The organism is Winogradskyella flava, from assembly GCF_014243395.1.
Lineage (GTDB): Bacteria > Bacteroidota > Bacteroidia > Flavobacteriales > Flavobacteriaceae > Winogradskyella > Winogradskyella flava.
In genome coordinates this window covers 692,057-807,399 of sequence record NZ_JACLCP010000001.1, presented here as the reverse complement: position 1 = coordinate 807,399, position 115,343 = coordinate 692,057, and the positions used below count along the sequence as shown (strand labels likewise).

The 115,343-nt window shown below is 34.8% G+C and carries 99 protein-coding genes and 1 tRNA gene (1 of these 100 cut by a window edge); 42 read left to right on the top strand and 58 right to left on the bottom strand.

What is annotated here, in order from left to right; genetic code table 11:
• From H7F21_RS03535 to H7F21_RS03465, 15 genes are all read right to left on the bottom strand, one after another.
• A protein-coding gene (locus H7F21_RS03535) for a tetratricopeptide repeat protein (RefSeq protein WP_185787840.1) crosses the window boundary here: on the bottom strand, nt 1-1,136 show its 5' portion. Its footprint begins 256 nt before the window's first position; the window shows 1,136 of its 1,392 coding nt (coding positions 1-1,136); the start codon lies at nt 1,134-1,136; its stop codon lies off the left edge, out of view.
• Nucleotides 1,137-1,344: 208 nt separating this feature from the next.
• The gene (locus H7F21_RS03530) at nt 1,345-2,187 is read right to left on the bottom strand and encodes a DMT family transporter (protein WP_343067535.1); all 843 of its coding nucleotides are present in this window, start codon (nt 2,185-2,187) and stop codon (nt 1,345-1,347) included.
• 189 nt (nt 2,188-2,376) lie between these two features.
• A complete protein-coding gene (locus H7F21_RS03525; protein ID WP_185787838.1) occupies nt 2,377-3,528 on the bottom strand; it encodes a T9SS type A sorting domain-containing protein in 1,152 nt (383 codons plus the stop codon).
• A 124-nt stretch (nt 3,529-3,652) separates the two neighbouring features.
• Nucleotides 3,653-4,846 carry an alginate lyase family protein gene (locus tag H7F21_RS03520; protein WP_185787837.1) on the bottom strand — a complete coding sequence of 398 codons (1,194 nt, stop codon included), beginning with the start codon at nt 4,844-4,846 and terminating at the stop codon, nt 3,653-3,655.
• 16 nt (nt 4,847-4,862) lie between these two features.
• A complete protein-coding gene (locus H7F21_RS03515; protein ID WP_185787836.1) occupies nt 4,863-7,289 on the bottom strand; it encodes a glycoside hydrolase family 2 protein in 2,427 nt (808 codons plus the stop codon).
• Nucleotide 7,290: 1 nt separating this feature from the next.
• Nucleotides 7,291-8,475 (bottom strand): glycoside hydrolase family 88 protein, encoded by a 1,185-nt coding sequence (locus H7F21_RS03510; protein WP_185787835.1) that lies wholly within the window; start codon nt 8,473-8,475, stop codon nt 7,291-7,293.
• A 389-nt stretch (nt 8,476-8,864) separates the two neighbouring features.
• Nucleotides 8,865-10,391 (bottom strand): RagB/SusD family nutrient uptake outer membrane protein, encoded by a 1,527-nt coding sequence (locus tag H7F21_RS03505; protein ID WP_185787834.1) that lies wholly within the window; start codon nt 10,389-10,391, stop codon nt 8,865-8,867.
• Between the two features lie 26 nt (nt 10,392-10,417).
• Entirely contained in the window at nt 10,418-13,447 is a 3,030-nt protein-coding gene (locus H7F21_RS03500; RefSeq protein ID WP_185787833.1) for a SusC/RagA family TonB-linked outer membrane protein, read from the bottom strand.
• Between the two features lie 355 nt (nt 13,448-13,802).
• Entirely contained in the window at nt 13,803-17,879 is a 4,077-nt protein-coding gene (locus tag H7F21_RS03495) for a hybrid sensor histidine kinase/response regulator transcription factor (RefSeq protein WP_185787832.1), read from the bottom strand.
• A 46-nt stretch (nt 17,880-17,925) separates the two neighbouring features.
• Nucleotides 17,926-19,587 carry a hypothetical protein gene (locus H7F21_RS03490; protein ID WP_246431410.1) on the bottom strand — a complete coding sequence of 554 codons (1,662 nt, stop codon included), beginning with the start codon at nt 19,585-19,587 and terminating at the stop codon, nt 17,926-17,928.
• Between the two features lie 211 nt (nt 19,588-19,798).
• The gene (locus H7F21_RS03485) at nt 19,799-20,770 is read right to left on the bottom strand and encodes a Gfo/Idh/MocA family protein (RefSeq protein WP_185787831.1); all 972 of its coding nucleotides are present in this window, start codon (nt 20,768-20,770) and stop codon (nt 19,799-19,801) included.
• 8 nt (nt 20,771-20,778) lie between these two features.
• Nucleotides 20,779-22,182: a glucuronate isomerase gene (gene uxaC / locus H7F21_RS03480; protein WP_185787830.1), complete on the bottom strand. Its 1,404-nt coding sequence runs from the start codon at nt 22,180-22,182 to the stop codon at nt 20,779-20,781.
• A 255-nt stretch (nt 22,183-22,437) separates the two neighbouring features.
• Nucleotides 22,438-22,950: a LacI family DNA-binding transcriptional regulator gene (locus tag H7F21_RS03475; RefSeq protein WP_185787829.1), complete on the bottom strand. Its 513-nt coding sequence runs from the start codon at nt 22,948-22,950 to the stop codon at nt 22,438-22,440.
• 5 nt (nt 22,951-22,955) lie between these two features.
• Complete coding sequence (locus tag H7F21_RS03470; protein ID WP_185787828.1) at nt 22,956-23,621, bottom strand: bifunctional 4-hydroxy-2-oxoglutarate aldolase/2-dehydro-3-deoxy-phosphogluconate aldolase; 666 nt, start codon at nt 23,619-23,621, stop codon at nt 22,956-22,958.
• Nucleotides 23,622-23,625: 4 nt separating this feature from the next.
• Nucleotides 23,626-24,672 carry a sugar kinase gene (locus tag H7F21_RS03465; RefSeq protein ID WP_185787827.1) on the bottom strand — a complete coding sequence of 349 codons (1,047 nt, stop codon included), beginning with the start codon at nt 24,670-24,672 and terminating at the stop codon, nt 23,626-23,628.
• 146 nt (nt 24,673-24,818) lie between these two features.
• Between H7F21_RS03465 and H7F21_RS03460 the strand changes: the two genes are divergently transcribed.
• Nucleotides 24,819-25,844 carry a LacI family DNA-binding transcriptional regulator gene (locus H7F21_RS03460; protein WP_185787826.1) on the top strand — a complete coding sequence of 342 codons (1,026 nt, stop codon included), beginning with the start codon at nt 24,819-24,821 and terminating at the stop codon, nt 25,842-25,844.
• Nucleotides 25,845-25,919: 75 nt separating this feature from the next.
• Here H7F21_RS03460 and H7F21_RS03455 read toward each other — a convergent pair whose 3' ends face one another.
• From H7F21_RS03455 to H7F21_RS03390, 14 genes are all read right to left on the bottom strand, one after another.
• A complete protein-coding gene (locus tag H7F21_RS03455; RefSeq protein ID WP_185787825.1) occupies nt 25,920-26,672 on the bottom strand; it encodes an SDR family NAD(P)-dependent oxidoreductase in 753 nt (250 codons plus the stop codon).
• Nucleotides 26,673-26,704: 32 nt separating this feature from the next.
• Nucleotides 26,705-27,988 (bottom strand): MFS transporter, encoded by a 1,284-nt coding sequence (locus H7F21_RS03450; RefSeq protein WP_185787824.1) that lies wholly within the window; start codon nt 27,986-27,988, stop codon nt 26,705-26,707.
• Between the two features lie 24 nt (nt 27,989-28,012).
• A complete protein-coding gene (locus H7F21_RS03445; protein ID WP_185787823.1) occupies nt 28,013-28,714 on the bottom strand; it encodes a FadR/GntR family transcriptional regulator in 702 nt (233 codons plus the stop codon).
• 128 nt (nt 28,715-28,842) lie between these two features.
• Nucleotides 28,843-29,709 carry a polysaccharide lyase family 7 protein gene (locus H7F21_RS03440; protein WP_185787822.1) on the bottom strand — a complete coding sequence of 289 codons (867 nt, stop codon included), beginning with the start codon at nt 29,707-29,709 and terminating at the stop codon, nt 28,843-28,845.
• A 90-nt stretch (nt 29,710-29,799) separates the two neighbouring features.
• On the bottom strand, nt 29,800-31,335 hold the full coding sequence (locus H7F21_RS03435; RefSeq protein ID WP_185787821.1) for a PKD domain-containing protein: 1,536 nt from the start codon (nt 31,333-31,335) through the stop codon (nt 29,800-29,802).
• An 11-nt stretch (nt 31,336-31,346) separates the two neighbouring features.
• Entirely contained in the window at nt 31,347-32,561 is a 1,215-nt protein-coding gene (locus H7F21_RS03430) for a PKD domain-containing protein (RefSeq protein WP_246431409.1), read from the bottom strand.
• Nucleotides 32,562-32,574: 13 nt separating this feature from the next.
• Nucleotides 32,575-34,179 (bottom strand): RagB/SusD family nutrient uptake outer membrane protein, encoded by a 1,605-nt coding sequence (locus H7F21_RS03425; RefSeq protein WP_185787819.1) that lies wholly within the window; start codon nt 34,177-34,179, stop codon nt 32,575-32,577.
• A 6-nt stretch (nt 34,180-34,185) separates the two neighbouring features.
• Nucleotides 34,186-37,401, bottom strand: a complete 3,216-nt coding sequence (locus tag H7F21_RS03420) for a SusC/RagA family TonB-linked outer membrane protein (RefSeq protein ID WP_185787818.1) — start codon at nt 37,399-37,401, stop codon at nt 34,186-34,188.
• A 263-nt stretch (nt 37,402-37,664) separates the two neighbouring features.
• Nucleotides 37,665-38,042, bottom strand: a complete 378-nt coding sequence (locus tag H7F21_RS03415) for a cupin domain-containing protein (RefSeq protein ID WP_185787817.1) — start codon at nt 38,040-38,042, stop codon at nt 37,665-37,667.
• A gap of 21 nt (nt 38,043-38,063) precedes the next feature.
• Nucleotides 38,064-40,340, bottom strand: a complete 2,277-nt coding sequence (locus H7F21_RS03410; protein WP_185787816.1) for an alginate lyase family protein — start codon at nt 40,338-40,340, stop codon at nt 38,064-38,066.
• Nucleotides 40,341-40,346: 6 nt separating this feature from the next.
• Complete coding sequence (locus H7F21_RS03405; RefSeq protein ID WP_185787815.1) at nt 40,347-41,387, bottom strand: polysaccharide lyase family 7 protein; 1,041 nt, start codon at nt 41,385-41,387, stop codon at nt 40,347-40,349.
• Between the two features lie 66 nt (nt 41,388-41,453).
• On the bottom strand, nt 41,454-42,455 hold the full coding sequence (locus H7F21_RS03400) for a sugar kinase (RefSeq protein WP_185787814.1): 1,002 nt from the start codon (nt 42,453-42,455) through the stop codon (nt 41,454-41,456).
• A gap of 5 nt (nt 42,456-42,460) precedes the next feature.
• Nucleotides 42,461-44,785 (bottom strand): chondroitinase-B domain-containing protein, encoded by a 2,325-nt coding sequence (locus tag H7F21_RS03395; RefSeq protein WP_185787813.1) that lies wholly within the window; start codon nt 44,783-44,785, stop codon nt 42,461-42,463.
• Nucleotides 44,786-45,004: 219 nt separating this feature from the next.
• Nucleotides 45,005-45,086, bottom strand: a tRNA-Leu gene (locus tag H7F21_RS03390).
• Between the two features lie 143 nt (nt 45,087-45,229).
• Between H7F21_RS03390 and H7F21_RS03385 the strand changes: the two genes are divergently transcribed.
• From H7F21_RS03385 to pth, 3 genes are all read left to right on the top strand, one after another.
• Nucleotides 45,230-46,171, top strand: coding sequence for a ribose-phosphate pyrophosphokinase (locus H7F21_RS03385; protein WP_185787812.1), 942 nt, complete (start codon nt 45,230-45,232; stop codon nt 46,169-46,171).
• A gap of 164 nt (nt 46,172-46,335) precedes the next feature.
• On the top strand, nt 46,336-47,010 hold the full coding sequence (locus H7F21_RS03380; protein ID WP_185787811.1) for a 50S ribosomal protein L25/general stress protein Ctc: 675 nt from the start codon (nt 46,336-46,338) through the stop codon (nt 47,008-47,010).
• A gap of 75 nt (nt 47,011-47,085) precedes the next feature.
• Nucleotides 47,086-47,718: an aminoacyl-tRNA hydrolase gene (gene pth / locus H7F21_RS03375; RefSeq protein ID WP_185787810.1), complete on the top strand. Its 633-nt coding sequence runs from the start codon at nt 47,086-47,088 to the stop codon at nt 47,716-47,718.
• 43 nt (nt 47,719-47,761) lie between these two features.
• On the opposite strand, the gene H7F21_RS03370 is transcribed toward pth, so the two are convergent.
• Nucleotides 47,762-51,730 carry a reprolysin-like metallopeptidase gene (locus tag H7F21_RS03370; protein WP_185787809.1) on the bottom strand — a complete coding sequence of 1,323 codons (3,969 nt, stop codon included), beginning with the start codon at nt 51,728-51,730 and terminating at the stop codon, nt 47,762-47,764.
• Between the two features lie 58 nt (nt 51,731-51,788).
• On the opposite strand from H7F21_RS03370, the gene H7F21_RS03365 reads away from it, so the two are divergent.
• From H7F21_RS03365 to H7F21_RS03280, 18 genes are all read left to right on the top strand, one after another.
• Complete coding sequence (locus H7F21_RS03365; RefSeq protein WP_185787808.1) at nt 51,789-52,742, top strand: bifunctional riboflavin kinase/FAD synthetase; 954 nt, start codon at nt 51,789-51,791, stop codon at nt 52,740-52,742.
• The gene (locus tag H7F21_RS03360; protein WP_185787807.1) at nt 52,735-54,042 is read left to right on the top strand and encodes an HTTM domain-containing protein; all 1,308 of its coding nucleotides are present in this window, start codon (nt 52,735-52,737) and stop codon (nt 54,040-54,042) included. Before H7F21_RS03365 ends, H7F21_RS03360 begins: the two co-directional genes overlap by 8 nt.
• An 89-nt stretch (nt 54,043-54,131) precedes the next feature.
• Complete coding sequence (gene serS, locus H7F21_RS03355; RefSeq protein ID WP_185787806.1) at nt 54,132-55,403, top strand: serine--tRNA ligase; 1,272 nt, start codon at nt 54,132-54,134, stop codon at nt 55,401-55,403.
• Between the two features lie 405 nt (nt 55,404-55,808).
• Nucleotides 55,809-57,593 (top strand): tetratricopeptide repeat protein, encoded by a 1,785-nt coding sequence (locus H7F21_RS03350; protein ID WP_185787805.1) that lies wholly within the window; start codon nt 55,809-55,811, stop codon nt 57,591-57,593.
• A gap of 15 nt (nt 57,594-57,608) precedes the next feature.
• Nucleotides 57,609-58,148, top strand: coding sequence for an ASCH domain-containing protein (locus H7F21_RS03345; protein ID WP_185787804.1), 540 nt, complete (start codon nt 57,609-57,611; stop codon nt 58,146-58,148).
• A 74-nt stretch (nt 58,149-58,222) separates the two neighbouring features.
• A complete protein-coding gene (locus H7F21_RS03340) occupies nt 58,223-58,543 on the top strand; it encodes a DUF4286 family protein (RefSeq protein WP_185787803.1) in 321 nt (106 codons plus the stop codon).
• A gap of 54 nt (nt 58,544-58,597) precedes the next feature.
• The gene (rsmA, locus tag H7F21_RS03335) at nt 58,598-59,386 is read left to right on the top strand and encodes a 16S rRNA (adenine(1518)-N(6)/adenine(1519)-N(6))-dimethyltransferase RsmA (RefSeq protein WP_185787802.1); all 789 of its coding nucleotides are present in this window, start codon (nt 58,598-58,600) and stop codon (nt 59,384-59,386) included.
• Nucleotides 59,387-59,476: 90 nt separating this feature from the next.
• On the top strand, nt 59,477-60,826 hold the full coding sequence (mgtE, locus tag H7F21_RS03330; RefSeq protein WP_425509956.1) for a magnesium transporter: 1,350 nt from the start codon (nt 59,477-59,479) through the stop codon (nt 60,824-60,826).
• Nucleotides 60,827-60,891: 65 nt separating this feature from the next.
• Nucleotides 60,892-61,257, top strand: a complete 366-nt coding sequence (locus H7F21_RS03325) for a cupin domain-containing protein (protein WP_185787801.1) — start codon at nt 60,892-60,894, stop codon at nt 61,255-61,257.
• A 51-nt stretch (nt 61,258-61,308) separates the two neighbouring features.
• Complete coding sequence (locus H7F21_RS03320) at nt 61,309-61,974, top strand: DUF6090 family protein (RefSeq protein WP_185787800.1); 666 nt, start codon at nt 61,309-61,311, stop codon at nt 61,972-61,974.
• A gap of 100 nt (nt 61,975-62,074) precedes the next feature.
• Nucleotides 62,075-63,052: a 2-hydroxyacid dehydrogenase gene (locus tag H7F21_RS03315; RefSeq protein ID WP_185787799.1), complete on the top strand. Its 978-nt coding sequence runs from the start codon at nt 62,075-62,077 to the stop codon at nt 63,050-63,052.
• 9 nt (nt 63,053-63,061) lie between these two features.
• Nucleotides 63,062-63,472 carry a response regulator transcription factor gene (locus tag H7F21_RS17485; RefSeq protein ID WP_185787798.1) on the top strand — a complete coding sequence of 137 codons (411 nt, stop codon included), beginning with the start codon at nt 63,062-63,064 and terminating at the stop codon, nt 63,470-63,472.
• A gap of 103 nt (nt 63,473-63,575) precedes the next feature.
• Nucleotides 63,576-64,085, top strand: coding sequence for a DUF4199 domain-containing protein (locus H7F21_RS03305; protein WP_185787797.1), 510 nt, complete (start codon nt 63,576-63,578; stop codon nt 64,083-64,085).
• Between the two features lie 19 nt (nt 64,086-64,104).
• Nucleotides 64,105-64,563, top strand: a complete 459-nt coding sequence (locus tag H7F21_RS03300) for a DUF1801 domain-containing protein (protein WP_185787796.1) — start codon at nt 64,105-64,107, stop codon at nt 64,561-64,563.
• A 3-nt stretch (nt 64,564-64,566) separates the two neighbouring features.
• Nucleotides 64,567-65,079: a GNAT family N-acetyltransferase gene (locus H7F21_RS03295; RefSeq protein WP_185787795.1), complete on the top strand. Its 513-nt coding sequence runs from the start codon at nt 64,567-64,569 to the stop codon at nt 65,077-65,079.
• A gap of 4 nt (nt 65,080-65,083) precedes the next feature.
• On the top strand, nt 65,084-65,470 hold the full coding sequence (locus H7F21_RS03290; protein WP_185787794.1) for a VOC family protein: 387 nt from the start codon (nt 65,084-65,086) through the stop codon (nt 65,468-65,470).
• Between the two features lie 56 nt (nt 65,471-65,526).
• Nucleotides 65,527-66,072, top strand: a complete 546-nt coding sequence (locus tag H7F21_RS03285) for a hypothetical protein (protein WP_185787793.1) — start codon at nt 65,527-65,529, stop codon at nt 66,070-66,072.
• A gap of 45 nt (nt 66,073-66,117) precedes the next feature.
• Nucleotides 66,118-66,597 (top strand): YtxH domain-containing protein, encoded by a 480-nt coding sequence (locus tag H7F21_RS03280; protein WP_185787792.1) that lies wholly within the window; start codon nt 66,118-66,120, stop codon nt 66,595-66,597.
• Nucleotides 66,598-66,641: 44 nt separating this feature from the next.
• Here H7F21_RS03280 and H7F21_RS03275 read toward each other — a convergent pair whose 3' ends face one another.
• The 4 genes from H7F21_RS03275 to H7F21_RS03260 are packed head-to-tail and all read right to left on the bottom strand — an operon-like array spanning nt 66,642 to nt 71,248.
• A complete protein-coding gene (locus tag H7F21_RS03275) occupies nt 66,642-67,649 on the bottom strand; it encodes a carboxypeptidase-like regulatory domain-containing protein (RefSeq protein ID WP_185787791.1) in 1,008 nt (335 codons plus the stop codon).
• Complete coding sequence (locus H7F21_RS03270; protein ID WP_185787790.1) at nt 67,639-69,468, bottom strand: GNAT family N-acyltransferase; 1,830 nt, start codon at nt 69,466-69,468, stop codon at nt 67,639-67,641. The genes H7F21_RS03275 and H7F21_RS03270 overlap by 11 nt, the downstream gene beginning before the upstream one ends.
• A gap of 19 nt (nt 69,469-69,487) precedes the next feature.
• Complete coding sequence (locus H7F21_RS03265; RefSeq protein ID WP_185787789.1) at nt 69,488-70,738, bottom strand: aspartate kinase; 1,251 nt, start codon at nt 70,736-70,738, stop codon at nt 69,488-69,490.
• A gap of 30 nt (nt 70,739-70,768) precedes the next feature.
• Nucleotides 70,769-71,248, bottom strand: coding sequence for a GNAT family N-acetyltransferase (locus tag H7F21_RS03260; protein ID WP_185787788.1), 480 nt, complete (start codon nt 71,246-71,248; stop codon nt 70,769-70,771).
• Nucleotides 71,249-71,459: 211 nt separating this feature from the next.
• On the opposite strand from H7F21_RS03260, the gene fbp reads away from it, so the two are divergent.
• Nucleotides 71,460-72,470: a class 1 fructose-bisphosphatase gene (gene fbp / locus H7F21_RS03255; RefSeq protein ID WP_185787787.1), complete on the top strand. Its 1,011-nt coding sequence runs from the start codon at nt 71,460-71,462 to the stop codon at nt 72,468-72,470.
• 83 nt (nt 72,471-72,553) lie between these two features.
• On the opposite strand, the gene H7F21_RS03250 is transcribed toward fbp, so the two are convergent.
• Nucleotides 72,554-72,985, bottom strand: a complete 432-nt coding sequence (locus H7F21_RS03250) for a tellurite resistance TerB family protein (RefSeq protein ID WP_185787786.1) — start codon at nt 72,983-72,985, stop codon at nt 72,554-72,556.
• Nucleotides 72,986-73,099: 114 nt separating this feature from the next.
• Between H7F21_RS03250 and mfd the strand changes: the two genes are divergently transcribed.
• Genes mfd through H7F21_RS03235 form a run of 3 tightly spaced genes read left to right on the top strand, consistent with a single transcriptional unit; the run spans nt 73,100 to nt 78,639 of the window.
• Nucleotides 73,100-76,435: a transcription-repair coupling factor gene (gene mfd / locus H7F21_RS03245; RefSeq protein WP_185787785.1), complete on the top strand. Its 3,336-nt coding sequence runs from the start codon at nt 73,100-73,102 to the stop codon at nt 76,433-76,435.
• Nucleotides 76,428-77,291 (top strand): DMT family transporter, encoded by an 864-nt coding sequence (locus H7F21_RS03240; protein ID WP_185787784.1) that lies wholly within the window; start codon nt 76,428-76,430, stop codon nt 77,289-77,291. The genes mfd and H7F21_RS03240 overlap by 8 nt, the downstream gene beginning before the upstream one ends.
• A 46-nt stretch (nt 77,292-77,337) precedes the next feature.
• Entirely contained in the window at nt 77,338-78,639 is a 1,302-nt protein-coding gene (locus H7F21_RS03235) for a TlpA family protein disulfide reductase (protein ID WP_185787783.1), read from the top strand.
• 73 nt (nt 78,640-78,712) lie between these two features.
• Here H7F21_RS03235 and lysM read toward each other — a convergent pair whose 3' ends face one another.
• Both lysM and H7F21_RS03225 read right to left on the bottom strand, forming a co-directional pair.
• Nucleotides 78,713-79,210 carry a peptidoglycan-binding protein LysM gene (gene lysM, locus H7F21_RS03230; RefSeq protein WP_185787782.1) on the bottom strand — a complete coding sequence of 166 codons (498 nt, stop codon included), beginning with the start codon at nt 79,208-79,210 and terminating at the stop codon, nt 78,713-78,715.
• A 145-nt stretch (nt 79,211-79,355) separates the two neighbouring features.
• A complete protein-coding gene (locus H7F21_RS03225; RefSeq protein WP_185787781.1) occupies nt 79,356-80,300 on the bottom strand; it encodes a nicotinic acid mononucleotide adenyltransferase in 945 nt (314 codons plus the stop codon).
• 190 nt (nt 80,301-80,490) lie between these two features.
• Here H7F21_RS03225 and H7F21_RS03220 point away from each other — a divergent pair, with 190 nt between their 5' ends.
• On the top strand, nt 80,491-81,492 hold the full coding sequence (locus tag H7F21_RS03220; RefSeq protein ID WP_185787780.1) for an NAD(P)H-dependent glycerol-3-phosphate dehydrogenase: 1,002 nt from the start codon (nt 80,491-80,493) through the stop codon (nt 81,490-81,492).
• A 149-nt stretch (nt 81,493-81,641) separates the two neighbouring features.
• Here H7F21_RS03220 and H7F21_RS03215 read toward each other — a convergent pair whose 3' ends face one another.
• Nucleotides 81,642-82,037: a hypothetical protein gene (locus tag H7F21_RS03215; protein ID WP_185787779.1), complete on the bottom strand. Its 396-nt coding sequence runs from the start codon at nt 82,035-82,037 to the stop codon at nt 81,642-81,644.
• A gap of 93 nt (nt 82,038-82,130) precedes the next feature.
• On the opposite strand from H7F21_RS03215, the gene H7F21_RS03210 reads away from it, so the two are divergent.
• Nucleotides 82,131-83,486, top strand: coding sequence for a Kelch repeat-containing protein (locus H7F21_RS03210; RefSeq protein WP_185787778.1), 1,356 nt, complete (start codon nt 82,131-82,133; stop codon nt 83,484-83,486).
• 95 nt (nt 83,487-83,581) lie between these two features.
• Nucleotides 83,582-83,986, top strand: a complete 405-nt coding sequence (locus tag H7F21_RS03205) for a hypothetical protein (protein ID WP_246431407.1) — start codon at nt 83,582-83,584, stop codon at nt 83,984-83,986.
• 49 nt (nt 83,987-84,035) lie between these two features.
• Here H7F21_RS03205 and pheS read toward each other — a convergent pair whose 3' ends face one another.
• The gene (gene pheS, locus H7F21_RS03200) at nt 84,036-85,055 is read right to left on the bottom strand and encodes a phenylalanine--tRNA ligase subunit alpha (RefSeq protein ID WP_185787777.1); all 1,020 of its coding nucleotides are present in this window, start codon (nt 85,053-85,055) and stop codon (nt 84,036-84,038) included.
• 77 nt (nt 85,056-85,132) lie between these two features.
• Nucleotides 85,133-85,489, bottom strand: a complete 357-nt coding sequence (locus H7F21_RS03195) for a hypothetical protein (protein WP_185787776.1) — start codon at nt 85,487-85,489, stop codon at nt 85,133-85,135.
• A 107-nt stretch (nt 85,490-85,596) separates the two neighbouring features.
• Here H7F21_RS03195 and H7F21_RS03190 point away from each other — a divergent pair, with 107 nt between their 5' ends.
• Nucleotides 85,597-86,115: a CvpA family protein gene (locus H7F21_RS03190; protein ID WP_185787775.1), complete on the top strand. Its 519-nt coding sequence runs from the start codon at nt 85,597-85,599 to the stop codon at nt 86,113-86,115.
• A 70-nt stretch (nt 86,116-86,185) separates the two neighbouring features.
• Here H7F21_RS03190 and H7F21_RS03185 read toward each other — a convergent pair whose 3' ends face one another.
• The 13 genes from H7F21_RS03185 to H7F21_RS03125 all read right to left on the bottom strand — a co-directional run bounded on the left by H7F21_RS03185 (nt 86,186) and on the right by H7F21_RS03125 (nt 99,342).
• Complete coding sequence (locus tag H7F21_RS03185) at nt 86,186-86,815, bottom strand: carbonic anhydrase family protein (RefSeq protein WP_185787774.1); 630 nt, start codon at nt 86,813-86,815, stop codon at nt 86,186-86,188.
• An 89-nt stretch (nt 86,816-86,904) separates the two neighbouring features.
• Nucleotides 86,905-88,503 carry a SulP family inorganic anion transporter gene (locus tag H7F21_RS03180; protein ID WP_185787773.1) on the bottom strand — a complete coding sequence of 533 codons (1,599 nt, stop codon included), beginning with the start codon at nt 88,501-88,503 and terminating at the stop codon, nt 86,905-86,907.
• 88 nt (nt 88,504-88,591) lie between these two features.
• Nucleotides 88,592-88,888 carry a hypothetical protein gene (locus H7F21_RS03175; protein WP_185787772.1) on the bottom strand — a complete coding sequence of 99 codons (297 nt, stop codon included), beginning with the start codon at nt 88,886-88,888 and terminating at the stop codon, nt 88,592-88,594.
• A 56-nt stretch (nt 88,889-88,944) separates the two neighbouring features.
• A complete protein-coding gene (locus H7F21_RS03170) occupies nt 88,945-89,655 on the bottom strand; it encodes a tetratricopeptide repeat protein (RefSeq protein ID WP_246431406.1) in 711 nt (236 codons plus the stop codon).
• 49 nt (nt 89,656-89,704) lie between these two features.
• The gene (locus H7F21_RS03165; protein WP_185787770.1) at nt 89,705-91,477 is read right to left on the bottom strand and encodes a BatD family protein; all 1,773 of its coding nucleotides are present in this window, start codon (nt 91,475-91,477) and stop codon (nt 89,705-89,707) included.
• Nucleotides 91,478-91,546: 69 nt separating this feature from the next.
• Nucleotides 91,547-92,377 carry a tetratricopeptide repeat protein gene (locus H7F21_RS03160; protein ID WP_185787769.1) on the bottom strand — a complete coding sequence of 277 codons (831 nt, stop codon included), beginning with the start codon at nt 92,375-92,377 and terminating at the stop codon, nt 91,547-91,549.
• A gap of 1 nt (nt 92,378) precedes the next feature.
• Nucleotides 92,379-92,879, bottom strand: coding sequence for a hypothetical protein (locus H7F21_RS03155; protein ID WP_185787768.1), 501 nt, complete (start codon nt 92,877-92,879; stop codon nt 92,379-92,381).
• 46 nt (nt 92,880-92,925) lie between these two features.
• Complete coding sequence (locus tag H7F21_RS03150) at nt 92,926-93,963, bottom strand: vWA domain-containing protein (RefSeq protein ID WP_185787767.1); 1,038 nt, start codon at nt 93,961-93,963, stop codon at nt 92,926-92,928.
• The gene (locus H7F21_RS03145) at nt 93,956-94,960 is read right to left on the bottom strand and encodes a vWA domain-containing protein (protein ID WP_185787766.1); all 1,005 of its coding nucleotides are present in this window, start codon (nt 94,958-94,960) and stop codon (nt 93,956-93,958) included. The genes H7F21_RS03150 and H7F21_RS03145 overlap by 8 nt, the downstream gene beginning before the upstream one ends.
• A complete protein-coding gene (locus tag H7F21_RS03140) occupies nt 94,960-96,669 on the bottom strand; it encodes a hypothetical protein (protein ID WP_185788543.1) in 1,710 nt (569 codons plus the stop codon). The genes H7F21_RS03145 and H7F21_RS03140 overlap by 1 nt, the downstream gene beginning before the upstream one ends.
• Nucleotides 96,670-96,676: 7 nt before the next feature.
• Nucleotides 96,677-97,543, bottom strand: a complete 867-nt coding sequence (locus H7F21_RS03135) for a DUF58 domain-containing protein (protein ID WP_185787765.1) — start codon at nt 97,541-97,543, stop codon at nt 96,677-96,679.
• 74 nt (nt 97,544-97,617) lie between these two features.
• A complete protein-coding gene (locus tag H7F21_RS03130; protein ID WP_185787764.1) occupies nt 97,618-98,619 on the bottom strand; it encodes an AAA family ATPase in 1,002 nt (333 codons plus the stop codon).
• Between the two features lie 156 nt (nt 98,620-98,775).
• Entirely contained in the window at nt 98,776-99,342 is a 567-nt protein-coding gene (locus H7F21_RS03125; protein ID WP_185787763.1) for a DUF4382 domain-containing protein, read from the bottom strand.
• A 105-nt stretch (nt 99,343-99,447) separates the two neighbouring features.
• On the opposite strand from H7F21_RS03125, the gene H7F21_RS03120 reads away from it, so the two are divergent.
• The 4 genes from H7F21_RS03120 to H7F21_RS03105 are packed head-to-tail and all read left to right on the top strand — an operon-like array spanning nt 99,448 to nt 103,311.
• Entirely contained in the window at nt 99,448-100,311 is an 864-nt protein-coding gene (locus H7F21_RS03120) for an aldo/keto reductase (protein ID WP_343067442.1), read from the top strand.
• Nucleotides 100,312-100,359: 48 nt separating this feature from the next.
• Nucleotides 100,360-101,118: an SDR family NAD(P)-dependent oxidoreductase gene (locus tag H7F21_RS03115; RefSeq protein WP_185787762.1), complete on the top strand. Its 759-nt coding sequence runs from the start codon at nt 100,360-100,362 to the stop codon at nt 101,116-101,118.
• Nucleotide 101,119: 1 nt separating this feature from the next.
• On the top strand, nt 101,120-102,181 hold the full coding sequence (locus tag H7F21_RS03110) for a hypothetical protein (protein WP_185787761.1): 1,062 nt from the start codon (nt 101,120-101,122) through the stop codon (nt 102,179-102,181).
• Nucleotides 102,178-103,311 carry an ATP-binding protein gene (locus H7F21_RS03105; RefSeq protein WP_185787760.1) on the top strand — a complete coding sequence of 378 codons (1,134 nt, stop codon included), beginning with the start codon at nt 102,178-102,180 and terminating at the stop codon, nt 103,309-103,311. Before H7F21_RS03110 ends, H7F21_RS03105 begins: the two co-directional genes overlap by 4 nt.
• Before the next feature lie 208 nt (nt 103,312-103,519).
• On the opposite strand, the gene H7F21_RS03100 is transcribed toward H7F21_RS03105, so the two are convergent.
• From H7F21_RS03100 to amaB, 5 genes are all read right to left on the bottom strand, one after another.
• Entirely contained in the window at nt 103,520-104,707 is a 1,188-nt protein-coding gene (locus H7F21_RS03100) for a DUF1501 domain-containing protein (protein ID WP_185787759.1), read from the bottom strand.
• Between the two features lie 2 nt (nt 104,708-104,709).
• Nucleotides 104,710-106,083 carry a DUF1800 domain-containing protein gene (locus H7F21_RS03095; RefSeq protein ID WP_185787758.1) on the bottom strand — a complete coding sequence of 458 codons (1,374 nt, stop codon included), beginning with the start codon at nt 106,081-106,083 and terminating at the stop codon, nt 104,710-104,712.
• 151 nt (nt 106,084-106,234) lie between these two features.
• Nucleotides 106,235-106,756, bottom strand: a complete 522-nt coding sequence (locus H7F21_RS03090) for a hypothetical protein (RefSeq protein ID WP_185787757.1) — start codon at nt 106,754-106,756, stop codon at nt 106,235-106,237.
• Between the two features lie 23 nt (nt 106,757-106,779).
• On the bottom strand, nt 106,780-107,709 hold the full coding sequence (locus tag H7F21_RS03085) for an OmpA family protein (RefSeq protein WP_185787756.1): 930 nt from the start codon (nt 107,707-107,709) through the stop codon (nt 106,780-106,782).
• A gap of 149 nt (nt 107,710-107,858) precedes the next feature.
• Complete coding sequence (amaB, locus tag H7F21_RS03080) at nt 107,859-109,412, bottom strand: L-piperidine-6-carboxylate dehydrogenase (protein WP_185787755.1); 1,554 nt, start codon at nt 109,410-109,412, stop codon at nt 107,859-107,861.
• Nucleotides 109,413-109,531: 119 nt separating this feature from the next.
• On the opposite strand from amaB, the gene H7F21_RS03075 reads away from it, so the two are divergent.
• The 8 genes from H7F21_RS03075 (at nt 109,532) to H7F21_RS17360 (ending at nt 115,280) form a co-directional block, all read left to right on the top strand.
• A complete protein-coding gene (locus H7F21_RS03075) occupies nt 109,532-110,611 on the top strand; it encodes an isoaspartyl peptidase/L-asparaginase family protein (protein ID WP_185787754.1) in 1,080 nt (359 codons plus the stop codon).
• Between the two features lie 60 nt (nt 110,612-110,671).
• Nucleotides 110,672-111,064 (top strand): endonuclease domain-containing protein, encoded by a 393-nt coding sequence (locus H7F21_RS03070; RefSeq protein ID WP_246431404.1) that lies wholly within the window; start codon nt 110,672-110,674, stop codon nt 111,062-111,064.
• Nucleotides 111,065-111,169: 105 nt separating this feature from the next.
• A complete protein-coding gene (locus tag H7F21_RS03065) occupies nt 111,170-111,361 on the top strand; it encodes a hypothetical protein (RefSeq protein WP_185787753.1) in 192 nt (63 codons plus the stop codon).
• Nucleotides 111,362-111,366: 5 nt separating this feature from the next.
• Nucleotides 111,367-112,077 (top strand): DUF6090 family protein, encoded by a 711-nt coding sequence (locus H7F21_RS03060; RefSeq protein ID WP_185788596.1) that lies wholly within the window; start codon nt 111,367-111,369, stop codon nt 112,075-112,077.
• A gap of 175 nt (nt 112,078-112,252) precedes the next feature.
• Nucleotides 112,253-112,957, top strand: a complete 705-nt coding sequence (locus tag H7F21_RS03055) for a hypothetical protein (protein WP_185787752.1) — start codon at nt 112,253-112,255, stop codon at nt 112,955-112,957.
• A gap of 5 nt (nt 112,958-112,962) precedes the next feature.
• Entirely contained in the window at nt 112,963-113,730 is a 768-nt protein-coding gene (locus H7F21_RS03050) for a DUF6090 family protein (protein WP_185788595.1), read from the top strand.
• 31 nt (nt 113,731-113,761) lie between these two features.
• The gene (locus H7F21_RS03045) at nt 113,762-114,445 is read left to right on the top strand and encodes a DUF6090 family protein (RefSeq protein WP_185788594.1); all 684 of its coding nucleotides are present in this window, start codon (nt 113,762-113,764) and stop codon (nt 114,443-114,445) included.
• A gap of 130 nt (nt 114,446-114,575) precedes the next feature.
• On the top strand, nt 114,576-115,280 hold the full coding sequence (locus H7F21_RS17360; protein ID WP_185788593.1) for a DUF6090 family protein: 705 nt from the start codon (nt 114,576-114,578) through the stop codon (nt 115,278-115,280).
• Nucleotides 115,281-115,343 lie beyond the last annotated feature (63 nt).

The following is a 115,343-nucleotide window of genomic DNA, read 5'->3' as shown; positions in this document are numbered from 1 at the left end:
TACATATCTGCAATGAGCAAGTGTGGCTTTCCGTTAGATGGATTTAGTTTTATCGCATCTAGCAAGTAACTTCTAGCCTTTCCATATTGCCCTTTGTTTTTATAAATCATACCAATTTTAATAGCCAAATTGGATTTTTTGTATGGTCTGGTCTCTAATTTATAACCCTCTTCCAAATATTGATTGGCATCTTTGTCCTTTCCTTTTTTAAGCAAAACGGTAGCCACATAAACTTTGGTGTCTGCCGATGGTGCTATCTCATCATATTGCTTTACAAGATTTTCATAAAGCAAAGCTTCTGTACATTGCTTATGGTACATTCTACTTACGGCTCGCTTTAACCAAGTGGAGTCACTTTTATGAACTTCAAAATCTCCAGAATACAAGGGAATTAAATTGTCGCAATTGGCTCTTCTGCTAACCATAGCGTCGATATTATCTTGAATTAGGGTGTAATTTTTAAGATAACTTTCATATACTTTTTTCTGATTGTCCTCTTTCTGATTTAGTGTTTTGCCGCTTTCCATTTTAGATATGAGTGCATTCAGTTTTTCAGAATAATTCTGAATTTCAACTTGAATCTTTTCATTAATATCGTCATAGGTATTGAATAGTTCGGCATCTGTTTTTTTACGGTCATCAAAAAGCTCTACCATTAAAAAAAAGTAGGTATATAGGCTTTTAGGATGTGTAAATGTTTCTTTGTCCGTATTAAACACGTCGTTAAAGCAACTATATAATTCCGCTTTGCTTTTGCCTAACTCGTCCTTATGATCATATAGTAATTGACAACCTTTAGCACCAAACTCTCCTTTTGGTGTGTTACTAGAAAAATAGTTTTGACGCGCTTTCAATAACTCTAGTAAGTCTTCAACAAAACGTTTCTTTTTTTCACCTTTAGTATTTTCAATTTTATGCTTTAGTATTTTTTCACCATCGGCATAAGTGGCTAAACTAAGGTCTGGACAATTCGTCTTCACATACAACCATGGCTCATACGCTACATCATATTTTTTTGCTTTGGCTGGTTCATGAAACATGGAAAGTTTGGTCTTGCATTCTAGATCTTTTTGGGCATTTGTATTTCCTATACCAATAAGGAAGATGGCATAAAAGATGGTTGATTTTCTTGTCATGATATAGCTGGCTTAGGGTTAGTTGTATACTCAAAAGCTACAAATAACATACCAAAGACCTTAATAGCGAGGCTATATCTTAATCAACACTAAATTCTTGCTTAAAAACATAAAATCCGCAATCATTTTAAAATTAATGAATCACGGATTTTATCTATAAGTCAAGGAGATCCAAGTGACTACATGTATAATATCTTAACCGTACATTTTATTTTGGCTTTTTAATACTAATATTTAAGGTTAGTCCAAGAATTATAAGGAGAATTCCTGCTAAACTCCATAAGGTATACACCTCTTGAAACCAAAACAAGCCAATTACAATGGTAAAAATAACTTCCAAATATTTTAAAGGTGCTACTTGATTGGTTTCACCAACCTGCATTGCTTTTGTCATATAAAGTTGGGCAAAGTACCCAAATATACCCAGACTTAACAAAATAAACCATTGCTTACCCACAGGCATTGTCCAATTATTTATGGAGAGTAATCCACCTATCACTGTCGAAATCACCATAAAATAATTGACCACGACGACAGGATGATCCTTGTCTCCAATTTTCCTAATCGTAATATAAACCAGCCCAGCAAAGACCGCAGAAACTAGAGCAAAAAGTATACCTTGAATTTTTAATTCAGTATCAAGACCTTTTAAAACCAAAACTCCAGCAAAGGCTATGGCAAAGAAAAGCCACTGTAACAGCTTAACATTTTCCTTAAGAAACAGCAGTGCAAAAAATGCAGCAAAAATTGGTGCAATATACCGAAGAGATACCGCCGTTCCCATAGGGATATATTTTAGGGATAAAAAGAATAGGGTCATGGAAGTTAATCCAAAAACACTTCTTAAGACGAGCAAGCCTCTTTTATTTCCCAATAGGGAAATCTTATTTTTCAATAAAAATGGTATAGTAAACACCAATGAACCTGCGGAGCGGAAAAACACAATTTGATAGACACTAAAAGTTCCTAAAGATTTCACAAATGCATTAAGAAACGTGAACGCAAGCGCGCTAATCGCCATGTATAGAATAGCTTTCTTCAGAAGTAAAATTTGGATAAATTAAAAATTAATGAGCTAAAGCAATTTAACATAAAATCAGTATAAGTGATTAAAAATAGAGCAATTATAAAGTATGGAAAGATATCAGTCTTTTAAGTCTTTGATCTAGATTAAAATAAAGAACAACTTATGAGAAATCCCATAAGCTGTTCCTAACAATCAATTTATGTATGAAAAAAGTTACTCAATAACAACTCGTTTAGTGGCAGAATTATTACCAGAATTTATTCTAAGTAAGTAAACACCTGATGCCATTTCTGAAACATCTATAGAATCATTAACTAAATTTGTAGTAGTTAATACTCTTAATCCAAGAATATTATATAATTCTACAGAGTCAAATTGAATATGATCCGCTGATTTAATCGTAATTGTTGTTTTAGCAGGGTTTGGATAAACACTTAAACTTGCAGCTAATACATCGTCTCCTACTGAAAGCACAACATTATTTGAATCATCGACCGGATCCACATTTGGACCACCAATATTTGAACTCGGTAATTGACTACCTGCTAATTCATCTGGCGAACTTTTAGAATCAGTACCTGAAAAGTCCCAATTTGGAACAACTGAAGACGAATTAGTTTGACCGCCCATCCAATCAGATGCACCATCATAACCGGTTGAAACGCCTTGTCTAGCTATATAATAAATTCTACTTTCAGACGTACCACTATCATTCAAACTAATAGTTTGAGTAGCAATAGGATCAAACAAATAAGTATACGGTCCATCATTACCAGGTGTAGCAACATTTTGTGCAAAATTAATTTGCCCATAGCCAATTGATATACCTGAGGAATCTTCATCATCTAAATTACTGGTAGAATCATAAATTGTCCAAGATGTATGATCCCCAGAAGCATCAATAACACCATCATCATCCGTATCAATATCTACACCATCAGGATCTGTAGCAGACAGTATTAGCATATAAGTAATACTTTGGTCCATAAAATCCCCATCATAGGTTGGAACATCATTTTCATCAACCATGTTGCCATCAGGATCTATTCCTGTAGCAGTAGCATATCCACTTGCTACTGTAGCTAGTCCTAGAAACCCATTGGTTCCAAAAGATTGAGAACTTAAATCTATAACATCTTTCACTTCACCTGGATTTGAACTTCCATCGCCTTCTATACCGATGAAATAAATATTCGCTGGGAAACTACCAGAGGCTGGCCCTCTAAACTCTAAGTATTCCTTTCCTTGATCAGTACCAGAAACGGTAGTAATTAATTCGCTAATGTAGTAAGGTCCACTAGAGTAAGTTTGAGAATATCCTAACGCGGATATAAATAATAATGCAAAAAGTAATTTTGTTTTCATATATATTTGATTTTTAGTTAATATTTAAATTTAGATATAAGCCAAAAGGTAAATGTCCCAATAAAGTATGTTATAGTACGAAAAAAATAATTGGTTTACCAATCTGGTTTACCAAATATAGTGATTATTTCTTTATCCACAACAAAGGATACCTAATTGGCATGTTTCTGAGGATTTCTTGCTTGTTAGGTATCTCAGGAAGACGTTTCCATAATGTCAAATATCTAGTTTCATCGTATTGTAAAGCACCAAACAAAATAGAAGGTTGTTTTGTAGGCCAATCTTCCCAATACATGACATCTTTTTGATATGGCCATTTGGATTTATCAGCTAGATAAGGATATAAGAACTCTAGGCCTAATTTCAGACTTTTTCCGTTCGCTGTATTATAAAAGAATAAGTTATCCTCTTCAGTCCATACTATTTGGGCAAGACCAAACATGGCATCTAAATTAAAAATAGAATAGCCATAGGGTTTGGTTCGGGATAACTCTTTAGGAAAACTACCATCTTCCGCCATTTGTTCCGGCAATAAGACATCTTTAAAGAACATTCTACAGTTTTTCAATTGATTTTCATCTTGAGTCAATTCAGCAAAAGCGGCAACCTGCATTGCCCAGCAAACGCTATGGTTGTTTCCATTGTCTCGTTCTTTTTTACCAAAACTGTGCGTTGTAAGCCAGTTGGTATAGTCTGAAAACCATTGTTTTATTTTCTCAAAATCAGCCTCCGATATTAATTTTGATTGCCCTACAACTCGAGTTGCCTTAGCAACTTCGATTAAATGAATGGTATCAATAATACCTATCCCTCTTCCTGTAACCCTACCTTTAATGGCTTGTGCATATAATAAATTAGGATTCATCTTGGTATTGGGATTTACAAACCAAGCTTTTAAATGAGGTAATAGAGCCTCGATATATTTTTCATCTTCGGTAACCAAATATGCTGAAGCTAGTGCCCCTGAAATTAAACTCAACCTAATCATTACTTTTCTGTGTGCGACGAAATTATCAGGATTACTTAACCCATCCTTTCTAATGTATGCACTGTCTGGATATTTAGGATTGGGCCACCAATAGTCGCCTTCAGAATAAAAATCATGAATGCTACCTGCACTTCTTTCTGCTATATATGATGTTATGGTAATAGGTTGAGCTCCCAAGTAGCTATGCGCTTCCTCAGTAATGCGTGTCTTCTCTAAATCTGAAACTATATCGAAATCTGATTTAGGTGTAGAACATGTCAAAAAGAAAATACATATGACACCCAAACATATTTCAACCGAAAAACGCGATTTAAAAAGCAAGTGCTCCATAATGGATGACTACGAATTATTCTATTGTTAAATAGGTGCCTTTAAAACTTTGATTTAGAACCATCATTTTAAGTGGCTCGTCTTTTGAAAAAGGTTTTACCTCTATTGACGCCTTTCCGTTAGCCATTTCAATAGATTCACTTCCTGTTGGTGTTCCTAAATTCTTCTTTGTTTCTCCACCAGCTAAGCATTGAAAATAGACTCTATCCTCATAATCCAAACAACGCAAACCATTGCTATCATGTGCAATCGCAGTTACTAAATAATTACCATTATCCAATAGCTCATAGTCTAACTTAAGTCCTTTGGCTTTACCGTTCTTAGTAAATCGATAGTCAATATCCAATTCGTCATTAACCTCTTTACCATCCACGGTTTTACCAACAGAAACTAATTTATTTTTTCCTTCTTTAAAATTTAAACTCCAATTTAATCCAGCCGCTGGGAATGATTTTATATCACGCTTTTTAGTACCCAAGCTTTCACCATTGAGAAACAATTCTACTTCTGGACAATTACTATAAACACTAACGTCCCTTGCCAATCCTTTAGGTCCTTGACGCTCTGTCCATGTATGTGACTCTATATAGGTAAAAGGATCTGTTTTGTTCCAATAACTTTTAAAGACATAAAAGGCATCTTTAGGGTTATTGTTCCTATCTACCAATCCTTTTTGATTCATATATGGAATGGCATTTTCTGGTCGTAAGGGTGTTCCAAAATCTTTAAAAGCCCACTGCGCATTACCTATAAACGTTGAATCATTTTCAGAAATACGCAAATGCCAATCAAACAAATCCACAATATAATTTTCACTCCAATCACCTATTTGTGCAATATTGGCGACATCCGTTTGCACGATAGCTTCTTCCCAACCGTCTGCTTGAATTTTACCTTCTCCAGTAATTGGATTTTCAGTATGTCGTCCCAAATGACTTGAGCCACCATATTCTGTGTGTATAAAATGTTTGTATTCTGCTTTATACTGGTCAACTGCTTTTCGATAACTCTTATAACTACCAGAATACCATCCTGACCAAATTGATGGCGAAAACACATCGACAATATCAGCGCCTTCATAATATTTTCTAATAGCTGTTTTTCGAGTCGGATCTAATTCATGAGCGTAATCATTTAGTTCTTTTAAATAGATATTGATATGTTCTCTATTATCTCCATCTTCAAAATCTGGTAACCAATAAATCTCATTGCCTAAGGACCAAAATATAATACTAGGATGATTATAATTTTGATTTATAATTTCCTTAAGCATATGCTTTGTGTTTTTCTTCCAATTATCATTACCTAGACCTCCTCTGCACCAAGGTAATTCGTCCCAAACCAATAGACCCAATTCATCACAAGCCTTGTAGACCTCTGGGTCTTGAGGGTAGTGGGCCAACCGTACAAAATTGGTTCCCATATCTTTTATGAGTTCCATGTCCGCTCTATGCTGGTCGTTGGTCATCGCTGCACCTACACCTGCATGTTCTTCATGGCGGTGCGTGCCTCTTAACAATAAGCGTTTACCATTAAGGTAAAAAGCACCATGATCTTTAAATTCGAACCATCTAAAACCAACCCTATCAGATATTTCATCTTTTACATTATCATTTTCCAGGAGCTGGACATTTAAAGTATAGAGATTAGGATTATCCGTATCCCAAAGTTTAATATCCTTTAAGTTCTCAAAACTTATAGTTGAATTTCCATTCACCACATCAAAAAGAGAAGATTTGACTTCAGCACCATTAGCATCAGTCAATATCGCCTTGATTTTTGTATCTGAATTTAGAACACTAACCTTAACCGTAGCTCTTAAGTCTGCTTTTTCATTTGAAACATTCGGTGTTGTTATTTTTAAATTGGTTAAGTGCTGTTTAGGAAGTGTTTCTAACCACACATCTCTGGTGATGCCACCAAAAATGAAGAAATCACTCTTTTGAGATGGAATCACCTCTGGATTATATCCGTTGTCTACTCTAACTAAGAGTTCGTTTTTTCCTGAAGTAATGCTTTCTGTTATATCTATCGTAAAACCAATATAACCGCCAGTATGTCCTCCAACTTTTTTGCCATTGATATAGACCTCACTAACAATATTCACACCTTCAAAATAAATTTGATAGATTTGACTAGCGGCAATGGATGGTACATCTAATTCTTTCCTATACCAGCTTGCCGTTCTTCTATAGCCCGGCTCTAAATCAGTCGCATCAAGCGCGTTCCAAGTATGAGGTAAATTTATATTTTCCCAATTGCTTTGGTCTAACACAACACCAATATCTTCTGTATTATTTTCTAAGTAAGCCCAGTTGTCATTAATGTTTACTTTGCTTCGAATTATATTGTCATTATCTGCAGTAGTATTTCCACACGAGACAATTACTAAGAAGAAAAAACTTATAACTATATATCTTAAACCTATCATTTTTAATTTCATATTATTTTAAATCTTTTAATCTCAATAAGGTTTCTAAAAAATAATAATCTCCATATACTATGGGCTCATCCATTTCTGATCTCTTAGACCAATCGCCTGAACTATGATCTAATATAAATGGATATTCAATGTCTTTATCTAAAATATAGTCTGAGGATTTTATCGTATGTATTACTTTTTTACTGTAGTTTAAATAATATTCATTATCAGTGTAGGCATAGAGTTCAGTTAATGCAGAAGCAACTATAGCGCCAGCGGAAACATCCCTAGGTTCATCTGGTATATTTGGTGCGTCAAAATCCCAATATGGAATCCCATCTTCCGGAAGATGGGGATGATCAAGAAAAAAAGCGGCAGTTGCTTTAGCCTGATCTAAGTACCTTTGATCCTTTGTATATCTATACGCCATGGTGAAGCCGTATATTCCCCAAGCTTGTCCTCTGGCCCATGACGAATCATCATTGATACCTTGATGCGTTACACGCATTCTAATGTCTCCATTTTCAGGGTCATAATCCAACACATGCCAAGTACTATTGTTTGGTCTAAAATGATTTTTTAATGTAGTATTTGCATGTTTCACTGCTATATTATGAAATATACTATCTCCTGAAATCTTTGTGGCTTCAAACAGAAGTTCTAAATTCATCATGTTATCAATAATTACAGGAAATTTCCATCTTTTCTTATTAAAGTCCCATGACCTTATGCTACCAACAGTATCGTTATATCTTGTAATTAATGTTTTAGCGCTCATTAATATATTGTCTTTATATTCTTGATCATCCTCAATTTTAAGACCTTTGCCAAAACTATTAAAAACTTTAAAGCCCATATCGTGAGTACGATCGTTGAATTTTTCTTTTTCAATAAATGCCGTCCATTTTTTAGCCTTATTCTTGTATGCGGTATCTCCAGTTAGCTCATAGATTTGCCAAAGATTACCCGCAAAAAAACCACTGGTCCAGTCCTTGGAGGGTACTTTTTTAAGGTTATTGGTTTTTAAATTTACACTTCTTGGAAACGCTGTTGAATCCAACGGATAAGTAACTAGTTTTGAATACCGCTGTTTTAATTGTTGCTCTGGCGATTCAGCAATGTCATCTGTATGTTTTGGGTTGTCTTTGCAGCTATAGGCCGTCAAAAAAATGATGCATATAAAGAATGAATAAATTGATCTTGTCATATTGATGAGTTAAAGTCAGTTATTTTAGACATATCCAGAAACTTAAAATAGTTTTCTTTAGTATGTAATTAATTTATTCTAAGATATTAAATCCAGTAAAATATATAGATTCATAAGTACAATTTAGGTATATAAACATACAATGCACAGTATTGATAGAATGAAAACAAGTTATACTTATTCTATAGCCTAACCCATTGACCATATTCATAAAACCTGATCACATGGTTTATACATAAAAAAAAATCGGCTCTTACATTAGAGCCGATTTTTTTATTTATAAGTCGTTATTTATGTCCCACCCCTTTGAATTTGTATTCATGAAGTCCACAAATCCAAAGGATTAAAAGACACAAGACTAACTCTCTCTTATTTGAAACACTAATATCCTAGTATCCTGGATTCTGTGGTAGTAAATTAGGGTTTCTTGCTAATTCTTGAGCCGGTAGTGGGAACAAGTAATCTTGGCTTGGATCAAAATTAGGTTTGTCACCCTCTAACCCCGAAGCACTAAACACATCAGAACCCAATTGTCTTCTAGCAATATCATACCATCTTTTGAACTCAAAGGCCAATTCCCATTTACGCTCTTCCAATATTACATCTCTTAATGCATCTTGAGACAATCCAGCAATATCCTCTGGGAATAATCCAGAAGTAACTCCGTTACTATTCCTAGCACGTGCCCTTACCCTGTTAACATAACCCATTGCCTCTGCACTACCACCACTTATTTCATTATGAGCTTCTGCAGCTATTAATAGTACTTCAGCATAGCGTATCATCATATAGTTAGCATTTGAACCTCTACCATTCCCTGTTGCCGTCTCACCAATTGCTCTTGTGTATTTTGCGATATGAGGCCTGTTGACACCCCTACCTGCACCACTTTCTCTAAAAACTTGATAAGGCTGAAGAACGCCATCAAAAACTCCCGTTGTATCTAAACTAACAGCTTTTCTGTAATCTCTACCATCCCATGTATTATAAACCTCCAAAGAAGGTACTCCAACTGACCAGCCACCTCCAAGGCCATACTGTTCATCATCTCTAAGACCTGTTAGCGCTGCTTGATAGTCTCTACCATCATCACCATTACTGGCACCAATAAAATCTAAAGTAAATATTGGTTCTACAGAATTATCTATTTGTGACGCATCAAATAAAGATTGAAAATCAGCTTCCAACCCTAAGTTGTATACACTTTCATTATCAATAACTCCTTTTGCTTCTGTGTAAGCATTTTGATAATCGCCTATTGTTAAATATACCAATGCCAAATATGAATGTGCCGCGGATTTCGCAGGAATAGATCTTGCTATCTGAGTATCTGGCAACCATGTTTTAGCAAATTGTAAATCTGCAATAATATTTGCGTAAACATCTGCTGCTGATGTCTTACTTATTGAACTTGAAGCTTCTAAATCAGTTATTGGTGCATCTATGTAAGGAATATCACCAAATTGTCTTACCAGATGAAAATAAGCAAAAGCTCTTGCAAAATATGCTCTTGCAGTCATTGGGTTCTTAATTTCGTCTGCTACATTAACATCATCTGCTCCCGCAATAGCTTGGTTAGCAGCCGCTATCATTTGATAAACCCTTAACCAGTAACCACTAATCATACCATTATCCGTAGGCACGTTGAACTCATTATGTTCAATTCGTCTTGTTGATGTTGTTGGGTCCCCTATGTCTACCATGTCACCCCTAAGCATTAATGTTAAAGACATTTTTCTTCCCCAGAAATCTTCATGAGTCATGTGTCCATAGGCTCCATTTGCTGCAGTCTCAATGTCATCAACTGTATTAAAAAACCCATCTGGAGCCAATAAACCAACCGGCTCTTCTTCCAAATCTGAACATCCAAATATTGATATACCTATCAATAAGAATAAATACTTATACGTTTTCATAATATATTTTTTATATAAATTTAATACTAAAATCTTAAATTAACCGCAAAATTGAACGATTTAACGGTCGGATAATTTCCAAAATCAAACCCATTAAATGTATTTTGATTTCCTGAACCACCGCTTCCTAAGAAATTGACCTCAGGATCTAAGCCAGAATAGTCTGTAATAGTGAGTAAGTTTTGCGCACTTATAGAAACTCTGACACCATCCAAACCTATCTTCTCAACAAGCTCAAGAGGTAAATTATAACCTATCGCTATATTCTTTAATCTGATATAACTACCATCTTCGACAAAACGAGAAGAGATTTCTTTTCCTCTCAGTCTCGCACGAGGGATATTAGTATCGGTATTTGTTGGCGTCCACGAATTTAGTATATCTGTAGTCGCATTAGAATCTCCATTAAATAACTGCACAGCTGTTAAATTCATAATATCACCGCCTTGTGAACCTTGAAAAAAGATATTTAAATCAAAATTTTTGTACGTAAAGTTATTAGTAATACCAAATGTCCAATTTGGTGTAGGATCCCCTATTATTTTTTGATCGTCTCCAGGTGTAATCTCTCCATCACCATCTAAATCAGTAAACAATTGGTCACCAGCTTCTGCACCAGGCAAAAGACCTGTTCCAGCAGGTAAATCACCACCTTGGTAAACACCTTGGTATTCATAACCCCAAAAAACACCTACAGACTCTCCTTCTCTGAGCACATGGGTTCTGTCTATATTAAAATAACCAGGAGACGCATCTTGAAAGATATCTTCTCCATTTAATAAAGTAACAAATTCGTTTTTGTTTGTAGACCAATTAAAATCTGTAGTCCACGTGAAATTCTCATTACTAATATTTCGTGTATTCAAGTTAATCTCAAAACCTCGATTATTGATTTCTCCAACATTTCTTAAACTAGCAGGGTTTAAAAAACCTAGGTATTGTGGCTGACTAGTATCTGCTATAATCAAATCTTTAGTATCAATATTATAATAATCTAATGATAATGAAATTCTATTATCCAATAGACCTATATCTAAACCAATGTTTGTTTGATAAGAAGATTCCCACTTTAAATCTGGATTAGCTACTTGACCTGGAGTTACATTAATTACAGTCTGTCCATTAATTGGTGTAAATACTGAGCCAAAAGTTGCTAGTGAACCATAAGGTGCAATACCTTGATTACCCGTAACACCATAACTAGCTCTAAGTTTTAGATTAGAAATTTGTTCGATGCCTTGCATAAACTCTTCGTTTGAAATTTTCCAGCCAATTGCACCTGAAGGAAAAATAGCATATTTTTCATTTTTCGCAAAATTTGATGAACCGTCTCGTCTTACTGTAGCGGTAAACAAATATTTATCATCCCAATCAAAATTTATTCTACCAAATTGTGATTGTATTTCTGTTTCAGAAAAAGAAGATGTTGGAATTAACTGTACAGCACCTGATCCTAAGTTAGAGAACGAAAAAGAATCTGAAGTGAATCCTTGAGCACCCGCAGAAAAAGTTTCTGTAGTATTTTTTTGATAAGAATAACCTGCTAATAACGTTAAGTCACCTTTACCAACCTCTCTATTGTATGTTAAATAATTCTCACTTAATATATTAGTATTCTTTAAATTTTGTATAGTGGCACTACCTCCTGTACCACCTCCAGCAGTAACAATTAACGTTGATGGTCTAAAAAGGCCAAAATTTTGGTTTCTTGTACTATAGCCAAAAGTTGTTTTGAAACTCAGTCCTTCTAAAATTTCGTAATCAGCGTACAAATTCGCTCTGAAATTATCATTTTTTGTACTATTTACACCCTCAGTTGCAATAGCATATGGATTGTCTACATTATCTCCAACAGAGTTAATCGTATTGTTTCCGTTCTCATCTTTTATTCCTAAATCTGGTGCGAATCGGAAAGTTAGCGACACAACATCATCTCCACCACCATTAGCAGTTTGGCCTGTTGATTGTGTAGGAACACCATCTTGATTTCCTCTACTACCAAATAGATTCATTCCTAATTTCAATTTATCTGTCACTTCAGCATCAACATTTGCTAAAAATGAGATACGCTCAAATTCAGAATTTACAATAACCCCTTCTTGCTTGAAGTAATTGGTCGACGCATAAAAATTCACTTTTTCACTTCCTCCTGAAAATGAAAATTGATGATTTTGAGTACTACCGTTTCTATATAGCAAATCCTGCCAATCGGTATTTGCATCTCCCTGAGTATAACCCGAATTTAGAGTTGTTTGGTACGCTGCGAATTGATCTGCATTTAATAAATCTAATTCATTTGTAGTATTTTGAGTTGAATAATTAGAATTTATTTCTACCGTTAGCTTCCCTTTACTACCCTTTTTTGTAGTCACTAAAACAACACCATTGGCACCTCTAGACCCATATATAGCTGTTGCCGAAGCATCTTTGAGAATTTCCATAGATGCGATGTCAGCAGGTTGTGGGAATACTGCACCCACAAAACCATCTACTACAATCAGTGGATTACTACTAGCTCCAATAGAGGTATTTCCTCTAATTTGTATATTAATAGGAGCACCTGGCTCACCACCATTATTGGATTGAACGACAACACCTGCTGCACGACCTTGTAATGCTTGTGATGCATCTAATAATGGAAAAGCAGTTAGTTCCTTTGAGTTTACGGATGAAACTGCGCCTGTAAGATCACTTTTCTTACGAGAACCATAACCAACTACTACTATTTCATTAAGTTGTGCTGCGTCATCTGCAAGAGCTACGTTTATTTCAGTTCTAGAACCCACTGCAATCTCTTGCGTCGTAAAACCTAAATAACTAAACACTAATATAGATTCTTGACTAGGAACATTAATGCTATACATGCCATCTAAATCAGTAGAAGCACCTTGCGTCGTTCCTTTGACCACTATATTCACTCCTGGCAACGACATTCCATCGGACGCGCTGGTTACTTTACCAGTGACTGTTTGCTGCGCATTAAGAGCAAAGCCAAATAAAGTAAATACCAATATAGGTATCCACTTCACCTTTAAATTTTTAAGTTGTTTTTGCATAAGAAAGTTTTTAATTAATTGATTTATTAGAATTAGTCATTAGTTTTAATTTTTAAAAAGTTGTAAATCAACACTTTAAAAATTGGTTTACCAGATTGGTTTACCAAATATATATAATTTTATGTTAACTATTACGTTTTCGCTATTTTAAAATGTTAAAATCTTTAAGATTAACTAAAATAGATAACAATTAAACCCAATGTTACAATAATTGAAGCCAGTAAAATCTCTAAAAATATTTTATTGGATTTATTTTTTTTCACATTTTAAAAATAGGTTAAAGAAACCATCTAAAAATCCGAAAAAGGGTATCAAAATATCCGATAATTGATCTTAATCCAAAATAATAAGCATGTTAAAAATCCGTGGAAAATTGGCTGGAATACTTTGAAGGTGTTACACCATACTTTTTTTGAAAACATTTACTGAAGTACTTTGGGTTGCGGAATCCAACTTTATAGCTTACTTCAGAAATATTAATTTTTCCTTGTTCTAGGAGTTGGGCGGCACGCTTCATTCTAAAATGTTGAATAAATTCATTAGGTGTGAAATTAGTCCATGCTTTGATTTTAACAAATAACATAGTTCTGCTCACACCTAATTCTGAACAGAAATATGGAATATCAAACTGCTCATTACCTATATTGTTTTCCACAATTTGCAAGGCCTTTTTATAAAGTTTTTCATCTAATGAGGACACAATAATTTCATTGGGTAAAAGGGGATCTTCTGATGCAAACTTATCCTTAAGTCGAGAGGTTGATTCCAATAAATTTTTAATTCGAATCTTAAATTCATTGACATCAAAAGGTTTACTTATATAATCATCGGCTCCACTGCGCAGCCCTTCAATTCTATAAATTAGTGCAGTTCTTGAGGTCAATAATATTACAGGAATATGGCTAGTGCGAATATCTTCCTTAATAGTTGCACACAATTCGGTCCCAACCATGACGGGCATAATAACATCACTTACAATTAAATCTGGAGACTCTTTCTGTGCAATTTTTAATGCAACTTTTCCATTTTCGGCTTCTAGAATATTATACTTATGCTTTAATATGTCTCGCATAAACTTCCTTAATGGTTTGTGATCTTCTACCAATAATATTGTTGCTTTATCTTTGGATGGAAGTTCTTCAATCCATTGGTCTTCAGGCTCAGGTTGCTTAATGTCCAATTGCTTTACATATTGAGAGACATCATCACTAAACCTAAAATCTTTTATGATTTCTCCATCAGATAAGTGCTCATGTCCAAGAAGTAGTTTAACTGAAAAGACGGAACCTGCGCCATCTTCATTATCTCTCACACTTATTTCTCCTTTATGAAGACCAACAATATTTTTTGTGATGGATAGGCCAATTCCAGTACCCCTATTATAATTACTATCTGGATTCTTATTCAATGCCATCTCATAAAACCGTTCAAATATTTTATCTCGATTCTCTTGTGAAATACCCACACCAGAATCTTCAACCTTAATATCGATCGCATCGTTTTCCTTACGGATTCTTAGAGCTATTTTACCGCCTTGAGGCGTATACCTAAATGCATTGGAAATTAAATTATAGAATACCCGTTCTAGTTTATAGCGATCATAATACACAAGGATTTCATCATCCGAGGTATGGAAATCGTATTCGTAATTACCATCTTTAGCATATTCTGCAAAGGACAAGTAAATCTCTCTTAAAAACTTAACAATATTGCCTTCGGCCGCTTCTAGCTTGTAAAGATTGTTTTCAAATTTCCTAAAGTCCATTAGGCGGTTTATAAGCTGTAATAAATGCTTTGCGCTACTTTCTATGACCAATAGTTTTTTATACATTTTACTACTGCCTTTATATTCTTCCAAAATCTGATGTAGAGGGCCTAAAATAAGTGTTAATGGTGTTCTAAACTCGTGAGAGACATTAGTAAAAAACTCCAATTTTGCCTTATTGATTTCTTTAGTGCGCTCTACCTCCCTATGTTCTAATTCAAGCTCCGTTTGTAATTTAGTCCGAGATTTTAATATCTTCACTAGAAAGTATAATGCTCCCAATATAAGTAGTCCATAAATCAAAAACGCCCACCAACTTCGCCATGGTGCCGGAGCAACTTCTATTCTTATTTGGGTGGAATTTTCGTTCCAAATTCCATCACTATTTGCACCTTTTACTTCGAAGATATAGTCACCAGCATTTTGGATAGTATACGACGCACTGTTCTCCGTAGTCTCAATCCACTCTTCTTCGAGACCTTTTAAGCGGTATTTATATTTATTCTTACTTGAGTTAATAAAATTAGGAATGGTAAAATCTACACTAAAATTTCCTTGGTCGTAATTAAGCTTTAGACCCTTGGTAAAGGGAATAGTGTTTTGTAAGATGGAATTATCGTCGTTAATACCAATAGACTTATTCTTAATTTTAAAACTGGCTATTATTACTTGTGGAGCGTAATCGTTGGTTGTTATTTCTTTGGAATTGAAAAATGTGATACCAACAGGACCTCCAAAATAAAAACTTGAATTGCCAATTTTTAAACAGGCATTATCATTAAATTCATTACTGATTAGGCCTTCTTTTTGATTATAAACAAATTGTGTTTTCTTTTGGATATTATACTTAGCAAGTCCTTGATTTGTGGCTATCCATAAATTTCCATCATCATCCTCTAGAATACTATGAATGGTGGAAACATTCTGATTATTATCCCTTAAATTAACATGCTCAAAGCCTGTTGGAGCTAGTTTAAAAAGACCCCTGGCTTTAGTTCCTACCCAGATCGTTTTATTTTCGTCTTCATAAACAGAAAGTATATCATCACCAGATTGTATTTTATTATCATAAAAATAATTGGTAATATCTCCATTCGGGCTAATTTTATTAAGCCCTCTCTGCGTACCAGCCCAAATATTGTCTTTTGAATCGACCACAACCGTTCTCACCAAATCACTAGAAATCGTTTTTTCCGACTTAGGATTATATTGATAGGTCTCAATCATTTTTGAAACAAGATGGTATTTCACAAGACCTTTCCCGAAAGTCCCAAACCACATGTTATCATCATTATCCTGAGTAATACTATAAACGCCAACATCTTCTAGGAGCACAATTAATTCAGGAGATAGTATGGATTTACTGAAATCGAGATTGGTAACATCCAAAACCTGAAGCCCTGTATCAAAAGTCCCAACCCAAAGTGAGTTATCTTCTGATAAATACAAACTTTTAATATTATTATTGGAAAGTTGAGGGACACTGTTTTTAGTTAAATAAGAAAACTGATTATCTTTCCTATTGTAAATATTAATACCACCACCTTCAGTTCCAAAGAACAATAGGTTTTTATAGCTTCCAATAGAACTAATAACGCTATAGCTTAATCCATTTTGACCGGATTTCTGGGTTACACTTTTAAAATTGCCATTAGATTCATCCCAAATGTTTAGCCCACCATAATAGGTCCCAATCCATATAGACCCTTTCTTGTCCTTGAATAAATATTTTACTGAATTTTTACTTAAACTTCCAGAGTCTATTATTCGGCTTTTTAAAACTATTAAATTCTCTTTATTGTAAGAAATCTGTAGGCCATCATAGGTGCCAATCCAAAGTTTATTATCATTATCAAAAAGTAATTGACGTACATTTAAGTTTTTATCAACCAGCTGCTCTTGAGAGAAATAGTTAGACAACTTCTTAGAATCGAAATCATATTCTAATATACTTTCATTCCGCGTTCCAATTAGCAAAGTCCCATCTGGACTTTCTACTAAATCTTGTATATAAGTATTTTCTGTTCCTTTAATTGTTTCAAAATTAATCGTATTTGAACTATCTCTAACAACCTTACTTAAACCAGAAGTTGTACCGATAAAAACTGATCCATCCTTAATTTGCAAGATTGAAAGAATATGATTTCCAGAAATGCTATTAGGATCTTCACTTTTTAAAAACGAATGAAACGCATTTGTTTTCTTATCATAAACTGATAGACCTGCAGAAGAACCTATCCATAATTCCCCATTGGATAATTCCTCTATAGTCCAAATGGTATTATTTATTAAAGACGAATTCTCTTCACTATGAAAATACCTAGTAAATGCATCTTTTTTAGGATCGTATCTATTTAATCCATTATACGTTCCAATCCATATAAAACCATCCGTATCTTGAACGATTGACAAAATATCATTATTACTTATGGAGTTGGGATTACCTATTTCATTTCTGTAGATAGTGAAGTTAGTGCCATCGTATTTGTTTAATCCATCACGTGTGCCAATCCACATCTGACCAAGATTATCCTGGTGAATCGAGATAACAGAACTCTGCGACAATCCCTCAGATGTAGAAATGTGTTTGAATTGGTACTTGTCTTCCTGAGCAGCACCAAAGGAACAATAGAGCAAAAAAACAATAATAATACTATATCTGAGCATTAATATAGGATTCAGTGATTACAATCTAAAGATAGAAAAGATAGTCTTAATTCTTAATTCGCTGTGTTAATTGATACTTATATAAAGACGGAATAGTTTCTAAAGATTGATTAATGCGGTCTAGATGGGCGTTTGGACCATAATTTACTTCAATTTTATGATTACCCTTGACGCCAATTACTCTTGCGAAAGGCCCATCTTCCATGCCATTCAATAGTATCGATTTAGAAGAATCCATGCCCTCTAAAAACATGACCTCTATATTCCAAAAAGTGCTGTAAGCGCCATGCGATGGTTTCCAATAGCCTGCACCACCACCTGCGAAAAGCGGATAAGTTCTATTTTCTTCTGGAGTTAAGTGCACTTTGATATTATCAAATAAGTTTTGATGATTTGCGCCAGAATGTTGATCTAAAATAGGATCTACAAAAACTTCACAATCCAAATAGACACTTTTTGTTGCCAAAGTATTAAAACTGAGAGGGTGTTCTGCCATATTATAAACTTTAATCCCTCGGGCCAGCACATTATAAGTCCCTTGCATCATTACGGTATAATGTGCAAAATTTTCACCTTTAGTAACGACATCACTTATAGTAACATTGGCAATTTCTTCTGTTATTACACCACTATCAGCATTATCAATCATAACATTGTTTACCCAACTGTTGTAAACCCGTGTTAAATAAATAGCATTGAAACCTTTTTCCACATGGTGTGCAACTCTCGGTGATTTTGGAAATGTTACTCTAAAATGCTCAATACCCACTTCTTTAAGATGGTTCCACTTTACTATTTGAGCCTTGTAATTAGGCCTTATATCAATTGTTAAAGGACTACTAATTGTAATCTTATTAGCTTTAATTGCGGTGATTTCTACTTGCTGCTTTATTAAAGGTAAGTCAGGGAAATTCCAATGATGACTACCCACCTTAACATCCTGATTTTTATAAAGATCATAAATGATTTCGCCATCCTCGCCATCTTTATTATAAAGTTGAAGTTCTACTACATCACCAACGTTTAAATCTTTAATGCTTGATGCCTTAAGCGTAAATGTTCCTCGTTTCCCTGAAGAAATATCGGCTAGAACATCATAAGGCTTTTCATACTTCTGTAAATATGGTTTTACTCGAGTATTCGGTACTTTTGTCCAAATAAAACCACCTGACCAAGCATATTGGGAAAATGGCAAATCGATGTTATTCTCTTCTTCTCGTTGCCTTTTATCAAATTCAATTAAGTACTCCCTAAGTTCTTGAAGCACCTCTGGATCTTCCATGTACATTAGAGGTCTTGGACAATAAATTTCTGTACCATTAACACCTGTGCCTGCGCCTTTCAGCACAAAATTACTTCGCTCTAGATATAGTATGTCGCTTAAAATAATTCGTCCAGGAGGCAATTGCAAAGTCACCTTACCATCAAATTTCAAAGCTTCTTTTATGGCAATTTTCAAAGCTTTGGAGTCGTCTAAACCATCATTAGCTACTACACCAAAGTCAGAAGCATAAAAAACTTCGCCCACATTCATAGGAATTTCTACCTCCCCATTATGATAACCAGCAAAACTAAAATCGGGTAGATATTTATCGTCTTCATTTGATTTTTCTTCAAGCATCCTGGGAAGCTCCTGTGCCATAGACAGTGAACAACAAATGAAACCCATTACAATTGAACAAAGTATGGCTTGAAAATGTTTATTCATCGATTATGATTTTACCTCGTAAATATAGCCTATGTTAGGTTATCTAATGTCCAGAAATGGTCATACAAAAGTTTTAAGTAGTACTAACATTAAAATATTGGATCAAATCTAGATAATGAAGCTACATTTAAAATTCTGAACAATAACTACTATATCGTATTTCTTGTGACTAAATCAACTATTAAGATTCTGAGGTGTATCGCTGGATAAATTATTGTGAAAACTCATCTATAATCTGCATGCCCATTATTCCATCCTCAATAGGACAAGGATTTACACTTTTACCTAAATAATAATTTACTGTAGCTTGTATTAATGGTTGCTGTATATGTTTTGGATGGTCGAATGTTAAGACCTCACTTCTTCCTTTTGATTCTAAAATAATGTCTTTCCCAAAAAGGGGAAAAGCAACAGAACCATGAGTTCCTGAAATACGACATTCATCCAGTTCTTCGCCCTCCGGAGCTATAAAATCCCAGCTTGCATTGCATGAAATACCATTTTTAAAGTTTATGGTTCCTTTAGTTTGAGATGCAACATTTTCAGTTGAATGTTTAAATGTAGATGATCCTGAAAAACGCTCTACCGCACCAAACCAATAGATCAATAAATCTAGTTGATGTGGCGCCAAATCATTAAAGTATCCACCTCCCGAAATTTCAGGATTGATGCGCCAATTGCTTTCTGATTTTGTAGTTAAAGCTGCTTTCCTAGATTGGAACAATTTCAAGTTCACTGAAGTTATATCTCCAATCACCTTTTCATCGATTACACGTTTCACTTCTAAAAACATTGGTAATTGTCTCCTGTAATGCGCAATGGTGAGTTTAGCAGTACTCTTTCTTAGAGCATCTCTCAGTAATATTGCCTCATTAAAATTAAGGGTCATCGGCTTTTCTATATACACGTTTTTATTGGTCTTTAAGACCTTTAGTGCATATTCAAGATGCGTCGATGGTGGTGTAGCTATGTATATAGCATTTATATCTTTATGATTTATTATGGCATTGGCATCGTTAAAAAATAAGGGTACTTTATGTCTTACAGCATAATCTTCCGCTTTTTCTGCATCTCTTCGCATTACTGCTAGTAGTCTTGAATTTTCCACTTGCCTAAAGGCAGGACCACTTTTCACCTCAGTAACATCACCACAGCCAATAATTCCCCAAACGACTTCTTTCATTATATTTTTTAATTAAAGTCAAAATAGTTTTTAGCATTGTAGTAACAGATATCGCTAACTATTTTGCCTAAGTGTTTTTCGTCATTCGGTAATTCTCCATTCGCAACATCATTGCCAATGAGATTACAAAGAATTCGTCTAAAATACTCGTGCCGCGGAAACGATAAGAAACTTCGTGAGTCGGTAAGCATGCCAACAAAACAGCTTAAGAGACCTTGATTGGAAAGCGTATTCAGTTGTTTTTCCATACCATCTTTTTGATCTAAGAACCACCAAGCCGAACCAAATTGCATCTTACCTTTTATGGTGCCGTCATTGAAATTTCCAATCATAGTTGCAAATACTTCATTGTCTGATGGATTAAGATTATATACAATAGTCTTTGCCAGTTGATTGCTACTATCTAATGTATTTAAGAATTCACTCAGAGCTCTTGCTTGTGAGAAGTCACCTATGGAATCGAAACCAGTATCTGGTCCCAAAGAATCCAGTAAACGCTTATTATTATTTCTTATAGCACCTAAATGCAATTGCTGTGTCCAACCCTTAGCATGATACATTTTACCTAAATGAATCATAGTATGAGATTTAAAAAACCTGATTTCTTCTGAAGACAATATTTTTTTAGCCTTTATCTTTTTGAATAAGTCCTTAATATCGAAAGTATCATTTTCAAAATAATACAGTTGTTCTAATCCATGATCCGCTAATCGCCCTCCAACTTCATGGAAATAATCAACACGCTTTTGAAGCGCGTGTATGAGATCTTCATAATTCTCGATTGAAACTGAAGTTACAGCTTCTAATTTTTCTAAATATACATTGTAAGCACCCATGTTTTCAACAGCGAATGCCTTATCTGGTCTGAAAGTTGGAAAGGTTTTTACTTTTTTATCCTCCCTATGAATTGCCATGTGATGCTCTAAGGTATCTGTAGGGTCATCTGTTGTGCATAATGATTCTACATTCATCATTTTTAATAAACCATTGGCCGAATGTGATTTCCTCATTAAACACTCAGATGTTTTATTCCATACAGACTCTGCAGTTTCTGGTGACAACATTTCGTCTATATCAAAATAACGCTTCAACTCTAAATGCGTCCAGTGGTATAATGGATTTCTGACGGTATAAGGTACCACCTCAGCCCACTTTAAAAACTTGTCCTTGTCAGTTGCGTTTCCCGTGATATATTTCTCATCGATACCATAAGCTCTCATGGCACGCCATTTATAATGGTCACCAGCTAACCAAACTTGTGTTATGTTTTCGAATTTATAATCTTCTGCAATAGATTGTGGAGACAAATGATTGTGATAATCAATTATTGGAAGTGATTTTACATAATCATGATAGAGTGTTTTCGCAAAGTCTGTTTGCAATAAAAAGTCATCAGTAATAAAAGAAGTCATATATACTAGTTTGCAGTGTAAATATACGCAGTAAAATTATTTGGTTAATGAGCTATAGTGCAATACGGGTCTATTATCGTACAACTATTTAAAATCGTATTTACTATAATGATGAAATATACCTCTCCTTAATACATGAAAAATGAAAGTTGGCTCTTTTATTTCAGCAATTCATTGAAGATAGTTGCGAAGGTATTAGTACAAGAAATAGCATTTTTTCAATCCGCAGGGCAACCCCAAGTCTTGAGTTTGATTCTATAAAGCTAGTAATCTTGTTAGACTTTGCTCAGCACGTTTGCTAATCTCCTCAATCGAATGATACTCTTCAATATTTAAAGCTTGAACAGGCATAGAATAGTTAGAATAATTTTTAGTCCTAGGCTCTTTAGAGATAACTATGATGCCATGAACGGACCCATCATTTAAACTATTAATGTAATTTTTTTCCCTTGACTTGTTGCCAAAAGATTGATAAAACAAAATTCTATAATTCTCGATTTCCGCTTTTTTTTGAAGACTATCCAGTGCTTGGTTAAAACAGCGCTCAGTCACTTTAGGAACAATAATAGCAATAGACTTTGAAGTTTTACTTCTAAGTGAAACAGCATAATTATTGGGTATATAATTATGCTGTTTTGCAATATTTCTAATGGCCTTACGGGTTTCTAAGCTAATGTCTTTCTTATTGTTCATTGCCTTGGATACTGTAGATATAGAGTAACCAGACAAACAAGAAAGCTCTTTTATTGTTACTGCCGCCGACTTCACAATTTCTATTTTAGTTCATTAATAATTGCTAATGCATTTCGCGTATCTGATTCAATTTTTGATAAATCATAATTACCTTCCGCATTTTTCGCAATGAGTTTAGAGCCCATTCCAACGCACGTTACGCCAGCGTTAAACCAGCCTTCCAAATTATCTCTTGTAGGCGAAACACCTCCAGTAGGCATAATGCTAGTCCATGGTTGCGGTCCTTTGATTGCTTTTACAAACCCAGGTCCATAAATTCCACCTGGAAATAGTTTTACAACTTCGCAACCTAATTCTTCTGCTCTACATATTTCTGTTAAGGATCCACATCCTGGAGACCACATTACTTTGCGTCTGTTACAGACTAGAGCGATGTCCTCTCTTAAAACAGGAGTTACAATAAAGTTTGCACCAAGAGCCATAAAACGCGAGGCACTTGCCGCATCAGTTACAGAACCAACTCCCATTATCATCCCTGGAAGTTCTTTAAGAGCGTACTTGTTAAGCTCTCCAAATACTTCATGAGCAAAATCTCCTCTTGCTGTAAACTCAAGTAACCTAGCACCTCCATCATAAACCGCTTTAACTACTTTCTTACTAATTTCTAAATCTCCATTATAAAACAACGGTACTAGACCTGTCTGTTTCATAACATTCGCTACTTCTAATCTTGAAAAATTCGCCATAATCTTATCGTGCTACTCGTCCAGAGGCATCACCTCCCATTAATTTTTCTACTTCTGCAACGGTTACCAGATTGGCATCACCTTTAATCGTATGCTTTAAACATGAAGCTGCTACAGCAAAGTCCAATGCGTTTTGATCATCCTCAGGATACTTAAGTAATCCATATATTAAACCTCCCATAAAAGAATCACCTCCACCAACACGATCAACGATATCCGTAATTTGATACTGACGGGTTTCATACATTTTTTTACCATCATATAATACGCCAGCCCATGTGTTGTGGGATGCTGAAATTGAACCACGTAATGTTGTTATTACTTTCTGAGCTCTTGGAAATTTCTCCATCATCTGTTTACAAACTGACAAAAATGCTTCTGCTTTTACATCGTGACCGTGCTTGTGTACATCCAAACCTTCGGGATGAATACCGAAATGCTTTTCAGCATCTTCCTCATTACCCAAAACAATATCGCAGTATGATGTTAACTCCGTCATTATTTTTTCTCTATGAGCATCGTCACAATAAGTCCATAATTTAGCTCTATAGTTTAAATCCGTAGAAATAGTAACCCCCATATCGCTAGCTACTTTAACAGCTTCTAAACAAGCATCCGCAGCACCTTGGGAAATCGCTGGTGTAATACCAGTCCAATGGAACCAAGCAACATCTTTAAAAACCGATTTCCAGTCAACCATTCCTGGTTCTATTTGGGAAATAGCTGAATGCGCCCTGTCATAAACAACCTTACTACCTCTGCTTACTGCGCCTGTCTCGAGAAAATAAATCCCCAAGCGTTCCCCACCATATATGATTTTATCGACACCTACACCTCTTTTTCGCATTTCCATCATGGCACATTGACCAATATCATTTTTAGGTAAGCGTGTCACAAAATCTACTGGAACACCATAGTTAGCAAGTGATACCGCTACATTAGATTCTCCACCACCATATATAACATCGAAACTTGTGGATTGAGAAAATCTTAGAAAACCTGGAGGTGCCAATCTTAGCATTATCTCTCCAAAAGTGACTACTTTTTTCATTTTTTTAAGTTGTTTAATTAGTTTATTCAATAGTTTGCTTAAACGTTTAAGCAGTTTTGAGAAAAATAAATCAAAACCTCCTGATTTTGATTGTTAAAACTTAAAGCATTACTTTTGCTTAAACGTTTAAGCAAATATATAAAAACTTGGCGAATAAAAAAAGAACAACAATCAAGGATATAGCTAATGCACTTGATATTTCTGCTGCGGCTGTTTCTAAAGCACTACATGATGACCCTAGGATTAGTAAAAACACCAAAGAAGCCGTAAGACGTATTGCTAAAGAACTAAACTATCAACCTAATCATCTCGCCACGGCCCTACGCAAAGGAAAAAGCAACTTAGTAGGGGTTATAGTACCAAGGACTAACAGTAACTTCTTCTCTTCTGTTTTAGAGAGCATGGAAGAAATTCTAAATAAGGCTGGTTATAATATTATCATTACCCAATCTAATGAATCATTCGAAAAGGAATGTCAGAATATTGATACATTACTATACACGCAAGTCGATGGTATTATTGCTTCCATGGCCAATGAAACTGTTGACCTATCATATTATGAAAAAATAAAATCGAAAGGAATTCCCTTAATACTCTTTGATCGTGGAGAGAATGATTTAAATGTAGATTATGTAGGGATCAATGACTATAAAAGTAGTCTAATGATTGTAAAGCATTTGGTTGAACAAGGTTGTAAGCGTATTGCCCATATTGGGGGTTATAGACGTACTAGAATTTTCAACAATAGAATTAGAGGCTATATTGATGCGATAAAAAAATACAACTTGCCTTTTGAGGACAGCTTAATCACTGAAAGTTCCTTAACACTTTTAGATGGTCGTAAAAAAATGATGGACTTACTAAATCTAGAAAAAAGACCAGATGCTGTGTACGTTGCAGGGGACTACGCAGCACTTGGCGCTCTACAAGTCTTAAATGAAAATATGATTAATGTACCCAATGACATACGCTTAGTCGGATTTGGAAATGAGCCTTTTACATCATTAGTAACTCCAACGATTACCAGTATAGAACAGCACAGTAAAGATATTGGTAGGCTGGCTGCAGAAACATTCTTAGAGCGTGTTGCGCAAGCGGAATTAAAACAGACGCTGAATAAAATAATTTTGGACGCAGAACTCATTATTAGAGATTCTTCCAAAACAAATTAAGCGCTATGCTTTTGACATAGCGCTTAATCAAGTTGATGAGATAAAGCTAATTAGCTACTCAAATTTTAATTGCTATTATATTCCTAAACCTTGTCCACCGCCGACTTGTATAGTTTCTGCAGTTATAAATCTTGCATCTTCACCAGCTAGAAATGATACAACTGCTGCTACTTCTTCGGGTTGGCCCAGTTTACCAAGTAAGATATTGTTCTTCCATGATGCAAAAACTTCTGGTTTCGTCGATTTTATCTGCTTGTGAAAGTCAGTGTCTATCGTTCCAGGCGACACTGCATTAACTCTAATACCATACTCAGCTAAATCCTTAGCTAAGGCTCTAGTAATAGCATGAACTGCGGCCTTAGATGTGCCATAGATTCCTGCTCCTGGTCCACCAGCATTCCAGCCAGCGATTGATGTATAGTTTATAATTGAGGCATTTTCTCCATTTTTTAGATATGGTATAGCAGCTCTAGAAGCAAAAAAAGTAGAATCTAAATTCAATGCCATTACTGATCTATAAAATTCGGTAGTCATACCCTCAAATCTAGATCTACCTCCTAATCCACCAGCATTATTGACTAGTACATCGATTCGACCATATTTATCTCCAATAGCTTTAATATTAGAATTTACTTGATCTTCATTTGTAACATCAAAACCATAATATTCTGCGTTGATTCCTTCGTCCGAAAGTTCTTTTAGTCTTTTCGCTCCAGCTTCATCATCTATTCCATTCATAATGACGGTATAACCATCTTTACCTAATCTTTTAGCTACTTGGAAACCAATACCTCCAGTTGCTCCTGTTACTATTGCAATTTTGCTCATTTAAATTATGTTTAATTCTGTTATATTAATTTTTATTCATTGGATTGATCTACCAATCCTACCTTTCTGATGAAAATAAAGATTACCAATACGGCTAATACCACTGAAATTGTAATTGCTACAAATGCTGGTGTGTATGACCCTCCTTCTGTAATTCTACCAATAAACCAATTCATTATCATTGGTGAAAATGCTGCAACAGTGCCAGCTAATCCGGCCAACGTTCCCACTGAAGGCCCTTTAAATAAATCACTAGACAAAGTTTGTATATTACCTATTGCGAATTGGAAACCGAATAGTGCAACACCCGCCAAATATATAAAGGTCATGTAATTAGAATCGCTAACAAACACCATAATGGACACAAAGCCTATTATAATTAGAGCGCTACCTAACACTATACTTGCTTTTCTTCCAAAGTCAGTCGAAGTGCGCTTTATTACCTCTTCCGTAAACATACCTCCAAGAATTCCACCTGCAGCTGCCATTAAATAGGAAATCCACATGGTATTTCCAATTTCTTCTATACTAAGTCCGAATTTGGAATTTAAATAAATTGGCATCCAACCTGCAAAGAACCACCAAATTGGTTCAATGAAAAATCTACATAGTAGAATTCCCCATGGTTGCTTAAAACTCAGTATTTTGGGTACACTTAAACTTTTGGCCCCTTCAACCGCCACATCATTATTAGCTATTCGATCATTAAGGATTAGATTTCTTTCGTCTTCAGATATCCAGGGATGAGTTTCTGGTTTTGATTTATTTACAACTAGCCAAGGAATTACCCAAAGCAATCCCAAACCACCGAGTATCACATACGTAGCTTGCCATCCAAACTGGGCATATAAATAAACTATAATTACCGGAGCAACTACATTGCCTATCGACGCTCCTGCATTAAAAATACCCTGCGCTAACGCCCTCTGTTTTACCGGAAACCATTCGCCATTACTCTTCACAGCTCCTGGCCACAATCCTGCTTCCCCTAAACCTAGTAGCCCTCGAACTATTGATAACGAAACTACTCCTCTTGCCAAAGCATGAAAAGCTGCTGCTGCTGACCAGACTACAATTGAAGCAACAAACCCTATTCGGGTTCCTATTTTATCATATAATCTACCTGATAAAAATTTACTAGCCGCATAGGTAAACATGAAAATATTTAACATTAAGGCATAATCAGAATTATCCATGCCCAAATCTTCACCCATCTCAGGCCATAGTAAAGCAAACGCTGTCCTATCTATATAGTTTATAACTGTTGCGACGAAGATTAAACCTATAATCCACCATCTTAATCCTTTTATTTTCATCTTAGTCTTTTTTAAGTTGGCTAATTATATATTATAACAATATTGATACAGCACACTAAAGTGTTCTTTCATCTTTTGCTTTGCCAATTGCGGGTTTTGCTGCTCAATAGCATCATAAATTGCTTGATGCTCTATAATTCCTTGTTCGGCTAAACCTTTATCACATACATGGTATTTTTCAAAATTTGTAATAATCTTTGGGGTAATCATTAACATGAACGTATTCATGGTACTATTACCACTTGCCTTTGCAATAGCCAAATGAAATAATAAATCTTCCTGCACGGCGTCTTCTCCATTTAGCACTTTCTCCCTGTAAGCTGTCAGTGCTGATTTCATGTCATTTAGATCTTCAATTGTTCTTCGTTTGGCCGCTAGTCGAGCTGTTTTAAGTTCTAATAGTATTCTGGTCTCCACTAGAGATTTGAAATCTTGTTCTTCCAGTCTTAGAATATCATCTATCATTCCATTCATTGCAATGACGCCAATATTGGCTACGAAAGTCCCACTTTGTGGTCTTGAATTCAGAAGACCGTAGAATTCCAATTTTTGTATTGCTTCCCTAATGACACCTCTAGACACCTCAAATTTTTCGGATAACATGCGCTCTGAAGGCAATTTATCTCCTGGCTCAAGATTCTTATAATTGATTAGATCCCTGATTTCCGAGATTACCCTGTTTTGTATTTCCGAATTATCTGATTTTATCGTTGTGTCTAATTTCATATTCTATAACTTCTTTTAATGGTCCAAAAGATTTTTTCACAAAATAACATAAACTAATATTATGTAACGAAAAAATGTTTAAGCTTTGCAGTATTAAAGTCGTTTCAAAAGAATTAGCTTATCTATATTTAATGACTAACTTCTAATTCATAAAATCTCACTTTTGCATAAGCACCTTTATCCCTAGATTGGAAATAATTTCCAGCTTTAAAATAATTTTCAAAGATACCCCATTTTTTCATGTGTATACTTTCATAAACTTTATGCTCATTACCATTAAGAACAATTACCATTTTTCCATCCGAGACCTTGACTTCTAAAGTAAATTTTCTGAATCCTACTTCTTGTTCAAAATTAAATCCTTCATCATCATCCCAGGCATCTTCTAATAATATTTGAGTATCTGAAGCATTTATGTTTTTCAATACTTTAGTCTTTACTCTAACTTTACCCTTGTCCCAATATATTTTTAAAATAGGTGGTGCATTGTTATCGTCTTCACCAATTAAATCTCTTTGTTCATTAGTTAATCTGCCATGAATTTGCATAATAATGACCCTATGATACTTGCCATCGTCATCTCGCGTTACCTCATCCATTTGGATTTTACCTTTCATGTAAGCACCATCCTTAAATGTCCAATTAACATTATTATCACCAGGCACCATTTGCTCTCTCAACTCAGATCTTGTATACTTGGTATTTTTAGTTTTAGAAGCTGTTGGCATCGCATGAAAGACAATTGCTCCTTTAGTAGAATCTATATACATATAAGGTTTTGCAATTTCGTTTGATGCGAAATCAGAAATTTCAGGTGGTCCTATTTCATAGGGTTTTCCTTTATTATTAGTCACTGGAAGTGTCACTTTCCAATGACTTAAATCGATGTTAGGCAATTTGACTTTCTTCTTACGCTTTTTCTTCTTTTTAGTTTCTTTTTTTACCTCTGACCGATCCTTTTCAGCCTGCTGTGTTTGACCAATCAGAGAAGTCATATTAAAACATAACAGTGTAAAACAAACGAGTACTATTTTAAAATTATATGTTGTTCTTGAGTTAAATTTCACGAAAATCTATTTTACAAATTAAAACCCAGGAGTATTAATGACTACATCTGTAAGAAATACTTCATTAGTACCTGTAACCGTATTAGTTGGTACAAAGTAGAAAATCACAAATTTTTGATCTGTTGACACCAATATATCATCTGTATTTTCGTCTACTCGGCTTTGCGGAAAACTAAAAGTTGCATCAGCGTTAAAGCTAAAAGTAATTTGTTGCCACGTATTAATATCATTTGAGATTACTTGCTGGCTAGCTAGTGTTAAACCTGGTAACTCATTATCGCCAGCTGGCTCGCCTGATAAAATATAAAAAGTACCTTCAACATCGCCAATAGGTGTTGTTTCAGTTTTCACAAAAGCTGAAATCGTATAACCTTCTACTCCTAATTCTACTTCAAATGGTTGATATGCTCTTTCTCCTGAACTATCGAACTTAAGAGATCGTCCAGATGTTCCACCGGCAGATTGTGCATCAGTTCCGGAAGAACTACCTTTATCTGTAGTACCAGTACCGCCATTATTTGCAGGAGTTGAAACCCAACCTTCTAAATCATCGTTTCTCCAAAAGTTAAAAGGTGTTGGAGATCCATTATTAAAAGAGTTATCAGGATCTACAGTCCAAGCATCAACGAGATCATTATTATTGTTCTCTGAAGTTGGATAAGTTTCCATATCTCCATTTTGAATAACAGCAGGAAAAGTAGGTGTAACGCCACCAACTGGAACAGATATTGTTATATTTCTAGCTACACCGGCCTCATTTGTAGTTGTTAAGGTAACGTCATAAGCTCCTGGAGCTGCATAGGTGTGAGTAGGATTAACTTCATTAGACGTATTGCCATCACCAAAATCCCAACTGTGTGTTACGGCTAAAAGAGAATCATCAGTAAATTGTACTGTTAATGATGAAACTGAAAATGTAAAATTAGGTACAGTAGATAAAACTAGACCTTCTATACTTTTGGTAACAGAAAATGCTCTACCCAAGAAATCAGTCGCTGTTAGCGTCGCTTGAAATGTATCTTCGGTCAAATACCCATGTACTGGATTAAAATCCGGATCTTGTTCTGTGTCTTCAAGTTCCCATTCAACTATGGTTCCATCGCCAAAATCCCATTCCAAACTACTTGCTCCAGAAGTTAAATTGTTAAACGTGACTTGTGAATCTAAAGTTGTAAAGTCGAAATCCACAAAAATAGGTGATACATCCGCTGTCGCAGTGGCCTCTAAACCATCTGAACTTATAGTCGTTAGTGTTACGGTATATAATCCACCTGTAGCATATGTATAATCTGGATCTGCCTCAGTTGAAGAATTACCATCTCCAAAGTCCCATTGGTAGGACACAGCATCTGTGGAATAACTTCTGAACACAACCGTTAAGGTATTATCGGAATCTAAACTCGTCGTAAACAAGGTGTTAGGCTGTATGTTATTTACATTTCCACTTGGTGGGACAAACTCCTCGTACCCATCATCGTAACAGGAAGCTAATGAGAACATTAAAACTAAGACAAAAAGACCTAGCGCATATTTTTTTATTAATGTATGAGTCATAATATTATGTTTTATTGTCTAACTATTATATTAAAGGCATCTAACCTCGCTTCAACACCAGAGTTGTTTGCAAAAATTATAACAGATTCGTTTTCTCCTGCTTCAAATGTTATAGAATGTTGTTGAAATACATTGTCTACCCTTCCAGCATTTGTATCCACCCTGAATGCAATGATATTTTCTTCCAATTGAGCTTCCGCAAAATTTGAAGTATTTGGGCTTAGAATGGATACTTTCATCTGACCAGGCGCATCTTCTTCAAACGCACTAAAATAGGTTAGTACGTATTCTGCTCCAGGAGTAACTTCAATTTCTTGGTACGCTACCCGTGCTCCATCTGGTGGAAATTTAGCCGCTTGAACCCCATCTGGTAAATCGGCTCCAACTCCAGGGCTAGTGTCTGTATTTATTTGAATTACGGTAGTACCGCCTCCAAGAGGACTCCAAGCACTATTACTAGGGACTCTCCAAGAGTCTCTTCCATCACCTGTTCCATCAAACAAGCTATTATCTTCAAAACTAGCCTCTGCTATCTCTGGCACTGGAATTGTTGGAACAGCTTGATTCACCGTAATTGTTCGTTCAGTGACATCTGATTTCCCAAGATTATCCGTTACTGTAAGACCAACATTATAAGTTCCCGGACCTGGGAATTCGATTATTAATTCTTGATCTTCCAAAGTTGCTGGAACCAATGCTAAAATTTGTGCTTCTAAGTCTGCAACATTTTGCAAAACCTCATCCGAAAGCGCATTTTGAGCATCTATAAGTGCCTGTTCTAATGTTGCTAGTTCCGCTTCCATTACTACCACTCTAGCTGGATCATCTTCACATGGTATTTTAAACTCCAAATCGGCAATATCCTCTTCTATAGCTCTTACATCTGTCAACTCTGCATCTATGAGTAATTTCAGGATAGGTAAATCTTTATTAATTAAAGGTACATTAAGACTACTACCGTTAGAATCGGTTACGCTCCACAGATACTTTGTTCCATTAACCGCCAAATTAGATCCAGCTTGAAAGTTGAACTGATAGTTAGCAGATAATTCATTGTCTTCACAATCAAACTCAGCAGAGGTAATCTCACTAAAATTATAAAATGGTGTTGGACCTGTTATATCTTCTAGATCACCAACATCAGCTAGATCATCACTAACGCAAGCGCATAGCGTTAACAAAACTGCTAGTGAGAAAAGTCTTAATCTTGACATATTCGTTTTCATAATTCTTTTATTTTTAGTAGCCATTATTCTGTGTGTAAAAATTAGGTAAGTTATCTATTTCCCTTTGTGGAAAAGGAAGATACTTTTTGTCTGGCGTATAAGCTAGACTATTTTGTACAGAAAAGAGCTGTAATACATTATCTGCTTCACCAAATCTAATTAAGTCATACAAGCGCTGGTTTTCGTATACAAATTCAACTCTTCGTTCTTCTAAAAGATCTTGTCTTGTTAGATTAGCAACTTCCTCCAGTCCAGCTCTTGCTCTAACTTGATTGAAAGCGTCGATAGCTCTTGGATCTGTAGTACTATTTCCTCCTGCTAATATAGCTTCTGCATATAACAATAATACATCTGCATATCTCAAAATTACCCAGTCGTTATCACCAATTTCACCATCTGTTGGGAATTTTGTATTAAAAACATCAATAGTATTATTAGAAAGAAAAGCACTATAATCATTAGGGTTTACCGAAGCATAAAATCTCACAGGCTCTAATTCTGGATTCATGACCTCTAAAAAATCAATACTAGCTATATTAACACCGTTCGATGGTCCTTGTAGTGTCATTGCAAAACTATGAGACTCTGAATCGGTCTCGACTTGGTCATCTAAGCCACTATCGCTCGTAACATAATTATCACTACTTACCAGATCATAGGCAATTGAAAATATGACTTCATCATTGATTTCCAATGCCGGATTGTTAGACCAAGACCCTTCAAGAGTACCATCGCTAAATCCACCAGAGATTTCATTACCAAACACATTGCCAAAATCAATAGCAAGGTTGGCATAATATTCTTGGTCTGTTAAAACATCTATCGTTGGATCTATTGGATCTGCATTAAATTCAAATTGTTCGGCATCATCTCTATCTGTAAAAAGTAAATCATAACCAAAAGACGAATTATTCTCTACAACTGACGCCAACAACAACTCTGCCTCAGCATAATCTGGATTCGGCTGGCTTAAATAAGCTTTTGCAGCTAAACATATTGCAGCACCTTCAGTCGGTCTATATCTATTTTGCTCTGCTCCATTTAAAAAAGCTATTGAAGTTTTAAAATCATCAATGATTTTTTCATATACTTCCGATTCTGGTAATTGAGGATAATCTCGTGCTTCATCAATATTTGGGTCTAAAACCTTATCTATATACGGTACGTTTTGATATGCACGAACCAAATTAAAATGGCATAAGGCTCTCATAAAATAAGCCTCACCAACAGTGAATTGTTGATCCTCTGGCGCTAAAAAACGATTATCAATAATTGTATTGGCATGTTTAATCGCAGCCATATTATTTGAATAATATGTTGCTACGTCTCCATTATTTGGATCTACGTTATATCTGTTTATTTCAGGGAAGTTTCCGTTTTCTGAATTAGCTCTAACATTATCAGATCTTAACTCTATTAACAAAAATTCATTTGCTGGAACTTTTTGATAAGCGTCTAGAACGCCATTGGCCAACAACTGAAACCCGTTATCCGTCTGCAATAATTCTTCTAAAGAAAGTGCCGTTGGGTTAGAAAGGTCTAATTCTTCTTCACAACTCACAAATAAAGCTGAAATAGAAAAACAAAGTACTGCTGATTTTATAAATATCTTTTTCATAATTAATTAAAATTGTAAGTTAAGTCCTAATGAAACTGTTCGCACTATTGGGCCATCACCTCTTTGGTATCCAGCCGTTAATGGTGTATTTGCATTTTGCGATGTTTGACCTGCAGCTTCAGGATTAAATCCTTCGTATCCTGCCGCAGTAAAATAAAATAAATTTTCCCCAGTCATATAAAGCCTTAGTTTACTAATGTTTAGTTCTGACGTCACTGATTCTGGAAATGTATATCCTAAAACAACATTTCTAATAGCAACAAAAGAGGCATCTTGAATATGGTCATCAGTAAATCTACGATGTACTGTCAAATCAAAATCCGGAAAACTAGAAACTGGATTCGCGGCAGATTCACTAGCAAAGTATAATTGATCTAGATCCGCTACTCGCACTTCCGCACCATGCGAACCCTCTAACTGGACAGAAAAATCAAAGTTATGAAATGTCAAATCTGAAGTGAATCCCCAAGTAAAATCTGGATATGGACTACCTAATTCTGTTCTATCTTCATCATCAATAATGCCATCGCCATTTAAATCTTTTACATAGACCCTAGCAAAATCATTATTAAATCTATTAAATGGATTATCGATCCACTCTAAAGGTACTTCTCGGTCATAAACCCAACCATAAAAAGATGTTATAGGCTGACCAACCCTTGCAATGAATTCTGTTGGCCTAGTATCTTGATCAATTCTTGAAATAATTTGCTCATTACCACCTAAACTAACGACCTCATTTCTATTTAAAGAAAACTGACCAGAAGCAGACCACCGTACTTTTTCACTTGAGTAAAGTCTAGAATTTAATTCAATTTCAAAACCTTCATTTTTTACTTCTCCTATATTCTGCAACCAATTATCAGCTCCATATACCGCAGCTACAGGCGCAAATAGTATTAAATCTTCACTTGTCCTTTTATAATAATCTAAAGATAAGTTAATAAGTCCATTACCAAATGTGACATCTATACCTGGGTTAAATTCTATTAATCGCTCCCATCCTAAATTTGCATTTGCCAAAGTTACTCCTTTAACCCCTTGACTTCCGTTATAACCTACGGTACTATATGTTTCCTCAAATCTGTAAAGCGACTCATATATATTTCTGGATATTTCATTTGAACCAGATACGCCATAACTAGCTCTTATCTTTAAGAATGTTATAAAATCGCTCGACGATAAAAATTCTTCACTAGATAATATCCAACCTGCAGAGGCCGCTGGGAAAAAACCAAATCTATTATTAGGACCAAATCGAGTACTTCCATCCGTACGAGCAGATAACTGTAATAAATATTTTCCGTCGTAGTCGTAATCTATTCTACCTAAGTAAGACACTAATTTTTCTCTTGCATTATCCGTAAATGTAGTTCCATTGTCAGCAAGGGCTATGTTATTATTAAAATCATCGGTGAAACCAACTGCTTCAGACTCCTGAGTAGAAAACTCACGTTGTGTAAATTCAAATCCTAATAATGTATTAAAATTATGTTTACCAAAATTTTTCTTATATCGCAAGAGGGATTCAAAAGCATATTGATTTATCTCATCTCTATTTTCATTTCTAAAAGCTTCCTGCTCTCTGTTTTCTTGCCCAAAAAAGAAATCTGCCGAATTATTTTTTGTATGTCTAAAAATTGCCGACACTGTTTGTCTAAAGGTTAAACCTTTTGCTAATTTAATATCAAGATAGGAAGCAGCGTTCAGAGTAAACTGCTTTTTTGTTCTAGACCTTTCTAAAAAATGCACTAAAGGATGTACATTTCTCGTCGTTGATAAGGTCAAACCACCAGAAGTCAATGGACTCGCTACCGGTAGACCTGTATTTGGATCTCTTAAAATAGATCTTGGGTTGTTAGGATCTACAGTGAATACGTGGTCAAAAGCTCTAGAAAACCCATAACTGCCTACACCAATATTTTCAAATTGAGCACCTGCATCTCCAGGATCTCCTTGAGTAATATAATTAAGGTGATTTTCATTTAAATAAAGCGGTAAATGCCCATACTGTCTCAATGGATCCGTGAATCTAGATGGTAGTCTAACTTGATCGTTATAATTGACTCTTAGATTTCCACCATATTTGATTTTCTTGTTTTTTGATCTACTATCTACTTTAATTCTCGCATTATACTTTGTAAATTTATCTTTTAACGCAACACCCTCATCCTCAAGGTAACCCAAAGACGCCGTATAACTCGTTAATTCAGTACCTCCTCTTACAGATAAAGAATGACTTTGTATCACACCACCTATAAAAATCTCATCTTGCCAATTCGTTTCACCATCACCTAGAGAGGCAATAAACTCCATAGCCTCAAGCTCTGCGTAGGTCGTATTATAATCATTTATGACGCGATCATAATTTGGACTATCCAGTGAAATTTGATCAACAACACCTTGCAATCCATCTAATCTTGATCTTTCATCAGCAATAGACGTATTAAAATTATCATTGTTCTTAGTGTACCTAAACCCTGTAAAGGTATTGTAAGAGAATTGTGTTTTACCGACCGTTCCCTCCTTAAGTGTGATTAAAATCACACCGTTGGCACCACGTGAACCATAAATAGCCACGGATGAAGCATCTTTTAATACACTTATAGACTCTACATTATTGTTATCAATAGACCCTAAAATATCTGGCTCTGTACCTATAACAATCCCATCTATAACTATTAAAGGTGCTGAGGATCCTGAAATAGAACCTGGACCTCTTAATGTGATTTTAGGATCTCCACCAGCTTCTGAAGCCACCGTCTGAATTCTTAGTCCTGCAACTTTTCCGCGAAGGGCATCTTCAACACGCGGCACTGAAAGATCTTTGATATCCTCACTAGAAACCGTTGTTAGAGAACTCGTTACATTTTTCTCTTTTTGGTCACCATAACCAATTAACACTACCTCATCAAGTGTATTGCTATCTTCTACCAAAGCAACTGATATTGATTCTTGTCCGGTCACAATAACTGTTTGTGTTTTGTATCCAAGATAAGAAAATTGTAATATCTCATCATTACTCACTTCTATCGTAAAATTACCATCAAAATCTGTAGAAGTTCCCCTTGTGGTATTCAAAACAAGAATGTTGACACCTGGAATAGGCATTTTGTCCGCAGCGGCAACAACGCCACCTTTGAGTGTATACCTATCTTGTGCAGATACTCCTATATTGAGTAAAAGCAAAACGAGCGAAGTAAATACTATTTTAAAATTCATAGTCTTTAGTTAGTTTAATTTAATTTTTGAGATTGGTAAAATCTTTAGAAGCAAGGTGAGACAATAATTATAAGTAGCAAAATTGCCTTTTGAATTATGGACTATTATATATCCAAAATAGAGCTAAAAAAAATTGGTTAACCAATCTGGTCAACCAAATATATATAAAATTTTGTTAATAGCAAGTCTTATCAAAGAAAAAATAAATCTTATTTTTTCTTATTTCATAAAGCCTTAGCCCATTAGACTAACAGGGGGTTTTATCAAGACTGTTTATCTCCAAAATAAGACACTTCACCGCCACTTAAGAAATCTTCTCTTACGGGACTGAAGGTGTCAATTAGCTCGCCTTCTTCCAGGCAAACTGCGCTATGTAACAAATTAGGCTCGATATAAACACCATCTCCTGCTTCTACAATTTTCTTTTCTCCGTCAATTTCAAATTCAAATTTACCAGAAACACAAAAAGTAGCTTGTGTATGAAAATGTTGATGCGGAGCACCTAATGCGCCTTTTTCAAATTTCACTCTCACCATCATGATTTGATTATCGTAACCTAAAAATTTTCTTGATACTCCTCCCCCAAGTACCTCCCATTTCTTTTCTTTTGCAATGATATACTTTTCACTAAATCTTTTCATATGTTTTGTTTTTATTGTTTTTTATTCAAAATAATAAGAACCAGACCACTCATAATTCTTATTGTCAATTTTTAAGTTATGCTTTTTTTCTTTCGAGGTCTCTCTATTTACTGTTATAAATAATTGAACCTTACCATTGACATGAGTGAGTTTAATAGCCGTGTAATCTTCACTATTATAAACTACTTTTAATTCTGACATATTACTTTTTGAATTAACCGCAGATTCAGTTATTGGACTATAACTCCCATGAGTCTCTATGACCGACACAAAAATCGTGTTCTTGGTGTTTTTTCTCCTTAGCAACAAACCTGGATCTCTTCGTAAATTAAATTCAGGATCATTAGCTCCAATTCTAGTAAATAGTAATTCGTCCTTATTATTTGTCAACGTTGTTAATGTATAAAACTTTTGATTATTCATCCAAGTGAACTTAGAGTTTTCATTTTTGGCATTTGCCATGCTTTCTACAAATAAATGCTGATACCCATTTCTTGGCCCTAAAGGCTTTAAGGTTTCGGGTGTTTTATATTCAAAATTGGTTTGTATCACTTGGCCAAAATAATAATAAGGAAAATCGTATTGATTTGCTTTCTTGGAAGTCACTTTCATAATATCGAGCATAAATGGCTTTTCAAAATCATTATCGCTTAATAAAGCCATAGTTCTAAGCATTTCAGTTCCAGGATATGCATTGTTCTCCTTGGCACTAACAACTTGAATATCTTCATTATCGAAATTATAATATTGCAACTCTGGATGATGCTGACTTCCTATATCGTATTTACCACCGTAATGTGAGACTTCATTTTGCGTTACGGTATTGTGCGCAATAGTTTGTTTGGCCCAAGTTTTATTTTCTTTGAGATAATTTCCACCACCTTTTTGTTCGATATTTACAAAACGTGCTAAACCATAATCTTGAATGACTTCTTCTCCGTTTTCATACAATGAATAAGATAGCTTATCGTAATGTCCATGACTAGAGCCTTGTGACGCATACTTAAAAACAAGCTCAATATCTTTGTTCCTTAAAATACCAACGCCACCTTGCGCTCCTTTCGGCCCATCTGACAGATTAATTGATTTTTTATTGAAAGGTTTTTCCTTGCCATTTTTAATACCAAGTGCCACGGCTAAACCAGAATCGTCCAACAAGACCTGATTTTGCTCTTTAGCTATACTTAGTAGACCAGGATCTTGATTGCCGTAATGATAAGAAATATCAACAGCAGTTACTAGAGACCCGTTATAATAAGACATGCCCTTCTGACCATCGTTAAGCGGAAAAAAATCTCCATCTGCATCGGACAAATTCAACAAGGCATTAATAGATTTGAGAAGTACACCATCTTTATATTCAAAAATCTTGAGCTCAGGCTTTACATTATGCAAGCCTTCCGCAAAGACTAAAAACGGATACATTGCATAGCGCTGATAATAAGGCCCTTCATTATAATAGCCATCTGGTGAAAAAGGCTCTTCGATATTGGCTAAGAAGCCTGCCTTGCCGTCTTTATTTAAAAATCCGCCATCGTCATCTTTTTTATTTGCATCTAATTTTAAGTCTTTAATTCCGTACAAAGCACGATCAATTAACTCTTCATCATTCATCACCAAACCAATCATACCAACAGCTGCATTTCCCCAGGTACTATGATTATGAACCCGTTGATAAAACTGCGGACTGCCAATTGAAATATGATCTGCAAATGGTCTAAATAAATTTGTTTCTAGCGTGTTACGTTCTTCTTCAGATAAATAGTTATATATACAATCATAGGCTTGACTCACATAGACCAACCAATTAGAATCATTTAAACATTGCCAGAATAATTTACCCCTAGCATATGATCTTGTTTTTGGGTGTAGTGGCAATGTTTTATACAAGGCTTCATATTGCATCAACATATCCTTAACATACTTCGCATATTTTTCGTCGTCTAGAATCTGATATAAAACACCTGCTTTTTGCAAGATAAACCAATTCTGTTTATGTCTTGAATGGGTATAGCCACCTGAATAGTCCTTTGGAATAGGCACTTCGATTCCTGCAACAATTTCGGCATCAACTTCTGCCTTGACCTTTTCTAAAGTTTTATCGAAAATTGGGATACTACCCAATTGTGCTCGAATGTTTTTCACACCTTGAGCCGTTAAAATAAGTTTTGGGTGCTCTTGGGTTGTCTCCGATTCAGAATTGCTAGCTACAGCGGAAGCACTTTCTTTTTCCTCGAAACAAGAAAGAAAAGTAATTACAAGAAAGGCAAGTGCCGTTATTTTATTTAATTTCTTCATATCGTTTTAATTTGACGGAGGAGTTCCGGGACCTAAATTCCCTTCTTTAAACCAAACTTCGGCATAACTTCCGTAAGCATATTGTTTTTTTATGTCACCACCATAAACTTCGGATTTAGTAGATTTTGCGTTAGCTTGATTATAAGCACCTTGTTTAAAATAGTTTAATTCGCCAGCATATGCCATTTCCCTTTCGACTCCTCCTCCTTTTTCTCTATTTGCATATACTTTCAATACTTGTTCAGGAATATCTGCCTTTGTTGCAAACTCTGATTGTATTAAACTCTTTGTGAATTTTATCGTTTTATGGTTTTTACTAGTAAAAGTGAGATACATGATACCTTTGTATACATTAACTTCGTAACTAAATTCTTCGCCCAGCTCAATACCATTTTCTGGCTCTTTTGGATAATCTGTAGGGTTTGAACCTACTACTGAAAAATCATAACCCCAAACTGCTGTTGAATAATCGAACCTTCCAATATTATTTCCTTTTGTGTTGATTTCATAATTCCAAAACACAGAACCTTTTGTATGTCTTGGGAATTTCTTATAATAGATTTTAAGCGGTTCATTCTCATGACCTTCATCACTATGAATTTGCCCAATTACTACACAATAAGAGGAAGCAATTGTTGCATCACCTGTCGTCGAAACATGTTTCACCTTTAGAGTTCCTGTTAATTTCCCTCCTTGTTCTGGTGTCCAATATTCTTTTTGGTGTAATTCTGTTCTCGTATTATTTGAATTTTTAGAAGTAACACCGGCATTTGGTGTTTTATAGATTACCCAATCTGCTTTACCATCATTTTCGACATAGAAAAAATCTTTATTGTCAAAATTTACTAAGTCCTCAGAGCGTGTACCATTGCCCAAAAGAATCTTCCATTTATCCATAAATGGAATTACATCACTCGGATATGTCGTTACTGTTTTAGAGTCAGCTTTTTTGGATGTCCTATCATCACCAAGGCAACTCATTATGTTGAACACCACACCAAGCCAAAATAAAAATTGGACTATTGATTTAATGGTTTTGATGTTCATATTATGGGTTAATTATTTGTCTTACAATGATGGCTTTTTGGGTACAAAACCAGTAGTTTATTTAATTTATCGTCTTATAGCTCCAGTGGTGTTTCCTTCCATTAAATCTCGTACATTTTCGAGAGACACTATATTTACATCTCCAGGAACAGTATGCTTGAGTGCACAAGCAGCTGAGGCAAAATCCAAAGCTTGCTGATCTTCATAATGCAATAAGCCATATATTAAACCTGCCGCAAAAGCATCTCCAGTACCAACACGATCTATAATATGAGTGATGTTGAGCATATCTGTTTTAATATACGCTTTCCCATTCCACATTTTACCCTGTATCTGATTATGCGAAGCACTCAACATTCGTCTTGTTTTTTTAACTACTTTTTTCACACTAGGAAAAAGCGTTATCAATTCTTTCGCTAAAGTATTAAAACTATCCTCTGATTGACCCAATCCAAACATTTCTCGAATGCCACGACTACTAGTTATGACAACGTCACAATGTTCTACCAATTCAGGTATAACATCTTGCATGGTTTTGCCATATTTCCACATGTTGCTTCGCGAGTTAATATCTCCAGAAACGGTTATTCCCATTTTATTGGCTGTTTTAATGGCCTCTAGGCAACACTTAGCAGCACCATCCGAAATGGCAGGCGTAATACCTGTCCAATGAAACCAATCAGCATCTTTGAGTACGCTTTCCCAATTTATCATTGACGGTTCAATCAATGAGAAAGCAGATCCTTCTCTTTCATAAATAACCTCACTAGATCTATGAACAGCGCCTTTTTCAAGAAAATACTTGCCCATCATATCATCCCCGTAAATCACATGCTCAGTACTTAGCCAATGTTTACGCAAAAATTGTGTAGCGGCTTTTCCGAGCGCATTATTGGGAAAACGAGTGACGTGGGCAGCCTTCATACCTAAGTAAGCACACGAGATGGCAACGTTTGCCTCACCTCCACCATAAACAAGCTCAAATGAAGATGCTTGCGAAAATTTTTCATAGCCTGGTGGCGATAATCGCATCATCACTTCACCAAATGTGACCACTTTTTTTGACATAATTTTTAGTACATCAGGGTTAGTTTTAAATTCTGCTCAGTTTTTATTTGTCCGGAATTAACTAAAGTATTCTCTGATTCTACATTGTTTTTAGCTCCCCATAAAATTGAAACAAACTGTACAGGATTATTTTTGAATGTGTTTTCAGTAATGTTAACATTAATAATACCTCTATGATTTAAGAGCGTTTTGTTTTTCTCATTTACTCCACAATTAGTAAATGTACTGTTGCTAACTAACAGGTTTCCTCCGATTGTAGATTCATCATAACCGCCTCTGTAATAGTCAATCACATTTGCTTTTATGTTATTGAAATTGCAGTTATTAATAGTTAAATATTCTGTATTATAATCACCCTTATCATTCGTTTCTTCTGATAATTCTATACCGTTTTCACAATTCGAAATTGATGTATTCTTAAAAGTGATACGTTCTGCAAAGCTCTCTTTATAAACTTTTAGCACATAACTAAAATCACTTATTTCTGAATTCTGAACTGTTAGCCCGAAGTGATTATACATGTTTTGTTTGAGGCTTGAAAACGCATAGTTCTCACTGTTTCCTTTTAATACAACATTATCAAGAGTTAGTTTTCCATAAGGTTGTAGTGAAAATAGAGGCGTATTCGCTTCTCCTGAATATACCAATTGTGCCCTTTCATTTCCTTGGGACTGAATTAAAAGCGTTTTCTGAATTTCTAACGATGAATCTAGGTTATAAAAGCCATTAGCCAAAGCAATAATATCACCATTACTTGCTTCATTTATTCTAGCTATAAGTTCTTCCACATTAGAAACGTTATGAGTAACAGGATCCTTAGCTTCTATTTCATTTGAAAACCAAGTTGTTCCATATTTCGACTTGTCTAAAACATTCGGATTAGATACGTTTTTACCAGTTATGGCACCAATACTCTTGTCATCTTGTCTAGACACACCTAATAAATCAGTATCAATCGTATTAAAATCGAAACCATCATAGGCTTCGAAGTCGTCTGGTATACCTACAGGAATATAAATATTATCCGATAATTCCCTTAGCTCTAATGTTGCTTCAACAATACCTCCATCAAAATCTTTAAACTCTAAACCTTGATTATTTATGATGTTATTTTTGAATGTCACACCATCTGCTTTATCGTTTTCGACCACTACCTTTTCCAAGCCCTTTTCATTATATATAATATTATTTGCAACAGTTGTTCTAATTGCTCGTGCCGAGCGAATTTCGGATTTTGGCAATACATCTGCTTGCGCTAAATTTTGTCCAACACCAAATTGCCAAGGCGAAGAACAGTTAACATAAGTGTTATATGCAACGACAACATCTGTGACTTGGTTGTAACGATTTAAAGGTGACTTAGGAATACCATTCATAACCGCTAAAGGGCTTCTGAAACTCTTTCCTTTTAAACCATAAAAATAGTTATTGACGACCCAATGTCCTGTATTAATAATTCTAATGCCTCCATAATTTTCATTTACGCCATCACCTATAAAATAATTACCATCAACTGTGACATAATTACCATGACGTGTTACCAAAGAACCCTCGCTCCTGTAAAAGACATTATTCTTAAAGACGTTAAAATTTGTTTTGCTTGAAATCACTTCTACCTCACCATTACATTCTTCAAATAAGTTATTAGCAACGTAAGTATGACTTGGCGACATCGATGTATAGCTATCCCCTAACTGAATAGTTTCTCCACTTGGACCTCCTTTTACTGGCCTTGGCCCGAAATGGTTATTTACAATTTGATGATAATTATTAATGCTCTCTATACCTGCAATACTCACCCTCACTGTTGGACCTCTATTGGTTTTACCGGCGATGTAGCAGTTGCTTAGCTCATTATGTCGTCCCCAAAATTGTACCCATAAATCGCTATTGTCTCGTTTCGGCTTATTAAAATCTTCAATAACACAGTTGGTGAATTTGCAGTTATTAGCAATTTCGTCTGGTGCATCTTTGTGACTAATCTTAAAATCCACTACTGCATTAGATGGTGAAAAGCCATTTTTAAAATGTAAACCTTCAACAACCAAATATTCGCCTCCAAATTTTAGATACGATTCTCCTTCTATCAAAACTTCACCTGGCGTTTCGGCTTTTAAAACAATAGGATTGTCTTTTGTTCCCTTGCCCCTAAATTTTATTTGAACATCACGATAGACGCCATTTTTTAGTATGATTTCATCCCCAGGTTTCGCATTAGAAATCACTTGCTCTAAATCTTTAATGTTGGAAATATATAGTTCTGATTGCGATACTTCTTTACACGAAATTAGTGTTACTAACAGTAAAAAAGCTATAATGGAATTTCTCATGGAATGTTTTTAAAAAAGTTAATGAACAACCTGTAAATTCAAATAGTGATTCTAGAATACGTCATAATTAAAATTGGTTTACCAGATTGGTTAACCAAAAATAGAATTTATTTTCAATATATAAAATATATGCGCCACTAAATCAGTTCTAAATGGTCTAAAGTAAAAATAATGAATAAAAAAGGCCTAATCTTTCGATTAAGCCTTTTAATTTATCTGTACTCAAGGTGGGAATCGAACCCACACTTCCGAAGAAACTGGATTTTGAATCCAGCGCGTCTACCAATTCCGCCACTTGAGCAAATTTTGGACAGCAAAAATATAAAATATTTTCCGCCAAACAATCAAAATTAGTAGGTTTTATCCTTTATGCCATAAAATAATTTTCTAAATTTGAGCCTATCTAAAAACGCAACTAACAACCCTTTTTAATTACTTACTCAAATGCCTAATAATACTACAGAAGCAAAAGTTTTTACATGTACACAAAGCAAGGAATTAGCAGAACAAATTGCTGCTGCATACGGCGTTAAGTTAGGTAATGTGATAACATCTACTTACAGTGATGGTGAATTTCAACCATCTTACGAAGAGTCCATAAGAGGTACTCGTATTTTTATTATTGGTTCCACAAATCCTGGACCACAGAATTTAATGGAGATGTTGCTAATGATAGATGCAGCCAAACGTGCCTCTGCAAGGCATATTACTGCGGTGATGCCCTATTTTGGTTGGGCAAGACAAGATAGAAAGGATAAGCCGAGAGTTCCAATTGCTGCAAAGTTAGTGGCCAAAATGTTGGAAGCAGCAGGAGCTACGCGTATTATAACAATGGACTTACATGCAGATCAAATACAAGGTTTCTTTGAGAAACCAGTAGATCATTTGTTTGCCTCAACAATATTTTTACCTTATTTAAAAAGTCTTAATTTAGACAACCTTACCATAGCATCTCCAGACATGGGTGGATCCAAACGTGCTTATGCCTATTCAAAAGCCCTAAGTAGCGATGTTGTTATATGCTATAAGCAACGTGCTAAAGCCAATGTTATATCACATATGGAACTTATTGGGGATGTCACAGGCAAAAACGTAGTATTGGTGGATGATATGGTAGATACTGCTGGTACACTAACAAAAGCTGCAGACTTAATGATGGAACGCGGCGCTAAAAGTGTAAGAGCTATCTGCACGCATCCAATTCTCTCGGGAGATGCCTATAAAAAATTAGAGAATTCTAAGCTTGAAGAGTTAATAGTTACCGATTCTATCCCAATTAAAAAGAAAAGTAAAAAATTAAGAGTATTAAGTTGTGCCAATTTATTTGCGGAAGTCATGTATAATGTACATCACAACAAATCTATTAGTAGTAAGTTTGTAATGTAAACATGGCCAGAGACTACTAAATTCTTTAATTTTCAAAGTGTTTTTTGGTATTTATCTGCTGTGGAAGAAAAAATAGCTTCTAAATACTAGTATTTTTCTATTATATGTTTAAATTTGCAGCCCTCAAAATGAGGTAATTAATATTTTAAACTAAAATTTCAAAAATGAAATCAATTACAATCAATGGATCTCAAAGAGAAAGCGTGGGCAAAACGTCAACAAAAGCCTTACGTAATGCTGGTCAGGTTCCTTGCGTATTATACGGAGGAGACAAGCCATTACATTTCTCTGCAACAGAGTTGGCATTCTCTAAACTTGTATATACCGCTAATGCGCATACAGTTGTGATTGCCCTAGATAATGGTGAAAAGTACGATGCAGTAATGCAAGACATTCAATTTCACCCTGTAACGGACAGAATTCTACACATCGATTTTTATCAAATCCATGAGAACAAAGAAATTACAATGGAAATTCCTGTGAAAACTGTGGGAGTTTCTAAAGGAGTTTTAAATGGTGGTAACTTAAGAATGCCTTACCGTAAGCTTAGAGTTAAAGCCATACCTTCTAAATTACCAGATTTTATTGAAGTAGACATAACGCCACTTAAAATTGGAACGAAGCTTTACATTAATGAAATAGCAAACGACGATTATAAATTTATGCACCCTGATAATATTGTTGTGTGTCAAGTAAGACGTAGTAGATTAGCTATTGTTGATGCTGAGGACGACGAGGAAGAAGAAGGAGCAGAAGGAGTAGAAGGAACTGCAGCAGAAGGAACTGCAACGCCAGAAGGTGGAGCAGATACTCCTGCAGCGGAAGCAGCACAAGAATAAGTAAATATCTTTTCAAATATTTAAAAAGCATTCTGTATCAGGATGCTTTTTTTATTTTTACACAAAAGATATACAATGTGTAATTTTCTTAAAAAGTGGCTTGGTTTTGGCAATAGAATTGAGCAAAATGAAGAAGATAAAATGAAAAAATTCTTAATTGTTGGTTTAGGAAATATTGGTGAAAAATACGCTAACACAAGACATAATATCGGCTTTAAAGTTTTGGATAGCCTTGCTAATACTGAATCTGTAGCTTTTGAAAGTTTAAAACTTGGTGATGTTGCCAATGCAAAAATAAAGGGTCGAACATTGATACTCCTCAAACCTAGTACTTACATGAATTTAAGTGGCAAGGCAGTAAAATATTGGTTAGAAAAAGAAAAAATTCCATTAGAGAATTTACTTGTAATAACCGACGACCTTAATCTGCCTTTCGGAACTATACGATTAAAGACTAAAGGCAGTGATGGTGGTCACAATGGACTAAAGGATGTTCAAGACAAATTACAGACCACGAAATATAATCGTTTTAGGTTTGGTATAAGTGATAGTTTTGGTAAGGGAAGACAAGTAGATTATGTCCTTAGTGAATGGACTGAGGAAGAAAATTCGAAACTTGATGAGCGCCTTAAGACCTCTACTGAATTAATAAAATCATTTGTCTTGGCAGGAGTAAATAATACCATGAACCAATTTAATGGAAAATAAAAAAGACCGTCAAAACGGTCTTTTTTATTTCTCAAACTTTTACTTAATTAATGACTAACTTTCTGGTCATTAGGCGTGTCCCATCTTTTACCTTAATTAAATATATGCCAGATTGAACATTTTCTAATCTAATAGATGTTCTGAAATTAGCTATTGAGCTATATGTTTTATCATAAATTCTCCTACCATTAATATCATATAATTCTATCTGAACTTTTTCTGAAATAGAATTATTCAAGATAACAGTAAATTCTCCATTGTTAGGGTTAGGAAAAATACTAAATGTGTTATCTACATCTAATTCTGGAGTGGAAAGTATTCCTAAAACACATAGTTCCAAAGTAAATTCATTAATACTGCCACCATCATCATCAGGAAAATCATCCACTACTGTTAAGATCCAATCGCCAGCAGTAAACTCTCCATTTAATACTGATATATCTCCTTCCGGAGAAAATGTCCCTGTGAAAGGAGCTGCACCAGCTGTTATTGATGTTGTTGCTTCACTATCAAATATGGTATCTATATAATTTTCAGCACTTCCACCATTGTCCGATGTTAATTCGACTATAGTACCAGCTGGACTCGTCAATGTAATATCCAAATCACTTACCCAAGTATGGGGTATATTAATGTTCACATTCACATCTGCGATTTCCTGATCAAAGCCAACAGTAATTATAGATGTATATGTATTGATCTCTGTGCCTTCAGTAATAGCGATGGGTGTATCGCTTGCAGTTAGCATCGTACATGATTCTTCACAAACATCACCAATACCATTATTATTTAAATCTGTTTGATCCGTATTTGGCGTCATTGGACAATTATCGTTATCGTTTAGTATGGTATCATTATCCATGTCATCATCACAAACATTACCAACTCCGTCACCATCAATATCCGACTGGTCAGAATTTGCAGTTGTAGGACAGTTGTCTGAATCATTAGGAATACCATCCATGTCATCATCGTCTTGAGGAATACCACAAATTTCTAGGGACCAGCTGTCCAAGGTTCCTGAAATAAATCCTATAGTGTCCGAAACATTTAAGGTCCAGTCACCACTAGATAAATTTCCATTCAATAATGACAAATCACCTTCTGGTTGAAAAGTTCCCGTAAATGGTGCTGTTCCAGTTGTAATTGATGTAGAAGCATCACTGTCAAAAATAGTATTGGAATAGTCATCACCACTACCTCCATTTCCTGCCGAAAGTAAAATTTCAGTACCATCTGGAGCAATAAGTTTTAATGTAACGTCCTCGGTCCAATTGTGGGATACATTTACCGTCACATTAACATCAGTAATTAGTGATGCCGTCATTACATTAATAATAGAATTTACTCCGGCGATATCATTATCTGGAATGGCTATAGGTGTGTCTGAGGCGTCAAAATTAAAACAAATGATATTTGCAGTTGTAAAACTGGCTTGAGAATAATTACCTGACCCACAATCGTTAACTCCTCTAACTCTCCAAAAGTATTCCGTTTCAGCATTTAAAGTGGTTAAAGTAAATGTTGGGTCATTAACAACCGAATCAGCAATAATGTCTGTAAATGCAGCATCTGTTGCAATATCTATTTCATAAGTAGTTGCGTTTAAATCTGAATCCCAGGTGAAAACAGCATTATCTGCTTCTATGTCTATTGCCCCATTTACTGGAGCAAGTAAATTCACAGCGCCAATATTAGTGTCAAATACATTAAACTCAACATCGCTCGTTTTTGTAATCCCACCAGAGGTTCCAACGATCGAAAATGGATAATTCCCTATAGCTAAAGTCCCTATACCAGAAACAGTAGCAGTAACAACTGTACCGTCAGCTACAGCCGTAGTTGGAGAAAATGATGCAGATGCCCCTATTGGTAGATCTGTTGCACTAAATGTTGTTGTACCAGAAAACCCTAAAAACGTATTGTACGTAAAGGTAAACTCGGCATTGTCAGGCGAACAAATATCAACAGAATTATCACTAACATTTAACACAAACTCAGATTCTTGTATTGAGAAGTTTGTTGAATTGATAGCGTAAAAAATATTATTATTGCCTTCTACTTTTACTCTTACAGTTGATGAATCGCCACCTGTTATAGGTACTGTAACATTATGAGAGCCATCATTTGGCACATCAGCTGCCATGACAAATGGAAATGTAAACCCACCATCTGTTGATAATAATATATTAACTGTGGGTGTATTTACAGCACCTGCATTTGTGCCTGAAACGTCCCAAGTTATGATTTGATTAGAACCTGCATCCCAAATCTCGTTAGTTGTTTGCGATGATACTAAGAAAGGGCCTGAAGCGTCATCAACAGTGACCATCATAGTGTCAAAATCGCTTTGTGGTGTTTGACCAACACCATTAACTTCACTTCGATCTCTTACAATTAATGCAAAATTTAAATTTCGACCCACGTTAGAGACAGTTTCCCAAGATGAATTATCTATAGTTTCGAGTGGACTTGTTTCGGTCAGCTCGCCAGCAATAACACGCTCAATAATTGGCATATAGCGATCAGGCGATGTGCTTGGAGGTCTAGACCTCCAAACAGCTCCGGCAGTTTTATTAGGTCCAAAATTACCTGAAGTTGTAACACCATCATCTATCTGCTCCCATGTATATGTTAATACGTCTCCGGCATCAGGATCTGTCGCGGCACCTTTTAATACAAAAGCTGTACCTATTGGGATGGTATAATCAGTTCCAGCGTTTGCTGTAGGTGGACTATTAGAAATAGCAGTACTTGTCCAGCACGTTCTAGTATTAAGATTATCTAAAATTTGTGTAATACTGTAATAATGGAAATATGGATCTGAATGATCCTGTACATCATTAGCTCCAGTAATACCGGCATAACCCATTATTGTAGTACCACTTCCAGGTTCGGCATTCACACCAGTCCCTTCAGAAAAATGAGAGTAGGTATGATTGGCTCCCATTTGGTGACCAATTTCGTGTGGTACATAATCAATATCAAAAAAATCTGACATATATGGCCCACCATCGTTATCTGTAAACGGATGGGCAGAATACCCACTTCCTTTTTGTCCATCGACACAAACACAACCAATACAACCTGCATTTCCACCTCCTCCAAAAGCAAAAAGATGGCCTATATCATAATTAGCTTCTCCAACATTTGCAGTTAGCGTTGCTTGTAACTCAGAATTAAAATTTCCGGTGTACGGATCTGTATTTGGATCTGTATATATAATCTCAGTACCTGTTACTAACATAAAATTCACAGCCATATCAACCTCAAAGACCTCATTAGACCTATTTAAAGTAGACACAACTTGGGCTAGTGCATCTTCTTGAGCATTGCCATTTGCTGCATTACCATCGTCCCAAAAATTAGTGTATTCTGCATGGGCCGAAATAGCGATTCTAAAGGTTCTTAAGATTTGGTCATTCGCATCTCTCCTAGCCATCTCATTCGTTCGAATTGGCAAGAATTCATCTTCTGTAAAACATTCAAATTCTTTCGTTCCATTAGTTCTAGCGTCTCTACTATATGAAATATATGCTGTATTATCCCTTTTACTCAAAGGCACCGTAAAATGCATAGGTGCATCAGGATATGAAATCAATGATTGCAATCCTTGAGGCGTGACACTAAAACGAGCTCGAGTTCCAGGTTGCTCAGGACTATAACCAACATAAGTTTTAATATTTGGATATAACCTAGAGAGCTCTTCTGACAGGACAGGAGCCTCAACCACCATAAACTGCTCTAACTGTCCTTTGCCATTGGGAAGATATATGCTAACATTAGAGTTTCTTGTATTAGTTGAACGCAATGGAGCTCCAGAAAGTTGAGCCTTAAAAGCCTCTAAATTCAGTTGGTATGTTTGATAAAATTTTTGATTTAAATCGGTTTTACCATTTGAGCTGTTGATATCTGCCTTATTAGTTTTTTGCCAATAATGCTGTTGTGCTACAACAGAAAACACAGATAAAATCATGGATAATGACAAAACAAAATGTAGCTTTGTTTTCATAAGTTTTAGTGTGAAAATTTGAAATTCCACGAATTTAAGGTTTTTTTGAACGAACGTTATGTCTTTTGTCGAAAAACCAGCAAAACCTTATAAAATTCAACTATTGATTACAAATACTTCAAAAATAATTACCATTGGCACCTTTGATGGCGTGCATATTGGACATCAGAAAATATTAAATCGCGTTGTCAATCTAGCTCAAATTCATGGATACACTTCAGCAGTTTTAACGCTATTTCCGCATCCCAGAATGGTTTTGCAGAATGAGCACTCCATAAAACTTTTGAACACCATTGACGAACGTATTGAACTCTTAAAAAGTTATGGTATTGAGAATGTAATCGTCAAAGAATTTACTAAGGAATTTGCTGATCTATCCGCTAAAGATTATGTGAAACATATTTTAGTTGATGAATTAAAAACCAAACAGATTGTTATTGGTTATGATCATCACTTTGGTAAAAACAGAGAAGCCAATATTAGCGATTTAAAACAATTTGCTAAGCGTTATGATTTCGAAGTCGAAGAAATCTCAGCCCAAGACATTGAAAATGTTACTGTAAGTTCTACAAAGATCAGAAAAGCACTGGATAATGGCGAGGTCGATTTAGCAAACTCATATTTAGGTTATAATTATTTTATTACTGGAGAAGTCATTAAGGGAAAAGGCTTGGGAAGAACAATAGAGTTCCCTACTGCAAATATTCACATAAAAGAAAGCTACAAGTTAATTCCAAATGATGGTGTTTATGTTGTAAAATCCAATATTGAGGGTTCCATAGTCTATGGCATGATGAATATAGGCACAAATCCAACTGTTGATGGAAAAGAACGTTCGATAGAGGTTTACTTTTTAGATTTTAACCAAAACATCTATAATAAAGTATTGAAAATTGAGTTTCTTAAACGCCTCAGAAGCGAACAGAAATTCATGAATATTGCAGCCCTAAAAGCGCAATTAAAAAAAGATAGGATTAACGCATTAGCCTATATAGAGTCTCAAAATGAATAAATTTCTATTTAAGCATATTGATAATTCTGGATTGATTGTTTTTAGAATCGTCTTTGGGCTACTTTGTGCTTTAGAATCAGTTGGAGCAATTTTTACAGGTTGGGTACGACGTGTACTTATTGAACCAGAATTTACATTCTCCTTTATCGGCTTTGAGTGGTTACAACCTTTACCTGGTAATTGGATGTATGCCTATTACGCAATCATGGGCTTTTTTGGACTATTGATCATGGTAGGCTATAAATATAGGCTCAGCATGTTTATGTTCGCTTCGATGTGGACAGCCACTTACTTAATGCAAAAATCATCATATAATAACCACTATTACCTACTTTTTATACTTAGTTATTTGATGGTGTTTTTACCAGCAAATAGATATGCTTCTATAGATGTAAAATTAAATCCATCTCTAAAACGTATTTCAATGGCTAGTTGGTGCAAATGGGTATTTGTTATTCAACTATTCATCCTATACACATATGCATCGATTGCAAAGTTATATCCAGACTGGTTAGACACTTCAGTTATCGAATTGCTAATGAGAAACAAAGCCAACTATCCAGTAATTGGTGAAACGCTACAGCAAAAATCGGTTCACTATTTTATAGCTTATGGAGGTATTTTGTTTGATGGGCTTATCATTCCATTACTATTATTTAAACCTACAAGAAAGTATGCTTTCTTCGCCTCGATATTTTTTCATCTGTTTAATTCCATAGTGTTTCAAATTGGAATTTTTCCGTACCTTTCTCTGGCATTCAGCTTGTTCTTTTTTAAACCTAAAACCATAAGGGATCTGTTCCTGAAAAAGAAACCCTTTTATGTGTCGCATGAAATTGTTATTCCAAAGTATAGCAATGTCTTAGTTACTTTACTTTGTGTTTATTTTATCATTCATATCACCCTCCCATTGCGTCATCACTTCTTTAAAGATGATGTATTATGGACCGAAGAAGGTCATCGTTTATCTTGGCGAATGATGCTCAGGGCCAAAAGTGGTCGCACAACATATCGAGTAATTGACGAAGCAACCAATCAGCAAATACCAATACAATTAGATGATTATCTTACTAAAAAACAACAACGCGGTGCAAGTACAAAACCCGATATTATTTGGCAATTTGCACAACGATTGAAAGAAGATTTCGCCAAAAAAGGCAAATCCGTGAAAGTGTATGTACGCTCTTATGTAAACGTTAATGGTAAGCGGTCAAAGCAGCTCATAGACCCAGAAGTGGATCTTGCTAAGGAGGAATGGCATCACTTTAAACATCACGATTGGATACTTCCATCGAAATAGAATGCTTTTTGTTTTAATCCGCTTAAATTCTTATTACTTTTGTGGCTTGATTTTTCTACATTGATTAGTGTAAATTCAAAATTATAGATATGCTACAAGTTGCTTATATAAGAGAACATAAAGACGATGTTATAGAAGGTTTAGCAAAACGAAATATCGATGCTAGCCAAATGGTTTATGAAGCTATTAATTTGGATGAAGAACGTAGAGCCCTTCAAACTAAATTAGATAGTACTAAAGCAGAGTCTAATACCCTATCTAAGGAAATAGGCAACTTATTTAAATCTGGTGAAGCCCAAAAAGCCAATCTTTTAAAAGAAAAAACAACCCAGTTAAAAGAAACAGTTAAGAGCTTAGAGCAAGAGTTAAATGAAACCGCCGAAGCTCTAACGCAACTACTCTATAAAATACCTAACGTCCCTCATCCATCAGTTCCTAATGGCACATCAGATGAGGATAACGAAGAAATTTACAAAGAGGGAGATATCCCAAAATTATTGGATGGCGCATTACCACATTGGGAATTAGCAAAAAAGTATGACATTATTGATTTTGAACTAGGTAATAAAATTACAGGTGCTGGCTTTCCTGTTTACAAAGGCAAAGGCGCTAAACTACAACGTGCTTTAATTGCTTATTTTTTGGATAAAAATACCGCTGCTGGTTATACGGAATATCAATTACCTCTTTTAGTTAACGAAGCTTCAGGGTTTGGAACTGGACAGTTACCTGATAAAGAAGGACAAATGTATCATGTTACTGAAGATAACTTGTATTTGATTCCCACAGCAGAAGTACCAGGCACTAATTTGTTTAGAGATACGCTTTTAAACGAAAGTGATTTACCTATTGGAGTTACTGGTTATACACCTTGTTTCAGAAGAGAAGCTGGAAGTTATGGAGCGCATGTAAGAGGCTTAAACCGTTTACATCAATTTGATAAAGTTGAAATTATCCGTGTGGAACATCCAGATAATTCTTATAAGGCTTTTGACGGAATGATAGAACACGTAAAAGATATTTTAAAAGAATTGAAGTTACCATATAGAATTTTAAGACTGTGCGGTGGTGACGTCACCTTTGCTTCTGCGCTCACTTACGACTTTGAAGTATTCTCTACAGCACAAGATCGTTGGTTAGAAATTTCTTCGGTTTCAAATTTTGAGACCTTTCAAGCCAATCGGTTAAAACTACGTTTTAAAAATAGCGATGGTAAGAATGAATTATGTCATACGCTTAATGGAAGTTCATTAGCCTTGCCAAGAGTCTTAGCTGGAATCTTAGAAAATTATCAAACCGAAAACGGTATTAAAATTCCAGAAGTTTTAATTCCTTATACAGGTTTCGATATCATTTCCTAATTGTTTAACTCATTAGAACTCAATCGAGTTCTACTTTATTTGTTAAAAAATTGTGTTTTTTATCGATTATTCGTGTATTTCTTCGCTATTTTTAATTATTTTTATCAAGTTAGCAGTCCCAACCTAAGAATAACCTAATTATGAAAAATATTAAACGCATCTTATTACTAGTTGCATTAGTTGTTATGGTAAGTAAAATATTGTTTTAACTATAATTAGTAATAATAAAATAGTAAAACACCTAGACAAAGTAATTGAATCATATTTATAAGAATAATGATTAATAGCACATTTATTTTGCTGGTCAAAATGCCTAAACTTAAAGTTTAGGCATTTTTTTATAAAAACATTTACAATATCTGCTTTACGCATTTGTTATATTTACGCAATACACTCATCGTTGGTATGCATAAGAACTGTTTCATCTTTTTATTAATACTTGGACTACGTTTTGGCTTTAGTCAAAATAGTGAAGTCCTTGCGGAAAGCTACTTCAAAAAAGGGGAGTTTAAAAAAGCCTTGATTATCTATGAGAACCTTAACAAAGAGAAACCTTATAGTTACAAGTACGTTTATAAGCTTATAGAAACCCATCAGCAACTTGAGGAATATGACGAAGCAGAAAATATACTAGTGCAACGTTTAGCAAAACGATACAACCCAACCTTGATTGTAGAATTAGGTTATAACTTTCAACTTAAGGACAGCTTGGACAGAGCAGAACAACTTTATGATGAAGCTGTAGCTTTTATTGATGAAAAGCCCAATTATATCTACAGTATTGCCAAGAAGTTTGAAGATCATTCATTATTAGATCAAGCTATTAGGGTTTATGATAAAGGAAAACTACTAACACCAGATAAAGACTATAGCCTTCAGCTAGCGCGTATTTATGGCGATCAAGGCAATATAGAAAAGATGTTCGAGAACTATATTGAGTATATAGCGTATAGGCCCAATTATCTCAATAATATTAAACGTGCTATTAGCGAGTTTATATCCGAAAATAAGTCCAACGAAAACAATATCTATTTACGACGCTCACTATTAAAGAAAATACAGCAAGAACCAAGTCCGTATTGGTATGAATTGTTGAGCTGGTTATATGTACAAGAGAAGGCCTATAACAAATCTTTCATACAGGAAAAAGCATTATATAAGCGTAATCCTGAAAGTCTTGATCGCATTATAGAATTGGCAGTTACTGCCCTCGACGATAATGCTATTGAAACGTCAAAAGATATTTTCAACTATATTTTAGAAACTACACAAGACGCTAATACGGCATTGACGGCACATCAGTATATTTTAGAAATCGATACTAAAAATGCATCGGAAAAAGAACTAAAGCGTATTGATGACGCCTATAATGATTTGTTTCAGCAATATGGCAAATCGGAATTGACGATTCCACTGCAATTGGCTTATGGCGAGTTTTTAGCCTTTCATAAAAAAGATACCGAAAGTGCCACCCAGTTCTTGAAAGAAAGTATGAGGTTGAATATTTCTGAGTTTCAAGAAGCCAAAGTGAAATTGTTGTTAGCGGATATTTTGGTGTTGCAAGAAAAATTTAATGAAGCTTTGATATTCTATTCCCAAATTCAATTGGGCTTAAAAAACAGTACCATTTCGCAAGAAGCTAGATTTAAAGTGGCAAAGACCAGTTATTACAAGGGCGATTTTGATTGGGCAGAATCTCAGTTAAAAATTTTAAAGTCATCGACATCCCAGCTCATCGCCAATGATGCCTTAGATTTAAAACTTTTAATTTCTGATAATAAATATGAAGACAGTACGCAAACTGCGCTTAAGCATTATGCAAAGGCAGATTTGTTCTCGTTTCAGAATAGAACAGATGAAGCCATTTCACTTCTAGATAAAATTTTGGAAGAACATCAAGGTGAAAGTATTATTGACCAAGCCTTGTTTCAGCAAGCGAAACTTTTTGAAAAGAAAAAACAATACGACAAAGCAGAAAGCAATTATCTGCTCATCATAAAAGATTGGAAAGAAGATATCCTAGCCGATGATGCACATTTCTATTTAGCAGAACTCTACAACACACATTTAGCAAAACCTGAAGACGCCAAGCAACTCTACGAAAAAATCATTTTTGAGTTTGAAGACAGTATTTATTTTATAGAAGCTCGTAAAAAGTTTAGGATGCTAAGAGGTGATAGCATTAATTAATATTTGTTCTTCTAAATGAGATACTTTTCAATGATTACGTTTTTACTATTGGTAGGCTGTAAAAGTGAAATAAAAACGGAAAACGGCATTGATAAATCAGTTTACGAAATGTGGAATAACTTCATCGAGGTCAACCCTAAATATCAAAATACCGAAATGCCAGAGGCTTGGTATTTTCATAATAATATGGAGGACGCTAATCGATTAGCAGCATTGGTCGTCAATGGAAAAAAGAAAGCAGGTTCTGGATTATATGCTTGGTATGAACATGCTAATGCTGATTTACCAAAAATCGGGACTAAACATATTATAACTGATTTTAATGGTAGAGCCCAAGCTATAATCGAGATCAAAACCGTAGATACCATTCCATTTAATCAAATATCCGAGGAATATGCTGAAATGGATATGGGAACCAATATTGAACCGCTTAAAAAATGGAAAAAAGCACATTGGGAGTTTTTTACCAGTACCCTAGAAGAAAATGGACAAAAACCATCTGAAGATATGCTAGTAGTTTGCGAAAGGTTTGAAACCATTTGGACAGAAAAGTAACGACATGACCTAATTGGTTTCTTATAATTACTTTTGTAAAGAATTCCAAAACCTAATCCTAATTACCTAAAACAATGATCATATATAACGTTACAGTCAACGTCGATAAAAGCATAAACAAAGAGTGGCTAGATTGGATAAAAGAGCACATTCCACAAGTCTTAGCTACTGGTAAATTTAAAGAAGCCAAATTAACCAAAGTGTTAGTGGATGATGACGAAGCAGACACGTACTCCATTCAGTATAGAGCACATTCTAGAGAAGCGCTAGAAGCTTATTATACAGAAGACGCTGAACGCTTAAGAGCTGATGGCCTGCAACGATTCGCAGATAAATCATTGGCATTTAGAACAGAGTTAGAAGTTATTGATGAGTATTCAGTGAATTTCAAGTAAGTTTGTCGTTCAGAGCTTAAGCAAAGCATATCGATACATTAATAATTTCTACCTGTGGCAAACCAAAATCAAGTCAAAGCAAAAAAACATCTAGGACAACACTTCCTTAGGGATGAAAATATTGCCCAAAAAATAGCAGATACCTTATCATTAAATGGTTATAAAGATGTTTTGGAAATTGGTCCAGGAATGGGTGTTTTAACAAAGTTTTTGCTTAAAAAAGATATTACTACTCATGTTATCGAAATAGACACAGAATCTGTTGAATATTTAAAAAACAATTACCTCAACCTAGCCGACAGAATTCATGAAAAAGACTTCTTAAAGTACGATTTAACTCAAATTTTTAAAGATCGGCCTTTTGCCATTATTGGGAATTTTCCGTACAATATATCCTCGCAAATAGTGTTTAAAACACTCGAAATGCGTCATCAAATTCCTGAATTTTCTGGTATGTTTCAAAAAGAAGTGGCACAACGTATTTGCTCAAAAGAGGGCTCAAAAGTTTATGGTATATTATCTGTTTTAACTCAAGCTTTTTATGAGGCTGAGTACTTATTTACGGTGCCACCTTCTGTATTTAATCCACCACCAAAAGTAGATTCTGGTGTACTATTACTCAAAAGAAAAGAGCACTACAAACTACCTTGTAATGAAAAACTATTCTTCAAAGTTATTAAGACAGGTTTTCAGCAACGCAGAAAAACTTTGCGCAATAGTTTAAAAATTTTCAATCTTTCCGATAATTTAAAAGCAAATACTATCTTTGGGCAGCGACCAGAGCAATTAAGTGTTTCGCGTTTAATTGAGCTAACGTCGCTAATTGAAAACGACATCAATTAATTGTTTTGTCATTTCGAGTGATTTCAAAATTCTATTTTGAAATTGTATCGAGAAACATCAAGTAATGACGTGGAAGAACTTCAAGATAACATACAATTTCAGTTAACAGATGAGCTTATCGAAAAGGTAGAGGTTCTTGTCGAAGACCAAAACGACAAGGAGTTAAAGCTACTATTACACGAGTATCACTATGCAGATATTGCCGAGGTTCTTGATGAACTAGACCATGACGATGCAGTCTATGTTATAAAGCTTTTAGATTCTGGCCTTACCTCAGATATCTTAATGGAGCTCGATGAGGATAATCGAGAGAAAATTCTTAAAAACCTATCTGCAAAAGAAATTGCAGAAGAGGTTGAGGAACTAGACACAGATGATGCTGCAGATATCATCGCAGAACTTCCCGAAGAACGACAAGAGGCAGTTATTTCACAAATCGAGGATGAGGAACACAAAGCCGAAATTCAGGAACTTCTTGCTTATGACGACAATACAGCAGGTAGTCTTATGGCAAAAGAATTGGTTAAAGTTTATGAAACTTGGACTGTTGCTGGCTGCTTACGTCGTATTAGAGGACAAGCTAAAGAAGTGACACGTGTACATTCTATTTATGTTGTAGATAAAGAAGAAAAACTTATTGGCAGATTATCATTAAAGGATTTAATCGTTGCTAAGAGTGATCAGAAAATAGCGGATATTGCTAAAGACAATGTAGATTTTGTACATGTAAATGATGATGATGAGGACGTTGCCAAAGTTATGGCAAAATACGATTTGGAAGCTATTCCTGTTGTAGATGATAATCAAACACTACTTGGTAGAATTACCATTGATGATATTGTAGATGTCTTAAAAGAAGAAGCTGAAAAAGATTACCAATTAGCTGCAGGTCTTACTGGAGACGTAGAAGCAGATGATAGTATTATAGAACTAACTAGGGCACGACTACCTTGGCTGTTTCTTGGACTTATTGGTGGTGTTGGAGCCTTTATTATTATGGAAGGTTTCCAAGAGGCGTTTAGTCAATATGCTGTTTTATTCTTCTTTACACCCCTAATTGCCGCAATGGCAGGAAATGTTGGTGTACAATCTAGCGCAATTATTGTGCAAGGTCTCGCCAATGATGACGTAAAGGGCAGTGTTAATAACCGATTGATTAAGGAAATGCTCTTGGCTGCCTTAAACGGCGTTATCCTAGCAGTTTTTCTACTATTATTTATATGGATTTATATTGGTGAATTGGACAAAGCCATAGCCATTTCCGTATCCCTTGTTGCCGTTATCATTATTGCAGGATTAATAGGAACCTTTGTTCCTCTATTTCTAGACAAAAGAGGAATCGATCCAGCAATTGCCACAGGCCCTTTTATTACAACCAGTAATGATATACTAGGAATATTATTGTATTTCTGGATTGCTAAACTGATTTTGGGTATATAAGTCTTCGTAAATAAGTTTGTCATGTCGAACTTGTTTCAGTATCTCATTATTTATACTTTTAACATATGAAAGCAATAAACATTAAAGACAAACATGCTTTGTTTTCAAAGCAATGGCATCCACATCGCATCGCAACTGTAGATGATATGCAAGTGATACTTGCAAAAATTAAAGGTGAATTTGTATGGCATAGTCACGATAATGAAGATGAGTTATTTCAGGTCATTAAAGGGACGCTCTATATGCAATTTAGAGACCGAACTGAAGTTGTTAAGGAAGGCGAAATGATAGTTGTACCTAAAGGTGTAGAACATAATCCATCTACCATGGACGGTGAAGAAGTACATCTTTTACTGTTTGAAAAATTGAATACCGCGCATACAGGAGATGTTGAACATGAAATGACGCAAACTGAATATCCTTGGATTTAATTGATCAAATTCTTTCGCCATATACGCCGTTCACTAATTAACCAAAACAAAATGGGCAAGTACTTTAAATACGCTATTGGAGAAATTGTATTGGTCGTTATTGGAATTTTAATCGCATTACAGATTAATAACTGGAATGAAAATCGAAAAGAACGCACAAGAGAACGCGATGTATTAGAAGAACTAAAACAAGGACTGGAATCCAATAAAGCCATTTTAGAAAAACGAAAACTACAATTCGCAGATTTTAAAACAAAAAGTAAAAAACTCATAGAGCATCTAGAAGCCAAACGCACCTATCATGATTCTTTAGACTCTTATTTTTATGTGCCAACTGGTAATTACGCTTTTGGTATATCTTATGCTACTTTCGAAAATCTAAAAAGTCAAGGATTAGATATCATCAGTAATAAGAGTTTACGTCTTAATTTAGTTAAGCTATATGAAGAAGACTATTGGCTTTTAAAAGATCAAGAAACAAAAGTGGCAAATGCATTTACCAACGCAACACTGCCATTTACGCGTAAGCACTTTAAATTAATGAATGGTACAAGATATAAACCAAATGACTATGATAACATTTTACAAAATGCAGAATTTCTGAATATACTTTATGAAAGTAATTATTTAGCACAACTATATTTTAGTCAATGTGTTAAGGTATCTGAAACCACCTGTAAAGTTATTGAGAAGATCGATGAAGAGTTAAAAAAGTAATGCTGAATTTATTTCAGTATCTCTTAACTTTACCAAAAAGATTCTGAAACTAGTTCAGAATGACAGAAAAAAGAGATTCCCATGTACGTGGGAAGTTATCATGAAAATACTACACCTAGATACCAATCACGAGCTACTCATAAATCAACTTAACGATTTAGGCTTTACCAATCATGAAGATTATAAATCTTCAAAACAAGATGTTGAAGCCAAAATCGCAGAGTATAAGGGCATCATCATAAGAAGTCGATTTACCATAGATGAACAATTTCTAGATAAAGCCATAAACTTAAAATTCATAGGTCGTGTTGGTGCTGGGTTAGAAAACATAGATTGCGAATATGCGGAAAAAAAGGGTGTAACACTTTTTAATGCACCTGAAGGTAACCGTAATGCAGTTGGTGAACATGCCTTAGGTATGCTGCTATCCCTATTCAATAAACTTAATAAAGCAGATAAGGAAGTTAGACAGGGTAAATGGTTACGTGAAGCTAATCGTGGTTTAGAACTCGATGGGAAAATTATTGGTCTCATTGGTTATGGTAATATGGGAAAAGCCTTTGCTAAAAAACTTCGAGGTTTCGACGTTGAAGTCCTTTGCTATGATATTAAAGCTAATGTTGGTGACGACAATTGTAGACAAGTTTCGCTAAAAAAACTTCAAGAAAAAGCAGATATATTAAGTTTGCATACACCTCAAACACCATTAACCTTAGAAATGGTGAATGCAGAGTTCATTAACAACTTTAAAAAACCATTTTGGTTAATCAATACAGCACGTGGTAAAAGCGTCGTGACCGAAGATTTAGTATCAGCTTTAGACTCGGGAAAAATCCTAGGTGCTGGTCTTGATGTTTTAGAATATGAAAAAACGTCTTTTGAGAATCTGTTTAAAATTGACGAACCAAAATTCAGATGGATGCGAAAAGGTAAAAAATCTAATCTCCCAGAAGCGTTTCAGTATTTAGTTAATGCAGATAACGTTATTCTTACACCTCATGTGGCTGGTTGGACCGTCGAAAGCAATATAAAACTAGCGCAAACTATAGTGAATAAAATCAAAGCAAAATTTTGCTAATTTTATAGAATGAAGAAAACCATTCTTGTTTTTAGCTTACTCATTGTAGCATTACTATTACTTTTTCAGTTTAGTAAATATGCTGTGGTCAGTAGTGACTTACAAGTGGAATATATCATGGCTTTTGTTGCTATAATTTCAATTGGTATTGGACTTTTTATCAATAAAAAAACTCAAAAATCTTTAGAAAGTCCAAAAGATGAAGTTGATTTTGCTAAAATTGGGGAACTCGGTTTAAGTAAACGCGAGTATGAAGTTTTAAAAGAAGTCGCATTAGGCTTATCTAATCAAGAAATTGCAGAGAAACTTTTTGTTTCTGAAAGTACTATAAAGACACACGTATCTAACCTGCTAGTTAAGCTTGATGCAAAACGTCGAACACAAGCCATCCAAATATCAAAAAGCTTAAATATCATTTAATTTATTAGTTTTAGAACTAAAGTCGGAACGAAATGGTACTTAAGTATGAGTCTTAGAAGTGCCTCTATTTCTACTTTTGACTAACTAATCAAAATTAAAAACAATGAAAAAAACAGTATTAAGATTTGGATTATATGCGCTCATAACCGGATTTATATTTTTTGGATTACCTTTCTTTTTAGGAATGGGTGTCGACTATGATTATGGAGAGCTCATTGGTTATACATCAATCGTACTCTCATTATTATTTGTGTTTTTTGGTATTAAATATTATCGAGATAGAGAAAATAATGGGAAAGTTACTTTTGCTAGGGCTTTAGGAATCGGAATGTTCATTGCCTTATTTTCAGCAATTGGTGTAGCAATAATGGATTTTGTATACACGACTCAAATTAATCCAGATTTTGTTGCGGATTACTCAGAATATTACCTGAATAAATTACAGCAAAGTGGTATCTCAGCTGAAGAATATAAGACTAAAAGTACAGAATTTAAACAACAAATGGAGGCCTATGGAAGTCCTAGTTTTATGGCTTTTATGATGTTTGGGACCGTAATAATTATAGGTTTCATTATATCTTTAGTATCCGGACTCATACTACAACGCAAATAACTTAAATTAATCTATTATTATGCAATACGACGCAACATCACCAGAAGACTATATTAGTCAAGTTCCAGAGGAGCGACAAGAAGCTCTTAAAAAGCTAAGAAATGTCATTAAGGAAAATTTACCTGAAAATTTTGAAGAGGGAATGATATATAAAATGATAGGCTATTATGTGCCACATTCGGTGTATCCCGATGGCTATCATTGCGACCAAAAAACACCTTTGCCATTTATGAGTTTCGCTTCACAAAAGAGTTCCGTGAACTTATATCACAGCGGTATCTATGCGAAAAAAGAACTACACGATTGGTTTGTTAATGAATATCCTAAGCATTGTAAGCGCAAATTAGATATGGGTAAAAGCTGTATAAGATTCAAAAAAATGGATGAAATTCCTTTTGAACTCATAGGCGAACTTACAAGAAAAATGACCTGTAAAGAGTGGATTGATATTTATGAAACAGCTTTAAAGAAAAAATAATTAATGCCTATTACCATTAGAAAAGCGGTTATAGAAGATTCCCGAAAACTATCTATACTCTATAAACAAGTATATATTAAAACTTATGGAACTGATGGCGTTTCTGATGAATTTGCCAACTTTATTGTAGAACAGTTTAGCGTGTCTAGAATAGAAAAAACTATAGCCTCAAATCCTAATCATATCATTGTTGCGGAATACAAAAACAATCTTATTGGAGTTTTGGAAATTGAGTTTGATAAAAAATGTCATAGCACAGAAATCATTGCTCCAGAACTGAATAAGCTCTATATTCTTGAATGGTTTTGCAACACGGGAGTTGGCGAAAAATTATTAAAAGAAGCCGAGAGAACCTTAATAAGTCTTAATATAAAACAATATTGGCTTTGGGTTTTAGATTCCAATCTAAGAGCTATTAGTTTTTACAAAAAACATAGTTTTAAAATAGTTGGACGTGCACCTTTTACCATGGAAGAAAATACCTATAACAATATTGTAATGATAAAAAAATTATGAAACGATGAAAAAACGAGTAACAGGAATTGGTGGTCTATTCTTTAAGACTAAGGACCCAAAAGCCTCAAAAGATTGGTATAAAAAACACTTAGGTTTCAATACGGACGATTATGGTTGTACCTTTTGGTGGAAAGATAAAGACGGTAATGATTGCTCCACACAATGGAGTCCGTTTGCAGAAGACACTAAATACTATGAACCATCCAAGAAAGACTTTATGTTTAACTATCGCGTTGAAAATTTAAAGGAATTATTAGTGACTTTAAAGGAAGAAGGTGTCACAATAGTAGGAGACGTGGAAGAATACGATTATGGAAAGTTCGGTTGGATTCTTGACAACGATGGCAATAAGATAGAACTCTGGGAGCCTGTTGACCAAGCATTTAAATAAAATTGTAACTATTTAATGCATTCTTCTACTAATAATTACTACTAAAATCAACTACAATGACAGAAGAAAACAACAACTTAGAAGACAATTTAAACGATGCTGTAACTCATACAGAAGACACCACTATTAATGATACCAAAGACGCTATTGCAGACAAGGCCAATACTTTAAAGGAGAATGCTTCAGATGCATTTGATTCAGCCAAGGAGAAAGCCAGTGAACTTGCGAGCGATGCCAAAGAAGTTTTGGGGAATGTAAAAGAAAAAGCTACTGAGTTTATTAATGAGGATGCAAAAGAGATTTACAGTAATGCCAAAGAAAAGGCTTCTGAATTTGCGGATGATGCTAGTGAAAAAATTGAAGAGTTTACAGATATTGCAAAGGAAAAGGCGGCTCATTTAGCTGAAGACGCTAAAGAAACTTATGCTGAAGCAAAAGAAAAAGCAAAAGAGTTCGCAAGTGAGGCTGGTGAAAAAATAAGTGAGTTTGCTGATGTTGCTGAAGATAAACTAGAAGATTTAGCTGAAGACGCCAAGGAAACCTACACTGAGGCGAAGGAAAAAACCAAAGGGTTTTTTAGTAAGCTATTCGGGAAGAAGTAAGCACATTTTTATTAACTTTATGGTCTAACCAAAACACATATAACTATGTCAGATGATAATAAAGATTTAGGTGATGACCTTAACGATATGCTCGATGATGCAAAAGATACTGCAAAACGTACTGGCGAGAAAATAAGCCAGAAAGCAAGTGAACTAGCAGATGATGCCAAGGAATTTGCAGGTGATGCTAAGGAAAAAGCGACAGAATTCGCAGAAGATGCCAAAGAAGTATTAAGTGATGGTAAAAATGTAGCCATTATTGCTCATATTACTATAATAGGATGGATTATTGCCCTTATTATGAACGGCAGTAATAAAACTGAGATTGGTTCATTTTATATAAGACAGATGTTAGGATTGTGCTTGGTCGGTATTGTTCTAGGCTGGATTCCTTTATTAGGTCTTGTTGTTGGACTAGTGCTATTAGTCGCCTGGATAATGAGCTTAATAAGCGCACTGGGTGGCGAAATGAAACCTACTTTCTTACTTGGAGAACAATTCCAAGAGTGGTTTAAAGGACTTTAAAATTTTAAAACCCAGAATTTACAATTCTGGGTTTTTTCTTTCTTCTAATCAAGGCCATAATCCAAAGGCAGTGCATCACCAACGCGCTGACTTCCCATATAACCACTGAAGTAAACTCCAATAATAGGAGTGTAATTACCATAAGCATCTACATAAAACTTATCTAGTGTTAAATACAGGTCAGATTGTAAATCTTTATTAAATAAGATGGTAACTTTTTTGATAAGTTTCACTTCTTTTAAATCTGAGTTCTCTAAAACTCTAACTTTGAAATAGTCCCATTCTTTAACCTTAAAGCCCTTATGAAAAATCAAATAACCTTCATCATAAAGATTTTCATTATATAATGAGCGCATAAAATGTTGAACGGAACCCTCAAATGCGTTCTTTCGCTTTTTCAAAACACTTTTCTTTTCTGAATCTTTCAAATTTTCATAAAAGGAAGTTCCCGTAATGAGTATCCTATCGTAAACAAACTCATTAGTATTAGTATCAACGTACCTGAATTTTATTTCAAAATCCTCTATATCATAATCAATTTCATATTGCAAAGCTTTGTTTAAGATTTTAATAGGCCTTGGAGAGCTCGCATATAAAATCCTATCTTGTTTGTCGTAATGCAATATGATATCCTCTTCATTTAATATTTTACAGGATTTACCAAATTTAGAACTTCCCAGAAACTCCTTTCTGAATAAGCGTAATTTCTGTCTTCTTGTTAAGCCATCATCATATGCTATAAACACTTCATCAAGTTCGTTATCAGCTTCAACCAACTCAATAACTAGATTGCTCCTATCCCGGTAGTCAGCAATTAAAACTCGCTCGTAACCTAAATATGAGATGACTAGTATAGATTGAATGGCATTTGTATAAGAAATTGAAAATTCACCATTTTCATCTGTTGTCGTGCCAACAGTCGTATTATCAAAATAAATAGACGCCGTTTCAATGGGCTCTTGAGTAGATTTGTCGACAACACGTCCTGTAAGTGTCTGGGAGATGGAAAAAATTGGTAGAAATAAAGCTATAAAAAGAATTCTACTTATCATGATTATCCATAAACTTTCGCTCCAGCTCCGCTTGAAACTCTTCCATAACTGGTCTTACGGTACTTTCTGGTAAGTCAGCTATCTTTATGTACATAAGTCCATCTACGGCATTATTAAATAAAGGATCTACATTGAATGCTACAAGTTTAGCATTCTGCTTTATATATTTTTTTAGCAGTACCGGTAAGCGCAATGCTCCTGGTTCTACTTCGTCAATAATTTTATCGAATTTATTTAGATCCGCCGCTGTTTCATCAAAAACAAAATCTTTATCCGCATCCTTTAGTTTTACCTTAAACTCTTTCTTAGGATGCACATATTGAGCCACATAAGGATCGTAATAATGAGATTTCATAAACTCAATCATCAAGCTTTTTGAAAAGTTAGAAAATTGATTACTTATACTTACACCTCCGATTAAATACTTATGTTCTGGATAGCGTAAAGTGGTGTGTACAATACCTTTCCAAAGTAAAAAGAGTGGCATCGGTTTTTGCTGGTATTCTTTAATGATAAATGCACGTCCCATTTCTATGGATTGGCTCATCATTTTATAGAGTTCTGGCTCAAATCGAAATAAATCTTGTAGATAAAAACCATCTATCCCGTGGCGTTCAAAAATCTGCGATCCCAGTCCCATTCTGTAGGCACCAGCGACTACTTTATTCTCGTTGTCCCATAAAAACATATGATGGTAATAGGTGTCAAAGGTATCTAAGTCTATAGCTTCATTTGTGCCTTCTCCTACTTCCCTAAATGTAATTTCCCTTAATCTGCCTACTTCCCTTAAAATGTTTGGCATATCCTCAGCCGATGCCAAATAGACCTCATAATTTTTACTGATCAGTAGCCTACAATCCTTTTCCCTTAAACGTTCCACCTCATCAACCATGACCTTGGTATCTATTGGAGTCACGATACGCTTTGGAGGCTTTGGAACCTTAACGGTAGATTTGATATTATCTAAAATTTTAGGCTTATCCTCAAAAGTCTTGGATAGCATATAGGTTTTCCGTCTTAAGAAATCTGAAAAATCCGGAAGCGTTTCATGTTCTTTCTGGTCTTTGACCGAAATTGGTCGTCCTATCCTAACCTTAATGGTCCTTCGCTTTTGAGTCAATAATTCCGAAGGTAATTTTGCTGTCCTTAGCGTATCGCTAAGTTTAGATAATCTGTAGAATAATCGACTATTCTTTGCATGAAAATAAATAGGCACGACAGGGACTTCGGCTTTCTTAATTAATTTCATTGCAGCTTCTTCCCAAGGTTTATCCACAACTAATTTGCCATCTCTATATGTAGAAACCTCTCCTGCTGGAAACACGCCAAGAGGGTGTCCGTCTCTTAAATGTACAATGGCATTCTTAAATCCGGTCACACTGCTTTTTGCATCCTTTCTGTCTTCAAAAGGATTTACGGGCATGATATAAGGCTTTAAAGGTTCTATACGATGTAATAAAAAATTAGCGATGATCTTAAAATCACTTCGCTGTTCCAGCATCAACTTTAATAGTAAGATACCATCAATACCGCCTAACGGATGATTGGATATAGTAATATATGACCCATCTTTGGGCAAACGTTTTAGGTCTTCCTCAGGAATTTCAAACTTAATCTGAAAATCGTCAAGTAAAGCGTTTAAAAAGTCTAAATCCGTTAAGTGTTTATTGCGTTTATATATCCTATTTATTGAAGATATCTTGAGAACTTTCATCAATACCCAACCAAAAAAAGTACCTAAGAAACCGTACTTGTCAGCATTGATAGCTTTGGCTACTTCTTTAGCGGTAACTAATCCTGAATTAGACGATTTCCCCATAAAACAAATGTAGTAAATGTTATTTAGTTACTATTTGGACCGTGCCTTGTGTTAACTGCTTCAAAAGCACGGTTTTATCTTTTTCCAACTCCTTTATAGCGGAATCCGTATAATGCCTAACGGTATATAAGCTTACATTGTTATGACTTGTGACTTTAAATTTAGCCTTGAGATGTTGTAACAGCTTTTCTAGATTGTCATAGATGTTATCTACACACACCGAAAAGCTAATAGCTGAATTCTGAATGACATCGACTTTCATTTTGTATAAATGCAAAAGGCTGAAAATTTCACTAATGTTTTCTTCAACGATATAGGAAAAATCCAATGATGACAACGAAATAAGAATCTGATTTTTCTTCACTATAAAACATGGTATCTCCGGATCAAGCGTCTTGCCTTTACTTACACATGTGCCATTAGCCTCTGGATTTAAAAAAGATTTCACATATAAGGGGATTTCTTTTTGTTGTAATGGCTGAAGCGTTTTAGGATGAATTACTGAGGCACCATAAAATGCCAGCTCTATAGCTTCAGTATATGAAATTTGGTGTAATAACTGAGCGTTTTCAAAATAACGCGGATCGGCATTCAATACACCTGATACGTCTTTCCAAATAGTGACACTATTGGCATTTAAACAATATGCAAAAATTGCTGCGGTATAGTCACTACCCTCTCGTCCTAAAGATGTTGTAAAGTTATTGGCATCGCTACCTAAAAAGCCTTGTGTAATATTTAGTTTAGAGCTATCGAAATTTGATGCAATAAGTTCTTGAGTACGTTCCCAATTAACATTGGCGCGTCTGTAATAATTATCCGTTTTAATAAAATGTCTTACATCTAGCCAGTTGTTCTTTAATCCTATGTCATTAAGATAATGGCCAATTATGATCGTTGAAATCATTTCCCCAAAGCCAATGGTTTGATCGTAAACGTAGTTGTAATCTGGAGATTTATTGGTTTTGAAAAACAGGGTTAATTCATCAAAAAATGCTTTGACATCAGAAAAGACTTGATGCCGTTCATTGTCAAATAAGTCCAAAAGAATTTCATTATGAAATTTAATAACCTCATGGATAGCGCTTTGTAATTCAGACTTGTTTTCCAAATAACTTTTAATAACCGTTTCTATGGCATTGGTGGTTTTACCCATGGCAGAAACGACAATTAAAGTTTTATCATAACCTGTCGTTTTTAGCACTGATGCTAAATTCTTTACCCCTTTAGCATCCTTTACTGATGCGCCTCCAAATTTGAAAATTTGCATAGCCATTTCCCAAACAGTTGGGAATCTTATTTAATTAATATTATCTAAATAGTTTGAAATTCCCTTTTCGTCCAATTGTACTACATCCCAATCTCGCATAACATTGGCACCTTTACTTTCATAGAAATTTATAGCCGGTTCGTTCCAATCTAGAACTTCCCAACTCACGCGTTTAACACCAATGTCACTTGCATAAGTTACAACGGCATCTAACAGCTTGGTTCCTAAACCCGTGCCTCTACATTTTTCGCTTACAATAAGATCTTCGAGATGCAAAACTTCTCCTTTCCAAGTAGAGTACCTAGGGTATACTATAGCAATACCTTCTACGCTATCATTGATTTCAACAACAAAACAGACGAATTTTGGTTGCTCCCCAAAGCCATCATTTTCCAAATCTGTAAGCGTAATCTCAACCGCGTCTGGTTCTTTCTCAAACACTGCCAATGCATTTATGAGTTCTAAAACTCTGGGCATATCACTTTTTGTGGCTAATCTTGGTTGGTTCATACAGTTTTAAAAAGGAACTCAAATATAATCTAAACTGACTTTACATAACAATTTATTTACGCGTTAATCAAGGCTGAAAAACTTCAAACATTTCTAGTCGCAACTATAGTCTATTGCTAAAAATTACAATGACCATTGGGAGTTTCATACGAAAACGTTATAGTTTATTAAAAAGTGCGATATTTGTGCCAATTAATCAATATAATACTTCATGTCTCAACGCAATCAAACTCTTGGCGAGTTTATCATTGAAAATCAAGCTTCTTTTAAATATACTTCTGGGGAGCTATCTCGACTTATAAATTCGATACGACTAGCGGCTAAAGTAGTTAACCACGAGGTTAATAAAGCTGGTCTTGTAGATATTATCGGAGCCGCAGGCGATACGAATATTCAAGGTGAAGATCAGCAAAAATTAGACGTTTACGCTAACGATAAATTTATACAAACCATGACCAAGCGTAATATTGTTTGTGGTATAGCCAGTGAAGAAGAAGATGATTTTATTGCAATTAACAGTCAAGATGAAAATCATCAGAACAAATATATCGTATTAATTGATCCATTAGATGGTTCGTCCAATATAGACGTGAATGTCTCTGTGGGTACCATTTTTTCAATTTATAGACGCGTAACTCCTGTTGGTACACCTGTAACCATTGAAGATTTTCTACAGAAAGGAAATCAACAAGTTGCAGCTGGTTATGTTGTTTATGGCACATCAACGATGCTAGTATACACTACAGGGCATGGCGTTAACGGATTCACTTTAAATCCGGCGATTGGTTCTTTTTACTTGTCACATCCAGACATGCAATTCCCCGAGGATGGCAATATCTATTCTGTTAATGAAGGTAATTACATTCATTTCCCTAGGGGTATCAAAAACTATATAAAATACTGTCAAATGGAAGAAGGTAACAGACCCTATACCTCACGATACATAGGGTCACTAGTATCTGACTTTCATAGAAATATGATAAAAGGTGGCATATACATGTATCCTAAAAGTTCTAAAAACGCAAAAGGTAAATTGCGTTTACTCTATGAGTGTAATCCCATGGCATTTTTAGCTGAGCAAGCTAATGGCAAAGCTAGTGATGGCTTTACACGTATTATGGACATTCAGCCCACCGAACTTCATGAGCGCGTACCTTTTATATGTGGTAGTAAAAACATGGTAGAAAAGGCAGAAGAGTTTATGCACAATGCAGAACAATAGTTTTAAGGTATTTAAACAAAAAAGGCGAACATGATGTTCGCCTTTTTTGTTTGTGCAAGAATCAACTATTGATTCATCTTTTTCTATTGATTCATCTTTTTCATTTTTTCTGTAAACTCGTCCAAGTCAACTTCATAGTGTACTAAAGTCAAGGCCTTATCTGCAATATACTTTACATTGTCTTGGTTAAAACCTAAACCTATGCATAGTTTTTCTAGCAAGCTCACTTGGTTTGGTCCTTCGATGTGATCTGCCCAAACCATTCGCGCCAAATCATATAAACGCTCCAAACGTTTATCATAAGAATGTGGCGCATTAATTGGGTGGCTCTTATAATCTTTAAGAATTTCTTTGTATTCTCTCTCTGTAATGTCCAATCGTGTAGCAAGGCGATCTAAAAATGCTTTCTCTGCCTCATTGATAACACCATCACTCATCGCAACTCTAACAATGGCTGCAAAATGATCTTCATTACGCTTTTTAAATCCGCTTTCGAATAAATCTGAAATTGACATATTTATAGTTTTAATTATCAAATAATAAATCGTGAACAAATATAATTCTATTCATAGAAATTATCGTTATTGAACGCTTCAAAAATTTTATATTTGCACCTCAAATAAAGGAACTTGAGTAAAGCCTTAATTGTCCAAAATTTTTCACAGACTTTGCAACTGCAAAATCTGCGGATTGCTATTGCCAATTCTGAAAATAAAACCCATTTAAAAGGACTTGTCGGCTCTTCATTTTCAATTGTAATTGCCGAGAGTTTTAAAACTGCCGAAAAGCCATTTCTCCTAATATTTGATGACAAAGAGGAGGCGGCTTATTACCTTAATGATTTAGAACAACTCATCAACGATAAGGATGTGTTGTTTTATCCCGGTAGCTATAGAAGACCATACAAAATTGAGGAAACCAATAATGCTAATGTGCTTTTAAGAGCTGAAGTTTTAAACCGAATTAATTCGCGAAAAAAACCAGCCATAATTGTTACTTATCCTGATGCTTTATTTGAAAAGGTTGTTACTAAAAAAGAGCTTGAAAAAAATACACTTAAAATTTCCGTAGGAAATGAATTGAGCATCGATTTTGTAAACGAAGTCCTGTTTGAATACAAATTTAAACGTGTTGATTTTGTCACTGAACCTGGAGAATTTTCAGTTAGAGGGGGTATTATTGATGTGTTTTCGTTTTCTCATGACGAGCCTTATCGCATAGAATTTTTTGGAGATGAAGTTGATAGCATAAGAACCTTTGACGTTGAAACACAGTTGTCTACTGAGCGTATCAAAAAAGTTAGTATTATTCCTAATGTCGCCAATAAGCAAATTGCAGAAAACCGAGAAAGCTTTTTAAAATACATTTCTAATAAAACCGTTGTTTTCTCTAAAAATTCATCTCTTATTTTTTCGAAAATTGATGAGTTTTTTGAAAAAGCCGAAGATGCGTTCAAAACACTTTCAAAAGATATAAAACATGCTTCTCCCGAGGAGTTATTCTGCAATTCAGAATTGCTAAAGCGTCAATTTTTGGAGTATAATTTGATTGAGTTTGGCTCAATGGCCATTTACAGCAAGGAGACTGTTTTATTTAATACCAAACCTCAACCTTCATTCAACAAGCAATTTAATTTATTAATTGACGATTTAAACGACAATCATGCGCAAGGTATCGCCAATTATATTGCCTGTGTCAGTGAACAACAAGCCCAACGTTTTCATGATATTTTTGACGACGTTGAGCAGGATGTACATTATAAAACGGTAGTGCTTTCACTTTATAAAGGTTTTATTGATGAAGAACATAAGCTTGCTATTTACACAGACCATCAAATCTTTGATCGTTACCATAAATTTCATTTAAAAAATGGCTACGCTAAAAAGCAAGCTATTACTCTAAAAGAGCTCACCAACTTAGAGATTGGGGATTATGTCACTCACATAGACCATGGTATTGGTAGGTTTGGAGGACTTCAAAAAATAGACGTTGAAGGTAAGAAACAGGAAGCGATCAAGCTGGTTTATGGCGAACGCGATGTACTTTACTTAAGTATTCATTCTCTGCATAAAATTACCAAGTTTAACGGTAAAGACGGAAAACCTCCAAAAGTTTATAAGTTAGGCAGTAAAGCATGGAAAAACCTTAAGCAAAAGACAAAATCTCGTGTCAAGGAAATTGCATTTAACCTTATTAAACTCTACGCGAAACGCAAACTAAAAAAAGGGTTTCAATATGCTCCAGACAGTTATATGCAACATGAGTTGGAAGCCTCTTTTGTATACGAAGACACACCAGATCAAATAACTTCTACTGCAGATATTAAAGCTGATATGGAAAGTGAGCGACCTATGGATCGCCTGGTCTGTGGTGATGTTGGTTTTGGGAAGACCGAGGTTGCCATAAGAGCGGCTTTTAAAGCGGTTGATAATGGAAAACAAGTGGCTGTTCTAGTACCAACCACTATTTTGGCCTATCAACATTCTCGCACATTTACAGAACGATTAAAAGATTTCCCTGTAACCGTAGATTATGTCAATCGCTTTAGAACAGCAAAAGAAAAAAGAGAAACTTTAGAGGGATTAGAAAAAGGATCCGTTGATATTATTATTGGTACGCATCAACTTGCTAATAAAAATGTAAAATTCAAAGATTTAGGCTTGCTTATTGTTGACGAGGAGCAAAAATTCGGTGTTGCCGTAAAGGAGAAACTAAAAACCATAAAAGAGAATGTGGATGTTTTGACATTAACTGCAACACCCATACCAAGAACGCTTCAGTTTAGCTTAATGGCAGCACGAGATTTATCCGTAATAACAACACCTCCACCCAATCGATATCCTATAGAGAGTCATGTTATTCGCTTTAATGAAGAGACTATTAGAGATGCTATTAGTTACGAAATTCAACGTGGAGGTCAGGTCTTCTTTATTCATAATCGTATAGAAAACATCAAGGAGGTTGCTGGTATGATTCAACGTTTAGTGCCAGATGCTAAAATTGGTATTGGTCACGGACAGCTTGATGGTAAAAAACTAGAACAATTGATGCTTGCTTTTATGAATGGTGAATTTGATGTTTTGGTAAGTACAACGATTGTTGAAAGTGGATTGGACGTTGCAAATGCCAACACTATTTTCATAAACAATGCTAATAATTTTGGATTAAGTGACTTACACCAAATGCGAGGGCGTGTTGGTCGAAGCAATAAAAAAGCATTTTGCTACTTTATTACCCCAGAATATTCTGCCATGACCACTGATGCCAGAAAACGCATTACGGCTTTAGAACAATTTACTGAGTTAGGTAGTGGTTTCAATATTGCCATGAAAGATTTAGAAATTAGAGGTGCTGGTGATTTGTTGGGTGGTGAACAAAGTGGTTTTATAAATGATATTGGGTTTGATACCTATCAAAAAATACTAAACGAAGCCATCGAGGAGCTCAAGGAATCTGAATTTGCTGATTTATATAAAGATGATGGTAAGCCGAAGCAGTATGTCAAAGACATCACCATAGATACCGATTTTGAATTACTCTTTCCAGACGACTACGTTAATAATATTACAGAGCGTTTAAACCTATACACCAAGTTGAATGCCATTAAAAATGAAGAAGCCCTTGAAGTTTTTGAATCTGAAATTATTGATCGATTTGGAGAATTACCAACCCAAGTTTCGGACTTATTAGACAGCGTTAGATTAAAATGGATAGCCACCAAAATGGGAATTGAAAAACTCATTATGAAACAAGGAAAACTAATAGGTTACTTCATCCAAGATCAACAGAGTAAATTCTATCAAAGTGATGCTTTTACTAAGGTACTTCAGTTTGTTCAAATCAACTCAAGCAAATGTAAGATGAAAGAGAAGCAGACAAGAAATGGTCTGCGTTTGCTTATTACTTTTGAGCATATAAAATCTACGAAAGACGCACTAAATGCACTTTCGAAAATAAATGAATGAAAAAAGCCATTTAAATCATCTGTTGTGGTTAACTGCAGCCACTATTTTCATTAGTACTTCTGGTGCATTAGGTAAGTTTATTGACATGCCAACGCCTGTGATTATTTGGTTTCGCTCAGCATTAGCTGCTTTATTTTTATTCCTCTTTTGTAAGTTTAAAAAGATTGATTTAAAGATTCAGAATCGAAAAGATCAAAAGACGTTCTTTACAGGTGCCGTTTTAATGGGAGCACATTGGATCACCTATTTCTATGCTTTAAAATTCTCAAACGTAGCCATTGGTATGCTATCTATATTCACATTTCCAGTGATGATAGCACTTTTGGAACCTTTATTTTCTAAATCAAAATTTGACCCAATACATATTGTTCTCGGGATTGTAGTTCTTATTGGCATTTATATCTTGGCACCAGAATTTGATTTAGAAAGTAGTCAGCTTCAAGGTATTCTATTTGGATTGTTTTCCGCATTATGCTATGCTCTCAGAATTTTAATCCTAAAACAAGAAGTTTCTAAGTACAATGGCACCATGCTCATGTTTTATCAAGTCGCCATCGTTAGTGTGTTGTTAATCCCAGTGCTCTTTTTTATGGATTTTTCTAATGTTACAACCCAATATCCCTATCTTATTTTACTTGCACTACTTACTACCGCTATTGGTCATACGCTATTCGTAAATAGTCTTAATTACTTTAAGGCAAGTACAGCTAGTATTATTGGGAGCACACAACCTATCTTTGGAATTATAATTGCCTATTTTTTCTTGAATGAAATACCAACAATACATACATTTGTTGGAGGTGCTTTAATTTTGGCTACAGTTGTTATTGAAAGTGTCAGATCTAAAAACCGATAATGGCTTAATTATTGAAGCCTTTTTCAACAAAATAACTCGAGTTACTATGAAGAAAATTTTCGTTCTTATTCTAATATTACCTTTTTTATCATTTGCCCAAAGTGTCAAGGGCAACTTTTCTCCAGCCGAAGACTTTTCTTATGCGTTTTTATATAAGGCGACACCAGATGGTGCCAACTATGTGAACAGGGGAAAACTAGATAGTATCGGTAATTTTGAAATTTCATTAGACTCTACCGTATCGCCTGGTATTTATAAAATTGTATATGCCGTACCACCTGAAGAAAATAATTTTGATTTTATATACGATGGGAAAGAAACTGTTGCCTTCAATTTTAGTTATGACAAAGGCGTAGAATTTACTGAGTCGGAAGAAAATAAACTCTGGAATTCCTACCTGCATAGTATGGATATGGTTAATCAAACCATTAGCAATTACTATTCTAAAGGCAATACTGATGAGAAAGGATTTAATTCTATTTTTAAGGTTGTAAAAGATACGCAATTAGCTTATGAGGAATCTGCAAATGGGAAATTAGTCTCCGCATTTATTACGGCCAATAGACCTTATATGCCTTCTCAGTATGAAGATATAAGTACATATTCAAAGCATTTAAAAACACATTTTCTAAGTCAAATTGATTTTGGTAACTATTTGCTACAAAGTTCATCATTCTTAGTGGATAGAGTAACAGGATATGTATTCAATATGGTAGAAAATCCAAGTAGTGCAACATATAAAGCGCAAGTGGATGATATCGCCAAGACCATAAGTAATAATAACTTAGAGATTAAGACCAGTCTTATTGAAATTTTATGGCAACGTTTCGTAAGTATGGAAAATCATGAGCTGGCCAATTATATAGCAGACACCTATCTCTTAGAACTTGCTAACTTAGCAGGTAAAAAAGTGTTAGCAGAAACTATTACGTCTTATAAAAACACTTCTATTGGTACGAAGGCTCCAAACTTTGAAATTGCCTCCACCCAAAACACCACAAATCTTCATGACTTGAAAGGCTCTGACTATTATTTGCTTGTTTTTTGGAGTAGTGGTTGTGGACATTGCCTAAATGAATTGCCAAAGGTAAAAGAACTTCTTGCTAATAAGTCTAATTTAAAAGTTGTGGCTTTTGGCTTAGAAGAAGAGCCGTCCAAATGGAATCAAGAAATAACAAAATATCCTGAGTTTCTTCATACTATTGGCCTAGGCAAATGGGACAACCCAATTGTAAAAACCTACGGCATCACAGCTACACCAATGTACTTTCTATTAAGTGGTACTAAAATTATAATGGCAAAGCCTTATGCTTATGAGGATTTAGAAGTAGTTATAAAGGATTTATAATTTAGAAATCAACAATTAAAAAACCCAATAAGTTAAGCTCGCTGGGTTTTGTTTTTTATAAATTGGAAAGCGCTTAGTCCAAATTTGGAATACGTAATACTTGTCCTGGATATATCTTATCCGGATCAGTCAGCATTGGCTTATTCGCTTCAAAAATCTCAGGATATTTCATGGCGTTACCATAATAATGTTTTGCAATCTTGCCTAGTGTATCACCACTAACCACCGTATAAAATTGTGCTTCTGGTTCAACATGCTCCACAGTTAACTGATCATCAACAGTGGCAATTCCTGCTGTATTTCCAACAATCAAAACTATTTTCTCTTTTGTAGCTTGGTCATAAGCTTGTCCAGAAACTCGCGCCATATCATCATCAATGAATACACTGAAGTCTTCTACTTTTAACTCTAGATCTGCAATGGTTTCCTCTAAGTTTCGAGCTGCGGCTTCCTCAAGTCTTAGCTCTTTTGCTTCTGTAGCTGCTCTAGCCTCTGCATCGTCCTCTTCGTTTGTTTTCCCTATACCGAATACAGCAGCTCCAGCGTTTTTAATAAATGAAAATAGTCCCATGATTATTCTAGTTTTTAAGTTATGTCTTCTCGTAAAATTGGTGAAAATCTTTTACAATTGCAACCTGTATCTGACATAAATAGAAAACGCCCAGCCAAGCGAGTGCTTTAGCTGAGCGTTTTGAAACTAAATAACCAACCAAAATTTAGCTCCGTTTATTTTCTCGTGGATTATCCACTTTTTTTGTTTTTTGCTTACGCTTTTTAGGCAAATGATTTTTCTCTATAATTTTTCCTTCTGTATTTGAAGCTCTATAGTAAGCAATATATCCTCTTCCTCTAAATTCATAGACTGTACCAGAATCTGCATGGAATAACTCTATAGTTCCATCATCAATAACGCTAAGTTCAAAGTATTCATTGTCGAAGAAATCATAATCTAATGTTAATGTTTTTAGGTACATATTTCCTGTAATATTTCCAACCCCGTATACGCCTGTATAATCCCAATAAATAGCATTCGGATTGCCTATACTGGTGTCTTGAGAACTTCTAAATGTAGAGTCATTTCCACCGGATAAAAACTGCAAGTAGTTTTCATTATCGAACTCATTTAGCGCACCAAATTCACTAGTAAATGTTTTCTCCCAAGCTTCATATTCCTGTAAGAAATAATGAATATTGTCGTAGAATACAAAGTCATAATCAAAAGTACTTCTCTGATACCCATCTAAGAAATAAGAGGTGTCATTATACGGATTATACAACTCTATAGTATTACTATCTATTTGATAGACATCAAAGGTTTCAAATCCATCGATGACATGATTAACATCCAATACCATATCGTAGGCATCATAGCTTCCGATTTCAACACCATAACCTCCACCTTGACTTCCCAAACCTACCAAATTATTATTAGCCAATAAACGACCCTTATCAAAAGTTAGCGTAAACGCTATTTGCAGAAATGGTGTTTCACCATAACCTTGCGTAGCATTGACATCGACATACCATAAATCGTAAGAATTAAGTAGTTGATTCAATGAAATCGCCGGTCCGTTATCATTGATATTAATTTCTTCAGTGTAACACGATGTAAGCAGTGTCGCACTTAGCACAAATCCTAGTAATATTTTTATCGTCTTCATAATCTTAACTTTTTAGGGTTATTACTTAAAGCATTTCAAAACGTATGCCAAGTTTTTTAATATTAGTCGTTCTTAATTCGTTTTTGGAATCTAAAATCCACCAAAGTATCTTTCATTTATAGCATTTAATTCCATTAGCCATTCCATAAAAGATTCCTTATTTTTGAAAGACTTAAACCAAACCATGTCTATGAGCGATACCAAAAAATATGCTGTATTTGGAGCAGGAAGTTGGGCAACTGCTATTGTAAAAATGCTTTGCGAAAACTTAGATGAAGTAGGCTGGTACATGCGTAGTGTGTATACTAAAGAGCACCTATTAAAAGAACAACATAATCCAAGCTATTTGAGTTCAGTTGAGTTTCACATAGAGCAACTAAAACTAAGTAATGATATTAACGAAATAGCAGATTGGGCAGATGTCCTAATTTTTGTAATCCCCTCTGCTTTTATGCATTCTGAACTAGAGAAATTGAACGTTGATATAAGTAAGAAAGTTGTGGTTTCTGCAGTAAAGGGCATTATCCCAGAATCTGGATTGTTGGTTGGAGAACATTTTCATGACATCTATAATATACCTTTCGATAATATTGCTGTTATTGCTGGACCTTGTCATGCAGAAGAGGTGGCGTTAGAGCGTTTATCCTATCTCACCATTTCTTGTGCTGATCCTGCAAAGGCTCAAGCCATAGCTAATAATTTATCAAGCTCGTATATAAAAACTAAAATCAGTGATGACATCATTGGTGTAGAATATGCCGTAATGCTCAAAAACATATATGCGATTGCAGCAGGAATTGCTCACGGTTTAGGTTATGGTGACAATTTTCAAAGTGTATTGATGAGCAATGCTATAAGAGAAATGAAACGCTTTATTAAGAAAATGCATAAAATGAAGCGTAACATTAATAATTCGGCTTATTTAGGCGATTTATTAGTGACCGGTTATTCTGTTTTCTCCAGAAATCGAATGTTCGGGAATATGATTGGTAAGGGCTATACTGTTAAATCCGCGCAAATGGAAATGAACATGATCGCTGAAGGCTATTATGCCGCTAAAAGTGCGTATTTATTAAACGAAAAGAATCTTAAAAAGACCAAATTACCTATTATAAATGCTGTGTACGCTGTACTTTATGAAAATAAAAATCCTAAAAAGGTCTTTAAAAAGTTGACGGAGAAGTTGGATTAAAGTCTTGTGCAAGAAGCTGAAAATTTCAAGTTTAGTATCTTACCTAAGATAGCCCACAAACTATTTAACAAGATTCTGAATCAAGTTCAGAATGACAAGAATTATGTTCCGTTCAATTAATCACAAGATTCCTGTTTTCGTAGGAAAGATTATTTCACCAAAACACCCTTAAGTTGCATCAAAGGTAAATTCTGTAAAGCCTTTACATTAATGGTGTTTTTTCTAAATATATAGGTTTTATCAAACATTTGATTACCCTCAAAAAAAGTCACCTTGAATGAATTATTAAGTTCTAGAACTTTTTCCTGCAAATACTCAATCTTAGCATAACTTCTTGCTGGTAATTTGGCAATAGTATGACGCATTGGAGGCGTCATCTTATCCTCAGATGTGCCTTGGGATACAATAAGAACGGTATCCAAATCTGTATCAGAATTATTAATGATATAGGCATTCCAATCTTGGGTTTTATACTCTAGATGTTCCTCTTGAACAACTGCAACGTGTACATCTTTTACTTCAGGTATATCAATGTCTTGCTTCATGCTAACAAAACTAAAACATTAAGTTAAGATTTTGATAATCTCATCAAAAAAGTCGAACTTAGTTAGGCTAGCTTTATTAAGCAATTTTAACCTATGAGAAATATAGTTATATTATTCCTTTTTTCCTCACATTTTGCGATTGCGCAAAGTATATCAGGTAGTGTTATAGATTCAAAAACAAAAGAACCTCTTGAAAATGTCACCGTATATATTCAAAAGGGTAAAAGCGGAGCGGCTTCTAATAGTTCAGGGCAATTTAAGTTTACACCAAACTCCAAAGTCAATAAAAGAACTATCATACAATTTTCGCGAATAGGTTATCACACTAAAAAAATGACTCTCGCCAAATTCTACAAAAGAGAAAATACTATTCTACTTTCAAAAAAACTCGAGGAGCTTGATGAAGTCATTGTTAATTCATCAGAAATATTAAATGACGAAATAAATTTTAAAAAATTAGCTCCTCTAAAATCAGGAGTTTTTGCTTTTGATTCTGAACTCGTCAGCAACCAAATTTATGTAATTGCAGGTAATTCTTCTTTTATTGAAGATCCATCTAAAAAAGCACTTATACAAGCAGGTCGTATGCAGATGCCTACATTTGAATGGTACCTTAGAGAAGCAGGTAGAGACTTTAGTCGAGAATCTTACAGTGATTTACTACAGATTTATGATATAGAAAATAACACATGGTCTATATCTGAAACTAAATTTAGAAAGCGTACCAATCATAATGTTAATTCTTATGGAAATGAACTTTACGTTTTAGGAGGTAAACGTTTATCAAATATTGGACGGTATGAATACTTAGATGAGAAAATTGAAGTTTTAAAAATGGGCTCAAATGAAGTTATTATAGACCATATCAACCCTCATCAAGCAGCAAATTTTGCATCAATGACTTATAATGATAATATCATTGTTATGGGAGGTTCTATTAAGAAGAGAAAAAATGGGGCAAAAGTATATTCTGATGCTTCGCATATCTATAATATTACTTCTGGAAAATGGTACGAACTTCCAAAAATGAAAACCGCAAAAGAAACCCAAGGTATAATTATAGATAATAAAATCTACCTTATTGGCGGATATGATGGCTCTAAATTAAACACAATTGAATCTTATGACTTAAAAAATGGCGTATGGAAAAATGAAGGTAAACTGTTTACCAAAATGGAAAGTCCAGCATTGACTGCTCATCAACATATGATCTACATCTTTGATAAAGATGAATTACTAACATACAACACCATGACTAATGTTTTAGAGGCCTACAATATACGTTTAAGTCTTAAAAGTCCTAAAATGCATTATCACCAAAATAAACTTTATTTACTGGGCGGTTATACTTTTAATGAATATTCATTTATTGCCTCTCCGGATGTTTATGTAATTGATGCGGGTGAGTTTTCAAAGACAGCTCCTTTAAATTCTAAAACGATTAATTAACCTATTTAATTGAAAATAATCAGTGTTAATTATAAGCTAAAAACAAAGTCTCAAAACACTAAAATCATAACTTAGAATGAAATTATAAACCTAAGATGATGAAATTCAAATTACTAATTATCACGCTATTTTTCTCTTATTTAGGTTTCGCCCAAACCAATAAAAAAATCACTACGATAGAAACCGTTGAAATTTTGAACAATAATACGAAAGAAGCGGTCTACTATTTTCAAAACAACTGGAAACAACTACGACTGAGAGCCCTTGACAAAGGCTATATTGAATCGTTTCAATTATTGGAAACTTCATTTAGTAATGAAACACCTTTTCATTTCGTGTTAGTCACGACATATGCAAATAAAAAACAGTTCGAGGACCGTGAAGTTCACTTCCAAGAACTCATAGAAGAAAGTGGCAACTTAAAGCTATTAAATGATAAAAAACCTTCTGAATTTAGAAAGTCTGTTTTTGCTGTTGATGGTGCAAAGCACATCGAGTAATACTATAGCATCCGTTAATGAGATCCTGAAACAAGTTCAGGATGACGAATTAAAGTGCAGATTTAAACTGCTCTAAGAAACGTACATCGTTTTCGCTCAATAAGCGGATATCACTAATTTGGTTCAGTAGCATTGCAATACGATCGATTCCCATACCAAACGCAAAACCAGAATATTCTTTAGAGTCGATTCCGCAATTTTCTAAAACATTAGGATCTACCATACCACAACCCATAATTTCCAACCAACCTGTTCCCTTTGTAATTTTATAATCGGTTTCAGTTTCCAATCCCCAATATACATCTACCTCAGCACTTGGCTCGGTGAAAGGAAAATAAGATGGACGTAGTCTAATCTTAGACTTTCCAAACATCTCTGTGGTAAAATACTGTAAAGTCTGCTTTAGGTCTGCAAAGCTCACATCCTTGTCAATATACAAGCCTTCTACTTGATGAAAGAAACAATGTGAACGTGCAGAAATTGCCTCATTGCGGTATACGCGACCTGGTGAAATTGTACGTATTGGTGGTTGGTTATTTTCCATATAACGCACTTGCACCGAACTGGTATGTGTGCGTAATAAAATATCTGGATTGGTCTGAATAAAGAACGTATCCTGCATATCACGCGCGGGATGATATTCTGGTAAATTCAATGCTGTAAAATTGTGCCAATCATCTTCAATTTCTGGACCTTCACTAACATTAAAACCAATACGTGAAAAGATATCTATAATTTGATTCTTAACTATAGAAATAGGGTGTCTTGCTCCAATATTAATCGGTTCACCAGGACGAGATAAATCGCCATAAACACCATTATCATCTTCTTGATTTCCTAATGTTTCCTTTAAGCTATTAACTTTATCTTCAGCTGTTTTCTTAAGCTGATTTATAGTCTGTCCAAACTCCTTTTTCTGCTCGTTCGCCACATTTTTAAACTCAGCAAAGTATTGTTTTAGCAATCCCTTTGAGCCTAGATATTTTATTCGGAATGCCTCAACCTCTTCTTTAGATTGTGCTGAAAATGCTTCCGCTTCTGCAATGAGTTCTTTTAACTTATCTATCATTTTATGCTGAATTTAATTAGCTACGCTGAATCTTCGCTTTCAGTATCTTTTTATTCAGACGGCAAATTTAAAAAATCTTATTCTATATATTCAGTTTCTACAAAATAGTTAACAATGGCTTCTTTCATAAGCACACTCTGTTCACCAGCCTTAAGATGAGGTAATTGTGCCTTTACTTTGTAATGTGGCCATCCATCATCATCCACAAAATCAAACTCATAAAAACCGTAAGGTTCTAAAAGCTTACAAATTGCGATATGCATTAAATCTAGCTTATGGTCTTTCTTATACTCGCGATGCAACTGACCAAGTTCTTGAACTCCTATTAGATATATAATTGAATCTAAATCTAATTTATCACCATCTGCGAATTGATTGGATAGTTTTTCGACCACCAAATCCCAGCGCTCTTTTAATTGTTCGTCTCTTGCCATATTTATTTCACACCATTGTGTGAATTTTATTTTTATAATTTATCGCTAAATACCAACGTTATATAATTGGCAAAGTTAATTTATATTTGCCTAAACCGCTACTAACTATGAGTATTATAGACATTATTCTTGCTGCCCTATTGCTATTTGGATTTATTAGAGGACTCTTTAAAGGACTCTTTGTAGAAATTGCGTCTTTAGTCGCCTTAGTTTTGGGTGTTTATGGAGCCATTCACTTTAGTGGGTTTGCTGCTGGACTTCTAGAATCGAAAGTAGATTGGAATGAAAAGACTATCAACATTGTAGCCTTTGCCATTACTTTTGTTATAATAGTTTTAGCTATTAGTTTAGCTGGAAAAGCACTAACCAAATTGGCGGATTTTGCTGCCTTAGGTATTCTAAATAAACTTTTGGGTGGTCTTTTTGGGGCTTTAAAAATTGGACTTATTTTAAGTATTCTCCTCATTGTTTTCAATAAGTTGAATAATACTTTACCATTTATGGAAAAAGAGGATTTGGAAGACAGTATTCTTTACGAACCTGTAAAATCCTTAGCACCTATGATTTTCCCTAACCTGATTAAAAGTGAAGCAGAGCCAGAAGAACAAAATGAAGACGAAGCATAAAAAAGCCACTCCTAAAAGTGGCTTTAAATACAATCAAGCTTAAAATATAATTTTTGCTCTAATTTAGAATTTACAGCATCTCTACTTTACCGGTATTTAAACTATAGACTCCGCCTACGATAGCTATTTCACCGTTATCTTCCATTTCCATGAGAATTTGGCTTTTTTGTCTAATACGGTCAATAGTTAATCTCACATTATTTTCAACCGTTTTTGCTACAAATTCCTTATTAGAGGAATTAGCTTCGCCATCTACTTCGTTGGCAGATTTTCTAACCGCTGGCATAATATTATCTAGCATTGCAGTGATATTTCCTAATTCAACACCATCACAGGCCGCTTTTACCGCACCACAACTTTCATGTCCCAAAACCAATATCAGTTTACTGCCTGCAACATTACACGAGTATTCTAAACTTCCAAGAATATCAGTATTCTCAAAGTTCCCAGCAACCCTTGCTACAAAAATATCTCCAATGGCTTGATCTAATACAGTTTCTACAGGTACCCGTGAGTCTATGCAAGACAACACTACTGCTTTAGGAAATTGTCCGCCTGTGGTTTGACTTATCAATGCAGCGTTATCGGCACCTTCAGTATTTCCACTCATAAAGCGCTTGTTTCCTTCTAATAAATCTTGTAATACACTATTTGGTGTTAATGCACTTTGTATATTTTTAGTTATTGCTGTATTTTTCATATTATCTTAGATTTAATTCAGGATATAAACATAGGTATCCTGAAGATGATTATAATTAATTTTCACATTTCTTTAGTGTATAAAATGGCCTATGACGCCTTACCCTTTTTTCTTAATTTAAAGAATTCAATAAAACTCTCAGGATTTTCAACAATTCCTCTTTCAGAGTAAAGCTTAATATCAATTTGTCTTTCTTTCGCTTTTAGTGCAAAATCTTCTAGAATTTCAATAATGTCGTTATCTAAATATCTTGTATTTCTTACGTCCAATTCTAAGATAGAATTTTCTGGTACGCGATCCAATTCTTTTAAGATAGCTCCTTTGTTAAAAAAAGTAACTTCTTCTGCCAAAGTCATTTTAATTTTTCCGTCATCAACATCCTCACCTTCCTTGTGAAGAAAATGGGAATTTTGAAAGCTTCTATAAAGTACTATAAATATTCCAACAGCTAATCCAAGTCCAATTCCTTTTAAAAGATCCATAAAAACAATTCCTAAAACCGTTACAATAAATGGCACAAATTGCATCCATCCACCATTGTACATGGCCTTAAATGTCGATGGTTTTGCTAGTTTATACCCTACAATAAATAGAATAGCTGCTAATACTGATAATGGAATATAGTTTAATACTTGAGGTATGGTAAGTACGGATATTAACAATAAAAACCCATGAATTATTGCACTTGCTTTTGTTTGCCCACCAGACTGTATATTTGCTGAACTGCGAACAATTACTTGTGTTATTGGTAGTCCACCTATGAAGCCAGAAATCATGTTTCCAGTACCTTGAGCCAGTAATTCGCGATTCGTTGGTGTGACCCTCTTATGAGGATCGAGCTTGTCCGTTGCTTCGACGCATAAAAGTGTTTCTAAGGATGCAACCAATGCAATTGTAAATCCTGTTAGAATGACATCACCACGTGTAATAACTTCAAAATTAGGAAACGCCAAAAGTGACTTCATATCAGATAAGCTTTCCGGTACAGGAACAGATACCAAATGATCTCCACTTAGAGCCAAGCTAGAATCCCTTGTTATAAAGAAGTATACAATACCTGCAACTACAGCTACTAGAGGTCCTTGTACTAGTTGGAAAAACTTACCTTTTTTACTTAGTACATTACTCCACAAAATAAGAATGGCCATTGCAATAAGAGCAATTATAGTAGCTCCTTTGTCAAAGTTTCCACTAAGTAATGCATTTAAGGTTTTTAAGAGTTCTGTAAGTGTATTTTCACCATCTACTTGTAAAAATGCAAAATCACCTTCTGGATTCTTATCGATACCAAAAAAATAGGGAATTTGTTTTAGAATAATAATAATTCCTATCCCTGTAAGCATACCTTTAATTACAGAAGACGGAAAATAATAACCTATGATACCTAGTCTCAGAAGGCCAAATACAATTTGAATTGCGCCTCCCAAAACAACTGCCACGAGAAAGTTTTCCCAACCTCCTAAAGCGGTTATTGCAGTAAGTACAATGGCAGCAAGTCCAGCAGCTGGACCACTTACTCCTATTTGAGATCCACTCAAAAATCCTACTACTATACCACCTATAATACCGGCAATTAAGCCCGAAAATAATGGTGCTCCACTAGCTAATGCAATTCCTAGACACAATGGTAAGGCTACAAAGAAAACAACAATACTAGCTGGAAAGTCACTCTTTAAAGATTTAAACATATTTGATATGATTTTAACTTTAGAAAATCTAAAATTTATTAATTGATTATTTGACCATCAATGTGGTCCGTTAGATAAATTAAAATGGCTAAACCAAAATAATCTCTGGAGGTGGAAAGATAATGTTGAGATGTGGTTTTAGATATTGTTTGTACGTGTACGTATCACTATCCATTTTACCCGAATCCGAAATAAAGTTCTCTAAGTCTTGAAAGACAATTTCAAAAAGAAGCTTCGCATCTTCTTTCTCTTCTTCTTCTTCACCAAAACCAAAAAGTACCGCGGTATCAATAGAGTTATCTATTGAGGATATTATGGTCGGTGCACTTGTAATAGCCATAAAGAAAACTATAAAGAAAAGTGCAATGGTTTTTTTCTGAATCATAGGTTGTGCTAAAAACAAATATAAGATTAACAATATATGAAATTGTAAATTAATAATTAAAAAGTCTTTAACACTTTTACGTCTTTTGAAGGAATCCAGCCTATTGAATTGTCAGAAAGTTGAATCTTGAACCAATCTTCGTAATCTTCCAAAACTTGTACTTTGGTACCTTCATGGAGTCTAAAAACTTCCTCAGAACTCTTATTGGCTTCTGCCATAACCCTACTTTCTTGTGCGAATACTATTGCAGGGTTATTTTTTTTGTTCAAACTCTCTTTCTGAAATGCCATTGCAACGGAGAAGCAAGCCAGCAGTAAACCTAAAACACTTATAATGAATGCCAACCTCTTTCTGGTAGTTGCATAAGAAAAATGATACATTAAGAATAATAGCGCAAATAATAAGACGCCTACAATTGCTATTTTGGCCCAAGTATCAACATTAAAGGTATTAACCATGTTATTGATAATTCTGGAAAAACCAACTTGCGGTACTTTATCTATAGCATCAACCGTCATTTTTTGGGCATACGCCAAGTTGTTCTTGATATCTTTATCATTTGGGTTAAGCAAAAGTGCCTTTTCGTAGCAATAAACACTGGGCGCAATGTTATTGAGCTTATAGTTAGCGTTGCCGATATTGAAATACAATTCTGAGGAATGTTCCCCAGATTCTAATATCGATTCATATTTATCTATGGCTTCTGCATATTTCCCATCATTGTACAACGCATTGGCCTCTTCAAAACGTTCATTGTTTTGGGACATCCCACACCAACTGAAACAACACACCAATAGACATAAAACTGCTCTCATACTATCTTAGTTGTTTATCAATTAATGAAATGGTTTTGGCCGCTTTGTCATAATCATTCTGCATAGTCACTTGTGTTATAGGTGTATATCTCGCCAATTCGCAATTTTCTAAAATTGAAATAAAATCTAAAACTACTGTACTTTCTACCCGCCTTTCTATGAGTAAGCTCTCAATTTTTTCCTTGTTAAAATCGCTAGTTTCAATATTTAATTTTGCCTTGAGATAATTATGAAGTGCTCTTTCCAAGGATTCGTAAAAAGCTTCCTTTTTTCCTAAATTTTTCCTGGCTTCACCTAAATATTTCCTCGCCAAACGATTTGCCTGTCTTATACGATTCCCTTGCACATCTGCATCACGTTTATCTTTGTTTTTTCTTATAGCAATTGCTAAAGGAATTCCCAAAAACGGTAGTAATAGCATGGACCAAAATCCAGTGGATTTAAAAAATGGTTTACTTTCAATATCAGCCCAATTAGAAGATGTCTTAATAAACGCAAATGTATTTGTATTTGGCCTAACAGTTTGTTTCGTGTTAGATACCGCAGAATTTTCGCTATTATTTGCAGACGGTGTTGGCCCCTCCAAAACGTCAATAACCATTTCGTCTGACGTTATACGTTTATAACTTTCGGTTTTTAAATCGAAATATGAGAAAGAAATGGATGGAATAGGGTACTTGCCTCTATACTGAGGTACAATAGTATAAGTATCTGAAATACGGCCTCGCATCCCATTGAGGTTAGTACTTACATTTTCTTTATGTTCTGGTTCATAAACCTCAAGCGAACTAGGAGTCGTCAACTTTGGGAGTTCAAAAAGTTTTAAATTCCCTTTACCTGAAACTTCTATCTTGGCCTGAAGCGATTCTGTAGCGTTAAGCTGCGTTTTTGAAGTTGTCACATTAAATTGAAAATCTCCAACCGCGCCTTTAAAATCAGTTGGTCGCCCATCTAAAGGTAAAGGTTTAACGTCTATGGTCCTACCTCCTGCCGTTACGGTTTGCGGCACCTTTGTCATAATTTGACGTCCAAAAATATCTGCTCGGCCAGACGGAACTTCGACATTAATATCCAAAACCAAAGGTTCTATTTTCAATTTGCCCGATTTTTGAGGATATAGCACTGTTTTTTTTAGTACTACATACCGATACTCTTTCCCCTTATATAAGCCTTTTTGTTGGTTTAATGCTTTTATCTCTATGTTTTGGCTCCAGAAATCGTTATATCTTGGGTTATCTTTTTCACGCCAATTACTTACGCCGACATCTGGTGCTACATATAACTTATAAATTACCGTAATGGCCTCATTTAGATAAGGATTATTTTTGGACACTTCAGCCACTAAATGAATATTCTCTGAAGCAATCTCTGAAGCTCCTGGAGGTGCATTTGGTTGATCTACAGCAGTTGAAACTTCGATTGTAATAGGAAATGTTTTATACGTTTCGCCGTCAATTTCAATAGTGGCTTGCTTAATCGTAAATTTACCTCGCTTTTTAGGTGATAAAAAATAACTGTAAGTCTTGGCATACGATCGCTTTCCGTTAACCCAAGAGTTGCTAACAGAAGTGTTTGGTCCTCCAACAACCGTAAAATCTTTAAAATCAGGCGGTACAAAATTATCGCCGTCTTTGTTCATCTCAAAGTCAATACGTAAACGTTCGTTAACACCTAACTTCTTCTTGCTGACTTTCGCTTCGAATTTCACCTGTGCAGAAGCCATACTCGTTACGAGTAATAAGATAATTATTGATATGTATTTTGAGATTTTCATTTATTAAAAACACTAAAGACTGCACTTACTGCGACTATTGCATAAAACAGTTATTTCTTAATATCAAAGCTACCAGTCTTTTTCCGTTCTGACCTTAGCGCCTTTTTGTTTTTCTGCGTTGATTTTTTCTTGGACTTTTTGCTCTTGATTCTGCATGGCCTCCAATATGTTTTTTATTTGCTGAGGAGACATCTGTCCTGGCTTAGGTTTTGATTTTTGATCTTTTTTATCTTTATCCTCTTCACCTTTACCATCCTTTTTATCGTCTTTAGGCTTACCTTTTTCGTCCTCTTCTTTATCGCCTTCTTTTTTGTCCTTATCGCCTTCGTCCTTTTTGTCTTGATCTTCTTTATTCTCGTCTTCTTTCTTTTGTTCGTCTTCTTTATCCTTTTCCTCTTCTTTGTTTTCGTCCTTTTTCTCGTCTTCTCCACCACCATCTTTTTGTTGTTCAGCGCATTCTTTCGCTAATGCAAAATTATAGCGTGTTTCTTCATCGTTTGGATTACTTCGTAAAGCATCCTTAAAAGCTTCTACAGCTTCTTTACACATCTCTTTCTGCATTAAGATGTTACCTAAATTATGAAACGCTCTGTGCTTTTCCTCTTTTGTGGTAGCGTTTTTGGATGCTTCTTCGGTTCTGAAAAGTGCTTCACCATAATTTCCTTTTTTGTAATAGGAATTTGCCAAGTTATAGGCTCCAACCGCTTTGTTGGGTGCCTCAGAAATAGCCTTTCTGTATTCCATTTCTGCATCTATGTAATTGTCTTCTTGTAAAAGCTCATTGGCTTTATATACCAAATTCGTTGCTTTTTTTTCTGCTTTTAATTGTGCCTTGTCTTGCTCTTGAGAAAATCCAAAGAAACCAATTAATCCTATAATTAGTAATACATAAAACTTCATCTTACTCCTCTTTTAATTTAAATTCCGCTTGAAGATAAACAGCTTTCCATTGACCATCTTTATAACTTCCTAAAGTAAATTTATAGGTTCTGTCATCAACATATTCCCAGCAATCACTAACCATCGCTTTTCCATACTTGCAATGGTAAAATATACCCATATCCTTAAATTCAACAGTACCTTGTGTCACGCCACCGAATACATCAAACTCCCAAAACTCAATGGTGTCCTTTTCGGCATCGTATTTTCGTATGCCATGATTCCTGCTACCATATTCCGTTTGTGCTTCGTTTGTAAATCCTTTAGATTTTGCAACGACTATCATTTTGTTTAAGTCATAGTTATAACTGACTTCCTGCTTGAACTCGTAACCATTAGACCACTCGCCTTTAGCAATCCAAGTTTTGTCCACAAGATTGTCAAAGCCATCTAGTTTATTATCTTGGCTCCAAACTAAAAGTGGCATCAAGAATAACACTAGATATGTCTTCGTTTTAATCATATTCTAAAATTAGCAAACCCTTTAACGATATAACGTTAAAGAAAATCTAAAAGTTCTCATTAAACAAATTCAACTTCTTCAGCCATGCTGTTTTTCGTTCCAAAAAGAAAATATCCAAAAACAACAATAAAATACCTAGACCCAAAAACCATTGAAATTGATCCTTGAAATCGGCAATTTGTTTGGACTCAAATTCCTTTTTATCCATCTTATCTAAAATGTCTTTGATGGCATCTACTACTTCAGTGGTATTTCTTCCATTAATATAAACGCCATCTGTTTCTTCAGCAATTTCCTTAAGAGTTGCCTCATTTAATCGGGTTATTACTGTTTCTCCTTTATTGTCCTTTTTGTAATTGAGTACAACGCCATTCCTCTTTATAGGAATAGGACCTCCTTTAATATCACCAACGCCTACAGTCAATATTCTAATTCCCTCGTCACTAGCTTCTTCTGCAATATCAACAGCTTCACCTTCATGATCCTCGCCATCTGAAATAATAATTAAAATACGATTGGTTTGTTCCTCATCATCATAATAAGTTTTTGCTAGTTGAATCGCCTCACTAATGGCTGTTCCTTGTGAGGACAGCATATCGGTATTCATATTCTGTAAGAACATTTTTGCAGAAGCATAATCCGTTGTGATAGGCAATTGTGGAAAAGCTTTGCCAGCATATGCAATAATACCTACACGATCACTCGCTAAACTATTTATGATTTGTGTTACTAATTGTTTGGATTTTTCTAAACGATTTGGAGCGATATCTTCTGCCAACATACTTTTAGAGACATCCACTGCAAAGACAATATCCACACCTTGGCTTCGAACTGTTTCTAATTTTGTTCCAATTTTTGGATTTACCAATGCCAAGGACAAACAAGCAAAAGCAGCACATAGTACTACAATTTTTAAAATACTTTTGAATAAGGACTGATTCGGACTTAAACGCTTCAGTAATTCACTATCAGCAAATTTCTTTTGAGCAGAACGTCTCCAAACTTGCAATAATAAAAATAGCAGAATAATTACCGGGATAACCAGTAATGTCCAAAACCATATTTTCTCATCTAGTCTAAACAAAGCTTCTAAATATTGTGTTTCTTAGCAGTATTTCAATTAAGAGTAATAGCCCAGCCAATAGCACTAACGGTCTATACTTCTCATCGTAATTGTAATACTTCTTTTCTTCTATTTCGGTCTTTTCGAGTTTATTGATCTCTTTATAAATTTCTGCTAATTTCTTATTATTTGTAGCTCTAAAATATTTTCCTCCTGTAGCATCAGCGATTTCCTCAAGCAATTTCTCATCAATTTCTACTTGCTGACGACCATATCTAAATGTTCCGTTAGAATTAATAGACACTGGAGATAATGCCATACCGTTGGTACCCAAACCAATGGTATAAACCTTGATACCATATTCTACTGCTAATTCGCTAGCAATCTTTGGATCTATAAATCCTCCGTTATTAACACCATCGGTTAAAAGAATGATGACCTTACTTTTGGCTCTACTATCTTTAAGTCGATTTACAGATGTTGCCAGCCCCATTCCTATCGCTGTACCACCTTCGATAATTGTATTGTACTTAATATCCCTTAATGAACGCTGTACAATCGATTTATCACTTGTAATAGGTGTTTTTGTATAGGCTTCACCTGCATATTCTACCAAACCGATTCTATCATTTGGTCGTCCATCAATAAAATCGGCCGCAACTTCCTTTAAAGCTTCCAATCGATTTGGTCTTAAGTCCTTTGCCAACATACTGGCTGAAACATCAATAGACATGACAATATCTATTCCTCTGGTAGTTTTAGTCTTAGTAGATACATCTACAGTTCGTGGTCTCGCCAAAGCCGTAATCAATAATCCTAAGGCGATTAGTCTAAAGGCAAATAAAACATGTCTAAATTTTGACCAAAACGATGAGGTCATTTGAAATCCTTTAGTACTTGATATTTTAAGTTCTGCTGTTTGCCTATTGTGTTTAAGGATATACCAAAGTAGTGCTATTGGCAAAAGCAATAGAAACCAAAACAATTCTTTATTTAAAAATTCTATATTCTCAAACATTATTCTTCCTCCTCTTCAACGGGTTCATCTGGATTGAGTTCAACTGAATCTAAAATACGTTCAACCACCTTATCTGCATAATCATCATCTCGAGGCCAAGTTACTATGACCTGCTGCAACACATTTTGTTGATTCGAAAACAACAACATTACATACTCCGCATCTACTTCTCTTTCCCTATTAGGCATTTTAAGACTAAACGTTCCATAGGTTTTTAAACCCTCTGCGGCATTTGGTGTTATAAATTGTTCGCGCTTTACTGTAATATCTGTTGCGCCTTTGGACTCAAAGCCTTGAATACCTCCTTCTGAAATCTTGAACAAATCAAAAATTGGTTCAGCATTTTCATCTTGTGGTTGTTCTTGTTGTGGAACATTGAGCGTGGTGTTATTCACAGTAACACTAAAAATATCCAACAATGTGCCGTACATAAATGTGGTCATTTGAATATTTTTCTGTTCTTCTTCACTCAATACTGAATCTAAGCTTACGCGCTTTAAAACCCTAGGCGTTTCTATCCAAACAGGCGGAAAACCATAAGCACTTTCAACCCATTCACTTTCTAATAGCTCCTTACTTTCATGGCCAATGATGGTATCCTTAACATAATCGAAACCGTATTTAATACCAAAACCGACAAATGTGGCAATGAGCAAGAACAGTGAAATGGCAACCGTTAGAATGACTTTTCTACGCTTCTTTCTTCGTTCTTGTGCTTCTCTATATTGCTGGTCTAAAAGTTTTTCTTCTTCTGTTGGTTCTGGCAAACTTGCTTTTACATGATCTATTTCCTTGGTAATAGTCGCTTTATCCATTTCTGCTAAGGCCGTATCTGGAGCCGATTTCGCAAACTTTACTAGATCGGCACGTTTTAATATGGACTCTAAGTTTTTAATGGTGTCTTTAGTTAAAGAGACTTGATTGCCCTCCTTTAATAACTGAAGTCTAGAAATTAATTCGTCCGTTGTACTTTCTAAAGCACGATCGTAGACTTTTTCGTCAAGATAGTTTCTGATAATGAATGTTAATTCTGAATAGTATTCCTTGACCTCAGAACGGATTAAATATTGACTTTCATCTAATTTCTGTAGTGCTAGTTTCGCTCTATCGTAAGCCGGTAATAAGGCAATTTCCTCTTCTTCAGTTAATGGTTTTTGCCTCCAAATAAACCACCACAATAAAAACGCAACCAAAGCAATTGCTGCTAAAATACCCAATAGCCATTTCCACCAATTGCCACCACTCTTATCGACATCGATAATCGGTTTGATATCGTAGAGTTTTTGTTTGGTCGTATCAACCTCAACCGTACCAACATCTATACGAAGTGAATCTGTAAAGAATGGCTTATCTCCAATGATTATTTTTTGCCTTGGAACGGTATACGAACCTGAATCGAACTGAGTAAGTTTATAAATTCTAGATAGTTGAAACTTAGCGTCCTTTTTAGTGGTATCAATTTTCGAAGCTTCGACGGATTCCAATGGTAGGAAGGTCTGACCTTCAGGAAAGACAACCAAAGCTGTAGAGTCTGCCTCTACATTAATTTTATAGTTGATTTGTTCTCCTATTCGGATTTTAGTCGTGTCTACTTCTGTTTTAACTTGGGCAAAAGAACTAAAAGAAAAAAGAAAAAAGAATGCAGAACATAGACTAAAGAAGACTTTTTCTTTCAGCCTGAAATTCATTATTCGTAAATCGAAATTCATCATTTAATTATCCTCTTTGTTTAAAATAGCCCAATAGCTTTCGCACATAACTTTCATCGACACGGCAATCTATTGTGCCAGCACCAGATTTTGTAAAAGCATCTTTAAAATAGTTAACCTGTTCATTATAAAACTTTCCGTAAGTGTCACGCACTTTTTTGGAAGCTGTATTTACTAATAGCAATTCTCCTGTTTCTTCGTCTTCCATTTGCACCATACCTATGTTTGGAATGGATGCTTCATGCTTATCGTAAATTCTGATTCCTGTAATGTCGTGCTTGCCTGCGGCTATTTTTAAGGTCTGTTTATAATCGTCTGCTATAAAATCTGAAAGCACAAATACAATAGCTTTTTTCTTCATGACATTAGACAGGAATTTAAAGGCTTCTGCCACATTGGTGTTTTTGCTTTTTGGCTTAAACTCCAATAATTCCCTGATAATTCTGAGTACATGTGAGCGCCCTTTTTTTGGCGGAATGTAAAGTTCAATATCATCTGAAAATAAAATCAATCCTATTTTATCGTTGTTCTGAGTCGCAGAAAACGCTAGAGTTGCAGCAATTTCCGTGACTATTTCATCTTTGAATTGATTCTTGGTTCCGAAGAATTTACTTCCTGAAACATCAGCCATTAACATCATGGTTAATTCGCGCTCTTCTTCAAAAACTTTTATATAGGGTTCATTATAACGTGCTGTAACATTCCAATCGATATTTCTAACATCATCTCCATATTGATATTGACGTACTTCAGAAAAAGTCATACCACGCCCCTTGAAAGTCGAGTGGTATTCTCCTCCAAATATATGATCAGACAAGCGACGTGTCTTGATCTCTATTTTTCGTACTTTTTTTAGAAGTTCTTTAGTATCCATTTATCAATTTTCGATTGAAGATTGTTGATTTACGATTTTTAAAATCGTCATTCGTAATGCTAAAATCTAAAATTTTAAGGTACTTCGATTTCGTTTATAATCTTATTGATGATATCTTCTGAAGTCACATTTTCTGCTTCCGCTTCATAAGTAATACCTATTCTGTGGCGCAATACATCGTGAACAACAGCACGCACATCTTCCGGAATCACATAACCTCTTCGTTTAATAAAAGCATAGCATTTTGCTGCAATAGCTAAATTGATACTCCCACGAGGAGATGCTCCAAATGAAATTAAAGGCTTTAAATCTGCTAATCTGTATTTGTCTGGATAACGCGTAGCGAAAATAATATCGAGTATATACTTTTCAATCTTCTCATCCATATACACTTCTCTAACTGCTTCCTGTGCACTTAGAATTTGCTTAATGGACACTACTGGATTCACTTTTTCGTAGGCGCCTTTAAGATTGGCTCTCACTATAAGTTGCTCCTCATCTAGCTTTGGATAATCAATTACCGTTTTTAACATAAAACGATCCACCTGGGCTTCTGGCAGAGGGTACGTTCCTTCTTGCTCCACTGGGTTCTGAGTAGCCATTACCAAGAATGGTTTATCTAAGATAAAGGTTTCGTCTCCAATAGTTACCTGCTTTTCCTGCATGGCTTCCAATAATGCAGACTGCACTTTAGCAGGTGCCCTGTTAATCTCATCCGCTAGGACAAAATTCGCAAAGATCGGTCCTTTCTTAATTGAAAAATCGTTCTCTTTAATATTATAGATTAGAGTACCTACGACATCTGCCGGCAATAAGTCTGGCGTAAACTGTATTCTGCTAAAACTTGCATCAATCGCTTTAGACAACGTGTTAATAGCTAAGGTTTTTGCTAAACCAGGCACACCTTCCAATAAAATATGTCCTTGTCCAAGCAAACCTATTAACAAACGCTCTACCATGTGTTTTTGACCTACAATGACCTTATTCATCTCTAAGGTCAATAGGTCTACAAATGCACTTTCTTTTTCAATCTTTTCATTAATTGATTTAATATCAATCGTACTCGTTTCTTCCATGTTTATTCTATTTAAGAGCTAAACTATTTTAGTGATTTTTTCAAGAGTGCAAAATGTTAAAATTATTCGGTAGTTGCTGTTAACAATTGGTTAAAAAATAAAGGGCTATACCAATGATATTGCCCTTTTTTCTCAATTAATTATGGATTAGGATAATTAATATTCGATTTGTCGTATTAAAGTATATAATTTAGGGTTTAAAACCATCATATTTTCAGCTCCATTAAAACTAATAGATTCATCGATATCAAATTCGATAACAACATCATAGCGTCGCTTAGAATCTAATTGAGTACCTATAAGATTGGATGGTTTGGCATTTCCTAGACTTACAACATCCAAACTATGTAAAACATTGTTGATGTCCATAAAATTATTATCTCCAAGTACCAGTCTTATTTCGTAAACATAGTCTGCTTGAATCTCAAAGTCATCTACCAAAATTAGTGGGTTACTCTCTCTTAAATCACAGGCATTAAAAGTTCCCCGATTTATTGCATTTAGGCTTATCCAAGCTCCTGGGCTTTCATTTGCATTCACCTTTATCTGCACATCCTGAATATCTATATACACCTTATTGAGCTCACCAGTAACACTTTTTAACTTTACAGTTATACTCGTAAAATTCTCATTGTTATCCATGTCATCCTTAGAACAGCTTGCAAGGCAAACTGAAAGCATAAGCATTAAAAAGAGTGATTTTAGAGGTTGTAAATGTTTCATGATTTGGGTATACAGAATAATTACATAACAATAATATTCTATTCCTTTGCTTTTGAGTATTTTTATACACCAATTGCAAAAAAATCCATATAACCTGAAAAAAAAGTGACATATTCTCGATTAATTGCAGGTACTATGACCTGGGGAAGTTGGGGCAAGCAACTCTCAAAAAAAGAAATGGTAAACTTAATGAACCATTGTCTTGCCAATAACATTACAACTTTTGATCATGCCGATATTTATGGTGCCTACACCACCGAAGACGATTTTGGAAATGCTTTCGCAGATTCTGGTATTAAGCGTGAAGATATTCAACTAATCTCTAAATGTGGCATTCAATATGTTTGCGAAAATCGAGATAATACCGTTAAGCATTACAACTATGATAAGGATTATATTATTTGGTCAGTAGAAGAGTCCCTTAAACATCTAAAGACCGAATATTTGGACTTATTGCTATTACATAGGCCAAGTCCTTTAATGGTTGCTGAAGACATAGCAGAAGCCATTACCATTCTAAAAAAGGACGGCAAAATTAGGGACTTCGGTGTTTCAAATTTTACACCATCTCAAATGGATATGATTGGCTTTCGTATGGATATTGATGTCAATCAAATTGAGTTTTCTTTGACTCAGCATTCAGCCATGCATGATGGTACTCTGGATTATGTAAAAACTTGTGGAATTAAACCTATGGCTTGGTCTCCTTTAGGTTCAGTTTTTAGAGAAGATAACGAGCAAACTAGACGTATTCATAAGCAACTTGGAGAACTTATGGATAAATACAAAGCAACGGAAGATCAATTGTTATTGGCTTGGATTATGAAACATCCAGCCGGTATTCATCCAGTGGTTGGCACAACAAATAAAACACGATTGACCCAAGCCATGGAAGCCTCAAAAATAGATTTGAATCTAGAGGATTGGTTCTTGATTCTAGTGGCTAGTCAAGGACATAAAGTACCTTAAATTAGAATTAGTCGCCGTTTGCAGTAAAACAAGTTGAAAAGGAAAATTATGAATGAAAAAAAAGTCGCACTGATAACTGGTGCAACGAGCGGAATAGGCAAAGCTACGGCAGAAGCGTTTGCTAAACATGGTATTAACTTGGTATTATGTGGACGTAGGCAACAACGTTTAGATAGTATTGAAAAAGCATTATCTAAACAAACAGATGTCCATACCTTGAATTTTGATGTGCGCGATAGAGAGAAAACCCTCGAGGCCATAGCTTCCTTGCCTAAGGAATTTCAGGATATTGATATACTCATCAACAATGCTGGTAATGCTCATGGTTTAGACCCAATACAGACTGGCAGCTTAGATGATTGGGACGCGATGATGGATATTAATGTAAAAGGGCTTCTTTATGTCAGTAAGGCTATCATACCAGGAATGACGGAACGGAAAGTAGGTCATATTATCAATATAGGTTCTTCAGCTGGAAAGGAAGTTTACCCAAAAGGTAATGTTTATTGCGGCAGCAAACATGCCGTTTTAGCTATTACTGAAGGCATGCGCATAGATTTAAATCCATTTGGAATAAAAGTCACCGCTATTAATCCTGGACTAGTGGAAACCGAATTTTCCGAAGTACGGTTTAAAGGTGGAAAGCAAGCAGAGGGCGTTTACAAAGGTTATAAAGCCTTACAGGCTGAGGACGTTGCTGAGGTGATTTATTTTGCAGTCTCGCGGCCTGCTCATGTTAATATTGCTGATGTACTAATGTTTTGTACGGCGCAAGCAAGTTCTACTGTAGTGAAGAAAGAAATTTAAAATGAATATTACTTATCTACTAGGTGCTGGAGCCAGTTACGAGGCTTTGCCAATTGTTAATCAAATCGAAGATAGACTTTTACTTTTTTCTGAATTGTTTAAGCCAACTATGATTGATATACCTAACGGCTCAAAGTTTTTTCAACCCATCAGCTCTAATCCTTCTAATGCTTATTTATCTGATTTTGAATTTAGGTCTGACGCTTTTCATGATAAGTATAAGTTAATTGAGAAAGTTTATGAGGATATTATTTGGCTCCACGACGAATCTAAAAACCAAAGCAGTATAGATACTTTAGCAAAAAAATTATTTCTACAAAAAGATTATAAAAATCTGAAAAGACTTAAAATAATTATGTCCTGTTTTTTTTATTATTGTCAAGTAGAAAAGTTTGATAAAAGATATGACAGTTTTTTTGCGTCTATATTAGAAGAACTAGATTCATTGCCTCATAACATTCGTATAGTCTCTTGGAATTATGATTCACAATTTGAAATTGCATTTAAAGAGTTTTCTAAGGGTTCAATCGATTCAACAAAAAAAGCACTAAGTGTACAAATAAATGGCCTAGATAGAAATGATTCATTCAATCCAAATAGTTTTTCTATTTTCAAACTAAACGGATCCACGGGTGAAATTAATGGTCAATTTCTAAAAAGTTTTGACTCAGATCTAAATCAAGTCATTAATGAAGTCTTAGAAATTTATGAACCAAGCGTTTATAGAAAATTTGAGTCTACAATGTCTTTTGCATGGGAAAGTAATTCTAAAAGTGTCGAATTTTCTAGCAACTTATGCAAATCAATAATGGATACTGAATTACTCGTAGTAGTTGGCTATTCATTCCCTTTTTTCAATAGAAAATTTGATACTGACATTCTGAGTTATATGTCTAACCTACAAAAAATATATGTTCAAGATCCTAATAATTCGGATGGTATAATCCAAAAAATAAAAAGCTTAATTCCTGATAAGGAAGCGTATATTGATGGATATTATACAGATATAAATTATCAACCCATTACATATAAAGATCAATTCTTCATACCAATAGAATTTTGATTAACAAAAGGCTACTCATAAAAAACTTACTGGCTCATAACGATGAGAATAGTTTCTATGACAAAAAGCGAAAGGTAGACATTAGCCATCAAGAGGGTAAGGCCAAGTTCTTGAAACATATCTGCGCATTATCTAACAGCAATCCCAAAAACAACGCCTATATAGTCATAGGAGTCGAGGACGAAGACAATGACATTATTGGTGTTGACTTTTTTGACGACAGTAAAATCCAAAACCTTATTAATGCCTATTTAACGCATCCGCCAATTGTTCAATACGAAAATATCCCTTTTCCTCATTTACCAGATGATAAAGTCGTTGGACTTGTGACCATTAGACCTATAGATAAAATCACATCGCTAAGAAAGAATATATGGAAGTACTATGGTGGCTCAGTCTTCTTTAGAGATGGCAGTATGAGTATGCCCAAGGTTTTTGATATTGAAATTAAGGACCTTAACTCTAAAATAGTGTCTGCTATTGAAAATCATGCGCAAAACAATATTGAGCTAACACTTGATGGTGTTTTTGACTTTATGAATAAACGTCAGGATTTTAATCCGCAGTACAACGTTTTTAAGGAATATTTTGTGCTCTGTTGGTCTGGTCATAAAAAGCATGTTAAGAATGAAATATTCTATTCGCGCGTAGATATTGAATTAATAAACGAACAGGTGCGATTATTTTACTCGGCATTGGATGAAGTCGCTATTTTCTATGATGAAAACTCATTTAAGATTGTTGAATATGTGAGGCTTGGTCTACAGCAATCCTATAAATATTATAAACTTGAAGAGAAAATTATTCACTTTAATGATAGCGCAAATTATTCGATTGAAGCCAACTTAATTTTTGACCCTCCACAATTTGACAAGAAAGTATTACATCATATTTACAATACCAATAATGCCATCTTAGAGAAGCTTGAAAAAGGGATAACCCTAGCCGACCATGAACGATTAGATCTAGAAAATTTAGCTGCCAGTTATTTGATTTGTTACCTCAATGGTTTTGAAGATGCTTTACCTAAACTAGATTATGCCAAAACATATATTAAAAAATATGATTCTGAGTTATACAAGTCCTACAAAGAAACCATTAGAATTTTAAGGAAAGTGAAATACAATTAGATCGTCGGATTTATCGAATATTTTATCCTTTATTTCTGCATCTTATCGAAGCTCTTACAAAAACACTACAGATTATACATTTTTTTCGACCATTCATCAAAAATTTTAATGACTAAGCAAAATAACTCGCATCTTTGAATTGCTATTAATCAATTATATAACCTTGTTTCACTATTGCGAAAGCAAAAAATGAAACAAGGTTTTTTAGTTATATAAAGTGTAATACTTCTTGTTTTGAATTGATAATTCCTTTCGTTGAAACGTTCATCCATTTAGATAGTATTGTAGCATAAACAGACCTAAAGTCAATTTCATATTTTAAATCACCATTCGTATCTAAATCCGTTAGACTTGCCAAGTTGTTATAGAAACCTGCTGTCTTAAGATTTTTACCAATTATAAATACGTTGTTTGCAGCACCGTGATCTGTACCATTAGCTGCATTTTGCTTAACACGTCTTCCAAATTCAGAAAAAGTTAGGATCAAGGTATCTTCAAATGTTTCATTTCGTTTTAAATCCTTTACAAAAGCAGATATACTTTCGGCATATTGTTCTAATAATCTAGATTGTTTATTTTGCTGATTGGCGTGTGTATCGAATCCACCTAGTGAGGTATAAAAGACTTTCGTGTCCAAATCTGAATTTACAAACTGCGCCACATTTTTAAGCTGCTTTGCAAAATTATTTTGGGGATAATCCTGTTGCGATAATTTTACTTTTGTTTTCTCATAGATATACTTGGCAGAAGATTTAGCCTCTATCATGGTTTGATAGAGATAACCCAAATTGTGCTCACTTAAATGTGTGTCATTGTAATGGTTAAGGACACTTTTAAAAAACGGGTCTTTGGCCGTTTTATACAGTGCCTTATAATTGTTGGTGGCAATGCCGTTAAAATGTTCACCTTTCATTGCCAAGCTCAATTGCTCATCCATTTCTATGGCATTGTATGGTTTTTGTCCATGCGCATCTAAATAACGACCTAGCCAGCCACTTTGTAAATACTCATCCGAGTCGCTTGCGGTTTGCCAAATATCCATTGATCTAAAATGCGACCGTACAGGATTTGGGTATCCCACATTATTAATGATGGACAGCTCGCCATTATCGAATAGAGACCGTAAAGGTGCTAAGCTTGGGTGAAACCCTAAATTATCGTTTAGCCTAATGATATCTTTCGTTATGGCTAAACGTGGTCTAGCATTATAGTAAACATCATTATTATGAGGAATAATAGTGTTCAATCCATCATTCCCACCAGCAAGCTGAACAATAACTAATCGTCTATAACCCAATTTTTCTGTAGCAACTGACTCAAAGGCTTTTACAAAACTTGGAACAAAAAATAAGCTACTCGCTAATGCAGAATCTTTTATAAATTTTCGTCTATCCATAACTAACACATTTGATATTCTGGCAACGACATTAGCTGAACACAATAATCACGCTTGGATGCCTTGCTCAATGTTTTTAAGTAATCTGCTGTACCTCTATTAATATTTCCTTGAATAATAATTTCTGATAGATTTTCAGTTTCAATAGATTTAAAATTCTCTAAAAATGCATCCCAATTTGGTAAGGTCTTAAATGGTAGTTTGTCCTTACTTCTTTTAAAGTATTGATTTTTAAATTTATCATTGAAATCTCCATATTCCTTAAGAGAAATCAAGGCGTTATTTAATAGTAGAGATGGTATTTTCAGTCTAGACATAATAGTATTGGCATCTATCCAAGCTTTATCACCTTTCCAACCAGCCACATTTGGAGGGTCTAACAATATCTGGCCCAATAGTCTCTGTATAACAAGTATATCTTTTTTTCTTTCAAATTTAACCGGAACCGTATTTGCTATACCAACTAAAAACTCTACTGGCGCTTTAATTTTAGAACCTATATTCTCCTCAGCATAGAACCAATCGGACATAAACACAAATCGCATTAAATCTTCAATATTATAGTCTTTGTAAAACACATCCGTCATCGCAGAAATATGTGTTTTGTTAGGAATAGGGTTTACGAAATAACGATAGACTTTTTCTGAAATAAAACGTGCGCACTGTTTTTTTTCTAGTATAATGTCTATAATATCGTCACCATCATATCTACCAATACTTCCTAAAAATACTTTGGATCCATCATCGTGCTGACGCTCTCTAAATACAAACTCTCCGCTAAAATTATGATTATATCCCGTAAAAGCCCTTGCGCTTTCTTTAATATCTTTTTCTGTGTAATGCCCTTCACCCAAGGTAAATAACTCCATAAGCTCACGTGCAAAATTCTCATTGGGTTTACGCTTCCTGTTTTGTTTACCATTTAAATATTTAAGCATTGCTGCTTCTTTGGAGATCGCTTTTACAAACGCTCTAAAATCTCCCAAAGCAAAGGATCGAAGTGAATTATTATAATGTAATGCGTGCTTTGGGTTTTGGTCTCTGCACACAAAGTGATTGGCCCAAAACAAGGTCATCCGTTCTCTCAATAGTTCTTTAGGGTCTATTAATCGTTGTACCCAAATAGGGTTTAGCTCTCGAACTTTTTTTCTACCCTTTTGAGTAATCTCGCGAGCTAATGAGGGATGATTTCTAAGATCTATAGGGTCAATGCCGTCTAAATATGACAGATCAATGTCCAACGGAGTAACAGTATTAGAATCCGTGATAAGTGCATCAACAACACTTTTTCTATTCTTAGCATACGTATTGGCCTTTTTATGGTCCATTCCAAAACCTGCACGCCAATATAAATGTTGAAGTTCTTTTCGTGTCATATAGTGTTAGACATAAGATATGAATATTGGTTTAATTGTTACAATAATTATTCCGAAGCTACGCTTCAAAAGTTAAGTCCTTGTTACACATTGAAATTAAAAACCGTTTCTAAAATAGAAACGGCTTTTGATTTTACTTATTTCAATGATTTTATTTTCCGCCATCAAGCTCATCTTGCCATTTTAGCAAGTCTGCCCAACGTCCTTCATAAGCCATTTTGGCCTGATCTGGCCATGTGTTTGGTTTGTGTACTCTAAAACGTTCTCCTCCGCTATCCAATACGCTTTGGCATTTATCAATAGAACACTCTGACAAGGCTTTCCAAGTTTTCACATCATGATTGTGAAATAACTCTTGAATCTTAGGGCCAATGCCTTCTACAATTGTTAAGTCATTCTCTTTTATTTTCTTACCAAAAACGGCCTTAGCTGTATCTGCATCAAAAGCAATAGCACTTGCACTAGCTGCAAAAGACGACGTTAAATTAGCGTTTGCGGATTTTAAATCGGCTTCAATGGATGATCTTAAATTATTGCAAGCCTCCAGGTCTGCTTCTAGTTTTGCAATTCTATCGCTATCATCGTTACCTCCTCCTAGAAGTCTTCCTAGTAAATAGCCTAGTAATGCACAAATTGCACCTACAAGTAATGGGATTAATATACACCAGTTCATAATTTTATAATGTTTTAAGTTTGTTAGTTTATAGTGATTACGGTACGTCTATTTTTAGTACGCCCCTCTTCTGTTTTATTATCTGCAATAGGATCTGTCTGTCCTTTGGAAGAAGCTTCAATATTGCTATCTAAAATACCATTTCTAATCAAATAGTTTTTGGCAAAATCCGCTCTACCTTGTCCTAAAGTCATATTCTGATCAGCATTTCCTGTATTGTCAGTATGGCCAACCACTTGAACCTTAACACCGAGCTTATCTATACAACGTGAGATATCCGCAATTTTTTGACGTTGCTCTGCCGTTAAATTGATTTGCGCAGCACCAGTTTTGAAGTACAGTACAATCGGATTCTTTCTTATAGAGTCACAAGTCGCTTCCAAGGCTTCGTCTACCGCATCTTCTTCTAGAGTTACAATGCCAAATTTCAATGGTCCAAACAATGTATTAGCATCATCTGGATTAATAGTGTCATTCAATGCTCCATGCGTATCGATCTGCCTAGCAGGTACGCCTTGAGATACTAAATAGTTTTTAACGGTATTCGCTCTAGCTAAACCTAAGTTGGGATATGCCGAATTATTGGTTTCGTCACTACGATAATAGCCAGTAATATCAATATCCTTCAAAGGATTTTCCAATAGATAATCTTTCAACTTTACAACTTCAGAAGTTATATTTTCTGAAATAGGTTTTAAGATTGAAAAGTTTGATGTTTTAAAATTAAAGTTGTCATTAATTTTAATGTTGAAGTTGCCATTGGCATCAGAAATAGATAATGCGTTCCGAGTCGCTGGAACAACTTCAGGTTCTGCTACATTATTAGTATCTTCGGTTACGACCTCTTCTCCATTAGGAAAACAGTGACAATCGTCACAGAGGTAGCAATACAATAGGGTACCAATAATGATAGTAAGTAAAATACCTAAAAGGTAAGATGTTTTTTTACTCATTAGTTAGTGTTTTAAGTTATAGATTATCAAGATATTAAAAATTTAACATCTTTCTGCAATAATTAGGAAACACTAAAGCGGGAAAAGTCACAAATGAAAAAGCCACATCATACGATATGGCTTTATAAATCTTAATTATCTCTTAGCTCTTATAGATCGAATTTAATTCCTTGTGCTAAAGGCAACTCGTCTGAATAGTTTACGGTATTGGTTTGTCTCCTCATGTATACTTTCCATGCATCAGATCCAGACTCACGTCCCCCACCTGTTTCTTTCTCACCACCAAAGGCACCACCAATTTCCGCACCAGAGGTTCCGATGTTTACATTGGCAATTCCACAGTCAGAACCAGCATATGATAAGAATTTTTCAGCTTCTTTCATTTCATTGGTCATGATCGCAGAAGATAAACCTTGAGCTACGCCATTTTGTTTAGCAATAGCATTTTCTACATCTCCAGAATATTTCATTAAATATAAAACTGGAGCAAATGTTTCGTGCTGTACAATTTCAAAATGATTTTCAGCTTCAACAATTGCTGGTTTTACATAGCATCCACTTTCGTAACCTTCTCCTTCTAAAACACCACCTTCTACTAATACATTTCCACCTTCAGCTTTTGCTTTTTCAATTGCAACTAAATAGGTGCTTACCGCATCCTTATCAATCAATGGGCCTATATGATTTTTTTCATCTAAAGGATTACCAATAGTTAATTGCCCATAAGCTCCAACAATAGCATCTCTTACTTTATCATAAACCGATTCGTGAATAATTAAACGACGTGTGCTGGTACAACGTTGTCCACAAGTTCCAACAGCACCAAATACGGCACCTGGCACCACCACTTTTAAATCTGCGGATGGTGTTATGATTATAGCATTATTTCCGCCTAATTCCAATAATGATTTGCCAAAACGTTTAGCTACTGTAGCACCAACAATACGTCCCATTCTAGTAGAACCTGTAGCAGAAACTAAAGGAATTCTTGAGTCCGTTGTCATAAACTCACCAACTTTATAATCGCCATTAATAATACAGGAGATTCCTTCTGGATAGTTATTTTCTTTTAAGATGCCTGCGATAATATTTTGACAAGCTACAGAACACAAAGGCGCTTTTTCTGATGCTTTCCAAACACATACATCACCGCAAATCCATGCTAAAGCTGTATTCCATGCCCAAACTGCTACCGGGAAGTTAAACGCAGAGATAATACCAACCACACCAATTGGGTGCCATTGCTCCCTCATCACGTGTCCTGGACGTTCGGAAGGAATGGTTTGACCGTTTAATTGTCTTGATAAGCCTACTGCAAAATCACAGATGTCAATCATTTCTTGGACCTCTCCATAACCTTCTTGTAAAGATTTACCCATTTCATAAGACACCAACTTTCCAAGAGGCTCTTTTAAATCTCTTAATTTATTACCAAATTGACGTACTACTTCTCCACGAACAGGTGCTGGCACATCTCTCCAAGCTAAAAATGCTTTGGTTGCGGCATTCATGACTCTATCGTAATCCGTCCTTGTTGTTGTTTTTATTTTACCAATTAATTGACCGTCTACAGGAGAATAAGATTCAATAATTTCACCATTAGAGAACCAGTCAGAACCGGTTGAAGTCCCATTATTTACATCCTTTACTCCTAATTGTCGTAAAGCCTCTTTTATTCCGAAATCGGTAGCTACAGCTTCCATATATGATTGTTTTTTATGAATTATTAAATTTTGCCACGAAGTTACTAATAAATTGTCAGTTTCACTTGAAGAGTACACTCTAAAAATGTAACTTTAAAGCTTATAAAATTTAACCTGTCATGAAAATATTTATTCCATTTATTCTTGTATTATTTTTATGTCTTGCTTGCAAAAATGAAACTTCTTCCCTAGATACCGCAGCAGCTGAAAATTCAACGGATGTAAGTTCCGAAAAGCCCGAATTTGCAATTATCATTCATGGTGGAGCAGGCACCATTCTAAAAAAGAATATGACACCAGAAAAAGAAGCGGCTTATAAGGCGAAATTAGAAGAAGCAATTAGAGTAGGCTACGAGGTTTTAAAAAATGGAGGAAGCAGTCTTGATGCTGTTACGAAGACCATTAATGTGATGGAAGATTCGCCACTATTCAATGCAGGAAAAGGTGCTGTGTTTACCAATGCCGAAACTAATGAATTGGACGCCTCTATAATGGATGGAAAAACGCTTAATGCAGGAGCTTCGGCTGGAACTACAACCGTTAGAAACCCTATTGATTTAGCAAGGGCTGTCATGGACAACTCCAAACACGTGATGTTATCTGGTAAAGGTGCCGAGTTATTTGCCAAAGAACAAGATTTAACATTAGTTGAACCCTCTTATTTTCATACAGATAGACGACTAGAATCTCTAAAACGTGTGAAAGAACGTGAAGCCAAAAAAGCAGGTAAAGTAGATACAGAATCTGCGTATCTAGATTTCTATGATGCCGATATTAAAAATGCTAAATTCGGAACTGTTGGCTGCGCTGCTTTGGATAAAAAAGGAAACTTAGCCGCAGGTACCTCAACAGGCGGCATGACCAACAAACGTTATGGTAGAGTTGGCGACGCGCCAATTATTGGGTCTGGTACTTACGCTAATAATGCGACTTGCGCTGTATCGAGTACGGGTTGGGGTGAATATTTTATTAGAGCGCAAGTGGCGCATGATATTTCTGCACTTATGGATTATAAAGGCTTAAGTCTCAAAGAAGCTTCTAAAATAGTCTTAGATAAGGTTGCGGCTTTAGGTGGCGATGGCGGTATTGTTGCTGTTGATAAAAACGGTAATATGGTTGCCGAATTTAATACTGCTGGTATGTATCGCGCTACTATGAATGATCAAGGGGAGTTGGAAATTGGGATTTATGAGCAATGAAAAGTCTTGCCCAATCCCTAAAGGGTTGACTTTTTTATCCGCAAACAAAACATAAGGTTAATGGAAGAAGGCAGATTGAAGAAAAATGGAATGCATAATAAAGCTCATCCTATAATTTTCAAAAATGCAGCTCGGCTGAGAGACAACATGACCGAATCGGAAAGATTGCTCTGGAAAAAATTAAGACTAAAACCTCAGGGTTTCAAATTCAGAAGACAGCATCCTATTAGCAGTTTTGTTCTTGATTTTTATTGTCATAAAATAAAATTATCGATAGAAATTGATGGAGATTATCATTTAACCAAAGAACAACAAGTCAAAGACAAAGAACGAACAGAAGCTATAAAAGAACTAGGTATTAAAGAAATTAGATTCAGAAATAAAGATGTTACAGATGATATCGAAAACGTCATGTTAAAAATTAATTCAGAATTACGCGCTGGCTCCCTTTAGGGATTTAGGGCATGCGGTGGATTTGTAACAAATCACTATCTTCATACACATATAATTAACCAACCAAATTCTACAAACTGTCCCTACTTTTTAAAACCAATCAACATGGGACTATTCTGGGACCTTATACAACAAGGCGAACTCGACGAACAAAAAAACAAAGCAGAATCTTTAGAAGAGCGCGTTAAGGATCTAGAATACGAACTTTCCAGTACCAAGGCACTGCTGCTTAAAACCTTAAAAATTTTAGAAGAGCGATCTGGCACGGACATCAATAATGATGGTCAAATAGGATAAGGGCCATGATAAAGTTTTTTCGTAAAATCCGTCAGCGCTTACTATCTGAAAATAAATTAAGCAAATACCTAATCTATGCTATAGGTGAAATCATCCTGGTCGTGATAGGAATTTTAATTGCGCTTCAAATCAATAATTGGAATGAAGATAAAAGTCAAAAAGATGAATTAAAAATAGCTCTAACACAAATTTTGAATGATCTTAAACAGGATAAAGCTCAGTTAACTGGATTTCAAAAAAGCGACACAAAGAGGTTCAATTATCTAACCAAGCTTGCAAACAAAGAATATAATTCCGTAGGCCTGGATTCTGTTTTTTTGATTTTGGATAATTATTTCTATTTCTACAAAAGCAATAATTCTTATTCCGGGTTAAAAAGTAGTGGGCTCTTTGCCTCTATGGCTAATCATCAATTAAAAAATGATATTACGAGCTATTATGAACAAACATATGAGCGACTTCGTGTATGTTCGGAATATGGGGAAACTTTCACAAATGAAAATGTAATACCCTTTATGCTAAAAAGTATAGATTATAATCAGGCTATGCTTGTAGATGAACAAAAAATAAGAGATGAGTTAAATAATCCCGTGCTTGCTAAATTGATTAAATACCAACGAAACGTAAAACTATTTGAGCTTAATCTTTTAAATTCTGCCATAGCAAAGAATGAAGCATTGCAAAAAATCATTAAAATTCAGGTAAGAGAATTTTAAAATAGAGCTATGATAAAATTCTTTAGAAAAATTCGTCAAAACCTCCTTATGGAAAACAGGACAAAGCGTAAAGAAAATGTCTTGAAGACATTTTTAGTGAATGGGCCAGATTGCAGCGTCGGCATTAAAACATATTAACATGATTAAGTTCTTTAGACAAATACGATACGATCTCATGAAACAAAACAAGACTAGCAAATACTTTAAATACGCCATTGGCGAAATCATACTAGTAATGATTGGTATTTTACTAGCCTTACAAGTAAACAACTGGAACCAAAACCGCATCGAACAAAAGGAGGAAAAAGAAGTGATTGCAAAATTGCATGCTGATTTTAAAGAAAATAAAAAGGTTTTAATAGATTTTTTGACTGTAGTTAAAAGTCAAGGGAATGCTGAAAACAGACTAATGAGTTTAATTGGAGTATCAAAAGAAGAACTTTATAAACATAATTTAGATAGCCTATTCTATGTAGCATTTAGTGCAAGTGAATTTGCTTTTGCTGATAATACTATTAAAAACATTATGCAAAGTGGAAAATTAAACCTTCTAAAAAATGATAATATTACTGACTTACTTTATAAATGGAATACACTATCTGAAATTAGAAAAACACGCATGGGCAAATTAGATAAGTGGTCTGATGAACAGTTTGTACCTTATTTATTAGACAAAATATCCTTTAAGCAAATGGATATGAATAGTAATTATTCTTGGTCAGGAAAATCTAAATTAAAACCAGATTACTATCCATTGTTTCAAGAAATAGAATTAGAAAATTATTTAGATAATCATCTTTGGTATAATCAACAGGTTATAGAACGCTGTGAAGAAACAGATGAACTTATTGACCAAATAATTGATGCTACAAAACCATAAAGGAAATGATTAAATTCTTCCGTAAAATCCGTCAAAACCTTCTCATGGAAAACAAAACATCCAAGTACTTTAAATATGCTATTGGTGAAATTATTCTTGTAGTTATTGGTATCTTAATTGCACTTCAAATTAATAATTGGAATGAGCAGCGTAAAAATTCAAAACAAGAAGTTAGACTTTTAAAACAACTTCAAACAGACATCAGTACTAATAAAAATAATGTTGAAGAACAATACAAACGCCTTATAATTAATAAAGGCGGTATTGATAGTCTTATTTTTCGACTAGAAAATAAACATTACGATTTAATGGTTCCGATGTATCTATCTCAGGCATTGCGAAAAAGTGACTTTAATAGGGCTACTTCAGGCTATAATATAATGCAAAATGGCAAGGCATCGCTTATTTCAGATGAGTCTGTTCTAAAATCTATTCTCAATCTTTATGAAAATGACTTGCCAGATATACTAGATAGACAAATTGAGATGAATAATAGTATTGACTATATACAAAACGATTTTATCAACAAACTCTTTAAAAAGGCACCTAATAGTTTAAGTATTAAATTTAATGAGTTTGATGTAGTTTCTACTGATCTTTTTGAACCTATAGACTTTAGCTCGCTATCACAAAATATAGAATTTAGAAATATACTCATTCAGTTTGGAAAGTTAGTGGAGGCTAGACTCGTCTATCTTAAAAACACTGAAGCACAGCTAGATGAAACAATACAAATTTTAGATTCTAAAACGAAATTAGATCAACATGATTAAATTCTTTAGACATATAAGACAAAATCTAATAATGGAAAACAAAACAGGAAAATACTTTAAATACGCCATTGGCGAAATTATTCTCGTAGTCATTGGAATTCTCATTGCATTACAGATTAACAATTGGAATGAAAACAGGAAATTAAACAATAATGAAAAAGTTATCCTAACTGATTTAGTCGAAGATTTGAAACTGGATTATAATGCTTTTACTGAAGACAAAATATTACTGGATAAACAATTAAAATTAGTAGATGAACTTATAATTGACCCTCATAATTCTAAATTAGCAAAAACCGATATCAATTTCATAAGATATCTTGTTTACCTCTATCCTGTAGCCCTGGAAGATAATATTCCCGAAGGTATCAATAATAAACAAATTATTGAAGTCTTAAAAAACTATTACAGATCTCAACAAGTAGCATTAAAAGATAATATAACTTATAGTAATGTTCTGCTAGATTTAGCTAGACCCTTTTTACGAAAATACGGTATTCACATCCCAAAAGAAGCGGTTATTAATGTTCAAGATTATGGGAAAAATATATTTGATATGTCTAAACTCGAAAAGCTCTACAACACAGATGAATTTGGCCAAATACTATTTGAATTAAGAGTTAAAACAGCGGAACTTATTGAGGATATAGAGAACCTTATGAAACTTAATAAAGAACTTGTACCAGTAATTAATAATCATATCAAAGACATGTAAATGATTAAATTCTTTCGTCGCATTCGTCAAAACCTCATTATGGAAAACAGGACAAAGCGTAAAGAAAATGTCTTGAAGACATTTTTAGTGAATGGGCCAGATTGCAGCGTCGGCATTAAAACATATTAACATGATTAAGTTCTTTAGACAAATACGATACGATCTCATGAAACAAAACAAGACTAGCAAATACTTTAAATATGCTATTGGTGAAATACTTCTAGTTGTTATTGGTATTCTCATTGCATTGCAAATTAACAACTGGAATGAGAACCGAAAAATGCAAAAAAACGAAATCACCTTACTAAATAAGTTAAGAGAAGAAAATAATCTTAACATCCGAGAGCTTAAAGATGATTCCATTTACAGACAAAATTTGCCAAGATATTTATCTAATTTCATGTTGTTTTTAAAAAGAGAACATATAGAAACCCAAAAAGATAGTCTTCAAAAGTATTTAGCCAATGTATTGAGTGCAGGTGCATATTCATTTAGGCAGAATAATTTAACAAACTACCTTAATCTGCACCAAAATAGTTCGTCCGGACTAAATACTGCATTGGGAAAATTACAAGGATTTCAAGATGACTTACAAACCGTTACAGAAAAGAGTGTAGATATAAAATTGAATAGCTTTTTTGATAGTATAAAAGAAGATATTGACTTCAATACCCTTGAAATATATAACTTTAAAAAGTTTAAGACCATCGCGTTCCGCAATGATGTATCTCTAATTTCAAATATTGAGGAGGAAATTACAAGACAATTTAATGATTGCCTAAGCCAGATGCATGAGGTGGATTCCTTAATAAATGACGGTTTAAAAAATGAATAGATTTTTCAGAACTCTTGACTTATTTTTGGATAGTTCAAGACTTATAAATCAGTTTTAAGTCAA

Coding starts and splice junctions, on each gene's coding strand:
- H7F21_RS03525 (WP_185787838.1), bottom strand. CDS start 3,528: ATGAAAACAAAATTACTTTTTGCATTATTATTTATATCCGCGTTAGGA.
- H7F21_RS03520 (WP_185787837.1), bottom strand. CDS start 4,846: ATGGAGCACTTGCTTTTTAAATCGCGTTTTTCGGTTGAAATATGTTTG.
- H7F21_RS03515 (WP_185787836.1), bottom strand. CDS start 7,289: ATGAAATTAAAAATGATAGGTTTAAGATATATAGTTATAAGTTTTTTC.
- H7F21_RS03510 (WP_185787835.1), bottom strand. CDS start 8,475: ATGACAAGATCAATTTATTCATTCTTTATATGCATCATTTTTTTGACG.
- H7F21_RS03505 (WP_185787834.1), bottom strand. CDS start 10,391: ATGAAAACGTATAAGTATTTATTCTTATTGATAGGTATATCAATATTT.
- H7F21_RS03500 (WP_185787833.1), bottom strand. CDS start 13,447: ATGCAAAAACAACTTAAAAATTTAAAGGTGAAGTGGATACCTATATTG.
- H7F21_RS03495 (WP_185787832.1), bottom strand. CDS start 17,879: ATGCTCAGATATAGTATTATTATTGTTTTTTTGCTCTATTGTTCCTTT.
- H7F21_RS03490 (WP_246431410.1), bottom strand. CDS start 19,587: ATGAATAAACATTTTCAAGCCATACTTTGTTCAATTGTAATGGGTTTC.
- H7F21_RS03485 (WP_185787831.1), bottom strand. CDS start 20,770: ATGAAAGAAGTCGTTTGGGGAATTATTGGCTGTGGTGATGTTACTGAG.
- uxaC (WP_185787830.1), bottom strand. CDS start 22,182: ATGACTTCTTTTATTACTGATGACTTTTTATTGCAAACAGACTTTGCG.
- H7F21_RS03470 (WP_185787828.1), bottom strand. CDS start 23,621: ATGGCGAATTTTTCAAGATTAGAAGTAGCGAATGTTATGAAACAGACA.
- H7F21_RS03465 (WP_185787827.1), bottom strand. CDS start 24,672: ATGAAAAAAGTAGTCACTTTTGGAGAGATAATGCTAAGATTGGCACCT.
- H7F21_RS03455 (WP_185787825.1), bottom strand. CDS start 26,672: ATGAGCAAAATTGCAATAGTAACAGGAGCAACTGGAGGTATTGGTTTC.
- H7F21_RS03450 (WP_185787824.1), bottom strand. CDS start 27,988: ATGAAAATAAAAGGATTAAGATGGTGGATTATAGGTTTAATCTTCGTC.
- H7F21_RS03445 (WP_185787823.1), bottom strand. CDS start 28,714: ATGAAATTAGACACAACGATAAAATCAGATAATTCGGAAATACAAAAC.
- H7F21_RS03440 (WP_185787822.1), bottom strand. CDS start 29,709: ATGACTTCTCTGATTGGTCAAACACAGCAGGCTGAAAAGGATCGGTCA.
- H7F21_RS03435 (WP_185787821.1), bottom strand. CDS start 31,335: ATGACTCATACATTAATAAAAAAATATGCGCTAGGTCTTTTTGTCTTA.
- H7F21_RS03430 (WP_246431409.1), bottom strand. CDS start 32,561: ATGAAAACGAATATGTCAAGATTAAGACTTTTCTCACTAGCAGTTTTG.
- H7F21_RS03425 (WP_185787819.1), bottom strand. CDS start 34,179: ATGAAAAAGATATTTATAAAATCAGCAGTACTTTGTTTTTCTATTTCA.
- H7F21_RS03420 (WP_185787818.1), bottom strand. CDS start 37,401: ATGAATTTTAAAATAGTATTTACTTCGCTCGTTTTGCTTTTACTCAAT.
- H7F21_RS03415 (WP_185787817.1), bottom strand. CDS start 38,042: ATGAAAAGATTTAGTGAAAAGTATATCATTGCAAAAGAAAAGAAATGG.
- H7F21_RS03410 (WP_185787816.1), bottom strand. CDS start 40,340: ATGAAGAAATTAAATAAAATAACGGCACTTGCCTTTCTTGTAATTACT.
- H7F21_RS03405 (WP_185787815.1), bottom strand. CDS start 41,387: ATGAACATCAAAACCATTAAATCAATAGTCCAATTTTTATTTTGGCTT.
- H7F21_RS03400 (WP_185787814.1), bottom strand. CDS start 42,455: ATGTCAAAAAAAGTGGTCACATTTGGTGAAGTGATGATGCGATTATCG.
- H7F21_RS03395 (WP_185787813.1), bottom strand. CDS start 44,785: ATGAGAAATTCCATTATAGCTTTTTTACTGTTAGTAACACTAATTTCG.
- H7F21_RS03385 (WP_185787812.1), top strand. CDS start 45,230: ATGCCTAATAATACTACAGAAGCAAAAGTTTTTACATGTACACAAAGC.
- H7F21_RS03380 (WP_185787811.1), top strand. CDS start 46,336: ATGAAATCAATTACAATCAATGGATCTCAAAGAGAAAGCGTGGGCAAA.
- pth (WP_185787810.1), top strand. CDS start 47,086: ATGTGTAATTTTCTTAAAAAGTGGCTTGGTTTTGGCAATAGAATTGAG.
- H7F21_RS03370 (WP_185787809.1), bottom strand. CDS start 51,730: ATGAAAACAAAGCTACATTTTGTTTTGTCATTATCCATGATTTTATCT.
- H7F21_RS03365 (WP_185787808.1), top strand. CDS start 51,789: ATGTCTTTTGTCGAAAAACCAGCAAAACCTTATAAAATTCAACTATTG.
- H7F21_RS03360 (WP_185787807.1), top strand. CDS start 52,735: ATGAATAAATTTCTATTTAAGCATATTGATAATTCTGGATTGATTGTT.
- serS (WP_185787806.1), top strand. CDS start 54,132: ATGCTACAAGTTGCTTATATAAGAGAACATAAAGACGATGTTATAGAA.
- H7F21_RS03350 (WP_185787805.1), top strand. CDS start 55,809: ATGCATAAGAACTGTTTCATCTTTTTATTAATACTTGGACTACGTTTT.
- H7F21_RS03345 (WP_185787804.1), top strand. CDS start 57,609: ATGAGATACTTTTCAATGATTACGTTTTTACTATTGGTAGGCTGTAAA.
- H7F21_RS03340 (WP_185787803.1), top strand. CDS start 58,223: ATGATCATATATAACGTTACAGTCAACGTCGATAAAAGCATAAACAAA.
- H7F21_RS03325 (WP_185787801.1), top strand. CDS start 60,892: ATGAAAGCAATAAACATTAAAGACAAACATGCTTTGTTTTCAAAGCAA.
- H7F21_RS03320 (WP_185787800.1), top strand. CDS start 61,309: ATGGGCAAGTACTTTAAATACGCTATTGGAGAAATTGTATTGGTCGTT.
- H7F21_RS03315 (WP_185787799.1), top strand. CDS start 62,075: ATGAAAATACTACACCTAGATACCAATCACGAGCTACTCATAAATCAA.
- H7F21_RS17485 (WP_185787798.1), top strand. CDS start 63,062: ATGAAGAAAACCATTCTTGTTTTTAGCTTACTCATTGTAGCATTACTA.
- H7F21_RS03305 (WP_185787797.1), top strand. CDS start 63,576: ATGAAAAAAACAGTATTAAGATTTGGATTATATGCGCTCATAACCGGA.
- H7F21_RS03300 (WP_185787796.1), top strand. CDS start 64,105: ATGCAATACGACGCAACATCACCAGAAGACTATATTAGTCAAGTTCCA.
- H7F21_RS03295 (WP_185787795.1), top strand. CDS start 64,567: ATGCCTATTACCATTAGAAAAGCGGTTATAGAAGATTCCCGAAAACTA.
- H7F21_RS03290 (WP_185787794.1), top strand. CDS start 65,084: ATGAAAAAACGAGTAACAGGAATTGGTGGTCTATTCTTTAAGACTAAG.
- H7F21_RS03285 (WP_185787793.1), top strand. CDS start 65,527: ATGACAGAAGAAAACAACAACTTAGAAGACAATTTAAACGATGCTGTA.
- H7F21_RS03280 (WP_185787792.1), top strand. CDS start 66,118: ATGTCAGATGATAATAAAGATTTAGGTGATGACCTTAACGATATGCTC.
- H7F21_RS03275 (WP_185787791.1), bottom strand. CDS start 67,649: ATGATAAGTAGAATTCTTTTTATAGCTTTATTTCTACCAATTTTTTCC.
- H7F21_RS03270 (WP_185787790.1), bottom strand. CDS start 69,468: ATGGGGAAATCGTCTAATTCAGGATTAGTTACCGCTAAAGAAGTAGCC.
- H7F21_RS03265 (WP_185787789.1), bottom strand. CDS start 70,738: ATGCAAATTTTCAAATTTGGAGGCGCATCAGTAAAGGATGCTAAAGGG.
- H7F21_RS03260 (WP_185787788.1), bottom strand. CDS start 71,248: ATGAACCAACCAAGATTAGCCACAAAAAGTGATATGCCCAGAGTTTTA.
- fbp (WP_185787787.1), top strand. CDS start 71,460: ATGTCTCAACGCAATCAAACTCTTGGCGAGTTTATCATTGAAAATCAA.
- H7F21_RS03250 (WP_185787786.1), bottom strand. CDS start 72,985: ATGTCAATTTCAGATTTATTCGAAAGCGGATTTAAAAAGCGTAATGAA.
- H7F21_RS03240 (WP_185787784.1), top strand. CDS start 76,428: ATGAATGAAAAAAGCCATTTAAATCATCTGTTGTGGTTAACTGCAGCC.
- H7F21_RS03235 (WP_185787783.1), top strand. CDS start 77,338: ATGAAGAAAATTTTCGTTCTTATTCTAATATTACCTTTTTTATCATTT.
- lysM (WP_185787782.1), bottom strand. CDS start 79,210: ATGGGACTATTTTCATTTATTAAAAACGCTGGAGCTGCTGTATTCGGT.
- H7F21_RS03225 (WP_185787781.1), bottom strand. CDS start 80,300: ATGAAGACGATAAAAATATTACTAGGATTTGTGCTAAGTGCGACACTG.
- H7F21_RS03220 (WP_185787780.1), top strand. CDS start 80,491: ATGAGCGATACCAAAAAATATGCTGTATTTGGAGCAGGAAGTTGGGCA.
- H7F21_RS03215 (WP_185787779.1), bottom strand. CDS start 82,037: ATGAAGCAAGACATTGATATACCTGAAGTAAAAGATGTACACGTTGCA.
- H7F21_RS03210 (WP_185787778.1), top strand. CDS start 82,131: ATGAGAAATATAGTTATATTATTCCTTTTTTCCTCACATTTTGCGATT.
- H7F21_RS03205 (WP_246431407.1), top strand. CDS start 83,582: ATGATGAAATTCAAATTACTAATTATCACGCTATTTTTCTCTTATTTA.
- pheS (WP_185787777.1), bottom strand. CDS start 85,055: ATGATAGATAAGTTAAAAGAACTCATTGCAGAAGCGGAAGCATTTTCA.
- H7F21_RS03195 (WP_185787776.1), bottom strand. CDS start 85,489: ATGGCAAGAGACGAACAATTAAAAGAGCGCTGGGATTTGGTGGTCGAA.
- H7F21_RS03190 (WP_185787775.1), top strand. CDS start 85,597: ATGAGTATTATAGACATTATTCTTGCTGCCCTATTGCTATTTGGATTT.
- H7F21_RS03185 (WP_185787774.1), bottom strand. CDS start 86,815: ATGAAAAATACAGCAATAACTAAAAATATACAAAGTGCATTAACACCA.
- H7F21_RS03180 (WP_185787773.1), bottom strand. CDS start 88,503: ATGTTTAAATCTTTAAAGAGTGACTTTCCAGCTAGTATTGTTGTTTTC.
- H7F21_RS03175 (WP_185787772.1), bottom strand. CDS start 88,888: ATGATTCAGAAAAAAACCATTGCACTTTTCTTTATAGTTTTCTTTATG.
- H7F21_RS03170 (WP_246431406.1), bottom strand. CDS start 89,655: ATGTCCCAAAACAATGAACGTTTTGAAGAGGCCAATGCGTTGTACAAT.
- H7F21_RS03165 (WP_185787770.1), bottom strand. CDS start 91,477: ATGAAAATCTCAAAATACATATCAATAATTATCTTATTACTCGTAACG.
- H7F21_RS03160 (WP_185787769.1), bottom strand. CDS start 92,377: ATGAAGTTTTATGTATTACTAATTATAGGATTAATTGGTTTCTTTGGA.
- H7F21_RS03155 (WP_185787768.1), bottom strand. CDS start 92,879: ATGATTAAAACGAAGACATATCTAGTGTTATTCTTGATGCCACTTTTA.
- H7F21_RS03145 (WP_185787766.1), bottom strand. CDS start 94,960: ATGTTTGAGAATATAGAATTTTTAAATAAAGAATTGTTTTGGTTTCTA.
- H7F21_RS03140 (WP_185788543.1), bottom strand. CDS start 96,669: ATGAATTTCGATTTACGAATAATGAATTTCAGGCTGAAAGAAAAAGTC.
- H7F21_RS03135 (WP_185787765.1), bottom strand. CDS start 97,543: ATGGATACTAAAGAACTTCTAAAAAAAGTACGAAAAATAGAGATCAAG.
- H7F21_RS03130 (WP_185787764.1), bottom strand. CDS start 98,619: ATGGAAGAAACGAGTACGATTGATATTAAATCAATTAATGAAAAGATT.
- H7F21_RS03125 (WP_185787763.1), bottom strand. CDS start 99,342: ATGAAACATTTACAACCTCTAAAATCACTCTTTTTAATGCTTATGCTT.
- H7F21_RS03115 (WP_185787762.1), top strand. CDS start 100,360: ATGAATGAAAAAAAAGTCGCACTGATAACTGGTGCAACGAGCGGAATA.
- H7F21_RS03110 (WP_185787761.1), top strand. CDS start 101,120: ATGAATATTACTTATCTACTAGGTGCTGGAGCCAGTTACGAGGCTTTG.
- H7F21_RS03100 (WP_185787759.1), bottom strand. CDS start 104,707: ATGGATAGACGAAAATTTATAAAAGATTCTGCATTAGCGAGTAGCTTA.
- H7F21_RS03095 (WP_185787758.1), bottom strand. CDS start 106,083: ATGACACGAAAAGAACTTCAACATTTATATTGGCGTGCAGGTTTTGGA.
- H7F21_RS03090 (WP_185787757.1), bottom strand. CDS start 106,756: ATGAACTGGTGTATATTAATCCCATTACTTGTAGGTGCAATTTGTGCA.
- H7F21_RS03085 (WP_185787756.1), bottom strand. CDS start 107,709: ATGAGTAAAAAAACATCTTACCTTTTAGGTATTTTACTTACTATCATT.
- amaB (WP_185787755.1), bottom strand. CDS start 109,412: ATGGAAGCTGTAGCTACCGATTTCGGAATAAAAGAGGCTTTACGACAA.
- H7F21_RS03075 (WP_185787754.1), top strand. CDS start 109,532: ATGAAAATATTTATTCCATTTATTCTTGTATTATTTTTATGTCTTGCT.
- H7F21_RS03070 (WP_246431404.1), top strand. CDS start 110,672: ATGGAAGAAGGCAGATTGAAGAAAAATGGAATGCATAATAAAGCTCAT.
- H7F21_RS03065 (WP_185787753.1), top strand. CDS start 111,170: ATGGGACTATTCTGGGACCTTATACAACAAGGCGAACTCGACGAACAA.
- H7F21_RS03060 (WP_185788596.1), top strand. CDS start 111,367: ATGATAAAGTTTTTTCGTAAAATCCGTCAGCGCTTACTATCTGAAAAT.
- H7F21_RS03055 (WP_185787752.1), top strand. CDS start 112,253: ATGAAACAAAACAAGACTAGCAAATACTTTAAATACGCCATTGGCGAA.
- H7F21_RS03050 (WP_185788595.1), top strand. CDS start 112,963: ATGATTAAATTCTTCCGTAAAATCCGTCAAAACCTTCTCATGGAAAAC.
- H7F21_RS03045 (WP_185788594.1), top strand. CDS start 113,762: ATGGAAAACAAAACAGGAAAATACTTTAAATACGCCATTGGCGAAATT.
- H7F21_RS17360 (WP_185788593.1), top strand. CDS start 114,576: ATGATTAAGTTCTTTAGACAAATACGATACGATCTCATGAAACAAAAC.